The organism is Pokkaliibacter sp. MBI-7 (assembly GCF_029846635.1).
GTDB lineage: Bacteria > Pseudomonadota > Gammaproteobacteria > Pseudomonadales > Balneatricaceae > Pokkaliibacter.
Genome location: NZ_JARVTG010000001.1, coordinates 1,367,014 through 1,478,701, shown reverse-complemented (window position 1 = coordinate 1,478,701; position 111,688 = coordinate 1,367,014). Strand labels below are relative to the sequence as shown.

At 55.2% G+C, this 111,688-nt stretch carries 120 protein-coding genes (1 of these 120 cut by a window edge); 88 read left to right on the top strand and 32 right to left on the bottom strand.

Annotation, left to right across the window (positions count from 1 at the left end):
- The 7 genes from waaF to QCD60_RS06690 form a co-directional block, all read left to right on the top strand.
- Nucleotides 1-1,021: the 3' portion of a lipopolysaccharide heptosyltransferase II gene (gene waaF, locus QCD60_RS06720; protein ID WP_279783571.1), read on the top strand. The gene continues 11 nt to the left of window position 1, outside the view; the window shows 1,021 of its 1,032 coding nt (coding positions 12-1,032); its start codon lies beyond the left edge, outside the window; its stop codon occupies nt 1,019-1,021.
- A gap of 22 nt (nt 1,022-1,043) precedes the next feature.
- Nucleotides 1,044-2,045: a lipopolysaccharide heptosyltransferase RfaC gene (gene rfaC, locus QCD60_RS06715; RefSeq protein ID WP_279783569.1), complete on the top strand. Its 1,002-nt coding sequence runs from the start codon at nt 1,044-1,046 to the stop codon at nt 2,043-2,045.
- On the top strand, nt 2,042-2,863 hold the full coding sequence (locus QCD60_RS06710) for a glycosyltransferase family 2 protein (protein WP_279783567.1): 822 nt from the start codon (nt 2,042-2,044) through the stop codon (nt 2,861-2,863). The genes rfaC and QCD60_RS06710 overlap by 4 nt, the downstream gene beginning before the upstream one ends.
- Nucleotides 2,864-2,917: 54 nt before the next feature.
- Entirely contained in the window at nt 2,918-3,709 is a 792-nt protein-coding gene (locus tag QCD60_RS06705; RefSeq protein WP_279783565.1) for a glycosyltransferase family 2 protein, read from the top strand.
- 148 nt (nt 3,710-3,857) lie between these two features.
- Entirely contained in the window at nt 3,858-5,060 is a 1,203-nt protein-coding gene (locus QCD60_RS06700; RefSeq protein ID WP_279783563.1) for a glycosyltransferase family 4 protein, read from the top strand.
- Nucleotides 5,061-5,101: 41 nt separating this feature from the next.
- Complete coding sequence (locus QCD60_RS06695) at nt 5,102-6,025, top strand: hypothetical protein (RefSeq protein ID WP_279783561.1); 924 nt, start codon at nt 5,102-5,104, stop codon at nt 6,023-6,025.
- A complete protein-coding gene (locus QCD60_RS06690) occupies nt 6,022-7,113 on the top strand; it encodes a glycosyltransferase family 4 protein (protein ID WP_279783559.1) in 1,092 nt (363 codons plus the stop codon). The genes QCD60_RS06695 and QCD60_RS06690 overlap by 4 nt, the downstream gene beginning before the upstream one ends.
- Nucleotides 7,114-7,139: 26 nt before the next feature.
- Here the strand turns inward: QCD60_RS06690 and QCD60_RS06685 are convergent, their stop codons facing one another.
- The 6 genes from QCD60_RS06685 to QCD60_RS06660 are packed head-to-tail and all read right to left on the bottom strand — an operon-like array spanning nt 7,140 to nt 13,346.
- Nucleotides 7,140-8,246, bottom strand: coding sequence for a glycosyltransferase family 9 protein (locus QCD60_RS06685; protein ID WP_279783557.1), 1,107 nt, complete (start codon nt 8,244-8,246; stop codon nt 7,140-7,142).
- Nucleotides 8,243-9,538, bottom strand: coding sequence for an O-antigen ligase family protein (locus QCD60_RS06680; RefSeq protein WP_279783555.1), 1,296 nt, complete (start codon nt 9,536-9,538; stop codon nt 8,243-8,245). The genes QCD60_RS06685 and QCD60_RS06680 overlap by 4 nt, the downstream gene beginning before the upstream one ends.
- Nucleotides 9,539-9,594: 56 nt before the next feature.
- Complete coding sequence (locus QCD60_RS06675; RefSeq protein WP_279783553.1) at nt 9,595-10,107, bottom strand: hypothetical protein; 513 nt, start codon at nt 10,105-10,107, stop codon at nt 9,595-9,597.
- Between the two features lie 14 nt (nt 10,108-10,121).
- Nucleotides 10,122-11,255, bottom strand: a complete 1,134-nt coding sequence (locus QCD60_RS06670) for a glycosyltransferase family 4 protein (protein WP_279783551.1) — start codon at nt 11,253-11,255, stop codon at nt 10,122-10,124.
- On the bottom strand, nt 11,252-12,397 hold the full coding sequence (gene rfaQ / locus QCD60_RS06665) for a putative lipopolysaccharide heptosyltransferase III (protein WP_279783549.1): 1,146 nt from the start codon (nt 12,395-12,397) through the stop codon (nt 11,252-11,254). Before rfaQ ends, QCD60_RS06670 begins: the two co-directional genes overlap by 4 nt.
- Nucleotides 12,398-12,413: 16 nt before the next feature.
- Nucleotides 12,414-13,346: a lipid A biosynthesis acyltransferase gene (locus tag QCD60_RS06660; protein ID WP_279783547.1), complete on the bottom strand. Its 933-nt coding sequence runs from the start codon at nt 13,344-13,346 to the stop codon at nt 12,414-12,416.
- Nucleotides 13,347-13,458: 112 nt separating this feature from the next.
- Here QCD60_RS06660 and QCD60_RS06655 point away from each other — a divergent pair, with 112 nt between their 5' ends.
- From QCD60_RS06655 to hldE, 3 genes are all read left to right on the top strand, one after another.
- Nucleotides 13,459-14,853 carry a UDP-glucose/GDP-mannose dehydrogenase family protein gene (locus tag QCD60_RS06655; RefSeq protein ID WP_347950221.1) on the top strand — a complete coding sequence of 465 codons (1,395 nt, stop codon included), beginning with the start codon at nt 13,459-13,461 and terminating at the stop codon, nt 14,851-14,853.
- A 168-nt stretch (nt 14,854-15,021) separates the two neighbouring features.
- Nucleotides 15,022-16,842 (top strand): lipid A export permease/ATP-binding protein MsbA, encoded by a 1,821-nt coding sequence (gene msbA / locus QCD60_RS06650; RefSeq protein WP_279783545.1) that lies wholly within the window; start codon nt 15,022-15,024, stop codon nt 16,840-16,842.
- The gene (gene hldE, locus QCD60_RS06645; protein ID WP_279783543.1) at nt 16,839-18,266 is read left to right on the top strand and encodes a bifunctional D-glycero-beta-D-manno-heptose-7-phosphate kinase/D-glycero-beta-D-manno-heptose 1-phosphate adenylyltransferase HldE; all 1,428 of its coding nucleotides are present in this window, start codon (nt 16,839-16,841) and stop codon (nt 18,264-18,266) included. The genes msbA and hldE overlap by 4 nt, the downstream gene beginning before the upstream one ends.
- Nucleotides 18,267-18,370: 104 nt before the next feature.
- On the opposite strand, the gene QCD60_RS06640 is transcribed toward hldE, so the two are convergent.
- Entirely contained in the window at nt 18,371-20,047 is a 1,677-nt protein-coding gene (locus tag QCD60_RS06640) for a hypothetical protein (RefSeq protein WP_279783540.1), read from the bottom strand.
- A gap of 258 nt (nt 20,048-20,305) precedes the next feature.
- Between QCD60_RS06640 and serB the strand changes: the two genes are divergently transcribed.
- Nucleotides 20,306-21,232, top strand: a complete 927-nt coding sequence (gene serB / locus QCD60_RS06635) for a phosphoserine phosphatase SerB (protein ID WP_279783538.1) — start codon at nt 20,306-20,308, stop codon at nt 21,230-21,232.
- Nucleotides 21,233-21,342: 110 nt separating this feature from the next.
- Here the strand turns inward: serB and QCD60_RS06630 are convergent, their stop codons facing one another.
- The 5 genes from QCD60_RS06630 to rsgA all read right to left on the bottom strand — a co-directional run bounded on the left by QCD60_RS06630 (nt 21,343) and on the right by rsgA (nt 27,916).
- Entirely contained in the window at nt 21,343-23,361 is a 2,019-nt protein-coding gene (locus QCD60_RS06630) for an EAL domain-containing protein (RefSeq protein ID WP_279783536.1), read from the bottom strand.
- A gap of 227 nt (nt 23,362-23,588) precedes the next feature.
- On the bottom strand, nt 23,589-24,461 hold the full coding sequence (gene asd, locus QCD60_RS06625) for an archaetidylserine decarboxylase (RefSeq protein WP_279783534.1): 873 nt from the start codon (nt 24,459-24,461) through the stop codon (nt 23,589-23,591).
- Between the two features lies 1 nt (nt 24,462).
- On the bottom strand, nt 24,463-25,287 hold the full coding sequence (locus QCD60_RS06620; RefSeq protein WP_279783532.1) for a sulfurtransferase: 825 nt from the start codon (nt 25,285-25,287) through the stop codon (nt 24,463-24,465).
- Nucleotides 25,288-25,289: 2 nt separating this feature from the next.
- Complete coding sequence (locus QCD60_RS06615) at nt 25,290-26,870, bottom strand: HDOD domain-containing protein (protein ID WP_279783531.1); 1,581 nt, start codon at nt 26,868-26,870, stop codon at nt 25,290-25,292.
- Nucleotides 26,870-27,916, bottom strand: coding sequence for a small ribosomal subunit biogenesis GTPase RsgA (gene rsgA / locus QCD60_RS06610; RefSeq protein ID WP_279783529.1), 1,047 nt, complete (start codon nt 27,914-27,916; stop codon nt 26,870-26,872). The genes QCD60_RS06615 and rsgA overlap by 1 nt, the downstream gene beginning before the upstream one ends.
- A 207-nt stretch (nt 27,917-28,123) precedes the next feature.
- Here rsgA and orn point away from each other — a divergent pair, with 207 nt between their 5' ends.
- From orn to QCD60_RS06520, 18 genes are all read left to right on the top strand, one after another.
- Complete coding sequence (gene orn / locus QCD60_RS06605) at nt 28,124-28,696, top strand: oligoribonuclease (RefSeq protein WP_279783527.1); 573 nt, start codon at nt 28,124-28,126, stop codon at nt 28,694-28,696.
- A gap of 5 nt (nt 28,697-28,701) precedes the next feature.
- The gene (locus QCD60_RS06600; protein ID WP_279783525.1) at nt 28,702-30,252 is read left to right on the top strand and encodes an NAD(P)H-hydrate dehydratase; all 1,551 of its coding nucleotides are present in this window, start codon (nt 28,702-28,704) and stop codon (nt 30,250-30,252) included.
- Between the two features lie 183 nt (nt 30,253-30,435).
- A complete protein-coding gene (gene tsaE, locus QCD60_RS06595) occupies nt 30,436-30,933 on the top strand; it encodes a tRNA (adenosine(37)-N6)-threonylcarbamoyltransferase complex ATPase subunit type 1 TsaE (RefSeq protein WP_279783523.1) in 498 nt (165 codons plus the stop codon).
- A 15-nt stretch (nt 30,934-30,948) separates the two neighbouring features.
- On the top strand, nt 30,949-32,598 hold the full coding sequence (locus tag QCD60_RS06590) for an N-acetylmuramoyl-L-alanine amidase (RefSeq protein ID WP_279783521.1): 1,650 nt from the start codon (nt 30,949-30,951) through the stop codon (nt 32,596-32,598).
- Between the two features lie 64 nt (nt 32,599-32,662).
- The gene (gene mutL / locus QCD60_RS06585) at nt 32,663-34,588 is read left to right on the top strand and encodes a DNA mismatch repair endonuclease MutL (RefSeq protein ID WP_279783519.1); all 1,926 of its coding nucleotides are present in this window, start codon (nt 32,663-32,665) and stop codon (nt 34,586-34,588) included.
- A gap of 89 nt (nt 34,589-34,677) precedes the next feature.
- Nucleotides 34,678-35,625 carry a tRNA (adenosine(37)-N6)-dimethylallyltransferase MiaA gene (gene miaA / locus QCD60_RS06580; RefSeq protein ID WP_279783517.1) on the top strand — a complete coding sequence of 316 codons (948 nt, stop codon included), beginning with the start codon at nt 34,678-34,680 and terminating at the stop codon, nt 35,623-35,625.
- A 102-nt stretch (nt 35,626-35,727) separates the two neighbouring features.
- A complete protein-coding gene (gene hfq, locus QCD60_RS06575; protein WP_104156851.1) occupies nt 35,728-35,967 on the top strand; it encodes an RNA chaperone Hfq in 240 nt (79 codons plus the stop codon).
- A 13-nt stretch (nt 35,968-35,980) separates the two neighbouring features.
- On the top strand, nt 35,981-37,327 hold the full coding sequence (gene hflX / locus QCD60_RS06570; RefSeq protein ID WP_279783514.1) for a ribosome rescue GTPase HflX: 1,347 nt from the start codon (nt 35,981-35,983) through the stop codon (nt 37,325-37,327).
- A 99-nt stretch (nt 37,328-37,426) separates the two neighbouring features.
- Nucleotides 37,427-38,629, top strand: coding sequence for an FtsH protease activity modulator HflK (gene hflK / locus QCD60_RS06565; RefSeq protein ID WP_279783512.1), 1,203 nt, complete (start codon nt 37,427-37,429; stop codon nt 38,627-38,629).
- Nucleotides 38,629-39,522 (top strand): protease modulator HflC, encoded by an 894-nt coding sequence (hflC, locus tag QCD60_RS06560; protein WP_104156848.1) that lies wholly within the window; start codon nt 38,629-38,631, stop codon nt 39,520-39,522. Before hflK ends, hflC begins: the two co-directional genes overlap by 1 nt.
- A 188-nt stretch (nt 39,523-39,710) precedes the next feature.
- Nucleotides 39,711-39,908 carry a DUF2065 domain-containing protein gene (locus QCD60_RS06555; protein ID WP_104156847.1) on the top strand — a complete coding sequence of 66 codons (198 nt, stop codon included), beginning with the start codon at nt 39,711-39,713 and terminating at the stop codon, nt 39,906-39,908.
- Nucleotides 39,909-39,932: 24 nt separating this feature from the next.
- The gene (locus QCD60_RS06550; RefSeq protein ID WP_279783507.1) at nt 39,933-41,126 is read left to right on the top strand and encodes an ATP phosphoribosyltransferase regulatory subunit; all 1,194 of its coding nucleotides are present in this window, start codon (nt 39,933-39,935) and stop codon (nt 41,124-41,126) included.
- A 33-nt stretch (nt 41,127-41,159) separates the two neighbouring features.
- Complete coding sequence (locus QCD60_RS06545; protein ID WP_279783505.1) at nt 41,160-42,455, top strand: adenylosuccinate synthase; 1,296 nt, start codon at nt 41,160-41,162, stop codon at nt 42,453-42,455.
- Between the two features lie 222 nt (nt 42,456-42,677).
- Nucleotides 42,678-45,158, top strand: a complete 2,481-nt coding sequence (gene rnr / locus QCD60_RS06540) for a ribonuclease R (RefSeq protein WP_279783503.1) — start codon at nt 42,678-42,680, stop codon at nt 45,156-45,158.
- A gap of 52 nt (nt 45,159-45,210) precedes the next feature.
- Entirely contained in the window at nt 45,211-45,954 is a 744-nt protein-coding gene (rlmB, locus tag QCD60_RS06535) for a 23S rRNA (guanosine(2251)-2'-O)-methyltransferase RlmB (protein WP_104156843.1), read from the top strand.
- Nucleotides 45,955-46,216: 262 nt separating this feature from the next.
- On the top strand, nt 46,217-47,572 hold the full coding sequence (locus QCD60_RS06530; RefSeq protein ID WP_104156842.1) for a sodium-dependent transporter: 1,356 nt from the start codon (nt 46,217-46,219) through the stop codon (nt 47,570-47,572).
- 63 nt (nt 47,573-47,635) lie between these two features.
- On the top strand, nt 47,636-48,073 hold the full coding sequence (locus QCD60_RS06525) for a type II toxin-antitoxin system RatA family toxin (RefSeq protein ID WP_104156841.1): 438 nt from the start codon (nt 47,636-47,638) through the stop codon (nt 48,071-48,073).
- Complete coding sequence (locus QCD60_RS06520; protein ID WP_243410020.1) at nt 48,060-48,377, top strand: RnfH family protein; 318 nt, start codon at nt 48,060-48,062, stop codon at nt 48,375-48,377. The genes QCD60_RS06525 and QCD60_RS06520 overlap by 14 nt, the downstream gene beginning before the upstream one ends.
- Nucleotides 48,378-48,489: 112 nt before the next feature.
- Here the strand turns inward: QCD60_RS06520 and QCD60_RS06515 are convergent, their stop codons facing one another.
- Nucleotides 48,490-48,849, bottom strand: coding sequence for an outer membrane protein assembly factor BamE (locus QCD60_RS06515; protein WP_279783494.1), 360 nt, complete (start codon nt 48,847-48,849; stop codon nt 48,490-48,492).
- Nucleotides 48,850-48,933: 84 nt separating this feature from the next.
- Between QCD60_RS06515 and fur the strand changes: the two genes are divergently transcribed.
- Nucleotides 48,934-49,365: a ferric iron uptake transcriptional regulator gene (gene fur, locus QCD60_RS06510; protein WP_104156839.1), complete on the top strand. Its 432-nt coding sequence runs from the start codon at nt 48,934-48,936 to the stop codon at nt 49,363-49,365.
- A gap of 114 nt (nt 49,366-49,479) precedes the next feature.
- On the opposite strand, the gene recN is transcribed toward fur, so the two are convergent.
- A complete protein-coding gene (gene recN, locus QCD60_RS06505; protein WP_279783492.1) occupies nt 49,480-51,150 on the bottom strand; it encodes a DNA repair protein RecN in 1,671 nt (556 codons plus the stop codon).
- Nucleotides 51,151-51,389: 239 nt separating this feature from the next.
- Here recN and grpE point away from each other — a divergent pair, with 239 nt between their 5' ends.
- From grpE to dnaB, 9 genes are all read left to right on the top strand, one after another.
- Nucleotides 51,390-51,965 (top strand): nucleotide exchange factor GrpE, encoded by a 576-nt coding sequence (gene grpE, locus QCD60_RS06500; protein ID WP_279783490.1) that lies wholly within the window; start codon nt 51,390-51,392, stop codon nt 51,963-51,965.
- 118 nt (nt 51,966-52,083) lie between these two features.
- Nucleotides 52,084-54,003, top strand: coding sequence for a molecular chaperone DnaK (gene dnaK, locus QCD60_RS06495; RefSeq protein ID WP_279783488.1), 1,920 nt, complete (start codon nt 52,084-52,086; stop codon nt 54,001-54,003).
- A 135-nt stretch (nt 54,004-54,138) separates the two neighbouring features.
- Nucleotides 54,139-55,284, top strand: coding sequence for a molecular chaperone DnaJ (gene dnaJ / locus QCD60_RS06490; protein WP_104156835.1), 1,146 nt, complete (start codon nt 54,139-54,141; stop codon nt 55,282-55,284).
- Between the two features lie 102 nt (nt 55,285-55,386).
- Nucleotides 55,387-56,190 (top strand): 4-hydroxy-tetrahydrodipicolinate reductase, encoded by an 804-nt coding sequence (gene dapB, locus QCD60_RS06485; protein WP_279783484.1) that lies wholly within the window; start codon nt 55,387-55,389, stop codon nt 56,188-56,190.
- Nucleotides 56,191-56,399: 209 nt separating this feature from the next.
- Nucleotides 56,400-56,813, top strand: coding sequence for a 30S ribosomal protein S6 (gene rpsF, locus QCD60_RS06480; protein WP_279783481.1), 414 nt, complete (start codon nt 56,400-56,402; stop codon nt 56,811-56,813).
- A gap of 41 nt (nt 56,814-56,854) precedes the next feature.
- The gene (gene rpsR, locus QCD60_RS06475) at nt 56,855-57,082 is read left to right on the top strand and encodes a 30S ribosomal protein S18 (protein ID WP_104156832.1); all 228 of its coding nucleotides are present in this window, start codon (nt 56,855-56,857) and stop codon (nt 57,080-57,082) included.
- Nucleotides 57,083-57,096: 14 nt separating this feature from the next.
- Nucleotides 57,097-57,942: a hypothetical protein gene (locus tag QCD60_RS06470; RefSeq protein WP_279783478.1), complete on the top strand. Its 846-nt coding sequence runs from the start codon at nt 57,097-57,099 to the stop codon at nt 57,940-57,942.
- Between the two features lie 29 nt (nt 57,943-57,971).
- Complete coding sequence (gene rplI, locus QCD60_RS06465) at nt 57,972-58,418, top strand: 50S ribosomal protein L9 (RefSeq protein WP_104156830.1); 447 nt, start codon at nt 57,972-57,974, stop codon at nt 58,416-58,418.
- Between the two features lie 155 nt (nt 58,419-58,573).
- On the top strand, nt 58,574-59,962 hold the full coding sequence (gene dnaB / locus QCD60_RS06460; RefSeq protein WP_104156829.1) for a replicative DNA helicase: 1,389 nt from the start codon (nt 58,574-58,576) through the stop codon (nt 59,960-59,962).
- A 36-nt stretch (nt 59,963-59,998) separates the two neighbouring features.
- Here the strand turns inward: dnaB and QCD60_RS06455 are convergent, their stop codons facing one another.
- Complete coding sequence (locus tag QCD60_RS06455; protein WP_279783473.1) at nt 59,999-60,424, bottom strand: thioesterase family protein; 426 nt, start codon at nt 60,422-60,424, stop codon at nt 59,999-60,001.
- Nucleotides 60,425-60,610: 186 nt separating this feature from the next.
- On the opposite strand from QCD60_RS06455, the gene QCD60_RS06450 reads away from it, so the two are divergent.
- Nucleotides 60,611-61,207, top strand: a complete 597-nt coding sequence (locus QCD60_RS06450; RefSeq protein ID WP_279783471.1) for a 2OG-Fe(II) oxygenase — start codon at nt 60,611-60,613, stop codon at nt 61,205-61,207.
- Here QCD60_RS06450 and QCD60_RS06445 read toward each other — a convergent pair.
- From QCD60_RS06445 to bioA, 3 genes are all read right to left on the bottom strand, one after another.
- On the bottom strand, nt 61,167-62,198 hold the full coding sequence (locus tag QCD60_RS06445) for a glycosyltransferase family 1 protein (protein ID WP_279783469.1): 1,032 nt from the start codon (nt 62,196-62,198) through the stop codon (nt 61,167-61,169). The genes QCD60_RS06450 and QCD60_RS06445 overlap by 41 nt on opposite strands.
- Nucleotides 62,195-62,998 (bottom strand): UDP-2,3-diacylglucosamine diphosphatase, encoded by an 804-nt coding sequence (locus QCD60_RS06440; RefSeq protein WP_104156826.1) that lies wholly within the window; start codon nt 62,996-62,998, stop codon nt 62,195-62,197. The genes QCD60_RS06445 and QCD60_RS06440 overlap by 4 nt, the downstream gene beginning before the upstream one ends.
- Before the next feature lie 290 nt (nt 62,999-63,288).
- Nucleotides 63,289-64,578, bottom strand: a complete 1,290-nt coding sequence (gene bioA / locus QCD60_RS06435) for an adenosylmethionine--8-amino-7-oxononanoate transaminase (RefSeq protein ID WP_279783466.1) — start codon at nt 64,576-64,578, stop codon at nt 63,289-63,291.
- A 134-nt stretch (nt 64,579-64,712) separates the two neighbouring features.
- Between bioA and QCD60_RS06430 the strand changes: the two genes are divergently transcribed.
- Nucleotides 64,713-64,961, top strand: coding sequence for a DUF2282 domain-containing protein (locus QCD60_RS06430; RefSeq protein WP_279783464.1), 249 nt, complete (start codon nt 64,713-64,715; stop codon nt 64,959-64,961).
- A gap of 180 nt (nt 64,962-65,141) precedes the next feature.
- On the opposite strand, the gene tsaA is transcribed toward QCD60_RS06430, so the two are convergent.
- From tsaA to QCD60_RS06410, 4 genes are all read right to left on the bottom strand, one after another.
- Nucleotides 65,142-65,846 (bottom strand): tRNA (N6-threonylcarbamoyladenosine(37)-N6)-methyltransferase TrmO, encoded by a 705-nt coding sequence (gene tsaA, locus QCD60_RS06425; protein WP_279783462.1) that lies wholly within the window; start codon nt 65,844-65,846, stop codon nt 65,142-65,144.
- Nucleotides 65,847-65,979: 133 nt separating this feature from the next.
- Nucleotides 65,980-66,618 carry a LysM peptidoglycan-binding domain-containing M23 family metallopeptidase gene (locus tag QCD60_RS06420; protein ID WP_279783459.1) on the bottom strand — a complete coding sequence of 213 codons (639 nt, stop codon included), beginning with the start codon at nt 66,616-66,618 and terminating at the stop codon, nt 65,980-65,982.
- A gap of 58 nt (nt 66,619-66,676) precedes the next feature.
- Nucleotides 66,677-67,579, bottom strand: coding sequence for a TraB/GumN family protein (locus QCD60_RS06415; protein ID WP_279783457.1), 903 nt, complete (start codon nt 67,577-67,579; stop codon nt 66,677-66,679).
- A 71-nt stretch (nt 67,580-67,650) separates the two neighbouring features.
- A complete protein-coding gene (locus QCD60_RS06410; protein ID WP_279783456.1) occupies nt 67,651-68,367 on the bottom strand; it encodes a ComF family protein in 717 nt (238 codons plus the stop codon).
- A gap of 125 nt (nt 68,368-68,492) precedes the next feature.
- Here QCD60_RS06410 and bioB point away from each other — a divergent pair, with 125 nt between their 5' ends.
- The 7 genes from bioB to QCD60_RS06375 are packed head-to-tail and all read left to right on the top strand — an operon-like array spanning nt 68,493 to nt 74,241.
- Complete coding sequence (bioB, locus tag QCD60_RS06405; protein WP_279783453.1) at nt 68,493-69,569, top strand: biotin synthase BioB; 1,077 nt, start codon at nt 68,493-68,495, stop codon at nt 69,567-69,569.
- A 5-nt stretch (nt 69,570-69,574) separates the two neighbouring features.
- Nucleotides 69,575-70,750 carry an 8-amino-7-oxononanoate synthase gene (gene bioF / locus QCD60_RS06400; RefSeq protein WP_279787895.1) on the top strand — a complete coding sequence of 392 codons (1,176 nt, stop codon included), beginning with the start codon at nt 69,575-69,577 and terminating at the stop codon, nt 70,748-70,750.
- On the top strand, nt 70,743-71,441 hold the full coding sequence (locus QCD60_RS06395; protein WP_279783451.1) for an alpha/beta fold hydrolase: 699 nt from the start codon (nt 70,743-70,745) through the stop codon (nt 71,439-71,441). The genes bioF and QCD60_RS06395 overlap by 8 nt, the downstream gene beginning before the upstream one ends.
- Nucleotides 71,434-72,207: a malonyl-ACP O-methyltransferase BioC gene (bioC, locus tag QCD60_RS06390; protein WP_279783450.1), complete on the top strand. Its 774-nt coding sequence runs from the start codon at nt 71,434-71,436 to the stop codon at nt 72,205-72,207. Before QCD60_RS06395 ends, bioC begins: the two co-directional genes overlap by 8 nt.
- A gap of 46 nt (nt 72,208-72,253) precedes the next feature.
- Nucleotides 72,254-72,949 (top strand): dethiobiotin synthase, encoded by a 696-nt coding sequence (gene bioD / locus QCD60_RS06385; protein WP_279783449.1) that lies wholly within the window; start codon nt 72,254-72,256, stop codon nt 72,947-72,949.
- A gap of 29 nt (nt 72,950-72,978) precedes the next feature.
- Entirely contained in the window at nt 72,979-73,251 is a 273-nt protein-coding gene (locus QCD60_RS06380; RefSeq protein ID WP_279783446.1) for a hypothetical protein, read from the top strand.
- Between the two features lie 18 nt (nt 73,252-73,269).
- On the top strand, nt 73,270-74,241 hold the full coding sequence (locus tag QCD60_RS06375; protein WP_279783443.1) for a putative metalloprotease CJM1_0395 family protein: 972 nt from the start codon (nt 73,270-73,272) through the stop codon (nt 74,239-74,241).
- A 28-nt stretch (nt 74,242-74,269) separates the two neighbouring features.
- Here QCD60_RS06375 and QCD60_RS06370 read toward each other — a convergent pair whose 3' ends face one another.
- Complete coding sequence (locus QCD60_RS06370) at nt 74,270-75,040, bottom strand: alpha/beta fold hydrolase (RefSeq protein ID WP_347950120.1); 771 nt, start codon at nt 75,038-75,040, stop codon at nt 74,270-74,272.
- Between the two features lie 95 nt (nt 75,041-75,135).
- Between QCD60_RS06370 and QCD60_RS06365 the strand changes: the two genes are divergently transcribed.
- The 30 genes from QCD60_RS06365 (at nt 75,136) to rplQ (ending at nt 90,572) form a co-directional block, all read left to right on the top strand.
- Nucleotides 75,136-75,801, top strand: a complete 666-nt coding sequence (locus QCD60_RS06365) for a cytochrome b/b6 domain-containing protein (protein WP_279783441.1) — start codon at nt 75,136-75,138, stop codon at nt 75,799-75,801.
- Between the two features lie 112 nt (nt 75,802-75,913).
- Nucleotides 75,914-76,579, top strand: coding sequence for a TetR/AcrR family transcriptional regulator (locus QCD60_RS06360; RefSeq protein ID WP_279783439.1), 666 nt, complete (start codon nt 75,914-75,916; stop codon nt 76,577-76,579).
- A gap of 301 nt (nt 76,580-76,880) precedes the next feature.
- Complete coding sequence (gene rpsJ / locus QCD60_RS06355; RefSeq protein ID WP_104156903.1) at nt 76,881-77,192, top strand: 30S ribosomal protein S10; 312 nt, start codon at nt 76,881-76,883, stop codon at nt 77,190-77,192.
- 101 nt (nt 77,193-77,293) lie between these two features.
- Nucleotides 77,294-77,932, top strand: coding sequence for a 50S ribosomal protein L3 (rplC, locus tag QCD60_RS06350; protein ID WP_104156812.1), 639 nt, complete (start codon nt 77,294-77,296; stop codon nt 77,930-77,932).
- A gap of 14 nt (nt 77,933-77,946) precedes the next feature.
- Nucleotides 77,947-78,552: a 50S ribosomal protein L4 gene (gene rplD, locus QCD60_RS06345; protein WP_104156811.1), complete on the top strand. Its 606-nt coding sequence runs from the start codon at nt 77,947-77,949 to the stop codon at nt 78,550-78,552.
- On the top strand, nt 78,549-78,845 hold the full coding sequence (gene rplW, locus QCD60_RS06340) for a 50S ribosomal protein L23 (RefSeq protein WP_104156810.1): 297 nt from the start codon (nt 78,549-78,551) through the stop codon (nt 78,843-78,845). The genes rplD and rplW overlap by 4 nt, the downstream gene beginning before the upstream one ends.
- 14 nt (nt 78,846-78,859) lie before the next feature.
- Nucleotides 78,860-79,687, top strand: coding sequence for a 50S ribosomal protein L2 (rplB, locus tag QCD60_RS06335; RefSeq protein WP_104156809.1), 828 nt, complete (start codon nt 78,860-78,862; stop codon nt 79,685-79,687).
- Between the two features lie 17 nt (nt 79,688-79,704).
- A complete protein-coding gene (gene rpsS / locus QCD60_RS06330) occupies nt 79,705-79,980 on the top strand; it encodes a 30S ribosomal protein S19 (protein WP_104156808.1) in 276 nt (91 codons plus the stop codon).
- 15 nt (nt 79,981-79,995) lie between these two features.
- Nucleotides 79,996-80,328: a 50S ribosomal protein L22 gene (rplV, locus tag QCD60_RS06325; RefSeq protein ID WP_104156807.1), complete on the top strand. Its 333-nt coding sequence runs from the start codon at nt 79,996-79,998 to the stop codon at nt 80,326-80,328.
- Between the two features lie 12 nt (nt 80,329-80,340).
- Nucleotides 80,341-81,021 carry a 30S ribosomal protein S3 gene (gene rpsC / locus QCD60_RS06320; protein ID WP_104156806.1) on the top strand — a complete coding sequence of 227 codons (681 nt, stop codon included), beginning with the start codon at nt 80,341-80,343 and terminating at the stop codon, nt 81,019-81,021.
- Nucleotides 81,022-81,038: 17 nt separating this feature from the next.
- The gene (gene rplP / locus QCD60_RS06315; RefSeq protein WP_104156805.1) at nt 81,039-81,452 is read left to right on the top strand and encodes a 50S ribosomal protein L16; all 414 of its coding nucleotides are present in this window, start codon (nt 81,039-81,041) and stop codon (nt 81,450-81,452) included.
- Nucleotides 81,452-81,643, top strand: a complete 192-nt coding sequence (gene rpmC / locus QCD60_RS06310; RefSeq protein WP_104156804.1) for a 50S ribosomal protein L29 — start codon at nt 81,452-81,454, stop codon at nt 81,641-81,643. Before rplP ends, rpmC begins: the two co-directional genes overlap by 1 nt.
- Before the next feature lies 1 nt (nt 81,644).
- Nucleotides 81,645-81,902: a 30S ribosomal protein S17 gene (rpsQ, locus tag QCD60_RS06305; RefSeq protein WP_279783428.1), complete on the top strand. Its 258-nt coding sequence runs from the start codon at nt 81,645-81,647 to the stop codon at nt 81,900-81,902.
- Nucleotides 81,903-81,988: 86 nt separating this feature from the next.
- Entirely contained in the window at nt 81,989-82,357 is a 369-nt protein-coding gene (gene rplN, locus QCD60_RS06300; protein ID WP_104156802.1) for a 50S ribosomal protein L14, read from the top strand.
- 35 nt (nt 82,358-82,392) lie between these two features.
- On the top strand, nt 82,393-82,710 hold the full coding sequence (gene rplX, locus QCD60_RS06295) for a 50S ribosomal protein L24 (protein WP_279783425.1): 318 nt from the start codon (nt 82,393-82,395) through the stop codon (nt 82,708-82,710).
- Between the two features lie 11 nt (nt 82,711-82,721).
- Nucleotides 82,722-83,261, top strand: coding sequence for a 50S ribosomal protein L5 (gene rplE / locus QCD60_RS06290; protein ID WP_104156800.1), 540 nt, complete (start codon nt 82,722-82,724; stop codon nt 83,259-83,261).
- Nucleotides 83,262-83,275: 14 nt separating this feature from the next.
- Nucleotides 83,276-83,581, top strand: a complete 306-nt coding sequence (gene rpsN / locus QCD60_RS06285) for a 30S ribosomal protein S14 (RefSeq protein WP_104156799.1) — start codon at nt 83,276-83,278, stop codon at nt 83,579-83,581.
- 52 nt (nt 83,582-83,633) lie between these two features.
- Nucleotides 83,634-84,026 (top strand): 30S ribosomal protein S8, encoded by a 393-nt coding sequence (gene rpsH / locus QCD60_RS06280; protein ID WP_104156798.1) that lies wholly within the window; start codon nt 83,634-83,636, stop codon nt 84,024-84,026.
- 12 nt (nt 84,027-84,038) lie between these two features.
- Nucleotides 84,039-84,572, top strand: a complete 534-nt coding sequence (gene rplF / locus QCD60_RS06275; protein WP_279783421.1) for a 50S ribosomal protein L6 — start codon at nt 84,039-84,041, stop codon at nt 84,570-84,572.
- 11 nt (nt 84,573-84,583) lie between these two features.
- Nucleotides 84,584-84,934, top strand: coding sequence for a 50S ribosomal protein L18 (gene rplR / locus QCD60_RS06270; protein ID WP_104156796.1), 351 nt, complete (start codon nt 84,584-84,586; stop codon nt 84,932-84,934).
- A gap of 9 nt (nt 84,935-84,943) precedes the next feature.
- Entirely contained in the window at nt 84,944-85,444 is a 501-nt protein-coding gene (rpsE, locus tag QCD60_RS06265; RefSeq protein WP_104156902.1) for a 30S ribosomal protein S5, read from the top strand.
- A gap of 6 nt (nt 85,445-85,450) precedes the next feature.
- Nucleotides 85,451-85,633 (top strand): 50S ribosomal protein L30, encoded by a 183-nt coding sequence (gene rpmD, locus QCD60_RS06260; protein WP_104156795.1) that lies wholly within the window; start codon nt 85,451-85,453, stop codon nt 85,631-85,633.
- A gap of 10 nt (nt 85,634-85,643) precedes the next feature.
- Nucleotides 85,644-86,078 carry a 50S ribosomal protein L15 gene (gene rplO, locus QCD60_RS06255; protein ID WP_104156794.1) on the top strand — a complete coding sequence of 145 codons (435 nt, stop codon included), beginning with the start codon at nt 85,644-85,646 and terminating at the stop codon, nt 86,076-86,078.
- Between the two features lie 6 nt (nt 86,079-86,084).
- Complete coding sequence (gene secY, locus QCD60_RS06250) at nt 86,085-87,404, top strand: preprotein translocase subunit SecY (RefSeq protein WP_104156793.1); 1,320 nt, start codon at nt 86,085-86,087, stop codon at nt 87,402-87,404.
- 33 nt (nt 87,405-87,437) lie between these two features.
- A complete protein-coding gene (rpmJ, locus tag QCD60_RS06245; protein ID WP_007021200.1) occupies nt 87,438-87,554 on the top strand; it encodes a 50S ribosomal protein L36 in 117 nt (38 codons plus the stop codon).
- Between the two features lie 142 nt (nt 87,555-87,696).
- Nucleotides 87,697-88,053 carry a 30S ribosomal protein S13 gene (gene rpsM, locus QCD60_RS06240; protein ID WP_104156792.1) on the top strand — a complete coding sequence of 119 codons (357 nt, stop codon included), beginning with the start codon at nt 87,697-87,699 and terminating at the stop codon, nt 88,051-88,053.
- Nucleotides 88,054-88,075: 22 nt separating this feature from the next.
- Complete coding sequence (rpsK, locus tag QCD60_RS06235) at nt 88,076-88,465, top strand: 30S ribosomal protein S11 (RefSeq protein ID WP_104156791.1); 390 nt, start codon at nt 88,076-88,078, stop codon at nt 88,463-88,465.
- A gap of 14 nt (nt 88,466-88,479) precedes the next feature.
- Nucleotides 88,480-89,100 carry a 30S ribosomal protein S4 gene (gene rpsD / locus QCD60_RS06230; RefSeq protein WP_110186663.1) on the top strand — a complete coding sequence of 207 codons (621 nt, stop codon included), beginning with the start codon at nt 88,480-88,482 and terminating at the stop codon, nt 89,098-89,100.
- Nucleotides 89,101-89,136: 36 nt separating this feature from the next.
- Nucleotides 89,137-90,138 (top strand): DNA-directed RNA polymerase subunit alpha, encoded by a 1,002-nt coding sequence (gene rpoA / locus QCD60_RS06225; protein WP_104156789.1) that lies wholly within the window; start codon nt 89,137-89,139, stop codon nt 90,136-90,138.
- Between the two features lie 41 nt (nt 90,139-90,179).
- Complete coding sequence (rplQ, locus tag QCD60_RS06220) at nt 90,180-90,572, top strand: 50S ribosomal protein L17 (protein ID WP_104156788.1); 393 nt, start codon at nt 90,180-90,182, stop codon at nt 90,570-90,572.
- Between the two features lie 276 nt (nt 90,573-90,848).
- On the opposite strand, the gene uvrA is transcribed toward rplQ, so the two are convergent.
- From uvrA to nagB, 4 genes are all read right to left on the bottom strand, one after another.
- Nucleotides 90,849-93,710, bottom strand: coding sequence for an excinuclease ABC subunit UvrA (gene uvrA / locus QCD60_RS06215; RefSeq protein WP_279783408.1), 2,862 nt, complete (start codon nt 93,708-93,710; stop codon nt 90,849-90,851).
- A gap of 101 nt (nt 93,711-93,811) precedes the next feature.
- Nucleotides 93,812-95,002 (bottom strand): N-acetylglucosamine-6-phosphate deacetylase, encoded by a 1,191-nt coding sequence (gene nagA, locus QCD60_RS06210; RefSeq protein ID WP_279783406.1) that lies wholly within the window; start codon nt 95,000-95,002, stop codon nt 93,812-93,814.
- Entirely contained in the window at nt 94,999-95,877 is an 879-nt protein-coding gene (locus tag QCD60_RS06205; RefSeq protein WP_279783404.1) for a BadF/BadG/BcrA/BcrD ATPase family protein, read from the bottom strand. Before QCD60_RS06205 ends, nagA begins: the two co-directional genes overlap by 4 nt.
- 17 nt (nt 95,878-95,894) lie before the next feature.
- Nucleotides 95,895-96,668, bottom strand: coding sequence for a glucosamine-6-phosphate deaminase (nagB, locus tag QCD60_RS06200; protein WP_279783402.1), 774 nt, complete (start codon nt 96,666-96,668; stop codon nt 95,895-95,897).
- A 245-nt stretch (nt 96,669-96,913) separates the two neighbouring features.
- Between nagB and QCD60_RS06195 the strand changes: the two genes are divergently transcribed.
- From QCD60_RS06195 to QCD60_RS06160, 8 genes are all read left to right on the top strand, one after another.
- The gene (locus QCD60_RS06195; protein WP_279783400.1) at nt 96,914-98,185 is read left to right on the top strand and encodes an ABC transporter substrate-binding protein; all 1,272 of its coding nucleotides are present in this window, start codon (nt 96,914-96,916) and stop codon (nt 98,183-98,185) included.
- A 142-nt stretch (nt 98,186-98,327) separates the two neighbouring features.
- Complete coding sequence (locus QCD60_RS06190; RefSeq protein ID WP_110189999.1) at nt 98,328-99,254, top strand: sugar ABC transporter permease; 927 nt, start codon at nt 98,328-98,330, stop codon at nt 99,252-99,254.
- Between the two features lie 9 nt (nt 99,255-99,263).
- Nucleotides 99,264-100,145: a carbohydrate ABC transporter permease gene (locus QCD60_RS06185; RefSeq protein WP_279783395.1), complete on the top strand. Its 882-nt coding sequence runs from the start codon at nt 99,264-99,266 to the stop codon at nt 100,143-100,145.
- Between the two features lie 75 nt (nt 100,146-100,220).
- Nucleotides 100,221-101,318 carry a sn-glycerol-3-phosphate ABC transporter ATP-binding protein UgpC gene (gene ugpC, locus QCD60_RS06180; protein ID WP_279783392.1) on the top strand — a complete coding sequence of 366 codons (1,098 nt, stop codon included), beginning with the start codon at nt 100,221-100,223 and terminating at the stop codon, nt 101,316-101,318.
- A 141-nt stretch (nt 101,319-101,459) separates the two neighbouring features.
- On the top strand, nt 101,460-102,251 hold the full coding sequence (locus QCD60_RS06175; protein ID WP_279783390.1) for a GntR family transcriptional regulator: 792 nt from the start codon (nt 101,460-101,462) through the stop codon (nt 102,249-102,251).
- Between the two features lie 232 nt (nt 102,252-102,483).
- Nucleotides 102,484-103,131 carry a single-stranded DNA-binding protein gene (gene ssb, locus QCD60_RS06170; protein ID WP_279783388.1) on the top strand — a complete coding sequence of 216 codons (648 nt, stop codon included), beginning with the start codon at nt 102,484-102,486 and terminating at the stop codon, nt 103,129-103,131.
- 123 nt (nt 103,132-103,254) lie between these two features.
- Nucleotides 103,255-103,806: a GNAT family N-acetyltransferase gene (locus QCD60_RS06165; RefSeq protein WP_279783386.1), complete on the top strand. Its 552-nt coding sequence runs from the start codon at nt 103,255-103,257 to the stop codon at nt 103,804-103,806.
- A gap of 47 nt (nt 103,807-103,853) precedes the next feature.
- A complete protein-coding gene (locus QCD60_RS06160) occupies nt 103,854-104,750 on the top strand; it encodes an NAD(P)-dependent oxidoreductase (protein ID WP_279783382.1) in 897 nt (298 codons plus the stop codon).
- A 78-nt stretch (nt 104,751-104,828) separates the two neighbouring features.
- On the opposite strand, the gene QCD60_RS06155 is transcribed toward QCD60_RS06160, so the two are convergent.
- Nucleotides 104,829-105,254: a VOC family protein gene (locus tag QCD60_RS06155; RefSeq protein WP_104156901.1), complete on the bottom strand. Its 426-nt coding sequence runs from the start codon at nt 105,252-105,254 to the stop codon at nt 104,829-104,831.
- A gap of 267 nt (nt 105,255-105,521) precedes the next feature.
- Here QCD60_RS06155 and QCD60_RS06150 point away from each other — a divergent pair, with 267 nt between their 5' ends.
- Nucleotides 105,522-106,415, top strand: coding sequence for a LysR family transcriptional regulator (locus tag QCD60_RS06150; protein WP_279783380.1), 894 nt, complete (start codon nt 105,522-105,524; stop codon nt 106,413-106,415).
- 47 nt (nt 106,416-106,462) lie between these two features.
- On the opposite strand, the gene QCD60_RS06145 is transcribed toward QCD60_RS06150, so the two are convergent.
- Nucleotides 106,463-107,398 carry a phytanoyl-CoA dioxygenase gene (locus QCD60_RS06145; RefSeq protein ID WP_279783378.1) on the bottom strand — a complete coding sequence of 312 codons (936 nt, stop codon included), beginning with the start codon at nt 107,396-107,398 and terminating at the stop codon, nt 106,463-106,465.
- A gap of 129 nt (nt 107,399-107,527) precedes the next feature.
- Between QCD60_RS06145 and QCD60_RS06140 the strand changes: the two genes are divergently transcribed.
- Nucleotides 107,528-108,427 carry an AraC family transcriptional regulator gene (locus QCD60_RS06140; protein WP_279783376.1) on the top strand — a complete coding sequence of 300 codons (900 nt, stop codon included), beginning with the start codon at nt 107,528-107,530 and terminating at the stop codon, nt 108,425-108,427.
- A 99-nt stretch (nt 108,428-108,526) separates the two neighbouring features.
- Here the strand turns inward: QCD60_RS06140 and QCD60_RS06135 are convergent, their stop codons facing one another.
- From QCD60_RS06135 to QCD60_RS06125, 3 genes are all read right to left on the bottom strand, one after another.
- Entirely contained in the window at nt 108,527-109,624 is a 1,098-nt protein-coding gene (locus tag QCD60_RS06135; RefSeq protein WP_279783374.1) for a methyl-accepting chemotaxis protein, read from the bottom strand.
- Between the two features lie 140 nt (nt 109,625-109,764).
- On the bottom strand, nt 109,765-110,130 hold the full coding sequence (locus QCD60_RS06130; RefSeq protein WP_279783372.1) for a cupin domain-containing protein: 366 nt from the start codon (nt 110,128-110,130) through the stop codon (nt 109,765-109,767).
- Nucleotides 110,131-110,309: 179 nt separating this feature from the next.
- The gene (locus tag QCD60_RS06125) at nt 110,310-111,608 is read right to left on the bottom strand and encodes an FAD-binding oxidoreductase (RefSeq protein WP_279783369.1); all 1,299 of its coding nucleotides are present in this window, start codon (nt 111,606-111,608) and stop codon (nt 110,310-110,312) included.
- Between the last annotated feature and the right edge of the window lie 80 nt (nt 111,609-111,688).

The window sequence follows — 111,688 nt, the reverse complement described above, 5'->3', positions numbered from 1 at the left end:
GATCGTCGGGCCGTCCTGGGTTGGGGACATGGTCATGGCTCAAACCCTATTCAAGCTGCTGAAGCTGCGTGATCCGCAGGCGGAGATTGACGTGCTGGCGCCGGTGTGGAGCCTGCCGTTGATGGCGCGTATGGCCGAAGTTCGCCACGCGATTGCCATGCCGCTGGGGCATGGCAAGCTGGATATCGGTGTGCGCCGTGCGCTGGGTAAACAGCTGGCCATCAGCGGTTATGATCAGGCTATCGTACTTCCCAATTCTCTCAAGTCGGCGCTGGTGCCCTGGTTTGCCAGTATCCCCAGACGTACGGGCTGGCGCGGTGAGATGCGCTACCTGCTGCTGAATGATATTCGGGTGCTGGACAAGGCTGCTTTCCCCCGCATGATCGAACGCTTCGCCGCGCTGGCAGTGCCTGCCGTCCGCCACGCCAGTGAGCTGCCAGATCTGCCCTGGCCCGAGCTTCAGCCTGACCTGACCAACCAGCATCTGCAAATACAACGCCTTGGTCTGACGCTGGACAGACCCGTTCTAGCCCTGTGTCCGGGCGCAGAGTTTGGTGAAGCCAAGCGCTGGCCAGAAAGCCATTATGCTGAGGTTGCTGCACACTATCTGCAGCAGGGATGGCAGGTGTGGTTGTTTGGCTCGGCCAAAGACCAGCACGGTGCCGCTGAAATTATCAGCCTGCAGACCACTGACTATCAGACTCGCTGTTTCAATCTGGCCGGTCAGACTGAACTGGCCGATGCGGTAGACCTGCTGGCACTGGCGCATGCCGTGGTCAGCAACGATTCCGGTTTGATGCATGTGGCTGCGGCGCTTAAGCGACCTCTGGTGGCTGTCTATGGCTCCACCTCGCCGACGTTTACACCCCCGCTGGGTAAGCAGGTAGACATTGTTCGCACCGGCATTGACTGTAGCCCCTGCTTTCAGCGCAGCTGTCCCTATGGTCACTATAAATGTCTGAAAGAGTTGCCTTCACAGCAGGTGCTGACAGCACTTGAACAGGTGGGTGCAAGACCATGACCAGGCAAATACAGGAGGGGATGTGAAACGGGTTCTGATCGTCAAAACCTCTTCTATGGGAGATGTGATTCATACGCTGCCTGCGCTGACTGATGCCCGCCTGGCGGATCCGAGTATTGTCTTTGACTGGGTGGTAGAGGAAGGCTTTAGCGCCATTCCTAACTGGCATCCCGCCGTGGAGCGGGTCATTCCGGTAGCCATCCGGCGCTGGCGCAAGCATCTGCAGGATGCCACGACATGGCGGGAATGGCGCCAGTATCGGCATGAGCTGCGTGCGCTCAGCTACGATGCCATCATTGATGCTCAGGGGTTGTTGAAAAGTGCCTTTTTTGCCACGCGTCAGGCGCGTGGGCCGCATTTTGGTTTTGACTGGCACAGTGCGCGCGAGCCTCTGGCCAGCCTGTGTTACGACCGGCGCCTGCGTGTAGTGTGGGGGCAGCATGCGGTGGAACGTACCCGGCAGTTGTTTGCACAGGCATTGGGTTATCGCTTGCCTGACCAGCCAGGTGACTTTGGTCTGCAGCAACGCTTTCCCTGGCAGCATGAGTCACAGAAGGTAGTGTGTCTGCACTCCACTACACGGGTAGACAAGCATTATCCCGAAGAATACTGGCGTGACGTGCTGCAACGGCTGGGTGCAGCAGGTTTTCAGGTGCAGCTGCCATGGGGGCTGAAACGGGAGCAACAGCGCGCACAGCGACTGGCGGAAGGGTTTAGCCATGTTGAGGTGCTGCCTAAGCTGGGGCTGACTCAGGTCGCTGAAGTGCTGGCAGGGGCCCGTGGTGTCATCGCGGTGGATACCGGACTGGCGCATCTGACGGCTGCACTGGGAGTGCCCAATCTGATGCTGTTCGGACCGACTGATCCGGCTCTGGTCGGAGGCTACGGCGAACGTCAGTGCTGGTTGGAGGCGAGGCAGTTCACCGCACCGGACGGCAGTAGCGTGGAGCCGGAAGTCTTTCGTAGCCTGACGCCTGAGCGAGTATGGCAACGATGGTTGCAACTGCTGGAGGATAGTCAGTGAAGCGTCGTAGCCGGGAGCCGCTGTCGGCAGTCATTATTGCTTTCAACGAAGCATCGCGGATCCAGTCCTGCCTTGATTCGCTGGAGTTCTGCGACGAAGTGCTGGTGCTTGATTCCGGCAGTAATGATGGTACCCAGTCGCTATGTCGTCGCTTTGGTGCCAAGGTGGTGCATCAGGATTGGCTGGGTTACGGGCCGCAGAAGCGCAAGGCTGTCGAGCTGGCCCGTCATGACTGGGTGCTCTGCCTTGATGCTGATGAACAGGTGACACCGGAGCTGCGTGCCAGCATTGAGGCGGCGATGCAGCAACCGGCGCTGGCCGGTTTTCGTATGCCACGTTGCAACCTGTTTATGGGGCGCTGGCTGCGCCACGGTGAAGGGTATCCGGACTACAGTCTGCGTCTGTTTGACCGCCGTCAGTTGCAGTGGTCGACCGATGAGGTCCACGAAAAGGTGGACTGGGTAGATACCAGTCATGGTCACGAGCGTCGGGTAGGTAAACTAAAAGGGGATCTGCTGCATGAGTCGGCAGAAAGCCTGGAGCAGTATCTGCTCAAACAGAATCGCTATACCAGCCTGCAGGCCGACAACCTGATTGCCCGCGGCAAGCATATCAGCGGCGGTAAGCTGGTTGGCAGTCCGATCCTGCGCTTTCTCAAGTTCTATGTGGTGCGACAGGGGTTCAGGGACGGTGTCCCGGGGCTGGTACATATCGCTATTGGCTGTTTCAACAGCTTTATCAAATATGCCAAGGTGCGGGCCGAGCAGGCCAGGCCCAAGGTCGAGGATGTGGCTCAGGATGACGAGTTCAAAGTTTGAACTGGCTGAGCCCATGACGCTCTTACGGACTATTGAGGCGGGTAACGCTGATCCATGTTTGCACTCTCAGTTTGTGTTCTGACCCATAATTCCGAACGCCTGTTGCGTCAGGTGCTGGCGCCATTGGCAGAGATTGCTGATGAGCTGATCGTGCTGGATTCCGGCAGTACCGACAGTACTTTTGCCATTTGTGCCGAGTTTGGCATCACGCCTTATTCGCGGCCCTATACCACTCATGCGGAACAGATGAATGTGGCAATCAGCCACGCCAGTAATGACTGGGTTTTGTGCATGGACAGCGATGAAATCATGGATGCTGACAGCCTGCAGCAGATCAGAGAACTGAAGGGCGGCACGACGCCGGAGATGACTCAGGCGTTTCGCATCAGTCGCTACTGGTATGTGCTGGGTCAGCAGGTGCACGCCATCTATCCGGTATCTTCTCCTGATTTTCCGGTGCGTCTGTTCAATCGCCAGCAGGCACGTTTCAATGATGCGCCGGTAGATGACAAGCCAACAGGATTCAAGACTACCCGCATTCTGGGCGGCCATGTGCGGCATGACACCTTCTACAGCATTCATGAGGTATTCACCAAGCTGAATGGCTATACCAGCCGCCTGATTCAGTACAAGGAGGTCAAACCCTCGCTGGGCAAGGCGGTGCTGAGCAGTATCGGTTCTTTCTGGAAATGGTACTTCCGCAAGGGGGCCTGGAAAGATGGCAAGGTGGGCGTGGTCACGGCGGTGTACGCCATGATGTACAGTTTTCTGAAGTATTTTAAAGCCTGGTATCTGGCGGACGAAAAGAAGCGCCGAAGCGACACCGCTGTCAAACAGGTCAAATAAAAGGCTCTGATAGCGTCGGCTCCGCAAAGTGTGCCGTCGTCATGTCAGGCAGAGTATGAGGCGAAGACCTCAGCAATGGGTTTTGATGAGGAACGTGCGAGAGGATGACGCACGGAAAATAACAAAGGAACGGCCTTGTGATGGAGGCATGACGGGCTTTTGGCTGTCGAATGCAGCCCTTGCCAGTGCATTAAGTTCCGCAGAGCAAAGGACGAGAGCCATCAATATTGCGCATTTCGAAACCAGTATGAACTGGGGTGGTCAGGAGCTGCGTATCATCGAACAGATGGAGTGGCTGCTGGCACATGGACATCAGGTCTGGCTGATCGCAAGACCGGGGTCAAAAATATTGCAGGAAGCGCTGCGGCGGCAGTTGCCTGCCTTTCCGCTGGTGGTCAAGGGGAGCCTGCACCCGTTAACCCTGTTGCGTCTGATGAAGTTCCTGCGTCAGCACCGGATTGAGTTGCTTGACTGTCATGGCAATCGCGATGCGGTCTACGCTGCAGTCTGTCGGCTGTTGTCCGGTCTGGCGGTAGTGCGTTCACGGCATGTGACGTCCACCGTGCGCAGAGGTCGCCTGAGCGACTGGGTATGGCGACACGGCAGTGACCGTATTGTGGTGACGGCCGGAGCCATTCGCGACAATTTGTGCCAGCTTGGGCTGACGTCGGCAGAACGGGTGGATGTGGCGCCTGCAGGGGTTGATACCGAGCGATTCTATCCTGAGCGTGATGTGAGTCTGCTGCGTCAGGAGCTGGGTATACCGGTTGATCACCGGATCGTGGCCAGCATCGGTATGCTGCGACCTGACAAAGGGCAGCTGTACTTTGTTGAAGCCGCTGCGGATATCCTCAGCCATTGTGACAAAGTGACGTTCCTTCTGGTGGGTGAGGCGACGGCTGATACCCAGGCCTACAAGGCCAGGGTGATGGCACGTATAGAGGAGCTCGGGATTGGCGAGCAGATAAAGCATGTTGGCTATCGCCATGATGTCGAGTGCTTTATCGCTCTGGCGGATGTGGTGGCCATCGCCTCCATTGGTACCGAGGCTCAAACTCGCCTGGTGTCGCAGTGCTTCCTGTCAAAAACCAGTGTCGTGGCGACCAGAGTAGGCGGCTTGCCGGAGATGATCGAGGATCAGCGTACCGGTCTGCTGGTTGACAGCAAGGCACCTGCACAGATGGCGGAAGCCATACGCACTTGTCTGCTGCAACCAGAGCTGGCAGCCCGGCTGGCAGATCAGGCATATAGCCATGCTCGTCAATTCATGACCAGTGAGGTGATGATGTCGGCCATGCTGGAAACTTATCAACGAAGTCTGAGACATCAGGTGCAGCTGGCCTCCAGCTGAGATGATTCAGAGTAATGATGTGAAATGACTGCGGAGAATTCATGGTCTGGCAACTGAGAAAATGGGCCAATCGTCATCGCCTGCGAGTGCCAGCGGCAGAGCTGTCGGCGCGGCTGGGAAAAACGGTGACACCGGAGTGGGTCGAGTCCCTGGTGATCCCCGTGGTCGGCCTGGATTATGTGGAAGAAGGCAGTCTGACAGCGGAGTTTGCTGCTCGTTTCTATCCTGAACTGAAAGAAATTGTGCTGGTAACGGATGTGCCTGCCGATGCATTCGGCCCCTTGCCTGCCAAGGCGCGAGTAGTCACGCTGGATTACTCGGCGATCATGCCGCAGCAGCATGCCTACACGGCGATCTACAAAAGTCGGCTGGTGAAAATTTCGGCGCCTCTGCAGGCTCGTTATGACCGGATCCTGATGACAGATTCCGACCTGATGATGCTGCAGAACCTGCAGATTCCCTTTGCCGATGACTGCCTCCTCGGCTGTTTTCGCCGCGGTAAAATGATCAGTAAGGTCAGGGATGCGGGTGTCAGCAAGGCTCCCGTCGAGCTGAGTGAAACCTATCGTCCCTATCTCTGGGACCATCTCAATGGCGCCTTTCTGGCAGGAACCAAAGCCACCTGGGAGCGCCTGTCCCCGGCCTGGATCGCTGCCTATATCAGTATCTGGAGCAAACTGCCGGATAATCAGCCGCCGACCGATCAGCTGCCGTTGTGCTGTGTACTGGACCACCTGCAGCTTTATACCGTCGATCTTGGTGACTGGGTGAACTGGCCGGTTTCGAAAAAGATGGGTGGCAAGACCGAGGTTGTGCCTGCTGAGGTGATCGGTGCCCATGGCGGCTTCCCGCTGGCGGAATGGCGAAAATATCTGCAGGATCCGGCCACGCCTCTGAGCTTTATTGATGCCAACCAGACCCGTAAATTGCGTTACCTGACGGATGCGGAGAAAGGCAGCCAGTGAAGCGGATACTGATCGTCTCTCATGGCGCGGCGCTGGGGGGAAGTCCCATATCGGCACTGAACATCGGTCGCACTCTGGATCCGGCCCGTTTTGAAGTGGTCTTTGCCTTTGGTGAGCAGGGACCAATCGTTGAGCAGGCGCGTAGCGAGGGCTTTACGGCCGAAGTGGTCAGCCACAAAGGGCCGCTGGGGCTGACGATGATTCGTTCCTACCTTGAACTGATAAAGCGGCAGCGCATTGACATCGTCCACCTCAACACCCTGACTTCCTACTACAAGTATCCGGGACTGGCTGCATGGCTCAGTGGCAAGCCGGTTGCCTGGTTTGTACGGGAAAATCCTGAGGAAAAGCGTTGTGTCAGGCTGCGCCGTTATCTGAACCTGATTGCACGCAGGGTGGTGACGGTGTCATTGGATACCGCTGCACATATGTCCTATGTTCAGCCTGCCAAACTGATGACCATTCACAACGGCGTTGATCTTGAGCGTTTTGCGCCCATCGGTGAACAGCAGGCCTGGGAGCGCCTGAATCTGGCACCGGGGCGTTACATCACGACTGTCGCTTCTCTGGAACAACGCAAAGGGGTGCTGGATCTGCTGCAGGCCTATCATCAGGTTCGACCGCAGTTAGAAGGTATGAAGCTGTTGATCGTGGGGGCTGACCGGACTCAGGAAAAACGTTATCTGCAGCAACTGAAGGACTATGTGCAGCACCACGGGCTGCAGCAGGACGTCGTGTTTTACGGCGAAAGCAAGGATATCACTGCCGTCATGGCGGCCAGCAGCTGCTTCGTCATGCCCAGCTACTGGGAAGGGCTGTCGCGGGTGATCCTTGAGGCCATGGCCTGTGCCCGGCCACTGATCGTCAGCAGCAATGGCGGCAACAAGGAGCAGGTGTGGGAAGGCGTGAATGGTTACAGTTTTGTCGCAGGCGATGTCGATCATCTGGCCCGGTTGCTGTTGCGCTGTATCGATACTGAGCAGATGGCGGCCATGGGTGCGGCATCGCGTCAGTTGGCCAGTGAACATTTTCCCATGACCAAAACCAATGCAGCGCTGGAAACACTGTATGAAACGCTGGCCTGCTGATGCTCCCTCAGCTTGAACGCCGGCTCTTACACAGCGTTGTAGTGATCGCCTGATCTGGCAGCGCTGGCCTGTCGTTGAATAAAGGCCTCGATACGCTGCCACTGTTGGTGACTGAGAGGGTAGAGCTGTTCCGGTGTCAGGTTGGTTTTATAGGGAGCCTGGAAGACGAAAGACAGGGGCTCCTGCCCTTCGCTGCCAAGTACCAGTGCCAGCTCGCCGAGTGGCCGTTGTTCAGCACCATGACAGGGGCCGAGAAAGTTGATCAGTGCGATGCTGCAGGCATCGGCCATGTAGCTGTTCCCCGTATCAGTAGACAGATACAGGTGCATCTGGCTGATATGCCAGGGCAGCTCTTCCAGCTTTAGCTTGCCAAGACCATCCACCAGTGTCAGATCAGGAAAGCGCGCTGGAATATCCAGTTGCTCCAGCCACCTGCGTTCATTCTCCAGACCAAACACATAGACTGTGGCCTGTTGTTGCTCGAGCAGCTGCAGCAGCCTCAGCCAGTGGCTGTGTGGCATGGTCTTTAGTGCATTACCTGCGGTGAGGCTGACACCGACGCGAAAGCGATGATGATGCTCCACCAGCTTGGTTGCCGGGACATAAAGCGGGCTGGTGGCATGTTTCTGCCGGGTGCTCGCGGTAGCCGGAATCGCTGCCAGTTTCAGGTAGTCATCCAGCACCAGCTGCTGACGCTGATGATGGACACGATGAAAACCTGCACCCAGCCAGCGAACGTATTGGCGAGTGCGATAGGTGTCGAGCGTATGGGTGTGGTGTGCACAGGCCAGACGGGCCAGAAAGGTGTTGGGTGCGCTGGGCATCAGTACATAGATATCTTCGTAGCCCTGACGGAACAGACGCCAGGCCAGATGCAGTTTCTGTCGCAGCGACGTGCGGGCAGGCAGGCTTTCACAGTGGTGAATAAACTGATCGTGGTGAATCAGCGGCAGGTTCATCGGATCAGCTACCACATCCACCGGTGCCAGTGCCCGGATCAGGGGAGTAGTGTTGATCCAGTCGCCCATCTTGGCGGTCTGAATGATCAGGCGTTTGCCACGCTGAACCGGCATCACCAACCGCAATAGCCGCAGCAGTGGCCAGCATAGCCAGCCCAGAATCAGATAGTTCATAGGTGTTCCTTGGATACTCGTTCAACCGGTGTGGTGATGGCCAGTGCCAGCAGCAGCATCAGTGCTTTGGACACGGGCGGGCCTTCCCACAGGCCATTAAACAGACAACCAAACAGATAAATGATCAAACCCGGCACTACCAGCCAGGCAATCAGCGGCTGATGGCGCTGTGACCAGGCTCGTCGCAGTGACAGGGCAAACAGTGCTATCCAGCACAGGCTGCCCAGCCAGCCTGCGACAAAGATATTTTCCAGATACTGGTTGTGGAAGTTGAACTGGCCGTACTTGAGCACCACAAAACGCAGTCCCTGCTGATTACCCCGTTGCTCGGCATGGTGCACATAGCGGTCCTGACTGCAGATCAGCTGCACTTTCTTCTCGCCATAACCATAGCCGTACAGAGGGGCATCCCTGGCACAGTCCCAGGCCAGTGCCCACAAGCCGCCACGCGCACTGAGCAGTTCGTAGTATTGCCCCGAACTGATCAGCTGATACTGACCGGCGATCTTCTCCAGTGTGCTGTCTTTGGCAACGGCCACAAATAGCCCAACGCCTGCTATCAGGGTTATCACCGTCGCCAGGGCGAGTTGCTGAACAGACAGACGTAGCCTTTGTAGCAATGCCCTTGTGACGAGGAGAAGTGCATAAGCCATGACTGCAAAGAGCGCGGTGCTCATATCGTAAAGTGCCGTGAGTATCAGGCTCAGCAGACACAGTAGCCACAACAGCAGGCGTTGCCAGCGGGCCAGCGGGGCAAACAGGGAATAGCCCAGCAGCAGCGGCAGATAGAACTGGGCGTTGATGCCATAACCGGGGTTGATGTCGGCAGCCTTCATATCCACCGTTAGATTGTGACTGCCATTTATCCACAGCTGAAGCGCCGGGGGCAGTGTACAGAGATTGAGTAGCACGAAGCCGGCAAGTAGCCAGGTCAGCAGCGACCAGGGCTGATGACGATTGCGCAGGTGGTAAAGAAAAAATACCAGGCAGTAAATCTGCTCCAGCAGGTTGCCTTTCAGACTGTTGAGACTGCGTTCGGTATCGATCTGATTGATTGCAATCGCGCCACTGACTACCAGCACGTAGCCGCACAGCGCCCAGAGTGCCGGTGTCATCCTGGGATGCTGCAGTTCACCCCGCCACAGGCTTATCAGCCATAGCAGCAGGCTGGTATAGAGGCCGATATTGTTCAGTGCCGTACCGAACTTCAGTGGCAGGGTCAGCAGAAACAGCGCAAAGAACCAGGTGGCGGCAGTGAACCACGGTGCCTGTATTGCGGGTGTCGGTGTCATGTTAAGGCGCTGATTGAGCAAAGTCTGGTTCCACCTGATCTGGCAAAACGAAAAAGTTAAACAAAACGAAAGTGCTGCCCATCGTTGTGCACGTTAAAGGCCCAGCGGTGGTGGGGTGGATTAAGCTGGTAATGTGCGGTGTCCTGATAACGTTTGTCGCCATCCCTTTCCCGCTGTCGCAGCTGCGTCAGGCGAAGATCATCGTTGCAGCTAACCTGTAGCAGGATGTCACAGTTGTCGATACGCCGACTGGGGTGGCAACTAATGAATACGACCAGTTTCTTGCCGGCGAAGTAGGGTTTGAAAGGGGCAAGATAGTCCTTTTCCTTGCTGCGAAAGCGCAGCCGTCGTTTGAGCAGCCCAAGAAAGCTGATACGTGCGACGCCGTCGTCAATCACCATAATCTGTCGGGGTTTAATCCCGGGCATACCCTGTTTGCGCAGCCAGCGGCCAAGGGTGGATTTGCCACAGCCAGAGTTCCCGGTAATGCACAGCATCAGCGGACCCTCGGTAGCGGGAGTAGAAGCGATCAGCTCAGCAACAGGCTGCCAGAAAACAGGATGAATCATTATTGGTCTTATCCTTAAGACTGAAGTAACTGCTGGTAGAGGGCGATCAGTTCGCTGCTCATCCGTTCCAGAGTAAAGGGGGTTACTGACTGACGTGCGGCCTGGCGCTGGTTGCCAAGGTTGCCGGGGTTATCGAAGTGCTGGTGCATGGCTTCCGCCAGCAAGGCCGCATCGGCTTGTACCAGTACGGCGCCATTCTGGCCTTGCTGAATAATCTCTGCTGTCCCGCAAAAGCGCGTTGTAATGACTGGCAGGCCGCAGGCCAGCGCCTCCAGGGTGACATTGGGGAACGGGTCATAGCGGCAGGGATGCCAGAGCAGATCTGCCGCGCCGTAAAAGGGGCGCACATCTTGCTGTACACCACAAAAATGAACGCGCTGACTGATATGCAGGCGCTCCGCCAGCCGCTGGTAACGTGGCTGCTCCTTGTCCTTGCCCACGATGATCAGGTGCATATCGGTGAGCCGGGTCAGTGCCTGCAGGCTGACGTCGACTCCTTTACGGCTGAAGCCGGAACCAACGCTGATAGCTGTCAGGGCATCCTGCGGAATGCCCAGCCGCTGGCGTATGGTCTGACGGTGGCTGCTCAGCTGTGGGTGGAAACTGCGTTGATCCACACCGTTGTAAATCAGGCGAAACTTTTCCGGTGCAATTTCAAAGTGTTGTGAAATTTCATTCATGACCATCCGGGAGTTGCAGATGACCTGCCGCAGGCGAGGGTCCGTAAACATACTGCGTTCCTGTTGCAGCATGAACCTGTGGAAGGGGTCGCGCTCCTGCCAGCTGCGTTGCCAGCGGTTGAGGCTCTGGGCGCGCAGATTCAGCCATTGCCGATGTACCCCATCTCCCGCCCGGTATATCTGACAGCCTGGAATACGCTCGTGGGACTGCACCAGATCGAAGCTCTGCTGTTGCAGCAACGACTGTACATCGGTACTGAAAGCAGCCTCCCGCCCCCGGCGGGTAAGCCCGCGTTTGCGACAGCTCATCACCTCGACGTTGATGGGGATGTCGCCAGTCCATTTCTGGGTGATGATGGTGAGCTGCAGATCTGACTGGCTGGACAGGGCCTGTAAGGCCCGGCTGACTATGCGCTCTGCTCCTCCATCGGGGCGATAGGCCTTGCGAATGATGGCAATACGGGTCATGCGAGGATGTCCTCCAGCGCCTTGATTACAGCGGAGGACGGTATGTTGATCAGACTGTGGCGGTATTTGCTGTTTGTCACTACTTCGCCCGTGGGGCGCGGGAAGTCACGTGAGCTGATGACTTTGCCCGGTGCTTGCCAGGGGCCCCATTCACAAGCCTGACTGGGACCGAACAACGCCACACTGGGAGTCTGCATGGCAGCCGCAATGTGCATGGGCACGGAGTCAACGCCGAGATAGGCTCGTGCGCCAGCAATCAGCGCGGCCAGTTCCTGCAGATTCAGCTGGCCTGCCAGATTGACCGGCCGGGCGATGTGCAGGCGGGCAAGGATACGCTCCACCATGGCCAGCTCCTGTGGGTCCGGTGCCGCCGTCAGTACCAGTGGCCACCCTTGACTGGCGAGATGATCCAGGGTTTCAGCCAGTGCCTGCTCTTCCCAGCATTTGAACAGCCAGCGAGAGGTGGGATGGACCAGAATGTACGGTGTATCGACATGGTGACGCTGCAAATGGGCAAGGGCGCTGGCCTGGGCTTCTTCGCCAGGGCAGAGCAACAGGCGGCTGTCGGCCGCGCCAGGCTCAATACCGAGATAGCGTACCGCTTCAAGATTTTTATCCACAGTGTGACGCTCTGCACCGGCCTGATACGGATAAAAGTCGGTAAAGCTTCCGCGCCATAATGCACCGTTACGTTTATCCTTCTGAAAGTCGGGCACCAGAGCATAGCGTGGTCGTAACAGGCGGTTCAGCCAGGCGCCCCGCCAGTGAGGGGTGAGATGCAGCGTCAGATCAAAATGACGCTGGCGCAGTTGGCGTAAGAGCTGCCACTCCCCCTTCAGCTGTGTTATTCCCCCCTGCTTTTTCCAGCGGCGATCGATCAGATGCAGCTGACTGATAGCCGGGTGTCCCTTCAGCATCGGTGAGGTGTCTGCATAGACCAGCGCATCGATTTGCAGATGCGGATAATGGTTTTTCAACGTACTGAAAACAGGGGAGGTGAGCAGTACATCACCGTGGTGACGCAACATGATCACCAGTACGCGGTTCAACTGTTTCAGGTCGATGTGGCGGCTCTGTGCGGAATGAACCAGCACGGGTGCTTCTGCTGCGTTGCTCTTGTGTGAGGTCGAATCTGCGGTCATGGTCGGCCCGTATCACTCAGCAGCGTGCTGCCTTGTAGAGTTTTTGCTTGCCATCCGGCTGGGTCTTGAAGCGCTTGTGCATCCACATGTACTGCTCGGGATGGCGGCGGATGGAGCGTTCAATCACGCTGTTGATCATGGTGGCGTCGGCCAGGTCGTCCTTGGTCGGGAATGGCTCGACGGGCTCGAACATCAGTGTGTAGGTGTGGTCCGGCTCACGATAGACACTGAACATCACCATCGGCGAACGATTCAGTGCGGGTAGTCTGGCCGTCGCGGTCAGGGTCGCTGCCGGGTGGCCAAAAAAGGGGGCAAACACCGAACCCTTGGCACCGAAATCCTGATCAGGGGCATACCAGACACAGCGGTTCTGCTTGAGGCACTTGCGTGCGTACATGAACTCACTGCGATCAACAGGTTCGCAGAATGACTGTCTGCCCTTGTAGATAAAGTGCTCCATCAAGGGGTTGTTATGCGGCCGATACAATACGGCAGAGTTTTTTACAAAAGGCAGAATCAATGGGCCGCTGAGGTCCAGGGCGCTGAAATGGGCACTCAGCAGAATTACGCCACGGCCTCTGTCCAGTGCTGCCTGCAGATGCTCAAGACCGACTGCCTTGACCCGGGCGGCTGACCAGGAGTGAGGGCGCCACCAGGCGTAGCCTGTTTCCACCAGCCCCATACCATTGGCCTCAAAGGTCTTGCGGGCCAGCTCCCAGCGTTGCTGATCACTGAGCTCAGGGAAGCAAATGCCAAGGTTGACCAGCGTCACTCGTCGACGTTTGACCACAGTATGGAAAATCAGACGGCCTAACATACGGCCTATAAACAGTCCAACGGCCGTCGGCAGTATCGTGAGGATTCGCATCAGGCCAATCACCATCCAGGTTGGCCAGAAACGGGGGGCGAGAAAATCTCGCCAGGATGAGGAAGAGGCTTCTCCTGACACTGTGTATTATTGCTCCAGAGAAAATCACGCTATTATAGTGCGCAGTTTTTTATGGGGCTACCTTGAACCGGCATGCTATGTAGTGTGCCCTGAATTCGTGGTAGCAGACATGGTGTCATGTGTGTTTATTCGCCGTGGCACGTCATGCCCGATTGAGGATGAGGTACATATTTTGCGTCTGACAGTCGTAGGTACAGGTTATGTGGGCCTGGTTACAGGAGCTTGCTTTGCTGAAATGGGCAACAAGGTAACCTGCGTCGATATTGATCAGGGGAAAGTTGAACGCCTGAAGCAGGGCATTATTCCGATTTATGAGCCTGGCCTTGAAGAGGTTGTGCAGCGCAATGTGCACAGTGGTTCGTTGAGTTTCACCACTTCACTGCCAGAGGCAATGGCCAATTCCAATATCTACTTTATTGCTGTGGGTACGCCGCCCGGTGAAGATGGCTCTGCGGATCTGCAATACGTCCTGGCTGTAGCCAGGGAAATTGGGCAACACCTGCACGACTATGCGGTCATTGTGGATAAATCGACAGTGCCTGTAGGCACTGCTGATAAGGTGCGGGCAGCTGTCCAGAGCGAGCTGGATGCGCGTGGAGTTGATATCGACTTCGATGTGGTCAGTAATCCTGAGTTTCTCAAGGAAGGGGCTGCCGTTGAAGACTTCATGCGGCCTGACCGTATCGTTGTGGGCGCAGACTCCGAGCCCGCGAAAAAGCTGATGGCGCAACTCTATGCATCGTTTTCCCGTAACCATGACAAGGTGCTGTTCATGGGGGTGCGGGATGCTGAAATGACCAAGTATGCGGCCAACGCCATGCTGGCGACGAAAATATCCTTTATGAACGAAGTCGCTAACCTCTGCGACCGTTTGGGTGTGGATGTAGAAAAGGTACGTAAAGGCATCGGTTCAGACAGTCGCATTGGCTATCACTTTATCTACCCCGGCTGTGGTTACGGTGGTTCCTGTTTCCCCAAGGACGTCAAGGCACTGGTGCACATGAGTCAGGAAGCGGGTTTTGCAGCGCACCTGCTGCAGGCGGTAGAAGCGCGTAACCAGCAGCAGAAAGACTATCTGTTCAATCGCATCAGCGAGCACTATGGCGGTCAGTTACTGGTGGGAAAAACCTTTGCCGTGTGGGGGCTGGCCTTCAAACCCGGTACAGACGACATGCGGGAAGCACCGTCGATCAAACTGATCAATGCACTGATTGATGCCGGTGCTCGAGTTCGGGCACACGATCCGGTTGCCCAGGACACAGCGCGGCGAGAATTTCCTCCAGTCTGGTTTGAGGACGGGCGTTTGAGCTTTATTGATGATCAGTACGATACGCTGGCACAGGCAGAGGCACTGGTACTAGTGACCGAGTGGAAGCAATATCGCCAGCCTGAGTTCGCCGAAATTGCTGCCCGTCTCACCACACCGTTGATTTTCGATGGTCGCAATCAATATGAGCCCACCTTGGTGCGCGAGCAGGGCATTACCTATTACGGTGTGGGCCGCTGATCACACCGCACTGCAGTCGTCTATCCTTCCAAAGGGTGGATACCTTGATGGACAGCCGGGCTTGCCCGGCTTCCGCACATTGGTCGGTGTCGTCTCCGTGCGGAGATGCTCTGATTTGCGTTTCGGTCGACAAGACGACCAACGCCATCTCACACAGAAAAGGACGGTATGAGTAATTCAACCAATGGAGCGACGGTAACAGCAGACTCTCCCAAGGGCTGGGTTACCTATCGCCGCCTGTTAGCCTATGTCAAACCCTACTGGCCAGCGTTTTTACTGAGTATGCTGGGCTTTGCTGTGGTTGCTGGTTCCCAAGCAGCCTTTGCCAAGCTGATGAAGCATCTGGTAGATGAGCTGGCCTCACCGACTCCCAACGCTCACTGGCTGTTTGCTGGCACCATCATGGGTGTCTTCGTTGTACGTGGGCTGGGTAGTTTTGTCGGCAGTTATGGTATCGCCTATGTTTCGCGCTCAGTAGTGCACAGTTTGCGCTGCGATATCTTTGATACGTTGATGCGCCTGCCCAGCCAGTACTTTCATGCCCATACTACGGGTCATCTGCTGGCCAAGGTGACTTACAACGTTGATCAGGTGACCGGTGCAGCTACCGGTGCGCTGAAAACAGTGGTGCGGGAAGGGCTGACCGTCGTTGGCCTGATGGGCTATCTGGTGTTCCTGAACTGGCGTCTGGCGCTGGTATTTTTCACCGTGTCGCCGTTGATTGCATGGGGGGTGCGCACGGCATCCAAGCGTTTTCGCCGCCTCAGTCGCAACATTCAGAACTCTATGGGAGATGTCACACACACGGCTTCTGAAGCCCTGCAGGGCTATCAGGTGGTGCGTATTTTCGGCGGCATGGAATACGAGCGTCGTCGATTTGAGAAGGCCAGCCGTCGCAATCAGCAGCAGGGTATGAAGCTGGTCGCCACAGAAGCGATTTCCACCCCGGTGATCCAGTTCTTCGTGGCACTGGCAATGGCCATGCTGGTGTTCATGGCACTGAATCCTGCATGGAATAAATCCATGACCTCCGGTGACTTTATCTCTTTCCTTACCGCTGCCGGTCTGATCGTGCAGCCACTGCGGGCGTTGGCGGAGATCAACAATACTCTGCAGAAGGGGATTGCCGCAGCGGAAAGTATCTTCAGCGTGGTTGATGAACCCATCGAGATAGACAAGGGAAGCTATCAGGCAGAGCGGGTACGAGGACATGTACAGATTCGCGATCTGGAGTTTCAGTACAACACCGGTGGTCAGGTACTGAAGGGAATCAGTGTTGATATCAAACCGGGCGAGACGGTGGCGCTGGTGGGGCGCTCAGGGTCAGGTAAGAGTACGCTGGCCAGCCTGATTCCGCGTTTCTACGATGTGGCGCCGGGGCAGATTCTGATCGACGGTGTCGATATCAATGACTACCAGCTCGACAATCTGCGACAGCACATTGCACTGGTGAACCAGCAAGTGGTGCTGTTTGCTGGCAGCCTGAAGGAAAACATTGCCTACGCAGGTCTGGGCGAACGTTCTGACGAGCAAATTCAGCAGGCAGCTGAAGCCGCACATGTACTGGAGTTTGCTGAGCGTATGCCGGAGGGAATGAACACGCTGATTGGTGAGAAAGGCGTGCTGTTATCCGGTGGCCAGCGTCAGCGCCTGGCGATTGCCCGCGCCGTTCTCAAGGATGCGCCGATACTGATCCTCGACGAGGCCACCTCCGCCCTGGATACCGAGTCCGAACGTCATATTCAGGCTGCCATGGAAGCCGTGATGAAGGGGCGTACTACACTGGTGATCGCCCATCGCCTGTCTACCATAGAAAAGGCTGACCGAATCCTGGTGATGGAGCAGGGGCAGATTGTCGAACAGGGCAGTCACGCCGAGCTGCTGGCGCGTAACGGCGCTTATGCCAAGCTGCATCAGATGCAGTTCAATGAAACACATGAGCAGGCGGCGGATGCATCTGCCGATGCTGTTCCCAAGGAGTTGTCATGAAGTTATCACTGCCGGATTTCCTGCAGGCACGCGTGCTTGTTGTAGGTGATGTGATGCTTGACCGTTACTGGCACGGTGGCGCTTCACGTATTTCCCCTGAAGCACCCGTCCCTGTGGTGGGGGTGAAACATCAGGAAGACCGTCCTGGTGGGGCGGCGAACGTGGCACTGAATATTGCGGCACTGGGTGGTAAAACGGTACTGATGGGGCTGACAGGCGGTGATGAGGCCGAACAGGCGCTACGGGAACGGCTTCAGGCTGCCGGTGTAGACAGTCATTTCCATGCTGTTGAAGGGCATCCTACCATTACCAAGCTGCGGGTCATTGCTCACCAGCAGCAGTTGATTCGGCTGGACTTTGAGCAGCGCTTCCGTGAACAGGATTCGGCTGCTTTGCTGGAGCAGACTAAATCTGCCCTGGCAGGGGCGGGTGTGCTGTTGATTTCGGATTATGACAAAGGCGCATTACAGCATGTGCCCGAGTTGATTGCTGCCGCTCGGCAGCTGAGTCTGCCCATTGTTGCTGATCCCAAAGGGAAGGATTTTGCCAAGTATCGGGGCGCGACGCTGATCACTCCCAATATGAGTGAGTTTGAAGGGGTTGTAGGAGTAGTACAGACGGAGCAGGAGCTGGTCGACAAGGGACTGGCGCTGCTGGAAGAGCTGGATTTGCAGGCCCTGTTGATTACACGCAGTGAGAAAGGCATGACGCTGCTGCGTCGTGGCTGTGCTGAATTGCATTTCCCCGCTCAGGCCCGAGAAGTTTATGACGTCACCGGTGCCGGGGATACCGTCATTTCGGTACTGGCCACGGCTCTGGCAGCGGGAACTGATTTGCCACAAGCGGTGGCTCTGGCCAACACTGCTGCGGGTATTGTCGTCGGTAAGCTGGGTACCGCTTCCGTCAGCGCTCCCGAATTGCGGCGTGCCATTCAGCGTCAGCAGGGGGGCGGTCGCGGAGTGGTAAGCGCCGAACAGCTGTTGATTGCGCTGGAGGATGCCCGGGCTCATGGTGAGAAGGTGGTTTTTACCAACGGTTGCTTCGATATTCTCCATGCCGGCCATGTGACCTATCTGGAAGATGCCCGAGCCCTGGGTGACCGACTGGTCGTGGCGATCAATGACGATGATTCGGTGCGCCGCCTGAAAGGACCGGGTCGCCCGGTGAACAGTGTAGATCGGCGGATGGCAGTGCTTGCCGGGCTGGTGGCGGTGGACTGGGTGGTGAGTTTCAGTGAAGACACACCAGAGGCATTGCTGGAGAAGGTGCGCCCCGAGATTCTGGTGAAGGGGGGGGATTACAGCGAAGATCAGGTTGTCGGTGGAGAGTTTGTCAAAGCCTACGGCGGAGTGGTCAAGGTGTTATCTCATGTGGAGAACTGCTCCACCACCGCCATCGTCAATAAAATCAAACAGGATCGTTAGGCCTTTGGTACCGTGGCTTTAACGATGAGCGTGAACGTATAAGTCTGAAACAACAACAGCGGCCAAGGCCGCTGTTGTTGTTTCAGGCGTTCACTCTCCTGCCATCATGCCAGGCTTTTCTGTGAGAAGTGAACCACCTGGCGCTCCAGCAGGCGCTGTGGTTTTTCCTGCAGGCGTTCAACCAGATAGCAGTCGCCATTAGTCGGGCGAATGTAGCGGTCATCCAGCAGCTTGTCGCGAATGGCTCCGCAGTCATAAACCTCACGGGAAATCACCAGCTGGTTGCTGTTGGTCTGGCCAATTAGCTGACCTACCTGATGGCACAGCTGTGGCAGCTGGCTGTAGGCACCGGTATGCAATGCCAGCTGCAGATTGATAATGGGCTTCAGTGACTTGATCCGGCGCTGGTTGTAGCTCTTGTACAAGCCATTGAACATCAGCGCAGCGCAGAGCGCATTAATGCCGTGGGCGTCATCCTTCTGCGGTTGATCGAAAACGACAATGATGTGGTCATCCTCCATGGCTTCTACCGCGCCACTGTAGAGATTACAGGCCTGATTGATGAAGTCATGGTAGGTTGCCAGTACTTCTTCACGCTCCGGAGAAGAAGCGTAACCTGCGCTCTGGCGCTGGCTCAGAAGCAACACGAACACCGTTTCATCAATCTGACTGGCCAGAGACTGAGCAATTTCCGTGGGTAAGCCGCGGTGTTCGGCCAGTGGTTCAAACGGAGGTGGTGCGGATGCAGGGGTAGCAGTGATTGCTGATGTCGCCTGAGAGGGCGTACGCGCAGTGCTTACGGCTTGGTTTAACGGCTCAAATACATCACTCGCGCGCTGTGCTGAGGGATGCTGGGTAGTCGTCGCAGTGGCAGGGAACAGGGGTTCGGCAAACAGAGGCTCGCCAAAGCTTGCCTGCTGCAGCGGTGGCGGATTACTGCGTACACTCGGGTTGCTGGCCAGCGTCTGGGCCATGATGCTGTCAAAACTGTCTGCTTTACTGCGCTCAGAGGCGTGCTCGTTGCCTGAAGTCGCCGTCAGTGGAGCGAAGGGCGGCTCTTCAGCGGGCTCTGGCGCGTCCATATCCAGAGTGAAGTCTGCCAGAGCATCACGATTATCAAGACTGAACTCGCCGGGCTGCAGATCCAGTTCGTGCTGAGGAATATCCCGCTCTTCTTCCTGTTCACCATAGTCCGGCACTTCATTGAGGTACTCGGCATGAAGACGGTTAAAGCTGTAATTGACATACCCCCACTCATCCTGCCGGCGCTCATCCAGCGGATCGAACGTTTCGCGCATCTGTACTGCCAGGCACGCCTTGCGTAAGGCGCGTAACGGACTTTGCAGATTGAAGGCCAGAACGAGCATGGGGAGCAGCAGCACTGCCAGAATCAGCGCGTACTCATAACCATAGTGATTGATCAGGTTGGCCAGACTCAGTGGCCAGTCAGGTGCCTTCCAGCGCACGCGCAGAATACCGACTTCCTGCTGATTGACCTGAATATGCTGAGTCTGGTCGAAGCCCTGGCTGAGGCTGCCAGCACGGGCAACCAGCTCGTCTCCGCGGTAGAGCGCAGCGGCATCCACCAGCGGATGCTGCTGCATATCGCTGACCAGAACACTGAGGCCAATGCGGTCGTCGGCAATCAGCAGGGGAACGGCGGACAGCTGCGTTTGTTGCAGCAGTACATTGCGCAGGGTCTGATTCTGTTGGTCAGCAATGGCATCAAGTTGGCGGGATAGCAACAGAGCGGTCAGGACAAGGCCAGCCACTAACGTCAAAACCCATACCCAAACCAATTTAATATGCAAACCCAAGGGGGTACGTGACCGGGGTGGCGTTCTTTCCAGCATAGCGATGCGTGCCCAAGCTCCAAAATGACACAAGACGCTGATTATAGCGGGCCATCATCGGAATGCAGCTGCTTTATACAGGTTCCGCCAGGATTGTCATGAGTATGCAAGGCTACGGGCTGAGAAATGCACCCGATCGGGGTATGATGACCGCCTTTTCTATCCAACCTGTGTGGCTTACATCCTATGCAACCCAATCAAGCTCATTCGTCTGACAATCCTGTGCTGGCATCTGACTGCTGGATGTTGACGCTGATGGCGCCTTCTCTTGGTGCTGCGGCCATCGAAGATGCAGTCGAGCTGGCCAAACACTTTGGTCTGTCATTGCAAAGCAGCGTGTTACCTGACAGTGAGCAGCATGCCGTGCTGTCCTTGCAGGGACAGTTGGCTGACCGTGAGGGCTTCAAGTCCGCCTGTCTGGCATTGAGTGATGCCCTGCGCGTCGACATCGTGCTGCAGGATGCTGATACCTTCAGTGAGGAGTATGGCCTGGCGTGCTTCGACATGGATTCTACGCTGATCAAGGCGGAAGTGATTGATGAGCTGGCCAAGGAGGCGGGTATCGGTGAGCAGGTCGCGGCCATTACCGAAGAGGCCATGCAGGGTCTGATTGATTTTCGCGAGAGCTTTACCCGTCGCATGGCATTACTGAATGGTCTCGACGAGTCTGTGCTGGAGATCATTGCTGCCCGGTTGCAGCTGATGGATGGTGCTGAGTTGTTGTTTGCCGGTCTTCAGCAGCGGGGGATCAGGACGGCCATCCTCTCCGGTGGTTTTACCTATTTTGCCCGTATGTTACAGCGCCGCTTAGGCATTGATCATATCTGTGCCAATGAGCTGAATGTCGTGGACGGCAAGGTGACCGGCAAGGTCCTTGAGCCCATCGTGGATGCTCAGGTCAAGGCGGACACGCTGGAGCAACTGGCAGCCGAGCTGCAACTGCCGTTACGTCGGGTCATTGCGGTAGGTGATGGTGCCAATGATCTGAAAATGCTGGCCAAGGCAGGTTTGGGTGTGGCATTCCGTGCCAAGCCACTGGTACGCAGTAGTGCAAACTATGCCGTCAGTGCTTGCGGGTTGGATGCTATTCTGCAGTTGATCGGTCCGCGCTGAGTAAGGTCGCTGCAGCGCTACAGGGTGTTGCGGACGCCGTCTCTGAGCGTCAGCAGTAAAAGAAAAGGGCATGCCACAGGTATGCCCTTTTGCTTTGACGATACTGACTATCAGTCGTCCGAGGTAAAGACGTAGTCCATATGTTGATGGGGGGGTTGCAGGTAATGCCCCTGAATGTATTTGATACCCGCCTGCCATAGCAGACTCAGGCAGGAGGCATTTTCCACCATCGGGCCGATGATGGCCTTGCCGTGCGGGACCAAGGGAGCGATCAGGCGGGCAATTCTGGCCTGGGTGTCAGGCTGGTTGACCGTGCGAATCAACGGACCATGCAGCTTGTAGTAATCGCAGTCAAATTGTTCTGACAGCTGTTCTGCATGGGTGGTCATCCCCAGATGTTTAAGACAGAGCTTCAGGCCGAGCTGATGCAGTTGTTCGCAGAACAGGGCGGCCTGACGACCTGCAGCCCATACATCCACTTCACTGATTTGCATCACCAGCTCGTGCTGTGGGGGGACTTCCTTCATGGTGGCCTCAAGCCAGACGAAGAAGGCGGGGTCGTGAATAGCCTGCGCACTGATATTGATAAAAACCCTTAGCGGCAATTGCTGCTTCTTCAGTTGCAGACATAGACGTTCCGTGACCCACTGGTCGATCAGCAGTGCCTGTCCGGTCTGCTCTGCCTGACTCAGGAGGTCGACGGGGGTGATCCACTGGCCCTGATCATCGCTCATGCGCAGCAGCACTTCATAACTGGCATCACCTGGGCTGAACAGGTTGAGGATCGGCTGATAGAACAGGGTGAAGTGGTTGTGGTCCATGGCCTTGCGCAGCTGCTGACGTACCTGGCTGGCTGCTCGCTGCCCGCCGGGGGCGCTGCGCTGGGATGTGTATACGACTAATGACTGACCCTGACGCTGGGCCTGAGCGCAAGCATGGGTGGCCTGATGCAGCAGCGTTTCAGCATCTGGCAGGGTGCCATGAATCTGTACCAGGCCAGCGCAGAAACGATTGCTCATGGAGGCGCCGGTAAGGGGTAACAGGCTGCCGATCTGCTCCAGTAATAGCTGACCGCTACCGAGTAACGCGGACTGCTTGTCAAACGGCGCCAGGACACAAAGGTGATGCTGGTCCATACAGCCAAAATGCAGGGTACTGGCATCAGGAATTTCCCGTTCCAGCAGGTGTATCTGCTCTTCTGTTTCGGCAGTTGGCTCGCCCAGCTCATCCAGCAGTAACCAGTTTTCCAGACGGATGGCCATCAAGGCCCATTGCACATCATTGCCCTGATGTTCACCGCGATACTGAATGTAGTGGATCTGATCGAGCAGGGAGCGGCGATCGTAGGAGGCGCGATTAAGAATGTCATCGGCCTGTTCATCCAGATTGTCGTCATTGGCGCCGCTGATCATGCGCACCAGAAAGACGTTTTCTGGTGAGGGAGCGAGGCATTGCAGCTGAAACTGCAGATTGCCCAGCTGCTGTTCTTCACTCAATTGCAGGTTTAACGTCTCGCCGGGGCGCCAGGTAGGCAACCGCTGGTGCAGCGCAGTCAGAGCGATAGGGGAGAACACCTCAGCCATGTCCATGTCTTCCAGATGCAGTTCATCCTGAATCTGCCACAGACGGCGATAGGCCAGGTTGGCATAGGTATGGTGCGGATAGCGCACCAGTGCGACCGGGTCTGTCTGGATATCCAGCAGGGAATGCAGTTGGGATACTTCACTGTTGAGGTGGCGGCGCAGGCGCATCTGCTGGCGCCAGCTGTGCAGCAGATCATCCAGCAGGGCCAGGCAGAATTCATCCCGTGGTGGCAGGCAGTCTTCCAGACGCAGGCAGCAATCGGCCAGTACGTCAGGCGCTCGGCCGGTGCTGAGCACGACCAGAGGCTGGTCCTGTAGGTGGCGGCGCTGATGGCGCAGCCAGTCTGAAGCCTCTTCATCAATATGTTCACTGACCAGCAGAACGATGTCGAACTCGCCGCAGGCGGGTTCCAGCACAAAGCCTTCTTCCCGGATGAACAGCCCCATGTGCTCTGCCCGCTGACGAATATTAGCCAACACGGTCATGAAAGCATCATCCAGCGGACGCCGGATCACGATGTGTAAACAGTCACGATGAAGACTCATGGACGTCCTGCTTGTCTGAACAGTTTATTCGTTGGGGAATACTAGCACGGTTAACGCGTTGTAACAGCGTGGTTGCAGTATGAAATGCCTTCAGCTCATTGTGGCTGAGTCAGGTCGGGAATGCGCTGTTTTATTGGCACTGTTTTGGCAGTAAAGGCAGTCGATGAGAAGAGAAGGTGCTGTCAGCACAGCCTGTTACCAGGCTGTGCTGTACCGAGTACGGGGGCTCAGTCTGCAGACTGAACAGTATGCAGCTGGCCCATGGCTTCGCCCATCCGTGTGGCGCGTCCAGCCTGCCATCCCTGCAGCCAGTCAACCTTGTCTGCACCGAACAGCACGATGGCGGTAGAGCCCAGCCAGAAACGACCCAGCTCATCGCCACGCTTCAATACGACAGGCTCAGGCAGGCTTTGGTAGCGGGTCAGCTGCGGTGTCTTTGGCTGCGGAGCCACTTGCCCTGACCATACTGTCTCTATCCCGGCGACGATCATGGCGCCAACCAGAACGACAGCCATGGGGCCAATATCAGTATCAAAAATGCAGACCAGACGCTCGTTGCGGGCGAACAGGTTGTCGACGTTCTCGGCGGTCGTCTGATTGACAGAGAAAAGGTCGCCAGGAACATAGATCATTTCCCTCAGCGTCCCACCGTAGGGCATGTGTACCCGGTGATAATCACGAGGCGAGAGGTAGACCGTGGCGAAATGGCCATTGTCGAACGCGGCCGCACGCTGGGCATCACCCCCCAGCAGTGCTGTGACGCTGTAAGAGCGGCCCTTGGCCTGCAGGATGCGTCCCTGCTCAAGTTTGCCCATCTCGCTGATGTTGCCGTCGGCGGGACAAACCACCAGATCCTGCTGCTCCGGCAAGGGGCGGGCATTGTCGAGCAGTGCACGGGTGAAGAAGGCGTTGAAGTGTGGGTAGTTGCTGAGCACCGGGTCGGCCGCTTCGCTCATATCCACCCGGTAGTGCTGAGCAAAGCGGCGGATCAGGGCATTTTTTACCCAGACGGTGCGGTTGCTGGCCAGCCAGCCAACGAGGCGGCTCAATGCGTGCTGGGGAATCAGATGTTGAAAGCAGATAAACAAAGCAGACTTCACACTATTCTCCGCTGCTGGATAGTTCGTTGATCACCGGGGTGTCCGGATGGTTGCCCCACTCGAACCAGGAGCCGTCATAGCAGTGCACGTGGGGGTAGCCCAGTGCCTTGGCGGCCAGATAAGTGAGGCCGGAACGGCGGTGGGTTTGGCAATGGGTAACAATGGTCTTGTCTGGCGTCAGCCCGCGATCGGCTAACAGACTGTGCAGTTCTTCCGCAGGTTTCAGCCGTGGCAGTTGCTGATCCTGCAGCAGGTCGGTCCATTCCAGCCAGATGGCGCCGGGGATATGTCCGCCCTTGCTGGCGTTGACCACTTTCTCACCGGTGAACTCTTCGTGGGTGCGGGCATCCCAGACCGTCAGATGCTGGTGATTCAGCAGGTCTTGCAGTGTCGTGCGCACGGGCTCCACATAGGTGGCGGTGTAAAGCGTTGCTTCGCGGTGATGGCTGTCCTGCTCCAGATCGAAACCTGCAGTCACCCAGGCCGGTAGCTGGCCGTTGAGAACGGACACCTGCCGATGACCCAGCAGATGCAGGGTCCACAGCAGGCGGCCAGCCCAGGGGCCCATTTGATCGTCATAAGCTACCACCCAGGTATCGGGAGTCATGCCTACTGCAGAAAGCCGCTCGCTGAGCTGGGCTTCACTGGCGACGTAGTTCGGTACAGGGCCTTCTCCTCGCAGCAGCAAGGTAGCAGGGAAGTGAATCGCTCCAGGAATGTGGCCGCGCTGGTAGTTTTCGGCACTGGAAAGATCAAGGATCAGTAATTGCGGAGCGTGCAACTGACGATGCAGTGCCTCCGCCTCAATCAGGACAGGACAGGACATGATCAGGATCTCATCTGTTGGCGGGCGCGATAATAGAGGGTCACCCCCCGATTGGCGGCCTGCACCAGTTGACGAAAGGCGTTGTAATGCATGGGTCTGACGTCACCGTGCAGACCTGCATCGGCATAGACAACAGCAATCGGGCGTTTGCCCAGAAAAATCGACATCATAAAGAATTCTTGGGGATGACATAGCGACTGAAAAGCCTCAGGAAGCAGGCTCTGTACCTTGTCGCGATTTTTGTCATTCACCCACAGGCTGCCCGGCTGGCTGCACAGACGCTGGAAAATGCTGGCGGTGTGCAGGGACTGGCGAAAGTGCTTGAAGGCTTCAACACCGCTATCGCCGGCAGCAAGACGACCTGCAATCTCCTTGCTGTCCTGACTGGTCATCAGGATGGCGCAACGCTGCAAACCGATACCATCATGCATGCCTTCGAGCAGGCCCTGCATGATGGCCCCCAGCGAACTGAGCTGCTTATCGGCATTGTTGAGCTGGAACAGCCTGTCCTGATAGTGGCGCTCGTCAAACAGTTTGCCCGGTAGCATGCGCTGCTGGGCCTGAGGGCGCGCCGTCACGGTTCTGTTGCCCTGCTGGTGCGGCATACGGTAGGCAATAGGCTGGTCATCCGGTGCCATGATCAGACGGCTGGCAGGTGCAATGATGCCCGGCGTGGCGTAGGCTGCTGCTGCGATAACGGCTGTACGGTGGCAGCGGGCGCTGGCTTCTTCTCTGGTCAGGCGCAGCACATCACCAATGATCGGCATCAAACGGTCCATACCCTGACCGTACCAGCCAAAATGGGCGGTATGGGCAACCCAGTTGGCCATCTTGGCCAGCATCCACGGGGCGTGCACCAGATGGTTGAGCATACGCTCCTGATCGGGGTTCAGCTCATCGCCTCTTGCGCGACGATGCAGGCTGCTGAGCAGGCGCTTGTCCGATGCATTTTCCATATCGAGGGCATTGACCAGCACTTCCGGTAACTGCCAGCGTAATGCCAGTCCGTGGGCGATTGCCTGCGCCGGGCAACCCAGTACATTGCTTTCTGCCAGAATGGGATCCAGTTGCTGTTCATGAATCAGGCCGTGGACCTGGCTGATGGCATCAGGTGCGAAGCGCCACAGACTCCAGTGAATAAAGCCGTATAACATGCCTGCCGCGTAAAGCTGGGCAATCTGTGTCGGGCGCAGTTGTTTGGCCCAGTCGCGAGCCTGAAAGGCAGCATGCAGTGAGTTGGCAACGGCATACAGATACTGGCGATGGGCCACGCTCTGGTTGTTCATCTGCAGTACCGGGGCGTTGTCCAGTACTTCACGGATACGCTGCAGGCCAAGACTGCTGAGTGCGTGGTCAAGGGTGCGGATGTCCGTTTCCTGATTGTTGTTGAGCTGATTGGCGTGTCGCAGCAGATGCAGGCTTAACACAGGGTCTGCCTGCAGGGCGGGGGCCAGCTCCATCAATGCGACGTCAGGGCGGCGCAGCTGATGTAACAGAAACTGTCGGCTATGGGCCATGATGGGTAGTGGCTTGTCGGCCAGAAATTCCACCCATTGCTCTGCACCATAGGGAGAGTCACTCATTACTCGGTCTCCAGACGCAGTTGCGCCTCTTCATCCAATGAATTGAGAATTTGTTGATAGCTCAGCATCCGCGGCGGGCTGATCGCCCCTTCTTCCAGTGCTTTGCGCAGCGCACAGCCTGGCTCACGATCATGGCGGCAGTCACGGAAACGACAATGGCCGAGGAAGGGGCGAAACTCTGCAAAGCCTTCCAGCAGCTCATCAGGACTCAGGTGCCAGAGAGCAAATTCGCGAATTCCCGGAGAGTCGATCAGGTCGCCACCACTGGGAAAGTGGAACAGGCGGGCTGTGGTGGTGGTGTGAGTACCTTTGCGGGTGCCTTCGGAAAGGGCACCGACGCGCAGATCCACCCCAGGCAGCAACTTGTTGATCAGGGATGATTTGCCGACGCCTGACTGGCCAACAAAGACGCTGATATGACCTTTGAGGCTGTCAATCAGCAAGTCCAGACCATGGTCCGCTTTGGTGCTGGCACGCATGACCTGATAGCCGATTTGCTCATAGCGTTGCAACAGGGACTCCAGTGCGTCGCGGTTGCTATCGTTGATCAGGTCGGTCTTGTTGAGCAGCAGAATGGGGCGAATGTCACTGAGTTCTGCCGCCACCAGATAACGGTCGATCAGATTGGCGTAGGGCGTGGGCTCAGGGGCAATGGTAATGATGATCAGATCGATATTGGCCGCCACCGCCTTCAGTTCACCATGCGGGGTGGGGCGTTTTAGCACGCTGCTGCGTGGCATATTGGCCACCACCACGCCCTCATCAGGGCCAGGTCGCCAGATGACATCGTCACCAGTCACCAGTGGCTCAAGGTTGGCGCGCAGGTAGCAGCGCATCTGTTGCCCCTGCAATTCCCCATCGACCGCCTCCACGTCCACCTGGCGACCATAATGAGCAATCACCCGACCTCGGATTTCCGGGCCTAGTTCTCCGGCATTGAGCTGAGCGCTGAAACGCTCCTCATGCTGATGAGCGCGCTGTACCCGCTCATCCTGGATTTTCTTGATGCGCCAAGACTGGCGTCTGGTTAGGTTCCGTTTGCTCATCTGATCCTGAGGTGACAAAGCTGCTCGCGAGGGGGGATGCCGCTGCCGCGTGTTGAGAAGTAACCCAGCATTTTGCCTGACATCCTGACAAGGTGCCACGTTTGCCGCTGTGGGGAGGGGCCCTATGTGTTACCACAGGTGCCTCCTGCGCTCAGGCTGGTTAGAATAGGGCGCAATTGTGAGTATGTTTAGAGGTGGGAGAGCAGTATGGCGGCGGACAATCGTTGGGTATGGATGGATCTGGAAATGACCGGTCTGAACCCTGAACAGGACCGTATTCTGGAGTTGGCAGTACTGATCACCGATTATGACCTCAACGTAGTTGCTGAAGGCCCGGTGTGGGTCGTGCATCAGAGCGATGATGTGCTCAATGGGATGGATGAGTGGTGTACCCGCACCCATGGCGAGTCAGGTCTGACCGAGCGGGTGCGCAACAGTACGCTGGATGAGGCTGGCCTGCAGGCTGCTCTGCTTGAGTTTTTGCAGTCCCATGTGATGGCAGGAAGCTCCCCTCTGTGTGGCAACTCCATCTGGCAGGATCGCCGCTTTATTGCCCGATATCTGCCAGAGGTGGATCAGTATCTGCATTACCGCATGATTGATGTCAGTACGCTGAAAGAGCTGGCCAAGCGCTGGCAGCCCGAGATGCTCAAAGGATTCCGCAAACTGGGTTCGCACCAGGCGCTGACCGATATTCAGGAGTCCATCGCTGAATTACGCTTTTACCGTGAGCATTTTCTGATTCCTGCTGCAGAGCAGGCATCCAGCGATCAGAACTAAGGGCCATGACGATCAGTATCACAACCAGTGAAAGCATTGCCGTGATGGAACGGTTGCCGGAAGCAATCTACGCTGCGAAAACCCTTCGCCAGCTTGATCAAGAGGCTGCCCTGGCTCTGGGAATTACCGGATTCGAGCTGATGTGCCGCGCTGCCGAGGCGGCTTTTGTGCAGCTGCGCAGTGAGTGGCCGGATGTGCGCAGGCTGACGGTTGTTGCTGGCAAGGGGAATAACGGTGGTGATGGGCTGGTGCTGGCTGGTCTGGCACTCAAACAGCACTGGCAGGTGCAGCTGCTGCTTCCTCTGGCGCTGACGCAATACCTTGAAATGTTACAGGGCGAGGCCGCAGAGGCCTGGCAATGGCTGCAGCACCAGCAGCTGTCCGGGTTGTTGATGATTCACGACGGGGGCGAATTGCCAGACTGTCATGGTGAGCTGGTCGTTGATGCCTTGCTGGGGACCGGACTTGCGGGAGAGGTGCAGGGGCGATATGCGGCACTGATCGACTGGATCAATGCCACAGGCAAGCCTGTTCTGGCGCTGGATATTCCCTCAGGGCTGGAGTGTGACAGTGGCAACGTGCTCGGGCGCGCTGTGCTTGCCAGTCACACCGTTACCTTTATCGGTATGAAAGCAGGCCTTCTGACCGGACAGGGCGCGGCCTATGCAGGGCAGGTGCATTGTCATGGTCTGGGGACGCCGGAGCACGTATATGCCCACCACGTACCGCTGTTGCAACGTGTGACACCGTCGCAGTGCAAGCAGGTGTTGCCACCCCGACCTCGTGACGGTCACAAGGGCATGCACGGTCATGTGCTGATTCTTGGCGGGAATCTGGGTATGGCGGGGGCCGCGCTGCTGGCCGGTCGCAGTGCCTTGCGCAGTGGCGCTGGTCTGGTGAGTGTTGTTACCCGCCATGAGCATGTGCCTGCTTTTATTGCTTCCCAGCCGGAATTGATGGTGCAGGGCGTGCGTAATGGTTTGGAAGCTCAGGCCTGGATAGCTCGCGCTGATGTGCTGGTAATCGGCCCTGGGCTGGGTCGTGATGCCTGGGCCGAGCAGTTGTTGCAGCAGGCTTTGGCGTCGGCCAAACCGCTGGTCATTGATGCCGATGCTTTGCACCTGCTCAAGCATAAGCACTGGCGCCCCTCTGGCCCCTGGGTGATGACTCCCCATCCCGGTGAGGCGGCTATGCTGTTGGACCGTAACACGACGGTGATACAACGTGAGCGCCTGCAGGCGCTGGCAGACTTGCAGCAAACCTACGGTGCGACAGTCGTGCTCAAGGGGAAAGGCACCCTGATTGCTTCCCCAGGTGCGATAAGCCAGCTGGTCAGCGAAGGTAATCCTGGCATGAGTGTGGCCGGTATGGGTGACATTCTGGCTGGGATGATTGGCAGTCTGTTGGCACAAGGGCTGACGCCATCTGCGGCTGCCGCGGTTGGAGCGAGTATTCATGGGCGAGCTGGTGATCTGGCGGCTCTGGAGCGTGGCGAACGTGGCTTGCTGGCAACCGATCTGCTTCCTTATATCCAGCAGCTGGTTAATCCACTCTGAGAATGTGCTCGTTATCTGTCTGGTATTGGTCGCTCGGTGTCGAAAAGTCCTTCGGAATGCTCGTTTGGGGTTGCTAAGCTTCGCTTCTTCAGCGCTTTTTGTTTTGAGTGACCGGCCAGAGCGGCTGAGGTCGTGAACATGTTCTCGGGCTGAGTCTGTTTTTCTGAAATGTTGGAAGATGTTATGAGTTCAGTGTCTTTTCCTCCTCAGGTGCAACCCCTGATTGTGCGGGTTGCTGATGAGGCGGCCATGTTGATGTGGGCCGCGCAGCTGGCAGCGGAGCTTAAACAGGGCGCTGTGGTTTATCTGCACGGCAATCTCGGCATGGGCAAGACCACCCTGAGCCGCGGCGTGTTGCATGCCCTTGGACATCAGGGCGCCGTGAAGAGCCCTACCTATACGCTGGTAGAACCTTATGAGCTTGCAGAGGTGCAGGCCTATCACTTTGACCTTTACCGTCTGGCTGATCCGGAAGAGCTGGAGTTCATGGGGATAAGGGATTATTTCGATGCTCAGTCGCTGTGCCTGGTTGAGTGGCCGGAGAAAGGCGCGGGTATTCTGCCCCGTCCTGATCTGGAAATCTGCCTGAGCCGATGGCAGGATGGTCGGGAACTGGAAGTATCCGCCACCTCTGAACGGGGTGTGCAGATGTTAAATGCGTTGAGTGCGCTACATCCCTAGAGTGACAACCCTGAGATGAAAAAACCTTGGCTGCATGGGTGGCTTCTGGGACTGTTTGGCTGGCTGCTGATTGGCAGTGCCTGTGCCCAGACCGCGGATATCCTTAATGTGCGTATCTGGCAGGCGCCCGATAACACACGTCTGGTATTCGATCTCAGTGCTCCTGTTCAGTACAAGGCGTTTCAGGTGGAAAATCCCAACCGACTGGTGCTGGATATCAGTAACAGCGTTATTCATGCCGATCTTGCTGCGCTGGACATCAAGGGTTCGCTGATCGAAGGACTACGTTCAGGGATTCAGGATGGCACTACTACCCGCATCGTGATCGACCTCAAGCAGAAATTACCGTTCAGGGACTTCAGTCTGGCGCCCAATAAGCAGTACGGTAATCGCCTGGTGGTCGACCTGCTGACCCCCGATTCTGCTGCTCCCGTTATTGCTTCTGCCGTTGTCAGCGCTCCTTCGGTACCGGCCGCCGTTCAGACGACATCTGTGAGTACTAATCCGTCCTCCCCTAACAGTGCTGTTCCGGTAGTAACTGCAACTCCCGTTGTCGGGTCATCCAGCGTAAACAATCAGCCAAAACCCGTGGCGCCCGTGAGTTCGCCTTCCCCAGGCACTAATGGCGGTGCAGTTCCGGTGGTAAGCACTGCCCCGGTGCAGGTCGTCAGCACCAGCGTTATACCGCCCAGTGCACCCGCTGCCCCTGTCATACAGGCGCAGCCGCTGAAGTCTGAGAACTATCGTGACATTATCATCGCAGTCGATGCAGGGCACGGCGGCGAAGATCCGGGAGCTATCGGTGCCGGAGGGTTAAGAGAGAAGGATGTGGTGCTGTCGATTGCACGCCAGCTCGCACAGATGCTCGACAAGGAGCCGGGCTTCAAGGCTTATCTGACTCGCCGTGGTGACTACTATGTGGATTTGCGTAAACGTACTCGCCTGGCACGCGAAGCCAATGCGGACATGTTTGTGTCCATTCATGCGGATGCCTTCAAGAATGACAGTGCACGTGGCGCATCAGTGTGGACGCTATCTGAGCGGGGGGCGACCAGTGAAATGGGGCGCTGGCTGGCGCAGACGGAAAATAATGCTGACCTGATTGGTGGCGTCGGTGGTGTCAGTCTGGATGATAAGGACGAAGTGCTGGCGGGTGTACTGCTGGATTTGTCCATGACAGGCACACTCAAGCTGAGTGATCAGGTGGGTAAGGATGTGCTGGGGCAGGTTGGGCGTATTGCTCGGTTGCACAAGAATCATGTCGAGCGGGCAGGCTTTGTGGTGCTGAAGTCGCCTGATATCCCCTCCATTCTGGTTGAAACGGGCTTTATCTCCAACTCCCATGAGGCGTCGCAACTGCGTACCAAGAGCTATCAGCAGCAGCTGGCGACCTCTATTTTCAACGGTATCAAGCATCACTTCTACAGCCAGCCGCAACCTAATACCTGGATAGCGGCCAAAGTGCGCCAGCCTGACCTGCCTGTGATCTCGGCAACGGCACTGAAGCCTGCTGACCGGGTGCTCTACAAGGTTGGTCCTGGCGATACTCTGTCAGCCATCGCCGCCCGCAATAAGGTCAGTCTGTCACGTCTGTTGCGGGAAAACGATCTGGATCATCAGGCGGTGATCAAGGTGGGCCAGGTGCTGGTCATTCCTTCTTCCTGATAAAGAGCTGCCTCACCGCTCTTTCCTGCACGATGTCATCCATCCCAGTCCGGTTATCACGTTTATGAGTACAGTCACTACCAGCAAACGCATCCACAGTCTGAGCCCGCGACTGGCTAACCAGATCGCAGCGGGTGAGGTGGTTGAGCGCCCGGCCTCTGTCATCAAAGAACTGCTGGAAAATAGCCTGGATGCAGGGGCGTCGCGTATTGATATCGATGTAGAGCAGGGCGGTATCAAGCGGCTGCAAGTACGTGACAATGGTAGCGGCATTCATGCGGATGATTTGCCTCTGGCGCTCAGCCGTCACGCTACCAGTAAGATTCTTACTCTGGAGGACCTGGAGGCTGTCGCCAGTCTGGGTTTTCGAGGTGAAGCGCTGGCCAGTGTCAGCTCTGTGTCGCGGCTGGTGCTGACATCCCGTGCTGAGGGAGCAGAGCATGCATTTCAGGTAATAGCGGAAGGGCGAGACATGGCCACAGAAGTCAGTCCTGCTGCTCATCCTCAGGGGACGACAGTTGAAGTGCGTGATCTGTTCTTCAATACCCCGGCACGACGTAAGTTTCTGCGAACTGACAAAACAGAATATGGCCATCTGGAAGAGGTGGTGCGGCGTCTGGCCCTGAGTCGTTTCGACGTTGGCTTTACCTTGCGTCATAACCAGAAGGTCAGTCTGAGTCTCAGTCCTGCGCGTACCGAGCTTGAGCGAGAGAAGCGTATTGGTCAGCTGTGTGGTAGTGCTTTTTTGCAGCAGTCAGTTGTGGTGGATATCAATAACGGTCCTCTGCGTCTGCATGGCTGGGTTGGTTTGCCTACCTTTTCCCGTAGTCAGCAGGATCAGCAGTATTTCTTCGTTAATGGTCGGGTGATTCGTGATCGTCTTGTTGCTCATGCCATTCGTCAGGCTTATCAGGATGTGCTCTACAACGGCCGTCATCCGGTGTTTGTGTTGTATCTCTATGTGGATCCGGCTGTTGTTGATGTGAACGTGCATCCGACCAAGCATGAGGTGCGCTTTCGAGATGGCCGGTTAGTGCATGACTTTATTTTCAGCAGCTTGCATCGGGCGCTGGCTGAGGTGCGTCCACAAACGGCACAAGATGCGGCCGAACCCTTGCCTGTGGCGTCTGTCACGATGGCGCAGGGCAAAGAAGCGGGAGAGTTTCAGGGGCAGGGGTGGATGAATCTGCCACCGGCCGGCAGCACGCCCGGAGTGGGGCAGATCCGGGAGCAGATGGCAGGATATGCGCGGTTACATCCAGCGCAGGATGTACAGTCGACGGTTTATGGGCAGACGACAGCCATAGCTGAGTCAGGGTTCGGGGCGACATATGCTTCAGGGGCAAAGCAAGTCTTTCCTCAAGAAAGTATGGCAATGCAGGGTTTGCCTGCTGCGAGTGCTGATGTCCCTCCACTGGGTTTTGCTGTAGCCCAGTTGCATGGCATCTATATTCTGGCGCAGAACCAACAGGGCTTGGTGGTGGTGGATATGCATGCGGCTCATGAGCGGATTGTCTATGAACGGATGAAGTCAGCTTGGAGTGGCGAGGGTATCAAGTCTCAGCCATTGCTGGTACCGGTTTCCATGGCCGTCAGCGAGCGTGAGGCAAGTGTTGCAGAAGAGCACGAAGAGTCTTTTCAGCGTCTGGGCTTTCGTGTGCAGCGTATGGGGGCTGAAAACCTGGTTATTCGTGAAGTGCCAGCTCTGTTGCGTCAGGCTGAGGTGCCGCAGCTCGTGCGTGATGTACTGGCAGACCTGCAGGAATTTGGTCAGAGCTCCAGAGTGGGAGAGCAAATCAACGAGTTGTTGGGCACTATGGCATGCCACGGCGCGGTTCGTGCGAATCGTCAGCTGACGCTGGAGGAAATGAACGGTTTGCTGCGTGATATGGAACGTACCGAGCGCAGTGGGCAGTGCAATCACGGTCGTCCTACATGGTCACAACTGACCCTGAAGGATCTTGATCGTTTATTTATGCGTGGCCAGTAAAAGAGTGATCGCGTGCTCTGGCTTTTGAATTGATGAGGGGGATTGCAGTACCATTCTCCACTTTTCGCGTTAACTGATCTCAGGTGTGCATGACCTCCTTGTCTTCTGTTCTTCCACCAGCCATTTTACTGATGGGGCCAACTGCTGCAGGCAAAACGGCCCTGGCTTTTGAGCTGGCTGAGCGCTTTCCTTGCGACATTATTAGTGTCGATTCGGCACTGATCTATCGTGGTATGGATATTGGTACAGCCAAGCCAAGTGCGGCTGAACTGGCCCGTTACCCCCATCAGCTTATCGATATTCGTGATCCCAGTGAGGCGTATTCAGCCGCCGACTTCCGTCAGGATGCACTGGCGCTAATGGCTGCCAGTGTGGCCAGAGGGCGTATTCCGCTGCTAGTGGGCGGCACGATGATGTACTACAACATCCTGCTTCAGGGCATGGCTAATCTACCTTCAGCAGACCCGGTTTTTCGGCAGCAGATGGAAAATGAAGCCCTGGAACACGGGTGGGTGAAGTTGCATCAGCGATTGCAAGAAGTTGATCCTGAGTCGGCAGCACGCATACGTCCCAGTGATCCTCAACGTCTGCAACGTGCCCTGGAAGTGTACTTTTTGACTGGCAAATCGCTAAGTCAACATTGGCAGGAGCAAGAGCAGCAGGTTCTACCGTACCGCACGGTTGAGATAGCCTGGAGTCCTGCTGATCGCAGTGTGTTGCACCAGCGAATTGCGTTACGTTTTGAGCAGATGCTTAGCGCAGGTTTTCTCGCTGAAGTGGAGTCCTTGAAACAACGTACAGACCTGCACGCAGCGTTGCCATCCATACGCTGTGTGGGCTATCGGCAAGCCTGGTGTTACCTCGATGGCGAAGACGACTATTCAGTTTTTGTGCAAAAAGGAATTGCTGCAACGCGACAATTGGCGAAGCGTCAGCTAACATGGTTACGAGGATTTGAACATGTACACTGGATTGACTCCACCTCCTCGCAGGCACTGGATAGTGCCTTGAAATTGCTGGAGTCTGGTCTCAGTTAAGTGTATAAGTAGGCAATCCAGCTTCAGGCGCGCAGGAAATCGCGTCTATTCTTTATCATGGTCGGCGTCTCGGCCAACCTCCAATTGCTAAGGAGCATCAGAATGTCAAAAGGGCAATCTTTACAAGACCCTTTCCTCAATGTACTGCGCAAAGAGCGCGTGCCTGTGTCTATTTTCCTGGTTAATGGCATCAAACTGCAGGGGCAGATCGAGTCTTTCGATCAGTTCGTTATCCTGCTGAAAAATACTGTCAGTCAGATGGTATATAAACATGCTATTTCCACTGTTGTGCCGGCTCGCCCGGTGAAACTGCCGGGGGTGGATGAAGTCCCAGCCGGTTGATGTGAGGTGATGATTGTTCTTTGAACGTCCTGATACAGGTGAACGTGCCGTTCTCGTTCACCTGGATATGTATGATGATGCAGAACGGGAAGATCCTGCCGAATTTCAAGAGCTTGTTGTATCTGCTGGTGCCGTTCCTGTGGCACTGGTGACAGGTTCAAGAAGCACTCCCAACCCCAAATTTTATGCTGGCTCAGGCAAAGTCGACGAGATTCGCGACACGGTTCGTGCTCTTGAGGCAGAAGTGGTGCTGTTCAATCATGCACTTAGCCCGGCTCAGGAGCGTAATCTTGAGCATGCGTTACAGTGTCGTGTACTGGATCGCACGGGGTTGATACTCGATATTTTTGCTCAGCGTGCGCGTACTCATGAAGGTAAGCTTCAAGTGGAGCTGGCTCAGCTTGAGCATATGTCTACTCGTTTGGTGCGCGGTTGGACTCACTTGGAACGCCAGAAGGGTGGTATAGGTTTGCGAGGCCCTGGGGAAACTCAGCTGGAAACGGACCGACGCCTTTTGCGTGAGCGAATCAAATACATACATAAGCGTCTGGATAAGGTTCGCAAACAGCGTGATCAGGGGCGGCGTGCGCGATTGCGTGCCGAAATACCCACTGTTTCATTGGTTGGATATACCAACGCTGGCAAGTCTACGCTGTTTAACAGTCTGTCGATGGCTGGCGTGTATGCTGCCGATCAGTTGTTTGCCACGCTGGATCCGACGTTGCGACGTCTGCAGATGCCAGATATTGGTCCCATTATTCTGGCTGATACCGTTGGCTTTATACGTCACTTGCCGCATAAGTTGGTGGATGCCTTTCAGGCTACCCTGCAGGAGACTTCTGAGGCCAGCTTGCTCTTGCATGTGGTTGACGCGGCTAGTGCGGAGCGCGACCGCAATCTTGAGGCCGTCAATCTGGTGTTGCAGGAAATTGACGCTGCCGATATTCCAACACTGATGGTCTTTAATAAGATTGATCTGATGGAGCGGGTAGAGCCTCATATAGACCGGAACAGTAAAGGCCGACCCATCGCTGTCTGGCTTTCAGCGCAACGCGGTGAGGGTCTGGAGTTGCTGCAACAGGCAGTGGCGGAATGTCTCGGCGATGATTTGTTTGCGGAGACGTTGACGCTTAAGCCAGCTGAAGGAGCCATGCGTGCTGCACTTTATGCTCAGGGTTGCGTGCTTGACGAGTTCTGGGATGAGAGTGGGAATAACCTTTTGCAAGTGCGTTTGCCCTTAAGCGACTTCCTGCAAATGCTCAGGCGGTGTGATATAGAGCCAGAGCGCTTTGGTTTGCGGAAGCAACACAAGGAAACTTGCGAGGACTTCGAGGCCTCCTTAGACTTCGTTGTTCCTTAGTTCTTGCAAAATTGTCACTTTGCATAGCGATGACTAAAGTGATGATTTAGTGCATGGATAGATTTTCGAACAAATCAAAAAGGTAATACGGAGAACCCTATGGCTTGGAACGAGCCCGGAGGTAACGGCAACAACCCCCAGGATCCCTGGGGCTCCGGTAATCGCGGCGGTGGTAACAAAGGAGATCAGGGGCCACCTGATCTCGACGAAGTGCTGCGTAAAGTTCAGGATCAGCTGAATCGCATCTTTGGTGGCAAGTCCTCTGGCGGAGGTCAGGGGGGGCGTACCTCCGGTGGCTTCAATAGCGTCTTGCTGCTGGTGTTGATTGTAGTGGTTGCGATCGCCTGGGCTGCCATGGGGTTCTACACCATTGATCAACAGGAACGTGGTGTGGTGCTGCGCTTTGGTAAGTACAGTGAAACTGTCACTCCTGGTCTGCACTGGAATCCTCCGCTGATAGACGATGTACGCAAGGTTAACGTAACGCGCGTGCGTTCACTTGATCATGGTGCGCAAATGCTAACCGAAGACGAGAATATCGTTGAGGTAAACATGTCTGTGCAGTATGTGGTCGCTGATCCCAAAGCCTTCGTGCTGAATGTGCGAGATCCGGAAGCCAGCCTGTCGCAGGCAACGGAGAGCGCTCTGCGCCACGTGGTTGGTAGCTCAGAAATGCATTCCATTTTGACCGAGGGGCGTGAAACCCTGGCAGCGTCTGTGCAGGAGCGTTTGCAGGAGTATGTCAATCGCTACGGTACTGGCTTACAGGTTAGTCGTATCAACATTGAAAACGCGATGGCTCCCAAACAGGTTCAGTCCGCCTTTGACGATGTCATCAAGGCGCGAGAAGATGAGCAGCGAGTCAAGAATGAAGCCGAAACCTATGCCAATGGCGTTGTGCCAGAAGCGCGTGGTGCTGCTCAGCGTGTGCTGGAAGAAGCCAATGCCTATCGTGATGAGGTGGTGGCTCGGGCACAAGGGGATGCAGAGCGCTTTCTGAAGCTGATGAGTGAGTATCACAAAGCTCCAGAGGTCACTCGTGAGCGTTTGTACCTGGATACGGTCGAAAATGTCTATGCCAACAGTACCAAGGTGATTGTTGACGGCAAAGGCTCTAACAACATGATGTATTTGCCGCTGGATAAGTTGACCGAAGCCAGTCAGGATGCCAAAGCTGCCCGTAAGATGGCTGCGCAGTCTTCTTCGCTGAGTAATGGCGACATCCAGCAGTTGACTGATGAAGTATTGAATGAGCTGCGTAAGCGTCAGGCCGTCTCTACCACTACACGGGAGGGACGATAATGTCTAACAAGTCTTTTGCAACCATCATTCTGGTGCTGGTCATTGTTATCGCAGCAATGAAATCGCTCTATGTCATTAATGAAACTGAGCGTGCTGTGGTGTTGCGTTTTGGTGAAGTGGTAAATGCTGACGTGAAACCAGGCTTGCATGCCAAGATTCCGTTTATCGATAACGTGCGTGTCTTTGACAGCCGTGTGCTTACCATGGATTCAACGCCGCAACGCTATCTGACTCTGGAAAAGAAGGCGCTGATTGTTGACTCCTTTGTGAAGTGGAACATTCAGGATGTCGAGAAGTACTACACTGCTACCTCAGGTGATGAGTTTCAGGCAGCCAAAATACTTGCAGCACGGGTAGATACTGGACTGCGTAACCAGTTTGGTTCCAGAACTCTCAACCAGGTGGTTTCAGGTAAGCGTGATGAGGTGATGAGTGAGCTGACTGAAAAGCTTACGCAGGCGACCGAAGCTGAGCTCGGTATCCGGGTTCGTGATATTCGTATCAAGAAAATCGACTTGCCTCCTGAAGTTAGTCAGTCCGTTTATGAGCGTATGCGCACAGAGCGCGAGCGTGAAGCACGTGAGTTGCGCTCACGTGGTAAAGAGTTGGCTGAGGGTATCAAGGCTGATGCTGATCGTCAGCGCACGATAATCAAGGCGAACGCTTATCGTGATTCTGAGCGTATTCGAGGTGAAGGAGACGCGCAGGCGGCTTCTATCTACTCAAGAGCGTATCAGCAGGATCCACAGTTCTATTCTTTCTACCGCAGCCTGACTGCGTACAAGAACTCGCTGGGTAAAGAAGGTGATCTGATGGTTATTCAGCCTGACAGTGATTTCTTCCGTTTCCTCAACGATCCTAGCGGTGCGAAGTCATCTTCAGGTGAAAAATAGAGCAATTAGCAGTTGGAGTTATTCCCGCTGCTCCAATTCGTGATAGTATTGATCACCGGGCTTTTTTAAGCCCGGTTTTTTTTGCGTGCGCGTTATGGAATGGCTCGGAGCTCTTCCTGTAACGCCTGCAGGTTCAGCAATACGCTGAGCCCGTATCTCGAACACCACCGAGCACTGCCAGAAAAGCCATGAACAACGACTTTTGGCAGACACTGGCCCTGGCCTTCTGTCTGTTGTTGGTATTGGAAGGCATTCTTCCGTTTCTTAACCCGCGAGGCTGGAAGCAGATGATGACTCAGTTAACTAACATGAGTGATCTTTCGCTACGCCTGTGGGGGCTGGGAAGTATGCTGGCAGGTGTATGCCTGCTTTACTTGATTCACTAGAGCCCAAGGCTTGCGGAGACCGTGATGACACTTGCCGATCGTTGGCTGTTGCCAGATGGCGTGAAAGAAGTGCTGCCGCCCGAGGCTGAACGCATTGAAAGTGTTCGCCGCCAATTGCTGGACCTTTACCGTGGCTGGGGCTATGACCTGGTCATGACCCCACTCATCGAATATCTTGAGTCGTTGCTGACCGGCACAGGGCATGATCTGGAGTTGTTAACTTTCAAGGTGACGGACCAGCTGACGGGTCGCATGATGGGAGTGCGGGCAGATATTACCCCTCAGGTGGCGCGTATTGATGCCCACTGCCTGCATAACACTGGCGTCGTGCGCTTATGTTATGCCAGCCCTGTTCTGCATACCCGTCCAGCGTATCTGCAAGCTTCCCGTAATCCTCTGCAGCTTGGGGCGGAGCTATATGGTCACGACGGTGCTGCTTCGGATGTTGAGGTCATTCAGCTGATGCTGGAAACCTTACGGACGACTGGTGTACGTCAGGCGGTGACACTGGATTTGAATCAGGTGAATATCTACCGCCAACTGGCTCGTCATGCTGGGCTGGATGCACAGCAGGCCGAGGTCCTGACCGAAATTCTGCAACGTAAATCTTTGACTGAATTGCGTAGCTATGTAGCTGCTCAGGTTGCTGACAAGCAGGCAGCAGAGTGGTTGCTGGCTTTGGCCCGCCTCAATGGAGACGTCACGGTATTGCAGCAGGCTGAGGCGCTATTTGCTGACGCTCCAGCTGGAGTGCGTAATGCACTGGCAAACCTGCGTGACATTGTCGAGGCCGTTCAGCAATATTCCGCAGAGGTGGATATCTATATCGATCTCAGCGAGCTTCGTGGATATAACTACCATACAGGGATAATTTTTACCGCCTATGTTCCCGGTTACGGCCAGCCCGTAGCAAAGGGGGGGCGTTATGATGATATCGGCCGCGTTTTTGGCCGAGCCAGGCCTGCTACCGGATTTAGTGCTGACCTGATGGTTTTGGTTGCACTCTCTGACCAGGTGGAAGTCGAGTTACCCAAGGGGATCTATGCTCCTGCCAATCCGGATGCGCTTTTGTCTGAGCGTATTGCTGAACTGCGCGTGAGCGGGGAGCGGGTCGTGGCAGGCTTGCCAGGCATGAGCGATGATCCGCGAGAACTGCGCTGTGACCGGCAGCTGCAATGGGATGGAGAGCAGTGGCAGGTTGTGTCGCTGGCGAACTGAATACGCGAACTGAATTATTGAGACCTGACAATTATGGGTAAGAATGTTGTAGTACTGGGCACCCAGTGGGGTGACGAAGGTAAGGGCAAGATTGTTGACTTGCTGACTGAACAGGCTGCTGCGGTGGTGCGTTTTCAGGGCGGTCACAACGCTGGCCACACTCTGGTGATTGACGGTAAAAAAACCGTGCTTCACCTTATTCCCTCCGGGATCCTGCGTGACAACGTCACCTGTTATATCGCCAATGGGGTAGTGCTTTCTCCTGAGGCTCTGCTGAAGGAAATGGCAGAGCTGGAAACCAGCGGTGTACCAGTTCGCGAGCGTCTGCGCATTAGCCCGGCCTGCCCGCTGATTCTGCCTTACCATGTTGCACTTGATGTGGCTCGTGAAGCTGCACGTGGCAATAACAAGATTGGTACTACCGGCCGCGGCATCGGTCCAGCCTACGAAGACAAGGTCGCTCGCCGCGGGCTGCGCGTTGGCGACATGCTGGATGCTGAGCGTTTTGCCACCAAGCTGAAAGAAGTATTGGAGTATCACAACTTTGTACTGACTCAGTACTACAAAGTGGCCGCGATCGATTTTGATACTATGCTCGCTGACAGCCTGCGGATGGCCGAGGAGCTGCGTCCGATGGTAGCTGACGTGACGACTGAGCTGCATGATCATCGTCGTGGTGACGCCAACATCATGTTTGAAGGTGCTCAGGGCTCACTGCTCGATATCGATCACGGTACTTATCCCTTTGTGACTTCTTCTAACACTACCGCTGGTGGTACCGCTACCGGATCGGGTTTTGGCCCTCTGTATCTGGATTACGTACTGGGTATCACCAAAGCCTACACGACCCGTGTCGGTTCCGGTCCTTTCCCCACCGAGCTGTTTGACAGTGTTGGCGCACATCTTGCGCAGAAAGGCCACGAGTTTGGTGCTACCACTGGTCGTGCTCGTCGTTGCGGCTGGTTTGACTCCGTGCTGTTGCGTCAGTCTGTGCAAATTAACTCCATCAGTGGCTTGTGTCTGACCAAGCTTGATGTGCTTGATGGTCTGGAAGTGGTGCGTATCTGCACTCATTATCGTGATGCGCAGGGCAATGACGTAGTCAACCCTATTGATAGTGAAGGGTATGCCGCAGTCACTCCAGTGTTTGAGGAGATGTCTGGCTGGAGTGAGTCCACCGTTGGTGTTAAACGCCTGGAAGACTTGCCTGAGGCCGCTCTGGCTTATATCCGCCGCCTGGAAGAGCTGGTAGGCGTGCCTGTGGATATTATTTCTACCGGGCCTGATCGCAATGAAACCATCGTTCTGCGCGAGCCATTCTCACTGTAAAACACAGTGAAGAGCAGGGGGCCTTGAGCCCCCTTGTGTTTTTTGTCTACGCTTTCTGGTGTGTGCCGGAAGGAGGACAGTGTTTAATCATGATTGTTGCGCAGCAGATTTCCGTTATCTCGATACGGTGCTGGTATCGCGCAAAAATACAGAGCTGCTTTTTGGGCAGCGTCCGAATCGTGTGGTTCGGTTTCGCCAGGATTCCTACCTAGGAGATCGCCAGTGTCCGATCACAATCCCCCGCTAAATGATGATCCCTTCGCACAGCGAGAAGCTGAAAAATACGATAACCCCGTACCCAGTCGCGAGTTTTTGCTGGAATACCTGCAAAACTTCGCGGGTCCTGCGACTCACGAGCAGCTGTGCGAGGCGTTGGAACTGCATGACGAAGAGCGCATCGAAGCCCTGCGTCGTCGTTTGCGGGCGATGGAAAGAGATGGACAGCTGATCTTTACCCGCAAGGGGGGATACGGCCTTGTCAACAAGATGGACCTGATCGCTGGTCGCGTGATGGGGCATCGTGATGGCTTCGGATTTGTCGTACCGGACGATGGCTCTGACGATCTCTATCTGCACGAGCGTCAGATGCGCGCGGTGTTTGATGGTGACCGGGTACTGGTAAGAGTGCGCGGTGAAGACTTCAAGGGGCGTCGTGAGGCGGCTATCGTCGAAGTCGTTGAGCGTGCGGTTTCCCGCCTGGTTGGTCGCTACTTCGAAGAGTACGGCAACGCGTTTGTCACGCCGGATAACACCAAGATCGCTCAGGATGTGCTGATCCGAGCTGATGGCAGTGTCCGTGCTCGTCAGGGGCAGGTTGTTCTGGTCGAAATTGATGAGTATCCCAGTAAGCGCGGCCATGCTGTCGGTCGGATTGTTCAGATTCTGGGCGATCATCTGGCTCCAGGTATGGAAACCCAGGTTGCTATCTACAACTACGGCATACCCAATGAATGGTCCGATGAAGCGCTGGCGGAGCTGGATGCCATCGCGGAAGAAGTAGCTGAATCTGACAAGCAAGGGCGAGTCGATCTCCGTCATTTGCCGCTGGTGACCATCGATGGTGAAGACGCCCGCGATTTTGATGATGCTGTCTACGCTGAACGTAAGAAAGGCGGAGGCTGGCGTTTGTATGTTGCTATCGCTGACGTGTCTCACTATATCCGCCCCGGAACAGCTCTGGATCAGGAGGCACTGAAACGCGGCAACTCCACGTACTTCCCGGGGCAGGTGGTACCGATGCTGCCGGAGAAAATTTCCAATGGTCTGTGCTCACTGAACCCTCAGGTAGATCGCCTGGCTATGGTGTGTGAGGCCACGATCAGTGCCGCTGGGAATATCAGTGGATATAAATTCTATGAGGCTGTATTCCAGTCGCAGGCACGGTTGACCTATACCAAGGTCAGCCAGATGCTGGAGCGCCCCGACAGCAGTGACGGTCAGGAGCTGAGGCAGCGCTACACGGCGCTGGTGCCCCATCTGGAAGCGTTGTTTGAGTTGTATCATGCGTTGCGGGTAGCACGAGATGTGCGCGGTGCGATCGATTTTGAAACAACGGAAACGCGTATTGTGTTCGGTGAAGGACGCAAGATTGATCAAGTGGTGCCAGTGCAGCGCAATGAGGCTCACCGCCTGATTGAAGAATGTATGCTGTGTGCCAACGTCTGTGCTGCCCGATTCCTGCAAAAGAACAAGTTACCTGCCTTGTATCGTATCCATGAAGGGCCAAAAGCTGAGCGTCTGGATAAGTTACGAGCCTATCTGGCACCGCTGGGTCTGAACCTCAGTGGCGGCGACAAACCGCAGCCTTCTGATTATCAGGCACTGCTGAGCAGTATTCAGCAGCGACCAGATTATCACCCGATCCAGACCATGCTGCTGCGCTCCATGAGTCAGGCGGTATACAGCCCCGATAATGAGGGGCATTTTGGCCTAGGCTACAAGGCTTATACGCATTTCACTTCACCAATCCGCCGCTATCCTGATCTGCTGGTGCACCGTGCTATCCGTGCTTTGCTGCGTCGGGAGCAGAATGAAGGGGCGTTGTATGGCTACCACTATGATCTGCAGGCCATGGTGGCTTTGGGTGAACAGTGCTCCTCGACCGAGCGCCGCTCCGACGAAGCATCGCGTGATGTCGTGTCATGGCTGAAGTGCGAGTACATGAGTCACCGGGTGGGTGAGGAATATCAGGGCGTCATTTCTGCAGTGACCAACTTCGGCTGCTTTATCGAGTTGAGTGAAGTCTATGTTGAAGGACTGGTGCATGTCAGTGGACTGCCCGGTGACTACTATCATTACGATGCCGCCTTCCAGCGTCTGAAAGGAGAGCGTACCGGCAAGAGCTTCCGTCTTGGTGATCAGGTACGGGTAAAAGTCAGTCGCGTCGATCTGGATGAGCGGAAAATCGACTTTGAACTTATAGAAGGACCGGCACGCCGGGTGAGCAAGTCCGTTCGTGATCGCTTGCGTGACGGCGATATTCCTCCTGCACTTGCACGAACGGCGTCGCAAGAAAAGGTCGGTACGACCGGAGCAAAGTCAGGTGGTAAAGGAACGGGCAGCCGCAAACCCAAGGACAGCAGTACTGCCAGTGCTGGCAAGGAAAAGAAAGCACGTAAGGCGAAGGTAAAGGCCAGTATCAAGGCCAAGCGTAAGGCCAAGGAAACCAGCCGCGCCAATAAAAAGCACGCGCAGCCACATTGAGTAACGTTGCATAAGATTGACCTCGGCCTAGTTGCCGGACTGAGTAATAGACATGTCACAGAATTTGGATTGGGCTTTTGGTCTGCATAGTGTGCAGACCTTGCTGAAGCGGGATGCCAAGCGCATTCGCGAATTATGGGTACAGCAGGGACGCCGGGACCAGCGCATTGAAACAATACTGGAGCTGGCACAAAGCAAGTTTGTGAAGGTCAAGCTTGTCAGTCGCCAGGAGCTGGATGCCGAGGTTGAGGGAGTGCATCAGGGTGTTGCCGCGAAGGTTGAACCGCAACGTGCGCAGACTGAGAACTGGCTGGAAACTTATCTGGACCAGTTGGAGGATACTCCCTTTATTCTAGTGCTGGACGGCGTGACAGACCCTCATAATCTGGGTGCCTGTTTACGTACTGCGGATGCCGCAGGTGTTCACGCGGTGATCGCTCCCAAAGACAAGTCTGCGCCACTGAACAGCACCGCCGTCAAAGTAGCTTGTGGAGCCGCTGAGGCCGTGCCCTACGTACAGGTAACCAACCTCGCCCGTACCCTGCGCAGCATGCAGGAGCGGGGTATCTGGATGATTGGTACGGCGGGTGAGGCAGAACAAACCGTCTATGAGGCTAACCTCAAAGGGCCGATGGCACTGATCATGGGCGCGGAAGGCAGTGGTATGCGGCGTTTGACACGGGAGTGCTGTGACACCTTGGTCAGCATTCCGATGGCCGGAGAAGTCAGTAGCCTGAACGTTTCGGTTGCTACGGGAGTGTGTCTGTTTGAGGCGGTACGTCAACGCCAGCTCTGATTGAGTGTTCACTCTAACCTGCTGGTGGAGATGTCGTGATGTCAGTTGTGCGAGTTGGCTTTCACCTTTGGGGGGGCGCCGAACGGTCATGACGAATTACTATTTCCAGTGAGCTTGTACCTGCTGCCGGCGTTCGAGGTTATGCGAGCGCCGGTGGTGTTAGCTGGTCGCAATTAGAAAAGTATGTCGCGCACTGGCTTGCAACTGATGAAAAGTTGGGAAAAAATCTCCCGCTTTTTCGATTCCTGAGAAGACAAAAGAGATGCTTAAAAAAGAGTCCATTCATGGTATGTGGGCCAGTCGCTGGGTATTTATCATGGCGGCAACCGGTTCTGCAGTGGGATTGGGTAACATTTGGAAGTTTCCTTACATCACCGGCGTTAACGGCGGTGGTGCCTTTGTTCTGGTTTATTTGTTGTGTGTGGCGCTGATCGGCTTGCCACTGATGATGGCGGAAGTGTTTATCGGACGTCGTGGTCGGCAAAGCCCTGCAAACTCGCTGCGTGACGTTGCAGAGGAGTCTGGCCGCAGTACCAACTGGCAATTTGTTGGCTGGATGGGCGCGCTGGCTGGCTTTCTAATCTTTGGTTTCTACTCGGTAGTGGGCGGTTGGGTGTTAGCCTACGTCAGCGATATGGCGCAAGGAACCTTTAATGGTGCTGGCGCTGAACAGGTGGGAGCAGCGTTCAAGGGACTATTGGCTGACCCTGTGACCATGCTGATCTGGCACAGTGTTTTTGCTTTTCTGAGCATGATCGTTCTGGTCAAAGGGGTTAATGAAGGGCTGGAGCGCAGTATCCGCATACTGATGCCTGCGCTGTTTATTCTTCTGTTTGTGGTACTAGGGTACGGTATCAGTACTGGGCGTTTTGCTGATGCGTTCCATTTCATGTTTGATTTTGAGCCTGAAAAACTGACCTGGAACGCAGTGCTGGTTGCACTAGGGCATGCCTTCTTTACCCTCAGTCTGGGCATGGGGACCATGATTGCCTACGGTTCCTACATGACGAAACAAGCATCTATTGGTAGTACTGCGATGGCGGTTGTGTTCTTGGACACTTTCGTTGCCCTGGTAGCTGGTTTGGCTATTTTTCCCATCGTCTTTGCCAACAACATGGATCCCGGTGCAGGTCCCGGGCTGATGTTTGTCACTCTGCCGGTTGCCTTTGGCAATATGCCGATGGGGCAGATATTTGGTTTCCTGTTCTTTGTTCTGGTCGCCATTGCTGCCTGGACATCCGCCATTTCACTGATGGAGCCCTCGATCGCTTTCCTGGTTGAGCGCTTTGGTTTCCGTCGCCCGATGGCATGTCTGGTACTCGGCGTAGTTGGATGGTTGCTGGGTATTGCAGCGCTGTTGTCATTTAACGAGTGGAGCAACGTGCACCTGTTCGGTAAAGGGATCTTTGATTTCCTCGACTATGTGACCGCCAATATTATGTTGCCACTGGGTGGTCTGTTCGTCGCCATTTTCTCCAGCTGGATCGTCAAGAGCCGCTTCAGCCACGAAGAGCTGGGCGTCTCTGCTCTCTCGTACAAACTGTGGTTCTATGTAACCCGTTTTGTAGCCCCCGTACTTGTGTTGACAGTGTTTATCTTTAACCTGTTCTTCCAGTAAGTTCGGCAGAGAGTACGATCTGCGAGACAGCGGGTGCAGAGGCACTCGCTTTTAGGAGGATTCATGACAACGGTAGATCGCAGTGCGTTGGTCATGCACTCAGCTGCATCCATGTTCGATATCGTGAATGACGTGGCCGCCTACCCACAGTTTTTGCCCTGGTGCTCCGCGACCCGAATCATTTCGGTCACTGATGAGGAGATGGTGGCTTCTGTCGACGTCAGTAAAGGAGGTCTTAAGTACACCTTTACGACCAGGAACCGACTGCAACGTCCAGCCTTCATTCAACTGGAGCTGGTTGAAGGGCCGTTTCGGCAGCTGACCGGTAAGTGGGATTTCAAGGAGCTGAATGAGCAGGCATGTAAAGTGTCGCTCAGTCTCAGCTTTGATTTTGCTAACAAACTGGCCGGAATGGCGATGGGCAAGGTGTTCAACCAGATTGCTACCACGATGGTAGAGGCGTTCTGCAAACGGGCAGAGGTACTTTATGGCAAAGCCTGAAGCAAAGATGATCAGTGTCGAAGTGGCATATGCTTTGCCCACTGATCAAATGATCATTCCTCTGCAAATTGAGGAAGGTTGCAGCCTTTACCAGGCTGTAGTGCAGTCGGGCATCGTAGATTACTACCCGGAAATTGATCCTGAAACTCAACCCATGGGTATCTTCGGGAAAGCGGTGCGTAATCCAAAGCAGCAGGCCCTGCGCGAAGGAGAGCGGGTTGAATTATATCGGCCACTTAAAGTAGATCCGAAGCAGGCACGTGCTAATCGCGCAGCTAAGGCCAAGGCTGGTCGGGCAGACTAAACATTGTGGTAGTGTAAGTCGGCAGTGGGCTATAAAAGGGATTGTTGAAGTTAACGTAAATTGGGGCTGATCAGTAGGCAGAAGCTGCCGACTGATCAGGCTTATATCGCTACTACTGGGCTTTGTCTGCCGTGGTCGGGTCGCTCTCAGCAGGTGCACCTGGGCGCATATCCCCCTGTACGTTGGCTAGCTTGTCGTTCTGGAAGTATAGGCTGATAGTTTTGCTCTCCAGTTCGCCATCGGCTTTTTCAAGGCGATAGAGATAGTCCCAGCGCTGCTGATTGAAAGTGTCCACCAGTAATGGCGTGCCAAGCACGTAGCGCACTTGCGCTTTGGTCATACCAGGCTTGAGCTGGTTGAGCATGTCCTGAGTAACCAGGTTGCCCTGCTGGACTTCAATGCGGTGAATGCCCGGGAAATATGAACAGGCACCTAGAAGCAAGGAGCAGCTTAAAATGAGTGCTTTTTGCATTGCCTAATGACTTCCAATATCTTCGTTGGCACGGAATAATACATGATGTTGCCACCTACTGCGAAGAGCACAGAGAATTTGCTTATGGCATTAGAAAATCAAGAGCTGCGCAAAGCCGGCCTGAAGATCACTCTCCCGCGCGTCAAGATCTATCAGATCCTGGAGCAGGCTGGTGAGCAGGACCACTGGAGTGCAGAAGATATCTATCGGATTCTGATGGAGCAGGGTGAGGATGTTGGCTTGGCCACCGTTTATCGCGTGCTGACTCAGTTCGAAGCTGCAGGTTTGGTGGTACGTCATCATTTTGAAGGCGGCCACTCGGTATTCGAACTGTCATCGGATGATAAACATGACCATATCGTTTGCGTGAAATCAGGTGTTGTACGTGAGTTTTCTGACCCTGTTATCAACAAACGCCTTCAGGAAATTGCCGAAGAAAACGGCTTTATCCTGACTGATCGGACTATCTACCTGTATGGCATCTATAAAGATGCTGATAAGGAAAGGAAGATCTGATCCCTGTCTACAAGCGTATTCATCTATAATGACTGCGTTTAACTAAAAAGCCTGCATATGCAGGCTTTTTCATTTCTTCAGAGACGTTATGCGCGCCTCGCTTTACTGAAGAACTCAGTGTGGAAGCTGGTTGAGCATTGCTTCAGCATGAGCCCGGGCATGATGGGAAAGCTCAGAGCCACCCAGCATGCGGGCAATTTCGTCTACCCGCTGGTTATCACTGAGGCGATGAATGCGAGAGTGGGTCAGACCTTGGCGAACTTCTTTGCTGACAAACAGGTGATGATGGGCCTGAGCGGCAACTTGAGGCTGATGGGTAACGCACATGACCTGCACCCGGTCCCCCAGCTGGCGTAGCAGCTTGCCAACCACTTCCGCAACAGCGCCGCCAATTCCGACATCCACCTCATCAAAAATCAGGGTAGGCATGGTACTGGCGTGCGCGGCTACGACCTGAATGGCTAGGCTGATTCGTGACAATTCTCCACCAGAGGCCACTTTATGTAGTGCGCGTGGTGGTTGGCCAGGGTTGGCGCTTAACAGAAACTCGACCTGATCAATACCCTTGGCATTATATTGTGCCGTTTCCAGACGGCTGATCTGAGCAATAAAACGGCTATGTGGCATGCTCAGTGCCCGTAACTGCTCCACTACCTGGTTGCTCAGCTGTTCTGCTGCTTGTTGGCGCTGTGCACTGAGTTTCTCGGCCAGCATCAGGTAATGCTCAAAATGAGTTGCTACATCTGCCTCCAGGGCGGCTAACTGGTCATCATCAATATTGAGATCTGCCAGCTCTGCTTCCAGCTGCTGTTGAAATGCTGGAATCCCATATGGATCAATGCGATGTTTTCGGGCAAGGGAATAAATCAGATGCAGTCGCTCATCCACATCCTGCAACCGTTCCGGGCTGATTTCACACTGATCCAGACCGTGCTGAAGCGAGTTCAGCGCTTCATCCAATTGAATGGCGGCACTATCAAGTAACGTGTCGACTTCATCCAGAGTCGCGCGTGGTAACTGCATCTGATTGAGCAATGAACGGCATCGACGTAACTGATCCTGCAGGTTCTCGTCGCCATCGCGGGTAAGCTCGACAAGTTGTTGGCCTAAACGCAGGTTATATTCGGCATTGGCAAGGATTTTCTGCTCCTGCTCCAGTTCCTCGAGCTCGCCATGGCGCACATTCAGCTGTTGAAGCTCCTCTACCTGATAACTCAATAGTTGTACCTTCGCTTGATCTTCTTTACTGCGCTCTTGCACCGTCTGCCAGTGCTGCAAGCGCTTTTGCCAGCTTTTAAATGACAGGCCAACTGCCGTCGTTGTTTCTGTCAGCTGTGCATAATCATCGAGAAAGTACTGATGAGTATGGGGGTTTAGTAGTTTCTGGTGAGCATGCTGACCGTGGATTTCCAGCAGATGTTCACCCAGCTGACGTAATTCCTGTAAATTGCATGGCTGGCCGTTGATCCAGGCGCGTGATCTGCCCTCAGCGCTGATAGTGCGGCGTAAGATACATTGATGATCCTGCAGCATGTCACGTTCTGCCAGCCATTCCTGTGCCTGGGGAATGGCTTGAATATCAAAGCAGGCGCTTATATCTGCTTTGTCACTTCCATGCCGGACACAGCCAGCATCGCCACGATCCCCCAGTGCCAGAGCCAATGCGTCCAGCATGATGGACTTGCCTGCACCGGTCTCGCCGCTGACGGCAAGCATACCGCCTGGAAGCTCGAGATCCAGGTGTTCAACAATAGCAACGTTGCGAATGGTAAGTTGGCAGAGCATGACGTTTCCCCGTCATAGACTGGTTTTATATCCAGTAGTTTATCCGGCTTTTCATCCAGTGCAATGGCTTTTTGCTGACATTTTAAACAGTGTGGTGACTTGAAAGTGCTCTGATCGTTCCCATATTGCTGCCCAACTTGTTCCCCTGCCTACCCGGTGGGGCACCAAGGCAATGACTTGCCGGTGATGAATAAACAAAGATTGTTGAGACTTAACCAACAGCTTAAGAGGATTGGCCCATGGCGAACCACGAGAACACTGCACCTGAGCAGGACGAAGTGAAGGACACTATTGCAGAAGAGCAGTGTGACGCTGGGCAGACTGCAGATGCTGAACCTGGTATTGAGGCGCTGCAGAGCGAAGTCGACCAGCTGAAGCAGCAGCTCAATGACGCACGTGAACAGGCGCTGCGTGCGCAGGCAGAAATGCAGAATAGCCGCCGTCGCGCGGAGCAGGATGTGGAAAAGGCACATCGTTATGCGCTGGAAAAATTTGCTGGTGAGCTGCTTCCCATCGTCGACAATCTGGAGCGCGCTATTCAGTCGTCCCAAGGGGACAGCGAGCATCTGCTGGCTGTACGTGAAGGGGTGGAAATGACCCTCGATCTGTTTGTCAAAACATTGGAAAAGTTCAACGTCGGTACTGTGCATCCTGTGGGCGAAGACTTTAATCCAGATTTGCACCAGGCGGTGACCATGATTCCGCACCCGGAAATGGATGCGAACAAGGTCGTTGATGTCATGATGAAAGGCTATACCCTCAATGGTCGCCTGCTGCGCCCTGCGATGGTGGTGGTTTCTAAAGGCAAGGCCTGAAGTCATTAAAAAAGTAAGGTGTGGACTTGAAATAACTGAAAGCGGACCAACCTTACAAGCCAAGCTGATTTAGGGAGCAAGGTGCTCCCCTGAGACTGAATTCTGAGGTTTGAATACTATGGGCAAAATTATTGGTATCGACTTGGGAACCACCAACTCCTGCGTGGCCGTACTGGAGGGGGATAAGGTTCGCGTTATTGAAAACGCTGAAGGCGCGCGTACTACGCCTTCTATCGTCGCTTATGCTGACGACAGCGAAGTGTTGGTTGGTCAGCCTGCCAAACGCCAGGCCGTTACCAATCCTCATAACACTCTGTATGCAGTTAAGCGTCTGATCGGTCGCAAGTTTGCTGATGATGTCGTGCAGAAAGACATCAAGATGGTGCCTTACAAAATTGTTGGCGCTGACAACGGTGATGCCTGGGTAGAAGCCAAAGGTAAGAAAATGGCTCCTCCGCAGGTATCTGCTGAAGTACTGAAGAAAATGAAAAAGACCGCTGAGGATTATCTTGGCGAAGAAGTGACCGCAGCGGTTATTACCGTTCCTGCTTACTTCAATGACTCTCAGCGTCAGGCTACCAAAGACGCTGGCCGCATCGCGGGTCTGGATGTCAAACGTATCATTAACGAGCCTACTGCCGCTGCACTGGCATACGGTATGGACAAGAAAGGCGGCGACTCCAAGATCGCTGTCTATGACTTGGGTGGTGGTACTTTCGATATCTCTATCATTGAGATTGCCGATGTCGATGGCGAAAAGCAGTTTGAAGTACTTTCTACCAATGGTGACACCTTCCTGGGTGGTGAAGACTTTGACCTGGCGCTGATCGACTATCTGGCCAGCGAGTTCAAAAAGGAAAGCAGCATTGATCTGAAGGGCGATCCTCTGGCCATGCAGCGTCTGAAAGAGGCTGCGGAAAAGGCTAAGATTGAACTGTCTTCTGCTCAGCAGACTGACGTTAACTTGCCTTACATCACTGCTGACGCAACAGGTCCCAAGCACCTGAACATCAAGGTGACTCGTGCCAAGCTGGAATCCCTGGTTGAGGATCTGGTGCAGCGTTCACTGGAGCCCTGCCGTATCGCGTTGAATGATGCTGGTCTGAAGCCTGCTGAAATCGACGAAGTTATTCTGGTGGGTGGCCAGACTCGTATGCCGATGGTGCTGGAGAAAGTGAAGGCTTTCTTTGGTAAAGAGCCACGTCGTGATGTAAACCCCGACGAAGCGGTAGCAATGGGAGCCGCCATTCAGGGCGCCGTCTTATCTGGTGATGTAAAAGACGTGCTGCTGCTGGACGTCACTCCGCTGACTCTGGGTATCGAAACCATGGGTGGCGTGATGACTCCGCTGATCGACAAGAACACCACTATTCCGACTCGCAAGTCGCAGGTGTTCTCGACTGCTGACGACAACCAGACTGCTGTAACCATTCATGTATTGCAGGGTGAGCGTAAGCAAGCTACTCAGAATAAATCGCTGGGTCGTTTCGATCTGTCTGATATTCCTCCTGCACCTCGCGGTGTACCACAGGTCGAAGTTAGCTTTGATATCGATGCCAACGGTATTTTGAACGTCTCTGCGAAGGACAAGGCCACAGGTAAAGAGCAGTCTATCGTTATCAAGGCTTCATCCGGTCTGAGTGATGAAGAGATTGAAAAGATGGTACGTGATGCTGAAGCCAATGCTGCCGAAGACAAGAAGTTTGAGGAGCTGGTGCAGGCGCGTAACGGTGCCGACGGCATGGTACACACTGCCCACAAAACTCTGAAGGATGCCGGTGATAAGGCCACTGCTGAAGAGAAAGCAAAGATTGAAGCAGCCATTAAGGCTGTGGAAGAAGCGCTGAAAGGGGATGATAAAGACGTCATCACCAGCAAAACAGAGGAACTGACCGAGGCATTGTCTGGTCTGGCGCAAAAAATGTATGCAGAAGCGGCAAGCCAGGAACAGGCTGCAGGTGGTGCTCAGGATGCTGGCGCCAAGCAGGATGATGCGGTTGACGCCGAGTTTGAAGAAGTGAAGGACGATAAGAAGTAAGAGTCTTTCACTCGTTAGCGGATTATCCACGTAATTCGCTGACAACTCGGCTTTGAAGTTGACGAAGGCGCAGGTAGACTGCGCCTTTTCCATTGGAGTCACCGGCAGTGCCGGTACAGCTAGCCAGCGAAGATCATGTCAAAACGCGATTTCTATGAAGTGCTGGGGCTGCAGCGCGATGCCTCTGAGCAGGACATCAAGAAAGCCTACCGGCGCATGGCCATGAAGTTTCATCCGGACCGTAATCCGGATGACAGTGAGGCGGAAGCCAAGTTCAAAGAAGTGAACGAGGCCTACGAAGTGTTGTCCGATGCCCAGAAAAAGGCCGCATATGATCAGTTCGGTCATGCTGGCGTTGATCCCAATGCCGCAGGCGGCTTTGGTGGGGGTGGTTTTGGTGGGGGCAGTTTCCAGGATATTTTTGGGGATGTCTTCGGCGATATTTTTGGTGGTGGCGGCGGCTTTGCCCGTGGTGGACGAGGAGGTCCTCAGCGTGGCTCGGACTTGCGTTACACCTTGGAGCTGGAGCTTGAAGAAGCTGTCAAGGGCTGTCAGAAATCCCTGACAATTCCATCTTTGTCAGAGTGCGACACTTGCCATGGCAGTGGAGCGAAAAAAGGGACTCAGCCACAGACCTGTTCTACCTGCGGTGGCGCGGGACAGATTCGTATGCAGCAGGGTTTCTTCTCTGTGCAGCAGACGTGCCCTGCCTGTCACGGCAGTGGCAAGGTAATCACTGATCCTTGTGGCGACTGCCATGGTCGTGGTCGGGTTGAAAAGACCAAGACTCTCAGCGTCAAAATTCCGGCAGGTGTTGATACTGGTGACCGTATTCGTCTTTCAGGTGAAGGCGAGGCGGGGGTGCAGGGTGGTCCGGCAGGTGATCTGTACGTACAGGTATCGGTACGTGAACATCCGATTTTTGAGCGTGATGGCAAGAATCTGTTCTGTGACGTACCGGTCAGCATCGTTGATGCTGCTCTCGGTGGTGAACTTGAAGTACCAACACTGGATGGTCGTGTCCGTCTCAAGATTCCGACGGAAACTCAGACGGGCAAGCAGTTCCGTCTGCGTGGCAAAGGCGTGGTGCCAGTCCGCGGCGGTGCAGCAGGTGACCTGATCTGCCGTATCGTGGTTGAGACTCCGGTCAATTTGACAGCGCGTCAGAAAGAGTTGCTGCAGGAGTTTCAAGCGACAATGAAGGACCAGGATGAGCGCCATGCGCCTCGTACCAAATCCTTCTTTGATGGCGTGAAGAAGTTTTTTGAAGATATGAAGTAAGCGGATGCAGTGGTATTCGCGACAGGAAAGGGCGACCATGGTCGCCCTTTTTCTTTATAATCTCGCCACCTCTGAATTTGACTGTGAATACAGGATAACAACATGACGCGTATTGCCATCATGGGTGCTGCCGGCCGAATGGGGCGCAACCTGATTGAAGCGATTCAGCAGCACGATTCTGCGGCTTTAGGTGCCGGGATTGTGTCAATGGGCAGCAGCCTGGTAGGTGCAGATCTGGGCGAAGTGGCCGGAATTGGTAAGCTGGGTATTTATGCCAGTGACAGCCTCGATAAGGTGGTCAGCGATTTTGACGTGCTGATTGACTTTACCAAACCGGGGGTCACTGAACAGACCGTCGCCTTCTGTGCTGCCCATGGCAAAAAACTGGTGGTGGGCACCACCGGTCTGAATGATGCTCAGAAGCAACAGATTACGGATGCGGGTGCGCGCACGGCCATCGTATTCGCACCGAATATGAGTGTGGGTATCAACGTTTGTCTCAAGCTATTGCAGCTGGCCGCACAGACGCTGGGTGATGGGTACGATATCGAAATTATCGAAGCGCATCATCGTCATAAGATTGACTCTCCATCCGGGACTGCCCTGCTGTTGGGGGAAGTGGTTGCTGATGCATTACAGCGCGATCTTAAAAGCTGTGCCGTTTACGGGCGCGAAGGGCAGATTGGAGCCCGCCCCGCCGAGCAGATCGGTTTTGCTACAGTGCGTGGTGGTGATGTGGTCGGTGACCACACTGTGCTATTCGCAACTGAGGGGGAACGCATTGAAATTACCCACAAGGCATCCAGTCGTATGACCTTTGCTAAGGGGGCAGTGCGTGCAGCGGTATGGCTGGACGATAAAACCACAGGCAACTTTGACATGCAGGATGTACTCGGGTTGCGTTAGGCATCGCAGGTGCTGCCGAAGCTTACTGGTAACTGCTTGGGAAGGTGGTAGACGTCGCCCAAGTTGCTTAAATGCTGTACAGCTGGCTTGCATAGTGCCAGCTGCATCACTAAAATGATGCGCTCTTTGAAATACCCTTTCTATCCTCCTTGCTTCTTAACTGTGCAGAAGTGTGCTGTTGAGGGGCTGTTAACCCGTAAGGAGCTTACATGCGTCATTACGAAATCGTGTTTCTGGTACATCCGGACCAGAGCGAACAAGTTCCAGCTATGATCGAGCGTTACACCTCTATGATCGAAGGTGTTAACGGTAAGATCCACCGTCTGGAAGATTGGGGCCGTCGTCAGCTGGCTTACCCAATCAATAAAATCCACAAGGCACACTACGTGCTGATGAACGTTGAAGCGACCCAGGAAGTCATGGACGAACTGGAAGATCTGTTCCGCTACAACGATGCTGTTATCCGTAACATGGTTCTGCGCCGTAAAGATGCAGTCACCGAAGTATCCCCAATCAAAGCTGCTGAAAGCCGTGAAGAGCGTCGTCCCCGTCGTGAAGACAACGCTGCTAATGCAGAGCAGAACGACGTAGCTGAAAAAGCAGAAGAAACCAGCGAAGAATAAGCTGGGTTTTCTTTTACTTAACTGATTGAGGAGTTTTACAGATGGCGCGTTTTTTCCGTCGTAGAAAGTTTTGCCGCTTCACAGCCGAAAATGTGAAGGAAATCGATTACAAAGACATCGAAACCCTGAAGGGCTACATCACCGAGACCGGCAAGATCGTTCCTAGCCGTATCACCGGTACCCGTGCCCGTTATCAGCGTCAGCTGGCGACCGCTATCAAGCGTGCTCGTTTCCTGGCTCTGCTGCCTTACACCGACAGCCACAAATAAGGAACCGCTAAGGCATGCGTGCACTTGCTGAGTACCTCATGCAAGGCCGCAGACAGGCCTTATTGGTTGCTGTTGTTTGTGCCGTACTGCCAATGATGTTTTGGCTGAGTGCGGCAACCGTGAGCCTGGTGACCTTGCGTAGAGGCTACCGGGAGGGCGTAAAGATTGTAGTCTGGGCCTTGCCGCCCACACTGGCTTGGTGGGCCATGGGTGATCCCACGCCACTGATGAGCTTGCTTGGCACCTTTATACTGGCCTGGGTGTTGCGGGCGACAGTGTCGTGGCCCCAGGTCCTGTTGGTGTCAACGCTAATTGGCTTGTTGTTGAGTGGTGTGCTGCCCATGGCCCTGCAGGCTCTGGTCAGCCAACTGCAGACCCTCAGCGACAGCTGGTTGGCGTCAGTGGTAGACGGTCCTGTACCGAGTGATGCCCGACACTGGCTGATGCAATTACTGATAGGCGCTCTAGCGGCTTTTCAGTGTGCTATCAACCTCGGCAGTGTGATGATGGCGAGAGCTTGGCAAGCAGATCTTTACAATCCCGGTGGTTTCAGAGCGGAGTTTCATCAGCTCAGACTGCCGGCCTGGCTGGCACTGGCGTTAGGCTTTGTTCTGATGCTGGGAGCGGGAGCAGGCCCCGAGTGGCTGCGTTGGCTGCCGGTGTTGTCTCTGCCGCTGGTCGTTGCAGGGTTAGCCTTGGTTCACGGGGTAATAGGTATCAAGGCACTGGGTAAAGCATGGCTGGGTGCACTTTATGTGGCACTGTTCCTGCTTGGACCGTATGTGTATCCTTTATTGATGCTGCTGGGTGTGATCGACTCGTTGATCAATATCCGCAGAAGACTTAACCCGATGGTCTGACCCGGGTTGTGCAAACAGAGGTTTACGAGATGGAAGTTATTCTGCTCGAGAAAGTCGGCAAGCTGGGTGGCTTGGGCGACAGAGTTAAAGTTAAAGCTGGTTACGGTCGTAACTTCCTGATGCCTTATGGCAAGGCAGTTATGGCTACTTCTGCTAACGTTGAAGCTTTTGAAGCTCGCCGTGCCGAGCTGGAAAAAGCAGCTGCTGATAAGCTGGCTACTGCCCAGTCTCGCGCTACTCAACTGGCTGAAATCGAACTGTCTATCGTTGCCAAAGCCGGTGACGAAGGCAAACTGTTCGGCTCTATCGGTACTCGTGATCTGGCTGATGCCATCACTGCTGCCGGTATCGCTGTAGACAAGTCAGAAGTTCGTCTGCCCAATGGCGCTCTGCGTCACACTGGCGAATTCGAAGTAGCTATCCAGCTGCACCCTGAAGTGTCTGCCAAAGTTACCATCATCGTGGTAGCTGAATAAGCTGACGCTTTATCGGTCGTCGTCAAGATGACTGCAAACACCCGCTTCGGCGGGTGTTTGTGTTTATGCCCTATCAGAGTCCACCGAGTTATGGTGAGATTCCCAGGCGAGCTGCTCTGGTATAGGGTAATAGCCCGGTTTGTCTATTGAGACTGATGTTGATGGATACGCTTCCCGACCAGGAAACAGAAGCCTTAAAGCTCCCTCCTCATTCAATTGAAGCTGAACAGTCGGTACTGGGTGGTGTCCTGCTGGATAACCAGGCCTGGGATACCGTCGCTGAGCAGCTGACCGAAGACGATTTCTATCGTCGCAATCATCGCCTGATCTTCCGGGCCATGGCGCAGCTGATCAGTCAGCAGATGCCACTGGATATCATTACGCTGTCGGAGGAACTGGAGTCCCGCGCAGAGCTTGAGCATGCCGGTGGTCTGGTTTACCTCGGAGAGCTGGTACAGAACACGCCGAGTACTGCCAATATTCGCGCGTATGCCGAAATCGTGCGTGACCGCTCACTGCTGCGCCAGCTTATTGGTATCAGTGGTGAAATCATGGATCTGGCGTATCATCCGGAAGGGCGGACCGGTCCGGAAGTGCTCAATGAGGCGGAAGCCAAAGTATTCAAGATTGCAGAAAGCCGAACCCAGGCTGCGGGGCCAGTGGGCGTAAACCCTATTCTGGCGCAGACGATCGAGCGTATTGATCTGCTCAATCAGCAGGGTGGCGAGATGACCGGTGCAAGTACCGGCTTCTCGGATCTGGACCGGATGACCTCGGGCATGCAGCCATCGGACATGATTATCGTCGCTGCGCGTCCTTCCATGGGGAAGACTACCTTTGCCATGAACGTTGTGCAGAACGTCGTCGTGCAGGGTAACAAACCGGTGCTCGTATTCAGTCTGGAGATGCCTGCCGAACAGCTGATGATGCGTATGCTGGCGTCCCTTGGCAAAATCCCGCTGGGGAATGTGCGTACCGGACAGATGGATCCCGAGGAGTGGACCCGACTGACGGGGGCAGTGCATATGCTGCGTAACAAGCCGCTGTATATCGACGATCAGCCAGGCCTGACACCCAGTGAGATGCGTGCCCGTGCCCGGCGAATTCATCGTGAGCATGGCTCCATGGGGCTGATCATGGTCGACTACCTGCAGCTGATGCGGCTGGGTGGCAACGTTGAGAGCCGTACTCAGGAAGTGGCAGAGATCTCGCGCTCGCTGAAGGCGCTGGCGAAAGAGCTGCATTGCCCGGTGATTGCGCTCTCTCAGCTCAACCGTAGTCTGGAAAACCGTCCCAATAAACGTCCTATCAACTCCGATCTCAGGGAGTCAGGCTCCATCGAGCAGGATGCCGACGTCATCATGTTTATCTACCGTGATGAGGTCTATAACGAAGATTCTCCCGACAAAGGGGTGGCTGAGATCATTATCGGTAAGCAGCGTAACGGCCCCATCGGCACCTGTCGGTTGGCCTTTATCGGTAAATACACCCGCTTTGAGGATCTGGCCCGAGAGATCTATGACTCCTACAAGGATGAGTACTAGCACGCTTGCCAGAGAGTGCCGTGCGGCAGCGGTTCGTCAGTCGGGAATCAGGCTGGCGAATGCCGCTGGCATAGCCACCTTGCTACGGCTACTGTAATCAAAGAATACCAACGCGGTTTTGACCAGCGCGATTTCCTTACCATCACTCTCGCGGACCATGCGATAGAACATGTCGCAACCATATTCAAAAGCATCCATCAGCCCTACGCTGATATTCAGCACCTCGCCATGAAAGGCTTCGGCGCGAAACTGAATGGCGGCGTCGGCCATGATGATGCCACAGCCCTCAATGTTTAGCTCCTGCCAGCCATACTGGGCGAGAAAGGCTATGCGTGCCTCATGTGCCAGACCGAGAATGGCGCTGTTGCTCAGGTGACCGCCGTAGTTGATATCCTGAATGCGGATCGGCAGCGTCAGTTGAAACAGACTCTGTGCCGGTAACGCCAGTCTTATCCTTGCCATATTGTCCTGCCTCTTACGTCTAGATATATCTGTTGTTGGCCTTTACTGATCAATCGATTTTCTTGCTTATATCGAGCATTTGATTTTGTTTCTGGTGGATTCGCTTCCTGAGCAAAATAGTCGCCCTGTTTATTACTGGGGCACTGCACTGGAGTGAAGACTGCTACTACCGGACTCCCGGAGTCCATGCTCGATCAATTGGCCAGCTGTGGTTACGTGGTGCTGCCCGATGAACGCAATCCCCTGCTGGAGCAGACTCTATTGCAGGCTTTATACCAGGATATCAGCTGCCATTATCAGGCCAATGCACTGGAAGAGGCCAAAGTGGGTCAGGCACGGCAACGAGTTGAGTCAATTCGTGCTGATGAGATTGCCTGGCTGGAAGGTAAGGCCATCTGTCAGCAGCAGTTCCTGCAGGTTGCAGAGGGCTGGATGGCAGAGTTCAATCGCTCGCTGTTTCTGGGATTGAACGCCATGGAGTTTCACTACGCCCGTTATCCGGAGGGCGGTGGTTATGCCTTGCACTGGGATAACTTCCAGGGAAACAATCAGCGCATTCTGACGTTTATCACCTACCTCAATCTGGACTGGCAGCCAGGTGATGGAGGTGAACTGCTGCTCTATGCTGACGACGAACAGCAGTTACTGGCGTCGGTAGCACCGCGTTGGGGGACCACGGTGTTTTTTCTGAGTTCAGATTTCCCGCATCAGGTGCTGCCGGCGGTGAAGCCTCGCCGCAGTCTTACTGGCTGGTTTCGGCGCAATCATCCTCTTGATTGGTAAACACCGGCACCAGGGACTGCACGAAACGCTCTGCACATTGCTGCCAGCTATTAGCTTCGGCGAACTGGCGGCAGTCTGCTCTGGACAGTGACAGGCACTGAATGGCTGCCCTGGCCAGATCCTGCTCCAGATAGCCAGTGACGCCGGGTTGCACCACATCAATGGGGCCGGTCACCGGAAAGGCAGCGACTGGTGTGCCGCAGGCCAGTGCTTCCAGCATGACCAAACCAAAGGTGTCGGTCAGCGAAGGAAAAACAAATACATCTGCGCGGGCATACTCGTCCACCAGTGCCTGACCTGTCTTGAAACCGACCCATTCGGCATCCGGGTAGCGGGTCTGTAATTCCCCTCGCGCTGGCCCGTCACCGACCACCCGCTTGCGCCCAGGCAGACGCAGGCGCAGGAAGGCTTCGATATTCTTCTCCACCGCCACCCGACCGACATAGAGAAATACCGGGTCAGCATTGGCTGGGCGTTGCTGAGGCCTGAACTGCTCGGTATCCACGCCTCTTCCCCACACCTGCAGGTGTTCAAGGCCTGCGTTGCGCAGTTCCCGGGCATTGCTTTCAGTGGTAACCAGCACCTGCTGGGATGGACGATGAAACCAGCGCAGGAATTGATAACCCCAGCGCAGGGGAACCCAGCTGAAGCGACTGGAGACGTACTCAGGGAACTTGGTATGCAGTGAGGTGGTATAGGGAATGTGGTGCTTGTGCAGATAGCTGCGGGCGGCGATGCCGAGCGGCCCCTCGGTGGCAATGTGCACGGCATCAGGCTGGCAGTCATGTATCAGTTTGCCGACCTGCCATGGGGTCAGTACCAGACGGATATCCGGGTAGGTGGGGCAGGGCAGGGTGCGAAAGCGCGCAGGATGAATGATCTCCACCGCCAGCTGTTGCTGCTGCAGGTAGGTGACCATGTGCGTCAGGGTGGTGACTACGCCATTGATCTGTGGGTACCAGGCGTCAGTAATCAGCAGCAGTTTTTTCACGTGCTGCTCTCCAGCTGGGGCATCGGCGTGGTAACCACGGTTTCACGCTGGCGTACCCAGGCGATCAATGAAATCTCGCCCTGCATGTCCTCCACCAGTGCGGTGCAGGATTCCACCCAGTCGCCGCAGTTCAGGTAGCGAACCTTACCGATATCGCGAATTTCGGCGTGATGAATATGGCCGCAAACAACACCGTCGAAGTTGCGTTTGTGGCATTCATGGGCCAGCGCCTCCTCAAATTCACCGATGAAATTGACCGCTTTCTTGACCTTGTGCTTGAGGTAAGCCGACAGCGACCAGTAGCCAAAACCAAAGCGTCGGCGCAAATCGTTCAGCCAGCGATTGAGTATCAGCAGCATTTCATAGGCGGAGTCACCGAGGAACGCCAGCCAGCGGTGGTAGCGCGTAATAACGTCAAACATGTCACCATGCAGGATCAGCAAGCGTTCACCTTTGGCAGTGACGTGTTCCGCCTCATCCGTCAGGGTGATGTTACCCAGCTGCAGCGTGGAATAGCGGCGGAGGAATTCGTCATGATTGCCTGTCACGTAGGTAACACGGGTGCCACGCTTGGCCATGGTGAGGATGCGGCGCAGCACGTTACTGTGGCTTTGCGGCCAGTACACGCCCTTACGCATACGCCAGCCGTCAATGATATCCCCGACCAGATACAGCTGTTCGCAGTCGTGGTGTTTGAGAAACTCTGTCAGCAGCTCGGCCTGACAGCCTTTGCTGCCCAGATGGGTATCCGAAATCCAGATACTGCGGACGCTGCGTTTTGCTGAGGCATTGCTGGCCATGTACGGCTCCTGACGCTGGACGCCTACCCGATATGCGCAAGTGACTGATTTCCCAGAGGACTTGCTATGGAGCGCGATCGAGAGGGCAGACGGTTGTGCAAGTCACAGCCATGCTAAGCAGCAAAAATGACGTATTTATTGCGAAGCGTTTCCCCCGTGCTTATTCCCTGGTCAGTGAGGGATAAATCAGCATAGGAGGACTGGAAAAATACCGAGGCAGCAAGGGGCTCATGGCGTAGGAGGTATAAGCGCAGCTGCCGGCAGGCACCGGCAGCCAGGGGCGATAGTGATCAGTTCAGATAGTCAGCCAGTACCTGACAGGTGGTAGCAGTCAGCTGTGCCACTTCATTCTGACTCATGATGAACGGTGGCATCATGTACACCAGTCGTCCGAACGGACGCAGCCAGATACCCGCCTCTACCAGCTGTGGCTGCAGGATACGCATATCGACCGGATGCTCCAGCTCGATGACGCCGATGGCGCCCAGGCAGCGTACCTCCCTGACGCCGTGCAGGCTGCGGGCAGGCGTCAGGCCACTTTCCAGCCAGCCTTGCAGCGCGTTGACCTTTTGCTGCCAGTCGCTCTCCAGCAACAGTTCAATGCTGGCATTGGCTACAGCACAGGCCAGCGGGTTGGCCATGAAGGTCGGGCCGTGCATGAAGCAACCCGCACCACCGGCGGAGATCGTTTCGGCGATGGTCTTTGTAGTCAGCGTGGCTGCCAGGGTCATGTAACCACCGGTCAGCGCCTTGCCAAGACAGAGAATGTCGGGGCTGATATTGGCGTGTTCACAGGCGAACAGTTTGCCGGTCCGGCCAAAACCGGTGGCGATTTCATCAGCAATGAGCAGCACCTCATAGCGGTCACAAAGGGTTCTGACCTCCTGCAGATAGGCGGGATGATAGAAACGCATACCCCCAGCGCCCTGTACGATGGGCTCCAGAATAACGGCGGCAATCTGCTGGTGGTGCTGTTGCAGGGTGCTCTCCATTTCCTCCAGCTCCTCAGGGTGCCATTCGCCATGGAATGAACTCTGGGGAGCCGCGACAAAAAACTGCTCAAGGATGGCGCCCTTGAACAGCTCGTGCATACCCGTTTCCGGGTCGCACAGGGACATCGCGCCGGTGGTGTCTCCGTGATAACCATTGCGCAGTGCCAGCAGTCGTTGTTTACTGCCCTGACCACGTGCCTGCCAGTATTGAATGGCCATTTTCATAGCGACTTCGACGGCCACCGAGCCTGAGTCGCAGATAAATACCTTGTCCAGACCCGCTGGCGTCAGCTCCACCAGATGACGGGCGAGACGGATGGCTGGGGCATGGGTCAGGCCACCAAACATGATATGACTCATGGCATGGGTCTGATCGATCAGGGCCTGATTCAGGCGTGGGTGATTGTAACCATGTACGGCAGCCCACCAGGAGGCCATGCCATCCAGCAGGACCTGGCCATTGTCGAGATAGATCCGGACCCCCTCGGCTGCGCGCACGGGAAAGACCGGTGCAGGGTTGAGCATAGAGGTATAGGGGTGCCATAGGTGATCACGATCAAAGGCGAGATCGGTGGCTGACAATTGCATGAGCGTGGTCCTGTACTAATCTAAACCGGTAGTCGGGTACGTAGACATCGTTGAGCGTTCGATGCGGGGGTAGGGTGAGAACCCGGGAATAGCGCCGAGTGTCTCATATATTCATAAACAGGAGGTTAAAGCGAATGAACAAATCCAAAGTCGTTGCTATTGGTGCGGTCTCTGGTCTGCTGGCGTTAGGCATGATGAGCAATTCCGCCATGGCGGCCAGTGACAAGGAAAAATGTTATGGCGTGGCCATGGCGGGCCAGAATGACTGCGCTTCTAATGGCCATGCCTGCGCCGGGCAAGCCACCAAGGATAAAGATCCCGGCGACTGGAAATATGTCGCCAAAGGCACGTGTGAGAGCATGGGCGGCATGCTGAAAAAGTAGGTTTCTTACTTCTATCCGTTCCGACTGGTGCCTCAGAAGGGTGCCAGTCGTTCTTCTTTTTTCACTACCACATCTCCTCTGACCATCTTGTCTCTTTTCACTACCTTGTCTCTGTGCCGCGATGTCCATTGTGCGGTAACCGCTTGTCATAGAACTGTGACTTTGACGGCAGAGCTCCTGTTACAACGACTCTATTGCGACTACCACAAAGCCGTCGTCACTCGCCTCGAACAGAATATTGAAGTCATATAGTCGCAGGCCATACCGACGGCCATCCTGTCCTTTCTGATAGGCCGGGCGGGGATCCTGTGCCAGCACCTGTCGCAGCAGCAGGCGCAAGTCGGGGAGGCCGCTTTGTTCGAGTTGTTGCAGATGCCGCTCCAGCGGCTCATCCCAGCTGACTGCATGCTGCGGTGGCGGAGCATCGACGAAACCGCCGCGGGCGCCAGGATGGCTGTCGACAAAGGGGACGTAAGGTTTGATATCCAGAATCGGTGTGCCGTCCAGCAGGTCCGCTCCTCCCAGCTCAAGGATGCTGTGATTGTCTGCATGACGGATGCCCAGCAAGGGCACGACTGACAGACCAATAGGGTTAGGACGGAACGGACTGCGGCTGGCAAATACACCGACCCGGCGATTCCCGCCCAGACGTGGCGGACGAATGCGGGGCTGCCAGCCACGCTCGATATGTTCATGAAAGACAAAGGTCAGCCACAGGTGGGAAAAACCTTCGATGTCATCCAGACTGCTGGCCGGGATGTGCTGGTCAAGATGCAGTTCAATGCGGGCGGCGGTCACCAGCCCGGGCTGACGGGGGATGCCGAACTTTTCCTTATAGGGCGAGTGAATAAAGCCAATGGCCTGAAAGTGAAAGTCGGTCGACACGGAGTGCTATTCCTGTTGCTGTGGTCAGTATTGTCGCAAGGGGCGTTACTATAGGGGCTGTCAGCATCTGACTCCAGCCGGGTCATCTGCTCCGACAGGCGGGGGTGAATTGCGTCCTGATAGGCTTACGAGATCAGCGCAGATAGCTCATCGGGTTGACGGCCTGACCATGAATGCGCACCTCAAAGTGCACGTGCGTGCCATTGGCATGGCCGCTGTTGCCCATACGCGCTACCGGTTGTCCTTGCTGGACTGTTTCCCCCTTGTCCACCAGATTCACGCTGTTGTGGGCATACACCGTCTGAAAGCCGCCGCCGTGATCGATAATGATGATGCGGCCATAACCACGCATATTACCGCTGAATACCACCTTGCCCTGACCTGCTGCCAGTACTGATGTGCCACTGGGGCCACGGAAATCGACGCCGTTATGCATGCGGCCATCTCGCATGCCGAAGCCGGAGGAGTAATCAGGATGACTGACCGGATAGGCAAAGTGCCTGACCACTGCATCCGTCGGTACCTTCAGCTTATCGCCGATTTCAATGCGGCTGGGGTTGGCATCTGGGTTCAGGCGGCTCAGGGTTTTGACGCTGATGCCATAGCGACGGGCGATGCTGTAAAACGTATCCCCTGCCTTGACGTAGTAGGTCTGGGTATCGCCGGGAAGCGGCGGGTTGCTGCCGCAGCCGCCAAGCAGCAGGGCCAATATCAGTAAGGGAAGAGCGAGACGCAGTGAACGCGGGGCTTTCAGAGTGCTCAGCAATAACATTCATCCTCCTTGAAGGTGATGGTCAGATCCCTGGACGGCCGTCGTGTGCCAGCAATGCCTAACGAGGGGACTGCAGCTGCTGACTGGGAAAGTTCGCTGCATTGAGGCGAGCCAGCAAGCCATCAGGTCCGGGCATATGCAGTGCCCCTACGACAACGAAAAAGGTACCACTGCTGCGTAGTAAACGGATCAGTTTTTCTGCCATTTCAGCATTACGCTGACTGTTGAGCCGGTCCAGATAGGCTTTCAGGCGCGGGTCATCACCTGCTTCCTGTTCCGACTGGCGATAGACTGCAGGGCCATCCCCACGGCGCCAGGCCTGATACAGGCGGGGTAAAAAGTCCTTGTCCTGTTCCATCTGATCCAGCGTACTCACCAGATTGGCCACCTGAATATTCATATCGGGGACTGCGATGGCCTGCAGCTGACTCTCAAGTGTTTCCAGCGCCAGGATCTGCCGGTTGCCGGCGCGACGCATAAAGTAGTGATCAATACCGGCCGTAGTGTCAAATCCCTGCCGCTCAGCATCTGCCAGTACCAGCTGTGTACCCGCACGCCAGGGCTGCCAGGGTTGCATGGCGCTGTAATCCAGCCCCAGCTGTTGAGCATGCTGACGTAACCGTTGCTGATCCCTGGCTGAGAGCAGGTCTGACAGTCGCTGGCCGTTTTGTAGGTTACCGTAGTGATCGAACAGTTTCTGCTGGGCTGGCAGGGGGAGGTCGGTGGGATTGATTTCTACCACCAGATAATCAGACAGCGAAAATGCCGCTTCCACCGCTTGTGGCAGGGGATAGCCCTGCGGCGGGAAGGCATGCAGGGAGCCGAGCAGATACAGCGTGGCGGTCTGGGAACGAATCTGCCAGGCAAAGACTGGCTGAGCGCTGACCAGCTGGGGCACCAGCCAGAGACACAGGACCAACAGCCAGCCTGATAGTGCGAGTGGTATTCGGTATGGGCGCATAGTGCCGCGTTCTCCTTGAGGTGAGCTGCAGCTCAAGCAAATTGCCGGGGCCTGAAAATCGTTGCTATCGGTCAGTGATGGGGCGTCCGGGCCAGACACCACAGTTGCAGTCGGGTGATCTGCTGGCTGCGCAACAGTGCAGCAATGGCGTTGGCGGTCGCCCCGGTCGTCATGACGTCATCAATTACGGCTACATGACGGTAACCGGGATTACCGCGCAGCGCAAAGGCTGAGCGGAGATTGCGCCGCCGGGCCCGGGCACTCAGGCCTTGTTGTGTGGCAGTGGCCTGCGTGCGCTGCAGATAGTGGGTGTCGACCTTGATCTGCAAATGCCGGGACAGATACTGCGCGAGCCACAGGCTGTGATTGAAGCCGCGCTGCTGCAGACGCTGGCGGTGCATGGGTACCGGCAGCAAGACCTCTGGAAGCTGCAGCTCTGCTTCCTGCCAGGCGCCTAGCATCAGGCTGGCCAGCAGCCGACCTGCACTGAAGTCAGCCTGATATTTCCAGCGGCGAATCAGATATGGCAGTGGCGTTTCATAACGCCATGGACTCCAGACCCGGTTATACAGTGGCGCCTGTTTCAGACACTGACCGCACAGTCCCGTTGTACTCTGTGCCTCCAGAGGCAAGGCGCAGCCCAGACAGGCAGGCCGGTTGGAGGGCATATCCTGCTGACAGCCAGTACAGAGCAAGCCTGCTGGGGTGCGGGGATGACTCCTGCAAAGGATGCATGGGTAAAATAGCTGGTTAAAAATCGATCTGAGGTAAACCTTGTTGTTTTTCATTGGTTGACTCATTCCCTGAGCTGATTAAGATGGCGGTATTCCTGATGCCCCTGCGGAATCGCTGCCGTGCTGACCAGACCTGCAGTGCAGGGGCAAGTACGTTTACTTTTGCGGAGCACTGCACGATGTCAACCACTGTCATTCGCCATGATTGGACCGAGGGCGAAGTCCGCGCTCTGTTTGAGCAGCCTTTCAATGATTTGTTGTTTCAGGCTCAAACAACCCATCGTCAGTACTTTGATCCCAATCAGGTGCAGGTCAGCACCCTGTTGTCGATCAAAACCGGTTCCTGCCCTGAAGACTGTAAGTACTGCCCGCAAAGTGCGCATTACGACACCGGTCTGGAAAAACAGAAACTGATGGAAGTGAAGAAGGTACTGGAGGAGGCCGCCAGAGCCAAGGACAGCGGCGCCAGCCGTTTCTGCATGGGGGCTGCCTGGAAACATCCGACCCAGCGTGACATGCCTTACGTGCTGGAGATGGTGCGCGGTGTCAAAGCTATGGGGCTGGAGGCCTGTATGACACTCGGCACGCTCAATCGCGATCAGGCAGGTGAGCTGGCGGAGGCCGGGCTGGATTACTACAACCACAACCTCGATACCTCGCCAGAGTTCTATGACAGCATCATCACTACCCGTTCCTATCAGGAGCGACTGGATACCCTCAGTCATGTGCGCGACGCCGGTATGAAGGTCTGTTGTGGCGGCATCATGGGGATGGGCGAAAGTCTGCAGGATCGCATCGGCTTGCTGCGGGTACTGGCCAATATGCCTGATCATCCTGAAAGTGTGCCGATCAATATGCTGGTCAAGGTGGCGGGTACGCCTCTGGCAGAAGTTGAAGACCTGGACCCCTTCGACTTTATCCGCACCATCGCGGTAGCGCGGATCCTGATGCCACGCTCACATGTGCGACTGTCGGCCGGGCGCGAAAAGATGAATGAGCAGGTGCAGGCACTGTGTTTCATGGCGGGTGCCAATTCCATTTTCTATGGCGAAAAGCTGCTGACTACGCCTAACCCAGAGGCGCATGCAGACAAAGTGCTGTTCAGGAAACTGGGGATCACACCTGAAAGCCGTGAAGGGTTATCTGATGAGGCGCACGAACAGGCATTGTTGCAGCAGGTACGCCAGCAACAGCAGGCCAGCCTCTACCATGATGCCGGTGCTCCTCAGGCACAGGCCGCAGCTACCCTGCAGTAATCATGATGGATGCATTCAATCTGCAGGCTCGCCTGAAGGAGCGTCAGCAGCAGCATCTCTATCGCCAGCGCAGGACTCTGGAAGGTGCACAGCAACCAGAGGTCGTGCTGGAGGGGCAGCGCTATCTGGCGTTCTGCAGCAATGACTATCTGGGTCTGGCCAATGATCCACGGTTGAAGCAAAGCGCCATCGAGGCGGTGCAGCGTTATGGTGTTGGTAGCGGCGCTTCTCATCTGGTCAGCGGTCATAGTGCTGAGCATCATGCGCTGGAAGAAGAGCTGGCGGTATTCACCGGACGACAGCGAGCCCTGCTGTTTTCTACCGGCTACATGGCCAATCTGGGTGCCATCAGTGCACTGCTGGATGATCAGTCTGCCGTGTTTGAAGACCGCCTGAATCATGCCTCCCTGCTGGACGCTGGCCTGAACAGCGGCGCGCGCTTTCAGCGCTATCTGCACAATGACATCGACAATCTGGCCAGTCGTCTGAGCAAGGCGACGCAGTCGCACAAGCTGGTGGTGACAGATGGTGTTTTCAGTATGGATGGTGATGTCGCGCCATTGAATGAGCTGGCGCAGCTATGCCATGACCAGCAAGCCTGGTTGATGGTGGATGATGCCCATGGCTTTGGGGTTCTGGGAGCGCGCGGTGCTGGATTAGTTGAGGCCTGTGAGCTTGATCAGCAGCAGGTGCCTGTACTGATGGCAACCCTGGGTAAGGCATTGGGCTGTGCCGGTGCTTTTATCGCGGGTAGCGAGACCTTGATTGAGGCGCTGATTCAGTTTGCCCGCCCCTATATCTACACCACAGCAATGCCTCCCGCAGTAGCGGCAGCAGGACGTCAGGCGCTGCGTATTGTGCAGCAGGAGCTTGAGCGAAGACTGCATTTGCAGCATCTGATCAGACGCTTTCGTCATGAGGCTGAAGTCATGGGGCTGACACTGATGCCCTCACAGACCGCCATTCAGCCTGTGCTGGTAGGCTCTGCGGCACGGGCGATGGCGCTCTCTGCAAGCCTGCTGCAACAGGGCATCTGGGTCACGGCAATCCGTCCACCTACGGTGCCTGCTGGCATGTCTCGGCTGCGTATCACACTGACGGCAGCACATACCGATCAGCAACTGGATCGTCTGCTGCATGCCTTGGAACGCAGCTGGCGAGAGGTGAGCGATCATGACTGAGTGGGTGCTGATCAATGGCTGGGCGATGCCTGACCATCTCTGGCACAGTGTAGTAGAGCGGCTATCACCACAGGGTACTGTGCACCTTCTCTCACCTGACCGTCATGCCGGTACGTTGGCCGAGGCGGCCAACAGCATACTGGCTCAGGCACCTGAAAGGGCAAACTGGCTGGGCTGGTCACTGGGTGGTCGGCTGCTGATGGAGGCAGCTGTGCAGGCGCCTGAACGTATTGCTCTGGCTGTCACGCTGGCCGCCAGCCCCAGCTTTGTGGCCACAGCAAATGCACCGGGCATGTCGCCTGATGTGTTTGATCAGTTCATTGATGCCATGGAGCAGCAGCCTCTACCGACGCTTCGGCGCTTTGCCGGTATGGTAGCTCAGTCTCATCCACAAGGAAGAACCTTGCTGGCCATGTTACGTGACTATCATCTTGGGCTGAGCAGCGAGGAGCTGATCAGTCTGTCTCGGCAGTTACAGTGGCTGGCAGATGACTGCTGCCAGCGTTGGGCGGAGGTCATGGTACCGCAGCGCCACTATTTGGGGGCGTGCGATGGTCTGGTACCTTCGCAGATTGCCGAAGTTCTTAACGGTGCGATGACGGTAGTGGATGTGTTACCAGATCAGGGGCATCTGCTGCACTGGCCTGATACCGCATGGCTGGACTTATCGGGAAAGAGTGCGCATGCATAAGCAGAACATTGCCCGTGAATTCAGCCGTGCCGCTGCCGGCTATGATCAGGCAGCTGTTCTGCAGCGGGAGATCGCAGGACGTTTGCTGGCGGGCTTGCCTCATTTGTCTGGCCGGGTAGTTGATATGGGCTGCGGGACAGGGTACGTCAGCCGCCATTTGCCGGATGGGCTGCAGGTGCTGGCACTGGATATTGCCCAGGGAATGCTACAGCAGGCGCGTCATCTGGCATCTGCTGACGCCTATGTGAATGCGGATGCAGAAGCGCTGCCGCTGCAAGAGGGCTGTGCTGATGCGGTTGTTTCCAGTCTGGCAGTGCAATGGTGTCATCATCCCGCAAGGATGTTTGCCGAGGTGTGGCGCGTACTGAGGCCGGGAGGCTGGCTGTGCCTGACCACGTTGGGCCCCCGTACCTTGTGGGAATTACGAGCTGCCTGGGCAGCGGTCGATCAGGAGGAACACGTCAATCGCTTCGCCAGTTTAGCTTGCTGGCAGCAGGCTGCTGGTCATGACTGGGTAAATCAACACTGGCAGGCCCGTGACAGCGTGGCCTTGTACGACAGTGCCAGGCAGGTCATGCGTGATCTGAAACAGCTGGGTGCCAGCCATACTGATGCGGCAGAGGTGCATCGTGGCCGAGCGCTAGCGGGACGTCAGCGACTGCAGGCGCTGGAGCAGGCCTATGAACAAGTGTGTTCCGGTGATGCTCTGACCGTGACCTATGATGTGTTCTATGCGTATCTGCAGAAGCCCTGCAATCCACTGTAGTGCATTTCTGACTGGTTTTTATTACGTACGACAACCGGGTGAGTTCATGTCGATTTTTTTTGTTACTGGTACTGACACCGATGCGGGTAAGACGCTGGTGTCCTCTGCGTTGCTCTGGCGAGCGCGTCAGATGGGGCTGACAACCCTGGGTATCAAACCCATTGCCTCTGGCTGCGAACAACAGGATGGTGGCTGGCGCAATCGTGATGCGCTGAGCCTGCAGCAGCAAAGCTGGCCGCAACTGGACTACGCGCTGCATAACCCGTTGCGTTTCCCCGAGGCCATTGCGCCTCATATCGCGGCTGAACTGCATGGGCAGCATCTGAGTGTGACGTCGGTGGAGCAGGCGTTGCAGCCCGTGCTGGCACAAAAGGCACAGTTCACTCTGATTGAGGGTGCAGGTGGCTGGCATCTGCCATTGAATAATCAGGGGCAGATGCTATCGGACTGGGTGGTGCAGCATACCTGGCCTGTTGTACTGGTTATCGGGTTGCGTCTCGGTTGTCTGAATCATGCCAGCCTGACCGTCAGCGCGATCCGCCAGGCAGGTCTGATGCTGGCTGGCTGGGTGGTAAACCATGTAGATCCTGATATGCCTTATCAGCAGGAAAATATTGCAACTCTTCAGGCAACAATGCCTGCACCGTGCCTGGGCAGAATTCCATGGCTGGAGCAGGTCAGTACAGAAAACGCGGCACCCTTCCTCAATCTGCAACCTTTACATTTAGTCGGTGTTGGCTAAAATTTGTTCAGAATATGAGGTGATATTCAATGCAGATTCAGGGCAGTACTTTCACCTATGGGCAACTGGGTATCCAGCGAGGTCTGGCACAGCTGGATCAGGCGGGGGCACAGATTGCGCAAGGTTCGGTCAGTGATAGTTCCGCTAGCTCGGGCAACGGCCTCAGTAACGATCAGGGTTCTGCTTCGGTTGAGGATGGTTTGCTGAGCTTGCCTGAAGCAAAAGTTTTGGTTCAGGCTGGCGCCAAGGTATTGGAAGCGCAAAATTCAACCTTAGGAACATTGCTGGATATTAAGGTTTAACTCGCTACGAGGTCATCCGTGCTGATTTCAAGCCTGGGGCTGACCTATCAACCCACTACTGCTTCAACGCCGCCTGCTCCTCAGGCAGCAGCTAATCTTACTGAGCTGACAGTCGCCCAGCAGGTTACTGCGCCTCCGTTAAATAATGGCTCACAGAATCAGCAGCAGTCTTCCGGACAGGGCTCCAGCTTATTGCAGGACAGGGAGGGGGAGCTACGCGCAAAAGAGCGTATCGCCACCAATGCCGCTAAAACATCTGGCAATACATCAACCGTTGGTGAGCAATTATCAACGGCAGATCAGCAGCAGGTGGATGAGCTGCAGTCGCGTGATCAGCAGGTTAAAGATCATGAGCGGGCTCACTCCAATGCGGCGGGTCAATACGGAGGCTCGCCTCAGTATGATTACACCCGGGGACCAGACGGGCGCTTGTATGCTACAGACGGTGAGGTATCAGTAGACACCTCACCCGTGCCGAACAACCCTCAGGAAACCATCGAAAAGGCACAGGCTATTATCAAGGCGGCCCGTGCTCCCGTTGATCCTTCTGCGCAGGATGACAAGATTGCGCTTGAGGCTCAGCGTATGCTGGCTGAAGCTCAGGCTGAACTGGCCAGAGACCAGGCCAAGGAGAATCAGCAGACCCAGCAACAAGCGCAGCAGCAGCTACAGGATGATACGTCAACTCAGGCGCGTGCATTGGAGCAGATACAGGAGCGCATTGAGCCGCTGGCGAGTCAAGCTGTGCAAGGAGGCGATGACGCTTCGTCTGCATCTGGGCGGGGAGCTAGTGACGCACAGGCTGCCCAGAGCGACACTGCTCAATCTACTGCTGCTAATGGTGAAACGGTGCCCATTCCCCCCACGCCTGTGGATGATCAGCTAGCCAAAGTCCAGCAGCAGCTTCGGGAGATCAATCGGCGTCTCGTCGAACTCGGTGTTTATTCCCGGCTCTATCCCTCAGGTGGTTTTGTTAACACTCAGGCCTGAGTCCGCTTGCATCTCCCTTTTCTGGTTATTAGTTATCTGCTTGCAGAAATCGATTCACTATTCGTAAAAAGAGTTCCGGCTTCTCTGCATGAGGCCAGTGGCCTGCATTCTGTATTACTTTGTAACCCGCCTGTGGGAATAACTGCACAATGGCATCCCTATACTCGGCTGTAATATAGGCTGAGCGTTCTCCTTTGATAAATAATGTGGGGCCCTGATAGGGACTGCCTGACGGTGCTTGACTAATCTGGTCGTAGTCCTCACGGAGAGTGGTCAGGTTGAAACGCCAGGCAAATTGCCCTGACTCATTACGGTAGAGGTTTTTCAGCAGAAACAAGCGCACACTGCTGTCTTCTATATACGGCTGTAGCTGCTGGTCAGCTTGAGAGCGACTTGTCAGCTGTGTCAGATCAAGTTGCTCAAGGCCGCGAAAAACATCGTCATGATGTCGGGGATAGTGCACAGGGGCTATATCGACCACTATCAGGCGTTCAATTAATGAAGGTGCTTGCAGGGCAAGCTGCATCGCTACCTTGCCACCCATTGAATGCCCCATCAGCAGAACTCGGGATAGCTTAAGCTGGCTGAGAAGGTCGATAACATCCTGACACATGGCAGGATAACTATGCGGTTTTGCGTGTTCTGAGCGACCGTGGTTGCGCAAATCGACACTGATGACGTCAAAGTGTTCTGACAGCTGGCGGGTGACGCTGCCCCAGTTATCTAACGAGCCGAACAGGCCGTGCAGAATAAGCAGCGTAGGACCGGTGCCGATACGCTGAAAGTTCAGTGACAACATGGAGCCTCCTTGTGTGTGACTGGGCAGTATAGCAGGGAGACGATATGCAGTTAGCCGGTATCCGCTTTGGAGGCATGAAAGGATAATGAGGGAGGTTGAAATTGCATAAGGTTAAGGTCTGGGATGGTTCTACCCGAGTTTTTCACTGGGGGCTGGTGGGACTGATAGCAGGGTTGTGGATCAGCGCTGAGCTCGGTTATATGGACTGGCACACCCGTTTTGGCTATGCCGTCATGGTGCTGCTGCTTTTTCGCTGGGGTTGGGGATTCTGTGGGAGCTTCTACTCTCGCTTTTCTGAATTTATAAAAAAGCCTGGTCAAGTGGTGTTCTATCTGCAGTCTCGTCAGTATTCAGGCCCGGTGCCCAGTCTGGGACATAACCCTTTGGGTGGTTGGATGGTGGTAGCGCTGCTGTTGACGTTAAGTCTGCAAGTCACATCAGGGCTGCTGGCCAATGACGATATCTTTACTACAGGGGCATTGGCTTTTCTCGTCAGTAAGGAGGCGAGTGATGTTCTGACCACTCTGCACAAAGGTCTGTTTAATGTATTGCTCGGGCTTTTTGCCTTGCATGTGCTGGCGGTTATTGTTCATGAAATGAAAGGTGAAAAGCTGGTTCGAGCAATGATTAGAGGCTGGAAACTCAGCGATGAATATATTGCGGTGCCTGCTGCTGGCAGGGGGCGGGTATTGTTGGTATGGGGGCTTTCCCTAATGCTGGTTTTGTTGATGCTCAAGTGGGCGCCCGTAGCGGATTTCTGAAGGCATTGGTTGCGCATGTGCCTATACTGGGCCGCCAACTGTATCTAAATGTGGCTATAATCTGTTCCGAGGCGCCAGATTGGAAGAGCGCCGGAGCTTGTGAGGAGACTGCATGACTACGCCTGTTCAGGCCGCACCGGTAAAAATGGGTCGCATTCGACTGAAGCGCAGGGCTGCCATTCTGGCAGCTGCAGAACAGGAGTTTGCCTGTAACGGTTTCAAGGGTACCAGTACTAGCGCTATCGCTGAGCGGGCTGGGCTGGCAAAAGCTCAGGTGCACTACTATTTCGGCAGCAAGGAAGATCTCTATCAAGAGGTGCTGGCAACGATTATGAACCAGTGGAACCTCACTCTTGAAGACATTACTGCCGATGATGAACCTGCAGAAGTGTTGTCACGTTATGTGCGTGCCAAGATGCACTTTTCCCGCGAGCGCCCGGAGCTGTCGAAAATTTTTGCTTCAGAGGTATTGCGTGGAGCGCCCATTCTTCAGACCTATCTAGGCAAACAGCAGTACGAGTGGGTGCAGTCTCGTGCCGCAGTTATTCGTGCCTGGGTAGAGCAGGGGAAAATGCGCAGGATTGATCCTGTGCAACTCATCATCTACCTCTGGGCCTTGACTCAGCACTATGCTGATTTCAATACTCAGGTGCTGGCTGTGATGGGCAAGGATTGTCTGACAGATGAAGAGTATGTGGAACTGACCGATCAGTTGATTGATATGGTGCTGGTCGGGTGCGGTATCGCGACCAGAAATGCTTCGACCCAGGTCGGGTAATCGCTCGCCACGAAGCGGTATTGCTCTACGCTAAAAAAGTCAGCAAATATGCTGGATAATATTTGACCATCTGCGGTGTTTGCGTGATAATGCCGCCCCTGTACAAAATAGGGTCGCCAGTAGGGTGGCCCTGATTTTTGTTCACCCCCTTCAGATTGACTCCTCCATGCAATATATCTGGCGTCCGACGGCGGCCCCGGGCTTTGTTTCGTCTTGCTTGTGAGGAGGGTGCGGCGTATAATTCCGTACCCTTTTTTTGAAGGGAACCGGCAATGCCGTTCGAATTGGAGCTGTGATCAACATGCAAAACCAGAAAATTCGCATTCGGTTGAAAGCGTTTGATCACCGCCTGATCGACTCTTCCGCTCAGGAGATCGTTGAGACTGCTAAGCGGACTGGCGCTCAGGTGCGTGGTCCTATCCCGCTTCCTACCCGTAAAGAGCGTTTCACTGTGCTAATTTCTCCGCACGTGAACAAAGACGCTCGCGATCAGTACGAAATTCGTACTTTTAAACGTGTCCTCGACATTGTCGATCCAACTGAAAAAACAGTTGATGCGCTGATGAAGCTGGACCTGGCTGCAGGTGTCGACGTACAGATCAGCCTGGGTTAATTCCTAGCTGCTTTGCTACTGGTGCGCTGCGCCGTGGAATGCTCGTCATTGAGCAGCCATAGAGGGTGATGAGCCCCGTACACATTAGAGGTATTACTGAAATGACAATTGGTGTAATCGGAAGAAAAGCGGGCATGACTCGCATTTTTACCGAAGATGGTGCTTCTGTACCTGTCACTGTTATCGAAGTGGAACCCAACCGTGTTACCCAGGTTAAAACCGTTGAAACTGATGGTTACACCGCTGTACAGGTAACTACCGGTTCACGTCGTGCTTCTCTGGTCAGCAAGCCGCTGGCTGGTCACTATGCCAAAGCTGGTGTTGAAGCGGGTCGTGGTCTGTGGGAATTCCGTTTGCAAGAAGGTCAGACTTTCAACGTTGGCGATCAGCTGACTGTTGCTCAGTTTGAAGCTGGTCAGAAAATTGACGTTGCCGGCCAATCCAAGGGTAAAGGCTTCCAGGGTGGTATTAAACGCCACAACTTCCTGAGCCAAGACGCTACCCACGGTAACTCTGTTTCTCACCGTGCGCCTGGTTCAATCGGTCAGTGCCAGACCCCCGGTCGCGTTTTCAAAGGTAAGAAAATGGCAGGCCACATGGGTGCTGAGCGCGTAACCGTTCAGTCACTGGAAATCGTTCGCGTTGACGCTGAGCGCAATCTGCTGCTGGTCAAGGGTGCTGTTCCTGGTGCTACCGGCGGTGACCTGATTATTCAACCAGCTGTTAAAGCACGCGCCTAAAGGGGGCTAACGCAATGAATCTGACTATTGCCGGAGCTCAAGGTACGGTTGAAGTGTCCGAGCTGACCTTCGGAAAAGAATTCAACGAAGCATTGGTACACCAGGTTGTAACAGCCTACTTGGCTGCTGCTCGCCAAGGTAGCAAAGCTAGCCTGTCTCGCTCTGAAGTAAGTGGCGGTGGCATGAAGCCATGGCGCCAGAAGGGTACTGGTCGTGCCCGTGTTGGTTCCACCAATAGCCCTCTGTGGCGTAGCGGTGGTGTGACTTTCGCTCACAGTCCTCGTAACTACGAGCAGAAAGTTAACAAAAAAATGTATCGTGCAGCTATTCGTTGCATCCTGTCTGAACTGGTTCGTCAGGAGCGTCTGGTAGTTGTCGAAGACCTGAAAGTTGAAACCCCAAAAACTAAGGCGTTCGTAGCTCAGCTCGAAACCTTGGGTCTCAATGATGTACTGGTCGTGTCTGATAGCGTCGAGCAGAATCTGTACCTGGCCGCTCGTAACCTGCCTCACGTTGACGTGCGTGATGTGGCTGGTGTTGATCCAGTCTCTCTGGTAGGTCACCAAAAGGTTCTGGTAACTGTTCCTGCTCTGAAAAAGTTTGAGGAGTTGCTGGGATGAACCAAGAGCGCATCTTCAAAATTCTGCTCGGTCCACACATCTCCGAGAAAGCAACCATCGTAGCCGAAGGCGCGCAGCAGGTTGTATTCCGTGTGACTCAGGACGCGACCCGTGTTGAGATCAAGAAAGCCGTAGAAGAGCTGTTCAACGTCAAAGTTGAAAAGGTCAACGTGCTGAATGCCAAAGGCAAGACCAAGCGTACTGCTCGTGGTCTGGGCCGTCGCGCCAATATCCGTAAGGCTTATGTGCGTCTGGCTGAAGGTCATGATATTGACTTCGTTGGCGCTGAGTAAGGGGGATTCTGGTCATGGCAATCGTTAAATGTAAACCGACCTCTGCTGGCCGTCGCCACGTAGTAAAGGTTGTTAACCAAGATCTGCATAAGGGTGCTCCCTATGCTCCTCTGGTTGAGCAGCTGAGTAAGTCTGGCGGTCGTAACAACAACGGTCGTATCACTACTCGCCATATTGGTGGTGGTCACAAGCGTCATTACCGTCTGGTTGACTTCAAACGTAGCAAGGATGGTATCCCTGCTGTTGTAGAGCGTCTGGAATATGATCCTAACCGCTCTGCGCATCTGGCGCTGTTGAAGTACGCTGATGGTGAGCGTCGCTATATCATTGCTCCCAAGGGTGTAAAAGCTGGCGACAAAATCCAGTCTGGTGTGGACGCGCCAATCAAAGCGGGTAACGCTTTGCAACTGCGTAACATTCCCGTTGGTAGCACTGTTCACTGTATCGAGCTGAAGCCTGGTAAAGGTGCTCAGCTGGGCCGTTCTGCTGGTGCTGCTGCACAGCTTGTTGCTCGTGAAGGTCAGTATGCGACTCTGCGTCTGCGTTCTGGCGAAATGCGCAAAGTGCACATCGACTGCCGTGCGACCCTGGGTGAAGTGGGCAACTCTGAGCATAGCCTGCGTAATCTGGGTAAAGCTGGTGCTTCTCGTTGGCGTGGTGTTCGTCCCACCGTTCGTGGTGTGGCGATGAACCCTGTAGATCACCCGCATGGTGGTGGTGAAGGTCGTACCTCTGGTGGCCGTCACCCAGTTACTCCATGGGGCGTTCCAACCAAGGGTTACAAGACTCGCAAGAACAAGCGCACCACTAAAATGATCGTGCGCCGTCGCACTGCCAAGTAATTTAAGAGGAAACAGCTGTGCCACGTTCACTTAAGAAAGGTCCTTTTATCGACCTTCATTTGCTGAAGAAGGTAGAGGCTGCAGTAGAGAAGGGCGAAAAGCGTCCAATCAAAACCTGGTCGCGTCGCTCTACTATCTTCCCTCAATTCGTAGGGTTGACTATTGCAGTCCATAATGGTCGCCAGCACGTACCGGTGTTCGTCACCGAAGACATGGTGGGTCATAAGTTGGGTGAGTTTGCTGCTACACGTACCTTCAAAGGTCACGCAGCAGACAAGAAGGCTAAACGGTAAAGAAAGGAGTAAACCATGGAAGCTGTAGCTAAGCTGACTGGCGCGCGCCTTTCTGCACAGAAAGCCCGCCTGGTCGCTGATTTGATCCGTGGCAAGGGCATTGATGAAGCGCTGAATATTTTGGCTTTCAGCACCAAAAAAGGTGCTCAGATTGTCAAGAAAGTGCTGGAGTCTGCCGTTGCTAACGCTGAGCACAACGAAGGTGCTGATGTTGATGAGCTGAAAGTGGCGACCATCATGGTTGATGAAGGTCCTACTATGAAGCGCATCATGCCGCGTGCGAAAGGTCGTGCAGATCGCATCCTGAAGCGCACCTGCCACATCACCATCAAGGTCGCTGAGCGTTAAGGAGACACCGTCATGGGTCAGAAAGTACATCCTACAGGCTACCGACTGGGTGTCACCAAGGATCACACCTCTGTGTGGTACGCCGGTCGTGGCGAATATGCCAAGAAGCTGCTGAACGATCTTCAGGTGCGCAAGTATCTGGAAGACAAGCTGAAAGCGGCATCTGTTAGCCGTATTGAAATCGAGCGTCCTGCAAACAACGCTCGTATCACCATTCATACTGCTCGTCCCGGTATCGTGATTGGCAAGAAAGGTGAAGATGTTGAAAAACTGCGTCAGGATATTTCTGGCATGATGGGCGTTCCAGTCCATATCAACATCGAAGAAATTCGTAAGCCTGAGCTGGATGCTAAGCTGACTGCACAGTCAGTAGCGCAGCAGCTGGAGCGTCGTGTTATGTTCCGTCGTGCTATGAAGCGCGCGGTTCAGAATGCAATGCGTCTGGGTGCCAAGGGTATCAAGATTCAGGTTTCTGGTCGTTTGGGTGGTGCTGAGATCGCGCGTACCGAATGGTATCGCGAGGGTCGTGTACCTCTGCACACTTTGCGTGCCGACATCGACTACAACACTGCCGAAGCACACACCACTTATGGTGTGATCGGTGTGAAAGTGTGGATCTTCAAGGGTGAGGTTCTGGGTGGTATCGAACAGGTACGTGCCGAGAAAAACGCGCCTAAGAAGAAAGGCAAGTAAGGTAGAGGATACGTCCCATGCTGCAACCTAAGCGTACAAAATTCCGCAAAATGCACAAAGGTCGTAACCGTGGCCTGGCGCTGCGCGGAAACAAAGTCAGCTTCGGCGACTTTGGTTTGAAGACGACTGAGCGCGGCCGTATCACTGCTCGTCAGATTGAAGCGGCTCGTCGCGCAATGACCCGTCACGTAAAACGTGGTGGTAAGATTTGGATCCGTGTATTCCCCGACAAACCCATTACCGAGAAGCCTCTTGAAGTGCGTATGGGTAGTGGTAAAGGTAGCGTGGAATACTGGGTGGCTGAAGTTCAGCCTGGCAAGGTTCTGTTCGAGATGGAAGGTGTTGCTGAGTCCCTGGCTCAGGAGGCTTTCGCTCTGGCAGCTGCCAAGCTTCCGGTTGAAACCACCTTTGTTAAGCGGACGGTAATGTAATGAAAACTGCAGAACTGCGTGATAAATCCGTAGCTGAGCTGCAGCAGGTGTTGCTGGGTCTGCTGAAAGACCAGTTCAACCTGCGTATGCAGAAAGCTTCTGGGCAGCTGGCTCAGACTCACTTGCTCGGCAATGTCCGTCGCGACATCAGCCGTGTAAAGACGGTGCTGAACGAGAAGGCTGGTAACTAAGATGGAAAAAGTAATTCGCACTGAGACCGGTCGGGTTATCAGCGACAAGATGGATAAAACCATCACTGTCCTGATTGAGCGTAAAGTAAAGCACCCGATTTACGGCAAGTATGTGAAGCGCTCAACCAAGCTGAAAGCTCATGATGAAACTAATGAGTGTCAGATTGGTGATCTGGTAACCATCCAAGAAACACGTCCTTTTTCAAAGACTAAAACTTGGAAGCTGGTTAAGATTGAAGAGCGCGCCGCGAAGGTGTAAAATCTCGGCTCTTTTGCTCCTCTGTGCTTATCCCGTCAGGAATGACCTGATGGGATAAGTGCTGTTTTGTCTATGTGGAGTAGACCATGATTCAGACAGAAAGTATGCTGGACGTCGCTGACAACAGCGGTGCCAAGCGTGTGCAATGTATCAAGGTGTTGGGCGGTTCACACCGTCGCTACGCTGGAATTGGTGACATTGTAAAAGTAACCGTAAAGGAAGCTATTCCTCGCGGTAAGGTGAAGAAGGGACAGGTGATGAACGCAGTGGTTGTTCGCACCAAGAAGGGCGTGCGCCGTTCTGACGGTTCTCTGATTCGTTTTGATGTGAATTCTGCCGTGCTGTTGAATAACAAGCTTGAGCCGATCGGTACACGTATTTTTGGGCCGGTAACGCGCGAGCTGCGTGGTGAAAAATTCATGAAAATCATTTCCCTGGCTCCTGAAGTGCTATAAGGCACGAGAAGGTAGTAGGAAAGGATACTGGAACTATGCGTAAAATTAGACGTGACGATGAAGTAATCGTTATCGCCGGTAAAGATAAAGGCAAGCGCGGTAAAGTGCTGGCCGTTCTGAAAGATGATCGTCTCATCGTTTCTGGCATCAACATGGTCAAAAAGCACCAGAAGCCTAACCCGCTTCTGAACCAATCAGGTGGTATCGTTGAGAAGGAAGCGGGAATCGCAACTTCTAATGTTGCTATCTTCAATCCAAAGAGTGGTAAGGGCGACCGCGTAGGCTTCAAGATCCTTGAGGATGGAAGCAAAGTGCGTGTGTTCAAGTCCACTCAAGAAATTATTGGTGCTTAAGGAGTTTGGCCATGTCACGCTTGAAAGAGCTGTACAAGAAAGAAGTGGTGGCCAAACTGACTGAGCAGTTTGGTTACGACAACCCGATGCAGGTTCCTCGCATCACCAAGATCACTCTGAACATGGGTGTGGGTGAGGCTGTAGGTGACAAGAAACAGATCGAGAGCGCGGTTGCAGATATGACTGCAATCAGTGGTCAGAAGCCTGTGGTAACGCTGGCGCGTAAATCCGTTGCTGGTTTCAAAATTCGTGAAGGTTGGCCCATCGGCTGCAAGGTAACTCTGCGCGGCGAACGTATGTGGGAATTCCTGGATCGTCTGATTGATATCGCTGTTCCACGTATCCGTGACTTCCGTGGTCTTAATGGTAAGTCCTTCGACGGTCGTGGCAACTACAGCATGGGTGTTAAAGAGCAGATCATTTTCCCCGAAATCGAATATGACAAGGTGGATAAGCTGCGTGGTATGGACATCACTATTACCACAACAGCAGTGACCAACGATGAAGGTCGTGCCCTTCTCGCTGCTCTGAACTTCCCGTTCCGTAAGTAATGGAGGCGTGAACCATGGCTAAAATCAGTATGAAAAATCGCGAAGCAAAGCGAACTGAGACCGTTGCCAAGCACGCCGCCAAGCGTGCTGAACTGAAGGCAATTATTGCCAATCCGGCTACTTCTGACGATGACCGTTGGGATGCTCTGGTAGCTCTGCAGAAGCTGCCACGTGATGCTAGTCCTGTTCGTCAGCAGCGTCGCTGCCAGCTGACAGGCCGTCCTCACGGAGTTTATCGCAAGTTTGGTCTGTCACGTATTATGCTGCGTGAAGCGGCAATGCGTGGTGATGTGCCAGGCTTGAAGAAAGCTAGTTGGTAAGCGGTTTGCGAGCCAAACCCAGCTGCACAATAGTTTTCAGGAGTTAATTTTAATGAGTATGCAAGATACCCTAGCGGATATGGTTACCCGTATTCGCAATGCTCACATGGCTAACCATGCCGCTGTGACCATGCCCTCATCTAAGCTGAAGGTAGCGGTAGCCAAAGTGTTGAAAGACGAAGGCTACATTGCTGACTACAAAGTAGATGAAAATGTAAAACCCAGTCTTACTATTGACCTTAAGTACTATGAAGGCAAACCCGTTATTGAGCATATCAAGCGTGTAAGTCGTCCTGGTCTGCGTCAATACAAGAGCCGCAGTGATCTGCCCAAGGTAGAAGGCGGTTTGGGTATTGCTATCGTTTCCACCTCCAAAGGTGTGATGACCGATCGTGCAGCTCGCGCCGCTGGCGTGGGTGGCGAAGTCATCTGCACAGTATTCTAAGGAGGTTGTGAGATGTCTCGTGTTGCTAAGAAGCCTGTTGTCGTTCCTGCTGGTGTTGAAGTTCAACTGGCTGGTCAGGAACTGACTGTAAAAGGCAAAAATGGCCAGCTGAGCCTGTCTGTACATTCTTCTGTTGTTGTCTCTCAAGAAGACAACCAGGTAGTGTTTGCAGCTCGTGATGGCAGCATTCAAGCCAAAGCGATGTCAGGTACTGTTCGCGCGTTGGTAAACAACATGGTTCTGGGCGTTACTTCTGGTTTTGAGCGCAAGCTCGAGCTGGTAGGCGTTGGTTACCGTGCTGCTGCCAAAGGCGAAGTGCTGAGTCTGACCCTGGGTTTCTCTCACCCAGTTGAATACAAACTCCCTGCCGGTGTAACTGCTGAAACTCCTAGCCAGACCTCTGTTGTTCTGAAAGGTATTGACAAACAGCAGATCGGCCAAGTAGCGGCCGAAATCCGCGCCTTCCGTGCGCCGGAACCCTACAAAGGCAAGGGTATCCGTTATGCTGACGAAGTCGTTCGTCGCAAAGAGGCTAAGAAGAAGTAAGGCAGGATTCTATGAACGAGAAAAAAGTTTCCCGTTTGCGTCGCGCCGCTCGCGGTCGTTACAAAATGCGCGAACTGGGCGAGAACCGCCTGACAGTATTCCGTACACCCCGTCACATCTATGCACAGGTGTTTTCTCCCTGTGGTGGTCGTGTGCTGGCTCAAGCATCCACTCTGGATCAGGAGCTGCGTAGCGGTCAAACCGGTAACGCTGATGCTGCTAGCAAAGTTGGTACTTTGTTGGCTCAGCGTGCGCTGGAAGCGGGTGTTAAGAAAGTGGCTTTCGACCGTGCTGGTTTTAAGTACCATGGTCGCGTTAAAGCCCTGGCTGACGCCGCTCGTGAAGGTGGTCTGGAATTCTAAGGTGCAATGATGGCAAACATCGAACAGAAAGACGGTGATCTCCAGGAAAAGCTGGTTCAGGTCAACCGTGTTGCCAAAGTAGTGAAAGGCGGTCGTATTTTTGCCTTTACTGCTTTGACCGTAGTAGGTGACGGTAAAGGTCGTGTAGGTTTTGGTCGTGGTAAGGCGCGTGAAGTGCCTGCGGCTATCGCTAAAGCGATGGAAGCTGCTCGCCGCAACATGATCAAGGTTGAATTGAACGGCGGTACTATTCAGTATCCAGTTAAAGCCGCTCACGGTGCCTCCAAGATCTATATGCAGCCCGCTTCAGAAGGTACTGGTGTAATTGCCGGTGGTGCTATGCGCTCCGTTCTGGAAATGGCAGGCGTTCATAACGTTCTGGCTAAGTGCTATGGCTCTACCAATCCTGTGAACGTGGTTCGCGCCACTTTCAAAGGCCTGCAGATGACCAAGTCTCCAGAAGAGATCGCTGCTAAGCGTGGCAAAACCGTTGAAGAAATTCTGGGGTAATTGACCATGTCTAAGACTTTGAAAGTAACTCTGGTTCGCAGCCCATTCGGCAAGCAGCCCAAGCATCGCGCTACAGTCGTTGGCCTGGGTCTGCGTCGCATTGGTCACACCGTTGAGCTGCAAGACACCCCTTCAATCCGCGGCATGATCAACAAGGTGAACTATCTGGTTCGCGTTGAAGCCGAGTGAGGAGAAGATTATGTATTTGAATAATCTGAGCCCTGGTGAAGGTGCTAAGAAGGTAGCGAAGCGTGTAGGCCGCGGTATTGGTAGCGGTCTGGGTAAGACTGCTGGTCGTGGTCACAAGGGTGCTAAGTCACGTGCTGGTGGCGGCATTCGTGTAGGCTTCGAAGGCGGTCAGATGCCAATTCAGCGTCGTCTGCCCAAGTTTGGCTTTATCTCTCGCATGGCAATGACTACCGCTGAAGTGCGTTTGTCTGAGCTTGCTGCTGTTGAGGGTGAAGTTGTTGATCTGGCTGCATTGCGTGCTGCCAATATCATCAACGGCTCCATCAAGCGTGCGAAGATCATTCTGTCTGGTGAAGTGACGAAAGCAGTTACTATCCGTGGTCTACGTGTGACCGCTGGTGCGAAAGCTGCAATCGAAGCTGCAGGCGGAAAAGTCGAGGAATAATGTTCAATGGCTAAGCAAGGAAATATTCCGGCAGGTGTGCAAAGTGGTTTAGGTGAGCTTTGGGCTCGTTTGCGCTTTGTATTGTTGGCTATCGTGGTGTATCGAATCGGTGCCCACATACCAGTGCCGGGGATCAATCCTGATCGCCTTGCAGCCATGTTCGAACAGAACCAGGGTACCATTCTGAGCTTGTTCAACATGTTTTCAGGTGGTGCCCTTGAGCGCATGAGTATCTTTGCGTTGGGCATTATGCCCTACATTTCAGCATCGATTATCATGCAGCTCCTAACCGTGGTGGTTCCGCAGTTAGAGCAGCTGAAGAAAGAAGGTGAGGGTGGTCGTCGTAAAATTACCCAGTATACGCGTTACGGTACTGTGGTATTGGCATCCTTCCAATCTTTTGGCTTGGCTGTTGGTCTAGCAAACCAAGGTATCGCCTTTGAGGCGAGCCTTGGTTTCTACATTGTTGCGGTTTCTACCCTGGTTGCCGGCTCTGTCTTCATGATGTGGCTTGGCGAACAAGTAACTGAGAAGGGCATTGGTAACGGTATCTCAATACTGATTTTCTCTGGCATCGTTGCAGGATTACCCCGAGCAATCGGGCAATCTTTTGAGGCTGCGCGTCAGGGCGACATGAATATCCTGGTTCTACTGGGTATTGCAGTATTGGCTGTGGCGACAATTGCATTTGTTGTCTTTGTTGAGCGTGGTCAGCGTCGTATAACTATTAACTACGCTAAGCGTCAGCAAGGGCGCCGCATGTATGCGGCTCAAACTAGTCACCTTCCCTTGAAGGTGAATATGGCAGGTGTAATTCCACCAATTTTCGCATCCAGTATTCTGCTATTTCCGGCCTCTGTTGGTCAGTGGTTTGGTCAGAGTGAGAGTATGCAGTGGCTTCAGGATATTGCTTTGGCATTATCACCTGGTCAGCCATTGTATCTTCTGGTATTTGCGATTAGTATACTGTTCTTCTGTTTCTTCTACACTGCGCTGGTATTCAATCCGAAGGATGTTGCTGACAACCTGAAGAAGTCTGGCGCATTGATTCCTGGAATTCGTCCAGGCGATCAGTCTGCACGTTATATTGACAATGTTCTGACCCGCTTGACTCTTGCTGGTGGTTTGTACATCACTGCAGTGTCCCTTCTGCCTCAGTTCCTTGTGGTTGCGTGGCATGTTCCATTCTATTTCGGTGGGACATCGTTGCTGATCGTCGTGGTAGTGGTTATGGATTTTATGGCGCAGGTTCAATCTCATCTGATGTCTCATCAGTATGAGTCGCTGATGCGTAAGTCCAATTTACGTGGAATTGGCGGTCTCTGATCGCCAAAACCCTGGAACTCTATGGAGTGAAGCATGAAAGTTCGTGCCTCTGTAAAGAAAATTTGTCGTAACTGCAAGATCGTACGTCGCAACGGTTCCGTTCGCGTGATCTGCAAAGTTGAACCCCGTCACAAGCAGCGTCAAGGCTAAGTTGCCTTTTCGTTCGTTGAGAAGCGCGTTCGTCTGGCATGATTTAGAGCATGCCAGACAAAATATAGCGCGTCTTCCTTCGACGGTTCATACCCTATTGTCGAAGCTCGCTCTGGCGAGTTCAAGTATCGGAGTAAATTGAATGGCCCGTATAGCTGGCGTCAATATTCCTGACAATAAGCATGCGGTGATCTCCCTGACTTATATCTATGGGATCGGCCGCACTACTGCTAAACAGCTGTGTGATACCGTTGGTATCGCGCCGTCTACAAAGATCGCTGATCTGTCTGAAGAGACGCTTGATATTCTGCGTGGCGAAGTAGCCAAGCATACCGTCGAAGGTGACCTTCGTCGCGAAATCTCTATGAGTATCAAGCGTCTGATGGACCTGGGCTGCTATCGTGGCCTGCGTCATCGTCGCAATCTTCCGGTTCGTGGTCAACGTACCAAGACCAACGCGCGCACTCGTAAGGGCCCGCGTAAACCGATCCGCAAGTAAGCGTTAGCGAAGGAATTTTCGTATGGCCAAGCCTAGTGCTCGTACCCGTAAAAAGGTCAAGAAGCAGGTTGTTGACGGCGTAGCACACATCCACGCTTCGTTTAACAACACCATCGTGACCATTACTGATCGTCAAGGTAACACCCTTTCTTGGGCTACCGCTGGTGGTTCCGGTTTCCGTGGTTCTCGTAAGAGCACCCCGTTCGCAGCTCAGGTAGCTGCAGAGCGTGCCGGACAGGTAGCGTTGGAATATGGTCTTAAGAATCTGGATGTTCTGGTCAAAGGACCAGGTCCAGGTCGTGAATCTGCCGTTCGTGCTCTGAACGCTGTAGGTTACAAGATCACCAATATCACGGACGTAACGCCGATCCCTCACAACGGCTGTCGTCCTCCCAAGAAGCGTCGTGTATAACTAGGAGACGGTAAATGGCTCGTTATATCGGACCCAAGTGCAAGCTGTCTCGTCGTGAGGGAACAGATCTGTTCCTGAAAAGCGGCGTCCGTGCGCTGGATTCAAAATGCAAAGTAGACACCGCTCCTGGCGTGCATGGCGCCCGTCGTGGTCGTCTGTCTGACTACGGTCTGCAGTTGCGTGAAAAGCAAAAAGTTCGTCGTATTTACGGCATTCTTGAGCGTCAATTCCGTAACTATTACAAAAACGCTGCCCGTTTGAAGGGCGCGACTGGTGAAAACCTGCTGAAACTGCTGGAAGGCCGTCTGGATAACGTAGTTTATCGCATGGGCTTCGGAGCTACTCGTGCAGAAGCTCGCCAGATCGTTTCTCACAAAGCTATTACCGTTAATGGTAAGGCTGTGAACATCCCCTCTTACCAGGTTGTTCCTGGTGATGTTGTGGCTGTACGTGAGAAATCAAAAAGCCAGCTGCGTATCAAGAGCGCACTGGACTTGGCAGCTCAGCGTGCACCTGTTCAGTGGGTCGAGGTTGATGCGAACAAAATGGAAGGTGTATTCAAAACTCTTCCAGAGCGTAGCGATCTTCCCTCAGACATCAATGAAAACCTGATTGTTGAGCTGTACTCTAAGTAATTAGTCAGCAGTTCAACTTCAACACTAGGTGGAACTATGCAGCGTTCAGTCAGCGAATTTCTAACCCCACGTCATATTGACGTGCAGGAAATCAGCAAGACTCATGCAAAAGTGACCCTGGAGCCCCTGGAAAGGGGCTTCGGCCACACCTTGGGTAATGCCCTGCGTCGCATCCTGCTTTCTTCAATGCCAGGATGTGCTATCACTGAAGTACAGATTGATGGCGTACTTCATGAGTACAGCGCTATTGAAGGCGTTCAAGAAGATGTGATTGAGATTCTGCTGAACCTCAAAGGCGTAGCAGTAGCTATGCATAGCGGGGAAGAAGCGACGCTGAAGCTGAACAAGAAAAGCCCCGGTGTCGTCACAGCAGCAGATCTTGAGCTGCCTCATGACGTTGAAGTTATCAATCCCGATCACGTGATCGCTCATCTGAACGAAGCTGGTAGCTTGTCTGCTCAGTTGAAGATCACTCGTGGTCGTGGTTATGTTCCTGCAGACAACCGTCTTGCAGCGGACGATGAAAGCCGTGTTATCGGCCGCCTGCAGCTGGATGCCAGCTACAGCCCGGTTCGCCGCGTGGCCTATGTTGTAGAAAGTGCTCGTGTAGAGCAGCGTACTGACTTGGACAAGCTGGTCATCGATCTGGAAACCAATGGTACCATTGATCCTGAAGAAGCTATCCGTCGTGCCGCTACTATTCTGCAACAGCAGCTGGCTGTGTTCGTTGATCTGGAAGCAGACAAAGAGCCAGAGCCTGTGAAAGAAGAGGAAGAGTTCGATCCTATTCTGCTGCGCCCGGTAGACGAGCTTGAACTGACCGTTCGTTCTGCAAACTGTTTGAAAGCAGAAAACATCTATTACATCGGCGATCTTATCCAGCGTACAGAGGTTGAGTTGCTCAAGACTCCCAACCTGGGTAAGAAATCTCTGACTGAAATTAAAGATGTGTTGGCCTCCCGTGGTCTGTCGCTTGGCATGCGTTTGGAGAATTGGCCGCCGGCCTCCCTGCGCAATGACGATAAAGCTGCATCCTGACCACCTAGCTACCAACACTTGAGTTTGGTAAGGAATTAGACATGCGTCATCGTAAAAGCGGTCGCCACTTTAATCGTACCAGTGCACACCGCAAGGCCATGTTCAAGAACATGGCAGTGTCACTGTTCGAAAACGAAGTGATTAAGACTACTCTGCCGAAGGCGAAAGAACTGCGTCGCTTTGCTGAGCCGCTGATCACCCTGGCTAAGGTTGACTCCGTAGCAAATCGCCGTCTGGCTTTCGCTCGTACCCGCAGCAAAGAAGCTGTAGGTAAGCTGTTCAACGAATTGGGTCCTCGTTATGAGGCTCGTCCCGGTGGCTACATCCGCATTCTGAAATGTGGTTTCCGCCCTGGCGACAGCGCTCCCATGGCGTTCGTTGAGCTGGTTGATCGTCCTGAAAACGCTGTAGCTGTTGAAGAAGCTGGCGAATAAGGTAGATCACCGCAAGGTGTAAAAAATGCCCGTTAGTGAAAGCTAGCGGGCATTTTTGTTTTTAGGGTTACTCTTCTGTCTTCTGTCTTCTGTCTTCTGTCTTCTGTCTTCTGTCTTCTGTCTTCTGTCTTCTGTCTTCTGTCTTCTGTCTTCTGTCTTCTGTCTTCTGTCTTCTGTCTTCTGTCTTCTGTCTTCTGTCGATTTCAAATAGAAAACCCTGCGGTTGCCGGGCTTTCTATTACTACGATATTTACAGTGCAGAAGTTGGAGGACCAGTTAGTCTTCAATAACCAGCTGACGTTCTCGGTTGCCTTTTTCCAGCAAGGGTTTAAGGAAATGTCCCGTGTGGGATTGTGGATTCTCCGCAACCTGTTCCGGTGTGCCGGTGGCAATAATCTGGCCGCCACGGCTACCGCCTTCTGGGCCCAGATCGACCAGCCAGTCTGCGGTTTTAATCACGTCCAGATTATGCTCAATGACCACTACTGTGTTGCCGTGATCACGCAGTCTGTGCAGCACATTCAGAAGTTGCTGAATGTCATAGAAATGCAGACCGGTCGTTGGCTCATCCAGAATATACAGTGTCTTGCCGGTATCTCGTTTGGATAGCTCCTTCGCGAGTTTGACGCGTTGTGCTTCACCTCCGGATAACGTTGTTGCGCTCTGGCCCAGTCGTATGTAGGACAGGCCCACATCCATGAGTGTTTGCAGCTTACGTGCAATCATTGGCACTGCAGAGAAGAAACTCAGTGCATCTTCTACGGTCATTTCAAGAACTTCAGTGATGCTCTTGCCTTTGTAGGTGACTTCCAGTGTCTCGCGGTTGTAACGTTTTCCTTTGCAGATATCACAGGGGACATAAATGTCAGGAAGGAAGTGCATTTCTACTTTGATGACACCGTCCCCCTGGCATGCTTCACAGCGTCCGCCTTTGACGTTAAAGCTGAAGCGTCCTGGTTTGTAACCGCGTGAACGGGCCTCCTGGGTGCCAGAAAATAGCTCGCGAATGGGAGTAAAGATACCGGTGTAGGTTGCTGGGTTGGAGCGAGGAGTACGGCCTATGGGGCTTTGATCGATGTCTACGACCTTGTCGAACTGCTCCATGCCCTTCATTTTTTTGTAGGGTGAAGGTTCAAGCGTTGTTGCGCCATTGAGCGCGGCTGCGGCCAGAGGGTAGAGCGTGGTGTTTATCAGCGTGGATTTGCCAGAGCCGGAAACGCCAGTCACGCAGGTAAATAGACCTACAGGTATGCAGAGGTCGACATTCTGCAGGTTATTGCCGCTGGCTCCCTGAATTTCCAGCACGCACTTGCTGTCAAAGGGCGTGCGATTCTCAGGTACTGCGATGCACTTCTTCCCGCTTAGGTACTGACCTGTAAGCGAGTTTGGATTGGCCATGACTTCTGCTGGCGTACCTTGGGCAGTAATGGTGCCACCGTGCACTCCGGCACCGGGGCCGATGTCCAGTACATGGTCTGCAAGGCGGATAGCGTCTTCATCATGTTCAACTACGATGACGGTATTTCCTAGGTCACGTAAATGCGTCAGGGTCTGGAGCAGGCGGTCATTGTCACGCTGGTGCAAGCCTATAGAGGGCTCGTCAAGGATATACATGACGCCCACCAGTCCCGCACCTATCTGGCTGGCCAGACGAATGCGCTGAGCTTCTCCGCCAGACAAGGTGTCAGCACTACGCTCTATCGTCAGGTAATCCAGGCCGACGTTCACCAGAAAGCTCAGACGAGCGCGAATTTCTTTCAGGATTTTGTCCGCGATTTCGCCTCGTTTGCCATCCAGTTTCAGCTCGCTGAAGTAGTCGAAACAATCTCCTACCGGCAGGCTGGTGATGGAAGGCAGATTTTTTCCTTCAATGAAGACATGCCTTGCTTCTTTGCGCAGGCGCGTACCAGTACAGGAGGGGCATTTAGTATTGGTGAGATATTGTGACAGCTCGTCCCTGACCTGCTGTGAGTCTGTTTCGCGATAACGGCGCTCCATGTTGGGTAAGACGCCCTCAAACGGATGAGCACGGCTGATTTGCAAACCTCGGTCACTGCTGTAGTTGAACTGCACTGCTTCCTGACCGGTGCCATAAAGGACCGCATTCTTCTGGGGAGGCGACAGCTCCCTGAACGCGGTATTTACGTCAAAGCCATAGTGCTCCGCTACGGCCTTTAACAGCTGAAAGTAGTATACGCTGCGGCGATCCCAGCCTTTGATCGCGCCTTCTGCAAGAGATAGATCGTCAGAGACCAGTACACGTTTCGGGTCAAAAAACTGTTTTACACCCAGTCCGTCACAGGTCTGACAGGCGCCGTGGGGATTGTTAAAGGAAAACAGCCGGGGCTCCAGTTCGCTGATACTGTAACCGCATTCAGGACAGGCGAAGCGGGCGGAGAAAACCAGTTCGGCGCGCTGTTCTTCATCCATAAAGGCGATCTTGGCAATGCCGTCACTCAGTTGTAGTGCGGTTTCAAAAGACTCTGCCAGACGTAGCTGGATATCGCTACGTACCTTAAAGCGATCAACCACCACCTCGATCGTGTGTTTACGTTTCTTGTCGAGTTCCGGCGTGTCGTCCAGTTCGTAGATCTGGCCATCGATGCGAGCACGGACAAAGCCTTGTGCACGCAGGTTCTGCAGAATGTTTTGATGTTCACCTTTACGTCCCTGAATGACCGGCGCTAGCAGCATCAGGCGGCAGCCTTCCTCCAGCCCCAGCACCTGATCCACCATCTGACTGACGGTTTGTGCCTCCAGTGGCAGATCATGATCGGGGCAGCGCGGCTGGCCCACTCTGGCATACAGCAGGCGCAGGTAGTCATAAATTTCAGTGATGGTGCCGACGGTTGAGCGCGGGTTATGGGAGGTGGATTTCTGCTCAATGGAAATGGCAGGGGATAAGCCTTCAATATGATCGACATCGGGCTTTTCCATCATCGACAGAAACTGTCGAGCATAGGTCGACAGCGACTCGACATAGCGGCGCTGGCCCTCGGCATAGAGCGTATCGAAAGCCAGCGAGGATTTACCGGAACCGGACAGACCGGTAATGACGATCAGTTTGTCCCGGGGTAGATCGACATCGATGTTTTTGAGGTTATGGGTACGGGCACCGCGTACCAGAATAGTGTCCATCAGGGGCTCCACAGCAGAGGGGGCAGAACGGACGACCCGAAAGTCGAAAAGCGAATTATAGTGGTGCCCTGCCTCAGTCTAAACCCTGTAACCCATCGTGATTATCTATCAGAATCGCTGACTTGATACTGTCCGTTTATCCAGCACTGTATAACCTGCCAGTTATTGTCCAGGCACACCATGCTGGCCTGATATCCAGGTCGTAAATAGCCCAGTTGATGGCTGACTCGCAAATACTGGGCGGGATTACGTGAGGCCATTTGCAGTACAGCGGTTTCGTCACCCAGACCATATTGCAGTGCATTGCGCACCGCGCTGGCCATATCCAGATCAGAACCCGCCAGTGTGCCATCCAGTGTCGTGACCTTACCGTTATCGTTGAGCACTGCTTTGCCAAGGAAATCCAACTCGCGCTGACCATAGCCAACACTGTGGATGGCATCGGTCACCAGCATGATCTTGTCGCTACCTTTGGCTCGTATTGCTGTGCGCATCACCGCGGGATGAATGTGATAGCCATCGACGATCATGCCGCACCAGCTGTCTCTGTCATCCAGTGCCGCTCCCACCACACCCGGTTCGCGACTGGTAAGTGGGCTCATGGCATTGAACAGATGAGTAAAACCGCTCACTCCCTGCGCCAGCGCCTGCTGAATCTGTGCGTAGCTGGCCGCAGTATGGCCGGCACTGACGCGTACGCCCTGTGCTGCCAGCATCTGAATAAAGCCTGCTGGGGCGAGTTCCGGAGCAAGGGTGACCAGTACCTTGCCCTCATCTGGGAGTTTTAGCAGAGGGGCAAAGAACTCGGGATTGGCCGGGCGAATCTTGCTTTCATGATGCACTCCCTTGCGCAATGGATTGAGATAGGGCCCCTCGTAGTGTACGCCGAGGATACCCGCAATCTGCTGCGGACCAAGGGCCTGACAGATCGCCTGATGCGCACACTGCATGACGTCATCATCATCAGTAATCAGGGTGGGTAATAGCGCCACCGTGCCGAACTGGCTGTGTGCTTTGACGATGGCCGCCAGCGCTTCGGCATTGGGCTGGTGATTGAACAGTACACCTCCGCCACCATTGACGTGGATATCAATAAAACCCGGTGCGATGAGGCCTGTACTGTCCTGCTTAGACAGATGCGCGTGCTGTCTGGTGGAGTAAGGCGCGATGGTACTGATACGCCCATGCTCGATACTGATGAGTTGTTCGGTAAGCCAGTGCTCACCATCAAACAATCGTTCAGCGTATAGGTGCTGTGTGGCAGAGGTGCGAGACAAGGCTGAATGCGTCATGGGTGATATCCAAGTTGCTGACGGGCCATCAGGATGGCGCCCGCCAGAGCATCGGCTTGTGGTGTGGCGAGATAAGTCAGAAGTGAGGGGGGCAGCCAGGGCTGTACGGCCTCGGCAAGGCCTCCCATCAGTGCCACCTGCTGGCAGCCGGTGTGTAGCAGCTGCCTGACAAAACGCTCAATCCATTCCACCTGATGCTGAATGAGTTCCAGTGCCAGAGGGTCGCGCTGCCGGGCTGCAGCATAAATCCACGGTGCGAAACTGGCGTAGTCGCGAGGCAGGGCGTGATTTTGCCAGGTGACAAAGTTTTCCCGCTGTTGCCTGAAGTGCTCAGCGACCTGCTCGGCCAGAGGAGAGCTGGGCTGCATATAATCCAGTGCTGCCAGTGCATGACTGACCAGATGCAGTCCCAGCCATGCGCCGCTGGCCTGGTCGGAGATTGGAAAGCCCCAGCCTCCGAACAGATGAAAGCGCTGTGTCACAAAGCTGACCGCGCAACTGCCGGTGCCCAGAATGACAATACCGCCTTCTCCGCCGTTGAAGGCGCCGAGGCAGGCGGTATGGGCATCGGTCAGCAGACAGGTTTCCCCGAAAGGATGCGGCTGACTAAGGATCAGCTGACGCTCGTAGCTCTGGTTGGTACCAGCCAGGCCAAGACCCAGCCGCACATGCTGCATGTCATCGCTACTGAGCTGACCTTGCCGACAGGCTTCCAGACAGGTCTGCATAATGTTATCCCAGGCCTGACGAATGCCTGTGCGTGGATTGGCGGTGCCGCCACGACTTTCGCCCAGGATACGGCCGTGCCTGTCCTCCAGGCGAGCGCGGCAGCTGGTGCCGCCGCCGTCGACCCCCAGCAGGAAATGGATGCTCATCTCTGCCTCCTTGTTACCTACATGCCGAGTTGGCTGCGTTGCTGTTCACACCACAGGTAATAGTCGCGCAGCTGCAGCTGTGAGGCGGCGGCTTCGTCGATCAGTACGATGGCATGTTCATGCATCTGCAGACTGGAGGCAGGGGTAAAGGCGCTGAGTGGGCCTTCAACTGTACGCTGAACCGCCTCGGCCTTGGCTTCGCCGGAGGCCAGCAGTAGTACCTGACGGCTCTGCAGGATGGTGGCGATGCCCATGGTGATGGCCAGACAGGGCTGGAATTCATCGTCACGGAAAAAGCGCCTGTTGGCTTCCAGTGTGGTGGGAGTCAGCGTCTTGATGCGGGTGTGCGAACTGAGGCTGGAGCCTGGCTCATTGAAACCAATATGGCCATTGTGGCCAATTCCCAGAATCTGCAGGTCTATCCCGCCAGCGGCGCCAATCGCCTGTTCATAGGCCTGACAGCTGCTCAGCGGCTCGGACATGCCATCAGGTACGTGCGTCTGTTCCGGCATGATATCGATATGGTCGAAGAGCTGTTGCTGCATGAAGTAACGATAACTTTGTGGATGCTCGCTGCTCAGGCCGATGTATTCATCCAGATTGAAGCTGGCTGCCCTGGCAAAGCTGACTTGCTGCTGCTGATAACGGCTGATCAGCTCACGATATAGCGCTACCGGGGTGCTGCCGGTGGCCAGCCCGAGCACAGAGTCGGGTTTGCGCTGGAGTTGCTGGCAGACAATATCCGCAGCCTTGCTGGCAATCTGATCACTGGGGGCAATGACAACACGCATGACGGTGAATCTTCCATTGGTACTGGGTTGAGTGGTGTTGTTTTGAATACCACTTGGATACCAATATTAATCGCCAAAAACGACTCTCTGTCAAACTTTGTCCAAAATAGAAAAAGAATTTAAGGTTTGCTTGCAAAATGATCAGTAGTGGTATTAATTTGGTCTAGATGCTTAGGCGTTGACTGAGACAAATCTGGATAACAACAAGACCATCCACACAACCTGAATGCAGTGAGAGAGCGGATATGTCTGACCTGACCAAACACCCTTTTACCCGATCATTACTGGCTTTGGCGCTGGGGGCCGCATTGAGCGGACCGGTTCTGGCCAAGGATAAGCTGGCCATTGAGAGCTGGCGTAGTGATGATGCCAATATCTGGAATGATGTCATCATTCCAGCCTTTGAAAAGTCGCATCCTGATATTGAAGTGGTATTCACACCTACTCCTCCCACCGATTACAACTCTGCCTTGCAGGCCCGTCTGCAGGCGGGCACCGCCGGTGATCTGATCGCCTGCCGCCCTTTCGATGCCTCACTGGAGCTGTACAAGAGTGGCTTCCTGGCCAGTCTGAATGACCTGCAGGGGATGGCAGCCTTCCCCGATGTGGCTAAAACGGCCTGGCAGACCGATGATGGCAAAGATCAATTCTGTTTACCGATGGCATCGGTGATTCATGGCTTCATCTACAACAAGGCCATCTTCAAAGAACTGAACCTGTCGGTGCCCAAAACCGAAAGCGAGTTTTTCTCGGTGCTCGACAAGATCAAAGAAGACGGACAGTACACGCCTCTGGTCATGGGCACGGCAGATCAATGGGAAGCCGCCACCATGGGCTTCCAGAACATCGGGCCTAACTACTGGAAAGGGGAGGAGGGTCGCAAGGCGCTGATTGATGGCAGTGCCAAGTTTACCGATGAACCTTACGTCAAAACCTTTGATGAGCTGGCTAAGTGGAAACCTTATCTGCGTCGCGGTTTTGAGTCACTTAAGTATGCGGATGCACAGAACCTGTTCTCTCTTGGTCGTGGTGCCATTTATCCGGCAGGTTCATGGGATATTCAGACCTTTAACACCCAGGCTGACTTTGAATTTGGCGCCTTTATGCCACCGGTGCCAGATGGTCAGGGCACCTGCTACATCAGTGACCACACTGACATCGGTATGGGCATCAACAGCAAGAGCGCTCACCCTGAAGCGGCGAAGGCTTTCCTGAACTGGATGGCCAGCGAAGAGTTCGCCACCTTGTTTGCCAATGCGGTGCCTGGCTTCTTCCCGCTGTCGAACTATCAGGTCAGCATCAAGGATCCGGTGGCTCAGGAGTTTGTCAGCTGGCGCAAACAGTGCAAAACCACCATTCGTAACTCCTACCAGATCCTTTCCCGCGGCACGCCCAACCTCGAAAACGAGTTGTGGAACGTCAGTGCCCAGGTGATCAACGGCACCCTGACGCCCGAACAGGCCGGAGCACAGCTCGAAACCGGTCTGAGCAAGTGGTATGCCCCTCACCAGAAATAATCCATAGCGATATGGGTCGGGCTGGTGTTCTGCTGGCTTGTTGCTGAGCTGGCTGGCAGGGTACGACATGCACTTTGCCGTACCCTGTGTCGTCGGCGGAAACGCTCCGCAGCCCACCACGTTCGTCCCGAGGTACAGTTTGATGAAGCACTCTGAACGTCGCCCTTTCCCGTGGCATATTCTGTTTTTCCTGCTGCCGGGACTTGCGATTTATCTGGTGTTCAGCGTTTATCCACTGCTGGATACCCTGCGTATGAGTTTCTACGGAGACGCGGCCGATGGTGGTCACGCCTTTGTGGGGCTGCGCAATTTTGTCACCCTGCTGACGGACAGCACCTGGTCCGATGCGTTCTGGAATGCCCTGAAGAATAACTTCGAGTTCTTCTTCATCCATATGCTGCTGCAGAATCCTATCGGGCTGCTGCTGGCCGTGTTGCTGAGCCTGCCCAAGCTGCGTCTGCGCAACACCTACCGCACCCTGATCTTTATGCCGACCATGCTGTCAGTGGTCATCATCGGTTTTATCTGGCAGCTGATCCTCAGCCCGATCTGGGGCATTGCCGAGAACTTCATGTATGGCATCGGCCTTGGCAATCATTTCGACAGCTGGCTGGGGAAGGAAGGTACGGCACTGATTACCCTCGGGCTGATTTCGGTCTGGCAGTTTGTTGGTATCCCGATGATGCTGATCTACGCCTCGCTGCTGAATATTCCCGATGAAATTGTCGATGCCAGTGTGGTGGACGGCGCCAATCCGCTGCAGACCTTCTTTTACGTCAAACTGCCACTGATTCTGCCGACCATCGCCATGGTGTCGATTCTCACCTTTGTCGCCAACTTCAACGCTTTTGAGCTGATCTATGCCGTGAAGGGGGCGCTGGCCGGGCCGAATTTCTCCACCGACATCATGGGAACGCTGTTCTATCGCACCTTCTTTGGCTTCCAGCTGCAGCAGGGCAGCCCCACCATGGGGGCCGCCGTGGCCACGCTGATGTTCCTGATCATCCTCGCCGGAGTCATGGTCTTCCTGCTGGTGGTGCAGCGCCGTATTAACCGATTCCAGTTGTAAGGGGGCAGCATGAAAGCACTCTTTTTCGATCGCTCACAGCCTGCCTCAGGCGGGTGGCAGCGTGGCGCCCAGACCGGCAAGGCGCTGGCTGTGCATGCGGTACTGCTGACCTATACCGTGATTGCGCTGTTTCCTATTCTGCTGGTGCTGATCAACTCACTGAAGAGCCGCAAGGCGATCTTCCGTGACCCCCTCGGCCTGCCTTCGCTGGATACGCTCAATCTGGGTGGTTTTGAACAGGTATTACTGCGCTCAGACTTTGGCCTCTATGCCTGTAACAGTCTGGTAGTGACCATTCTGGCAGTGGGACTGGTGCTGTTGCTGGGGGCGATGGCCGCCTGGGCGCTGACGGAATACCGCTTCCGCGGCAATCTGCTGCTGGCCTTCCTGTTTGCCATGGGCATCATGATTCCGATTCGTCTGGGCACGGTCAGTATTCTCAACCTGATGGTGCAGCTGCATCTGGTCAACACGCTGACCGCGCTGGTACTGGTCTACATTGCCCAGGGGTTACCGCTGGCGGTGTATATCCTTTCGGAGTTTATCCGCACCATACCCAAGGAGCTGAAAGAGGCGGCCCGCTGTGATGGCATCAGTGAATACAAGATCTTCTTTGCGGTGATCCTGCCGCTGCTGCGCCCAGCCATGGCGACAGTGGCCGTGTTCACCATGATCCCGATCTGGAACGACCTGTGGTTCCCGCTGATTCTCGCTCCGGGTGAGGAAAGCCGCACCATTACGCTGGGCGTCCAGCAGTTCGTCGGGCAGTACGTAACAGACTGGAATGCGGTGCTGTCATCCCTCACCCTGGCCATTGTCCCGGTGCTGGTGTTGTACCTGATCTTCTCGCGTCAGCTGATCCGCGGTCTGACCGCCGGAGCCGTGAAGTAAGTGACTACACGCCTGGATGAACGGGTGTGCGAGAGACAAGATCAGTTAGCGAGTGAATGTGAGGTAAACAACAAGATGGCCAAAGTACAGCTGAAGAACCTGCAGAAACGCTTTAACGAGGTTAAAGTCCTGCATGGTATCGATCTGGACATTCAACACGGTGAGTTTGTGGTGCTGGTGGGCGAGTCGGGCTGTGGCAAGTCGACCCTGCTGCGTCTGCTGGCCGGGCTGGAGGAGATCAGCGACGGTGAGCTGCTGATCGATGATGTGGTCGTGAATCACCAGCCGCCAGCCAGGCGCGGTATCGCCATGGTGTTTCAGTCCTATGCGCTGTATCCCCACATGTCGGTATTCAAGAACATGGCGTTCGGGCTGAAAATTGCCGGAGCCAGCAAGGCCGATATGCAGAAGAAGGTGGAAGAGGCTGCCCGCAAGCTGAAGATTGATCATCTGCTGCATCGCCTGCCGCGCGAGCTGTCCGGCGGACAGCGGCAGCGTGTGGCCATTGGCCGTGCCATCGTGCGTGATCCCAAGGTTTTTCTGTTTGATGAGCCGCTGTCCAACCTCGATGCCTCGCTGCGGGTGCAGACCCGGGTGGAGCTGGGCAAGCTGCATCAGGAGCTTGGAGCTACCATCGTCTATGTCACCCACGATCAGGTGGAAGCCATGACGCTGGGGGACAAGATTGTGGTGATGAACGGTGGTCGCATTGAACAGTGTGGCGCGCCCCTCAGTTTGTACCACCATCCCCAAACCCTGTTTGTTGCTCAGTTTATCGGTTCACCGAAGATGAATGTGCTCGCCGGTAAGGTACAACAGGCGTCGGCGAGCGGCGTGTCGGTCATGCTAGAATGCGGCGTTCTGGCAGAGGTGGCGGTGGATGGCAGCCAGTTGCAGTCCGGTGATCCGGTCTCTCTGGGAGTGCGCCCTGAGCATCTGAGCCTGGGGACGGAGTTACCCACCTGCTTTGTCGGGGAGGTTACCCTGACCGAAGAGCTGGGTGAGGCCACTTACGTCTACACCAGCAATGGTGCCGGGCAGGATCTGGTACTCAAGGTCGATGGCCATGAGGAGATTGCCGTGCACAGCCAGATTCGTTTTGGCTTCAAGCCGGGCATGGCGCATCTGTTTGATAAGAATGGCATGGCGCTGCCACGTCTGCTTAAAAGCTGAGATCGTGCACACGTTCCAGAAGCAGGGCGGGCAGCTTGTCCTGCCGTCTTCGGTTTCGCAGATCGAATTACAACAGCCTGACAGGGATTCTTTACCAGCAGTACAACACTCAGTGGTGAAGAGACAGTAGTGGGTAGATAGATGAAAGAAGAGCTTGTCACCAGCCTGATTGGCCATCCGGAACAATTACGGGATACCGCAACGCCGCTGTACTTGCAGCTCTATACCCTGATCAGCCGCACCATTCAGGAAGGGCGGCTGCGGGCGGGAGAGGCTTTGCCATCGGAGCGTGATATCGCCACCCAGATGGAAGTGTCGCGGGTTACGGTGCGGCGAGCGATTGATCGTCTGGTTGAGGACGGCATCTGTATCCAGCGTCAGGGCGCGGGCACGTTCGTCAGTGAGCGGGTCGAGCAGCCGCTCAACCGGCTGAAGAGCTTCACCGAGGTCATGCAGGAGCGTGGCAAGGTCACTCATTCGCGCTGGCTGGACCGGTCACTGGGGATTGCCCATGAAGACGAACGCCGGGCGCTGCAACTGGCTGAGGGTGAGGAAGTGGTGCGCTTTTACCGACTGCGCTACGCCAACAATCAGCCCATGGCCCTGGAGTGGGCCGCGGTGCCCTGCCGGTTTATTTCCAATCCCTTCATGGTGGAAGACTCCCTCTACCGTCTGATGGATCAGCAGGGTGTGCGCCCGGTGCGGGCATTGCAGCGACTGCGTGCGGTATCCATTGATGCAGAACGAGCCAACCTGCTGCAGATCAGTGCAGACAGTGCCGTGCTTTATATAGAGCGTATCGGCATCAGTGGGCGGGATGAGCGGGTTGAGTTCACCCGCTCCTGGTTTCCCGGCGACAGCTACGATTTTGTCGCCGAGATTCGAGACAATGCCATCGACACGGTGCCGCAGGCTGGCGACGAGAGCCACTAATGGCGCGGCCTGTACTCATAAAGGCAGCAACTGACAGGACGTTGTGGGTGAAAATACGGAGCGCCGGGAGACTTTAACGTGATGAAAACTGACTGGACAAAAAAACAGTTTTTGTTAATGTGCCTCCCTTAATAGTTCAACTTGCGCCTACTCTGCGCAGCCCGGTAGTCGTCACTGAACAGGACATTGCTGAGCTGCCTGTCGCGCATTGCTTTCAAGGTGGGAGAGAAGCATGGCACGTGGTGTCAACAAGGTTATCCTCATCGGTAACCTGGGCACGGACCCAGAAGTCCGCTACATGCCCAATGGAAACGCGGTTGCCAACATTACCCTGGCAACCAGCGAAAGCTGGAAAGATAAACAGACCGGCCAGATGCAGGATCGTACCGAGTGGCACCGTGTTGTGTTCTTTGGCCGTCTGGCTGAAGTGGTCGGTCAGTATGCTCGCAAGGGTTCCAAAGTTTACGTAGAAGGTAAGCTGCAGACCCGTAAGTGGCAGGACCAGAGCGGTCAGGATCGCTACACCACCGAGATCGTGGTAGATATTTCCGGCTCCATGCAGCTGCTGGATAACCGCCAGGACGCCGGTGGTTATGCCGATATGGACCAGCAGGGTGGCTACGCTCAGCAGGGCGGTGGTAACTACCAGCAGCCACAGCAGCAGGCGCCACGCCAGCCTCAGGGTGGTGGTTACAATGCTCCGCAGCAGAACTTTGCTCCCCAGCAGCCTGCAGCTCAGCCTGCAGCTCAGCCTCAGGGCGGCTTCGGTGGCGGCTATCAGCAGCCACAGCAACAGCCAGCTCCCCAGCGTCAGGCACCTGCACAGCCTCAGGCACCGCAGAACAACTTTGATGATTTTGACGACGATATTCCGTTCTAAAACGGGATGTCATCATCACCTTCCTCCAACAAAAATGGCCGCACTTTGCGGCCATTTTTGTTACTGCAACAGGCCGGAGTCGCTGCGTGATCAGAGCAGACATTATCCACAGGTGCAGACACCATGACTGACCATCCACTCCCTCTCTCCTCCTCTGCTGCTGAGCCATGGCAGATTCGCACCGCACGAGCCGATGAACATGCGGCTATCGGCCAGCTAATGGTCACTGTGTACTCGGCACTGGCCGATTTTCCCACACCACAACAGCAGCCGCGCTATTACGACATGCTGGCGAATATTGGCCAGTTGACGACCCGACCTGGGGTGCAGCTGCTGGTGGCCGAGGCAGACGGTGAGCTGCTCGGCGCCGTGGTCTATTTTGCTGATATGGCTCAGTATGGCTCCGGCGGCATTGCCACTACGCTGACGGACGCTGCCGGGTTTCGCCTGCTGGCGGTCAGCCCGGCGGCACAGGGGCGGGGAGTGGGCAGGGCGCTGATGGCCTCTTGCATTGCCCTGGCGGTTGAACAGGGACGGCAGCAGCTGGTCATCCATTCGACCAGAGCCATGCGTACGGCCTGGGGGATGTATGAGCGCCATGGTTTCCGACGCGCAGAAGAACTCGACTTCATGCAGGAAAGTCTGGCGGTGTATGGCTTCCGCCTGCGCTGTTAACTCCTTCGCAATGCTGACGTACCTACCTGTTTTCCAAGGAGCTTGAGATGAAAATTTCCACCCTGGCGTTGATCGGTTTTGGTGAGGCCGGAACCATTCTCGGACAGGAGCTGGCAGCCAGGGGTATTCAGGTCTGCTGTTATGACCGGCTGCTGGATGATGCCTCTGCTCGTGCTGCTATGCATGACAAGGCACTGCAGCATGGTGTGCAGCCTCGTGACTCCATGGCGGCTGCGGTGGTGGGGGCTGATGTGGTGATGTCTGCAGTGACCGCGGGCTCGGCCTTACTGGTGGCGACCGATGTGGCTCAGCATCTGGGGGCCGGGCAGATATTCATGGACATCAATTCGGTGGCTCCGGCTACCAAACAGGCGGCTCAGCAGGCCGTTGAAGCCAGCGGTGCGCACTATATTGATACTGCAGTGATGGCGCCGGTGCCGCCACAACGACTGCAGGTGCCGATGCTGCTGGGAGGTGCTCATGCTGCCGAGCTGGCGGAAGCGCTGCAGGCGCTGGGCATGAATGCGCGCGCGGTGGCAGAGCAGGTCGGCGTGGCCTCGGCCATCAAGATGTGTCGCAGCATCATGATCAAGGGACTGGAAGCGCTGACCACCGAGTGCCTGTCTACCGCCCGTCAGTACGGAGCAGAAGAGGCGGTACTGGCTTCACTGCACAAGAGCTTTCCGGCCATGGGCTGGGATGCGCAGTTCCCGCATTACCTGATCAGCCGGGTGGCAGAGCATGGCCGACGGCGGGCAGAGGAGATGGAGGAAGTGGCCAGGACGGCAGCCGATGTCGGTGTCACGCCCCATATGAGTGACGCCATCGTGCAGACGCAGCGGGGGCTGGTTGATGCCATGCAGGAGCGCGGATTGCATTACGCTGAGCTTGAGCCTTTCGACTGGACGGCGCTGGTGGATCAGCTCTACCCACGCCAGAACTGACTACCTGAAACACGGACGGCGGTTCTGCGCTGTTCAGGCAAACGGCAGCCGCACTGGCTGCCGTTCTCATGACCGTTATTACTTGGCAAACAGCTGGCCGATGTCCTTGAAGGCTTTGAATTCCAGTGCATTGCCACAGGGGTCGAACAGGAACATGGTGGCCTGCTCACCGACCTGACCCTGGAAGCGAATGTAAGGTTCGATCACAAACTGGGTATTGCGGGCTTTCAGACGGTCGGCCAGTGCTTCCCACACATCCCACTCCAGTACGACGCCAAAGTGCGGTACCGGTACATCATGGCCATCCACCGCATTAGTATGGGCGGCTTCCTGAGACTGGGTCTTGGGGTGCTCATGGATCACCAGCTGATGACCGAAGAAATCAAAGTCTACCCAATGATCACTGGAACGGCCTTCAGGGCAGCCGAAGATGTCGCCGTAGAAAGTACGGGCCGCAGCCAGATCGTAAACAGGGATGGCGAGGTGGAATGGGGAAATGCTCATCATTTTTCTCACGGTCAGAAAGTGAAGGAAGCTGTGCAGGCTCTGTCGTCCAACGTGCCATCGGGGAGGCAGGTCTTCTGCAGCGGCGTCACGCCTGGCTAATGCTGGCTGCTTGGGTACCTGCCTCCCGTTCGGGGCCCGGTCCTTGAGAGCTTGAACAGCCTGTTTAAGTCTCTGTTCTCGGTAGAAAAATTATCTGTATTGAGTTGTTGATATAAAAGCGGATATTTTGACTGCCGAGCAACAAAAAAATTGATGAGTCAGGGCATGATCCGAGAGCTGAAAACCTTTGTGATGGTCTGTCGTCACGGCACCTTTGCGGCGGCGGGGCAGCAGATTGGACTGACCCAGTCAGCCGTCAGTGCCCAGATCCGACAGCTGGAGGATGCCTTGGGCATGCCGTTGTTTGATCGCAGCGGCCGCTCGGCGGTGCTGAACTCGGCGGGTAAGCGGGTACTACCGATGGCGGAGGAAATACTCGACCTGTTTGGCCGTATGAGCATCCCTTCCAGTCTGGAGGACTACCGTGGCGAGCTGCGCATCGGGGCCATCAATACCGCCCAGACCGGTATTCTGCCAGACACCTTATTGCGTCTGCGCCAGCAGGCACCGGCCATCGAACCCAAGCTGGTGCCCGGGGTGTCTCTCAGTCTGTTTGGCAAGGTGGATGCCGGTGAAATCGATCTGGCCATCATCATTCGCCCCCCTTTTGCCCTGCCCAAGGAGCTGCATGCCGAAGTCATCAGTCGTGAGCCGTTCATGCTGCTGGTGCCGAACGGGATCAGGGTGGCATCCGTGCCGGAGCTGCTGCGGCAGCAGCCCTTTATCCGCTATGACAGCCATTCCTTCGGTGGTCGTCAGGTGACCCGTTTTCTGCGTCAGCACCGCCTCACGGTGCAGCAGGTGCTGGAGCTGGATGAGCTGGATGCCATCGTCAAGATGGTGGAGTGTGGTCTGGGCGTTGCGCTGGTGCCGCAGGCCGGGCTGTGGCTGGAGCGACAGGCCGAGATGCAGGTCATCCCGCTGGGTGAGCTGACCTTCCACCGCGAGCTGGTGCTGATTACCCGCTACGCCAACCGCGATCTGCCGCTGCAACGCCTGTTCCGCTCCTGCCTGCTGGCGGCCCACGCGGCGAGGGCCGAGCCGTCTGTCGGGCTGTGACCCTTAAGTACCGGTCAGGCCCGGCAGGTTCCTGAGCGCCGGTTCTGCTACCAGGGCTGCAACCCAAGCAGTTTCTCGCCCAGCGGGCTGAGGCTGGCCACCGCCGCATGGTGTTTTTCCCATTGCCGTGGATCACCGGGAAAGGCATCTCGTTGGGGGTGATCCTGTTCCTGCCATAAGCGGATACGCTCCTGACGCTCTTCTTCATTGTCATATTCCGCCGGATGCATGGAGATGTACTGCGCCATACGTACCCGACCTTCGGCATGATTGGGTCGCACGCCGTGCGCCAGCAGCGAGTTGAAGATCAGCAGATCGCCTGCCTCAAGGTCGATATTGGTGATCTGCAGTCCGGCAAGGTCAGGGTGCATCGGGTCACGGTCGGCAGGCTGAGTGGCCAGCCACTGATCGAAGCTGTGGAACAGCTCGGGGATGCACTGAAAACCACCGACATCCCCGTCCTGACGCAGCAGGCTCAGTACGCCCTGCACGCCGATAGGGAGCGGGCGCAATGACGTATCGGCATCCCAGTGGATGAAACCGTCGGGGTTGCCTTTGACGAGCCTGGGTGGATTGAGATTGGCCCGGTCGATGGTGACCCACAGGTCTTCGCGATCCCAGATATCCACAAAGGCGTCGTATACCCGCTGCTGCTGACGGTTATCCCACAGCGCCTGATGGTTGTAGATTTCCAGCATGCCCGTACCGTTCAGTTCCTTCATCTTGTGCTCGCGACGCTGCGGGGCGTACCAGCTGCCCGGGTCCTGCGGGTCTTTCTCATCAAACTGCCACAGCACATTCACCAGCGCCTCGACCTGTGCCGCGGGGACCGCCTGACGGACAATGACGTAACCCTGGGTAATCCAGTGCTGCCAGTCGGCTTCACTGAGCACCCGTAACGGCAGCTGCTTGTGTATGTCTTTCAGCGGAGTGGAGATGCGCTGGGTCGAAGGGTGGGCATCACGTTTCAGTGCGGGCTGCATAGGGGGCTCCTGTTGTTCTGTTCTCAGCCGGGAAGAGGGAGCCATTCTAGGTGGCGGCTGGCGGGGCAAGTTGTAGCCAATCGGCCAGAATTGATACTATTACGGCGTTTTTAGAAAGCGGGATGCGCTATGAAGCCCTATCTGGAAGTGCTGCCCAATGCGGATGATGCCTCGATGGTGCTGCTGAACCGCCGTCTGGAGGAGGGCATTCCGTTTCAGTGGCATCATCATCCGGCTTATGAGCTGACCCTCACCCTCAATTCCCGCGGGCAGCGCTATATCGGTGACCATATCGGCCAGTACGGCGACATTGATCTGGTGCTGGTCGGGCCGGATTTGCCTCATACCTGGCATTCCACCGGGAAAGTGCAGCAGGATCAGGATCACGTTGCACTGGTGATCTGGTTCCAGCCGCAGTGGGCGGCAGCGCTGTGTCAGCTGGTGGTGGAGTTTGCCCGGATTACCTCCCTGCTGGTGCAGGCCCGTGCCGGAGTTGCTTTCAGCCACGCGGCTGCCTGTGAGGCCCGCCCCGTGATTGAGCAGCTGTTCGAGCAGCAGGGGGAGGCGCGTTTGCTAACCTTGTTGCAGCTTCTGTCGCAACTGGCAGCAGACAGCCAGCGCCAGCCGCTGGCCCGTCATTATCCACAGCCACAGAGTGAACAGGCACTCAGCCGCCCGGTACAACAGGGGCGGTTGCAGAAGGTGCTGGCCCACCTGCACCAGCATTATCAGCAGCCGGTCAGTATTGCCGGGCTGGCGGAACTGGCCGCCCTCAGTGAGTCAGGAGTGCAGCGACTGTTTCGTCGCCACACCGGCATGACCCTGAGTGATTACCTGATTGGCCTGCGCATCGGTGAAGCCTGTGCGCTGCTGGCGGCGACCGACAAGCCCATCGCCTGGGTAGCCGATCAGGTCGGCTATCGTTCACTGGCCAACTTCAACCGTCAGTTCAGGGCATTGAAAGCCATGACCCCGCGGGCGTTCCGGCAGCACTATGTACGACGAGCAGGGCTCCAGCCGCCGGTCTGACCCTCTGTTGTAATGAGCGGTACGTCTGTTGAGGCCTCTCAATGTCCATCCGTGCCTGTATTCAGGTAGCCGCAGACCACGGGTATCGGTGACAGACGGCTAGCCCAGCCGGGCAAACAGATGACGCTGGATCGCCAGCATCTGTTCATGAATCTGCACCAGGGCGTGATCAATCTGCCGCAGCAGCTGTTCTGCACCGTGGCTGTCACTGCGTGCGGTCGACATCAGTTGCTGGCCCCAGTCGAACAGGCTGAGCAGGGGATGCCTGATCTGTTTGAAGGCGGAGGTGTTGCGGTAATCAAATTCGTTGTCGGTACCATGCAGATACCACTGGCCGAACTCGGTGTCGCTGGCCTGCTTATACTGCGGAGTGGCCCCCGGCTGCAGCCAGTGCTGCAACCACTGGTTGCACAGCAACAGCAGTTCCAGCTGCGAGCCTGAGCAGTGGCCGTGAGCCATGGAGCGGTACACCGAGTTCATCAGCTGGCTGGTCTGGCTGGCGGTCTGGTGGACCGACGCGGCGGTGCTGGCCGACACCTGCTGCACCTGCAATGCCTGCTGGCTGAGGGCTTCGATCCGGGTGTCGACCTGCAGGGTATGGTGGTGAATCTTCTGCACCAGTTCGGAGATTTCTTCGCTGGATTCGCGTGCACGTTTGGCCAGTTCCCGTACTTCATCGGCGACCACGGCAAAGCCCCGGCCCTGCTCACCGGCGCGGGCCGCCTCAATGGCCGCGTTGAGGGCGAGCAGGTTAGTCTGCTCGGAAATCTTGTTGATGATGGCCGCAAAGTTGTTGATATCGGAGGCCAGCGCTTTCAGCTGCTTCACTTCCAGCTGGGCCCCGGTGGTATTGCCGGACATCGCCACCATGGCACCGTGCAGTTGCCCCAGCTCAGTATTGATGGCCTCCATGCTCTGGTTGGAGCCTTCGCTCTGGCTCATGGGCTCGAACAGTTCGCCGGATACCGCATGGATGGCGCGGTAAATCTGCTGTAGCTGGCCATGCTGCTGGCTCATGTGCAGTTGCGTGAGGGTGCTGGGCAGTTGCTGGTCTGAGGCCAGCAGCTGTTGTTGCAGATGTTGCAGCTGTTGCTGACGGTCATGCAGTTGCTGATGCAGCTGCTGATTATCGGCGGTCAGTGCCGCGACGGCGGCTTCCAGTTCAGTGATTCTGCGCAGGTACTTTCTGCCTAACATCGGTCGGCACCTTGCCAGTGGAAAAAAGGGGAAAGCCGGTGAGCTGCCCCTGCGGAAGGGCGGCTCACCGGCTGCTTTCTATACAGCAAGTTCTCTGCTGCTTTCTGGGCCTTCTGCGTGAGGCCGTGTCTGGCGCCTGCTCAGACCACCGCGAAGTAGTGCTTCACAAAGCTGTCGCTGACCACTTCCCACAGTACGGCGGTGCCCTTGGTGACAAACCAGCTGTCGCCCGCACGGTAGTGCCGGCTTTCACCGCTGCTTTCATCGGTCAGGATGACCTCGCCGCTCAGTACCGTGGCCTGCTCGTTGAAGGGGTAGACCATGCGGAACTTGCCCTGAGTGGCGCCAAAGCAGCCGGCACTGACCGCATCGGTGGGGCCGCCAAAGGTCATCTTGCCGTAGGCTTTGACGTCGCCCTCCAGCAGTTCCGAGCCAAGATCAGTGACGCTGCCCCAGGCATCCAGCTCGGCCAGCGTGGTGCCCAGAGTGATTGCAGAAAAGGCCATGTTGTAACTCCTGTTTGGTGAGTGTGGGGGCGTATCGGAAGGTGCGTACCTGCATCCGTCCGGTAACGGAAAAACAAAAGCGACCCCCGGTGCCTGCTCAGCGCGATCGGGAGTCGTGCCGACAGTGAGTCGGCAATAACCTGTGCCAGCCGTGCTTGTGGCCAGCGTACCGACCGGGATCAGCGCCGGCCGTGCCAGTAGCCACTGAGCTGGTGCCAGCTTTTGGCACCGGTCAGCAGCAGCGGGCGGAAGTGATCCTTACCGATGACCCGTGGCCGCCGCACCGAGCTGAGCAGGTCATACCGCGCTGACCCTTCGCTCATGCCTTCGGCCAGTACCTTGCAGATGATGTGGCTGGGGGTGACGCCGAAACCGGAGTAGCCCTGCACATAGAAGGCATTGGGACGCTGGGGCAGCTGACCCATCTGTGGAAACAGGTTGGGGCTGCAGGCCATCGGGCCGCCCCAGGCCAGATCAATCTTCACCTCATGCAGATAGGGGAAAATTTTCAGCATCAGCTTGCGGTTCCAGGCCTTGAGGTCAGCGGGAATATGCTCGACAAAGGGCGTGGCCGCGCCGAACAGCAGGCGGTTTTCCCGGGTGACGCGGTAGTAGTCGATCACCGGACGGATATCGCTGTACGCGCCACGAATGGGGCTGATGCGCTGAATCAGCTCGTCAGACAACGGCTCGGTCATCAGCTGGAAGGCATAGGTATTGATGGTGGTGCGGTGCAGCTCCGGCTCCAGCCGGTTGAGAAAGCTGTCACAGGCCCACAGCAGTTTGTTGGCCCTGACCGATCCCTTGGCGGTGCGCACGCGAATACGCTCGCCGTATTCCACTTCCAGTGCCGGGCTGGATTCGTAGATCCGCGCGCCGTGGCTGGCCAGCGCTTTGGCTTCGCCAAGCAGCAGGTTGAGCGAATGTACATGGCCGCCGCCCATATGCAGCAGGGCACTGCTGTAAGCATCGGAACCGATGATCTGGCGGACCTCGCTGCCGGCCAGCAGGCGGATTTCATGACGCGAGTTCAGTGATCTGAACTCCTTTTCCCATGTGCGCAGGGTTTTCTCCTGCCGGGCATTGAAGCCCATATAGCCGTAACCGTGGCAGAAGTCGGCATCAATGCCGTACTTGTCGATGCGCCCCTTGATGATGTCGGCACCCAGGTCGCTGATCTCGAAAATACGCCGCAGGCCATCCTCGCCGACATCCTTCTTGATCAGTTCCAGATCATGGCCAATACCCGCCATGATCTGGCCACCGTTGCGACCGGTGCCGCCATAACCGAGATAGCGGGCTTCCAGCACGACGATATTGGTGATGCCGTGCTCGGCCAGCTCAAGCGCGGTGTTGATACCGGAAAAGCCACCGCCGATCACCACCACATCGGCATCAATATCGGCCTCCAGCGAGGGAAAACTGAGGTCATACTTCCGGGTGGCGGTGTAGTAGGTAGGCGTTTCGATCGTGATCATCAGGCGAAACCTGCAAGCTGAAATGCGGGTGGGGGCGGCTGGTTCTGGCGTGATGGCCGGGAAGGTGACCGGTCTGATGG

Bases quoted from the DNA above. Each gene is read 5' to 3' on its own strand.
- QCD60_RS06705 (WP_279783565.1), top strand. From the start codon at position 2,918: ATGTTTGCACTCTCAGTTTGTGTTCTGACCCATAATTCCGAACGCCTG.
- QCD60_RS06700 (WP_279783563.1), top strand. From the start codon at position 3,858: ATGACGGGCTTTTGGCTGTCGAATGCAGCCCTTGCCAGTGCATTAAGT.
- QCD60_RS06695 (WP_279783561.1), top strand. From the start codon at position 5,102: ATGGTCTGGCAACTGAGAAAATGGGCCAATCGTCATCGCCTGCGAGTG.
- QCD60_RS06685 (WP_279783557.1), bottom strand. From the start codon at position 8,246: ATGAACTATCTGATTCTGGGCTGGCTATGCTGGCCACTGCTGCGGCTA.
- QCD60_RS06680 (WP_279783555.1), bottom strand. From the start codon at position 9,538: ATGACACCGACACCCGCAATACAGGCACCGTGGTTCACTGCCGCCACC.
- QCD60_RS06675 (WP_279783553.1), bottom strand. From the start codon at position 10,107: ATGATTCATCCTGTTTTCTGGCAGCCTGTTGCTGAGCTGATCGCTTCT.
- QCD60_RS06670 (WP_279783551.1), bottom strand. From the start codon at position 11,255: ATGACCCGTATTGCCATCATTCGCAAGGCCTATCGCCCCGATGGAGGA.
- rfaQ (WP_279783549.1), bottom strand. From the start codon at position 12,397: ATGACCGCAGATTCGACCTCACACAAGAGCAACGCAGCAGAAGCACCC.
- msbA (WP_279783545.1), top strand. From the start codon at position 15,022: ATGAGTAATTCAACCAATGGAGCGACGGTAACAGCAGACTCTCCCAAG.
- hldE (WP_279783543.1), top strand. From the start codon at position 16,839: ATGAAGTTATCACTGCCGGATTTCCTGCAGGCACGCGTGCTTGTTGTA.
- serB (WP_279783538.1), top strand. From the start codon at position 20,306: ATGCAACCCAATCAAGCTCATTCGTCTGACAATCCTGTGCTGGCATCT.
- QCD60_RS06630 (WP_279783536.1), bottom strand. From the start codon at position 23,361: ATGAGTCTTCATCGTGACTGTTTACACATCGTGATCCGGCGTCCGCTG.
- QCD60_RS06620 (WP_279783532.1), bottom strand. From the start codon at position 25,287: ATGTCCTGTCCTGTCCTGATTGAGGCGGAGGCACTGCATCGTCAGTTG.
- QCD60_RS06615 (WP_279783531.1), bottom strand. From the start codon at position 26,870: ATGAGTGACTCTCCCTATGGTGCAGAGCAATGGGTGGAATTTCTGGCC.
- rsgA (WP_279783529.1), bottom strand. From the start codon at position 27,916: ATGAGCAAACGGAACCTAACCAGACGCCAGTCTTGGCGCATCAAGAAA.
- orn (WP_279783527.1), top strand. From the start codon at position 28,124: ATGGCGGCGGACAATCGTTGGGTATGGATGGATCTGGAAATGACCGGT.
- QCD60_RS06600 (WP_279783525.1), top strand. From the start codon at position 28,702: ATGACGATCAGTATCACAACCAGTGAAAGCATTGCCGTGATGGAACGG.
- tsaE (WP_279783523.1), top strand. From the start codon at position 30,436: ATGAGTTCAGTGTCTTTTCCTCCTCAGGTGCAACCCCTGATTGTGCGG.
- QCD60_RS06590 (WP_279783521.1), top strand. From the start codon at position 30,949: ATGAAAAAACCTTGGCTGCATGGGTGGCTTCTGGGACTGTTTGGCTGG.
- mutL (WP_279783519.1), top strand. From the start codon at position 32,663: ATGAGTACAGTCACTACCAGCAAACGCATCCACAGTCTGAGCCCGCGA.
- miaA (WP_279783517.1), top strand. From the start codon at position 34,678: ATGACCTCCTTGTCTTCTGTTCTTCCACCAGCCATTTTACTGATGGGG.
- hfq (WP_104156851.1), top strand. From the start codon at position 35,728: ATGTCAAAAGGGCAATCTTTACAAGACCCTTTCCTCAATGTACTGCGC.
- hflK (WP_279783512.1), top strand. From the start codon at position 37,427: ATGGCTTGGAACGAGCCCGGAGGTAACGGCAACAACCCCCAGGATCCC.
- hflC (WP_104156848.1), top strand. From the start codon at position 38,629: ATGTCTAACAAGTCTTTTGCAACCATCATTCTGGTGCTGGTCATTGTT.
- QCD60_RS06555 (WP_104156847.1), top strand. From the start codon at position 39,711: ATGAACAACGACTTTTGGCAGACACTGGCCCTGGCCTTCTGTCTGTTG.
- QCD60_RS06550 (WP_279783507.1), top strand. From the start codon at position 39,933: ATGACACTTGCCGATCGTTGGCTGTTGCCAGATGGCGTGAAAGAAGTG.
- QCD60_RS06545 (WP_279783505.1), top strand. From the start codon at position 41,160: ATGGGTAAGAATGTTGTAGTACTGGGCACCCAGTGGGGTGACGAAGGT.
- rlmB (WP_104156843.1), top strand. From the start codon at position 45,211: ATGTCACAGAATTTGGATTGGGCTTTTGGTCTGCATAGTGTGCAGACC.
- QCD60_RS06530 (WP_104156842.1), top strand. From the start codon at position 46,217: ATGCTTAAAAAAGAGTCCATTCATGGTATGTGGGCCAGTCGCTGGGTA.
- QCD60_RS06525 (WP_104156841.1), top strand. From the start codon at position 47,636: ATGACAACGGTAGATCGCAGTGCGTTGGTCATGCACTCAGCTGCATCC.
- QCD60_RS06520 (WP_243410020.1), top strand. From the start codon at position 48,060: ATGGCAAAGCCTGAAGCAAAGATGATCAGTGTCGAAGTGGCATATGCT.
- QCD60_RS06515 (WP_279783494.1), bottom strand. From the start codon at position 48,849: ATGCAAAAAGCACTCATTTTAAGCTGCTCCTTGCTTCTAGGTGCCTGT.
- fur (WP_104156839.1), top strand. From the start codon at position 48,934: ATGGCATTAGAAAATCAAGAGCTGCGCAAAGCCGGCCTGAAGATCACT.
- recN (WP_279783492.1), bottom strand. From the start codon at position 51,150: ATGCTCTGCCAACTTACCATTCGCAACGTTGCTATTGTTGAACACCTG.
- grpE (WP_279783490.1), top strand. From the start codon at position 51,390: ATGGCGAACCACGAGAACACTGCACCTGAGCAGGACGAAGTGAAGGAC.
- dnaK (WP_279783488.1), top strand. From the start codon at position 52,084: ATGGGCAAAATTATTGGTATCGACTTGGGAACCACCAACTCCTGCGTG.
- dnaJ (WP_104156835.1), top strand. From the start codon at position 54,139: ATGTCAAAACGCGATTTCTATGAAGTGCTGGGGCTGCAGCGCGATGCC.
- dapB (WP_279783484.1), top strand. From the start codon at position 55,387: ATGACGCGTATTGCCATCATGGGTGCTGCCGGCCGAATGGGGCGCAAC.
- rpsF (WP_279783481.1), top strand. From the start codon at position 56,400: ATGCGTCATTACGAAATCGTGTTTCTGGTACATCCGGACCAGAGCGAA.
- rpsR (WP_104156832.1), top strand. From the start codon at position 56,855: ATGGCGCGTTTTTTCCGTCGTAGAAAGTTTTGCCGCTTCACAGCCGAA.
- QCD60_RS06470 (WP_279783478.1), top strand. From the start codon at position 57,097: ATGCGTGCACTTGCTGAGTACCTCATGCAAGGCCGCAGACAGGCCTTA.
- rplI (WP_104156830.1), top strand. From the start codon at position 57,972: ATGGAAGTTATTCTGCTCGAGAAAGTCGGCAAGCTGGGTGGCTTGGGC.
- dnaB (WP_104156829.1), top strand. From the start codon at position 58,574: ATGTTGATGGATACGCTTCCCGACCAGGAAACAGAAGCCTTAAAGCTC.
- QCD60_RS06455 (WP_279783473.1), bottom strand. From the start codon at position 60,424: ATGGCAAGGATAAGACTGGCGTTACCGGCACAGAGTCTGTTTCAACTG.
- QCD60_RS06450 (WP_279783471.1), top strand. From the start codon at position 60,611: ATGCTCGATCAATTGGCCAGCTGTGGTTACGTGGTGCTGCCCGATGAA.
- QCD60_RS06440 (WP_104156826.1), bottom strand. From the start codon at position 62,998: ATGGCCAGCAATGCCTCAGCAAAACGCAGCGTCCGCAGTATCTGGATT.
- bioA (WP_279783466.1), bottom strand. From the start codon at position 64,578: ATGCAATTGTCAGCCACCGATCTCGCCTTTGATCGTGATCACCTATGG.
- QCD60_RS06430 (WP_279783464.1), top strand. From the start codon at position 64,713: ATGAACAAATCCAAAGTCGTTGCTATTGGTGCGGTCTCTGGTCTGCTG.
- QCD60_RS06420 (WP_279783459.1), bottom strand. From the start codon at position 66,618: ATGTTATTGCTGAGCACTCTGAAAGCCCCGCGTTCACTGCGTCTCGCT.
- QCD60_RS06415 (WP_279783457.1), bottom strand. From the start codon at position 67,579: ATGCGCCCATACCGAATACCACTCGCACTATCAGGCTGGCTGTTGGTC.
- QCD60_RS06410 (WP_279783456.1), bottom strand. From the start codon at position 68,367: ATGAAAAACAACAAGGTTTACCTCAGATCGATTTTTAACCAGCTATTT.
- bioB (WP_279783453.1), top strand. From the start codon at position 68,493: ATGTCAACCACTGTCATTCGCCATGATTGGACCGAGGGCGAAGTCCGC.
- bioF (WP_279787895.1), top strand. From the start codon at position 69,575: ATGGATGCATTCAATCTGCAGGCTCGCCTGAAGGAGCGTCAGCAGCAG.
- QCD60_RS06395 (WP_279783451.1), top strand. From the start codon at position 70,743: ATGACTGAGTGGGTGCTGATCAATGGCTGGGCGATGCCTGACCATCTC.
- bioC (WP_279783450.1), top strand. From the start codon at position 71,434: ATGCATAAGCAGAACATTGCCCGTGAATTCAGCCGTGCCGCTGCCGGC.
- bioD (WP_279783449.1), top strand. From the start codon at position 72,254: ATGTCGATTTTTTTTGTTACTGGTACTGACACCGATGCGGGTAAGACG.
- QCD60_RS06380 (WP_279783446.1), top strand. From the start codon at position 72,979: ATGCAGATTCAGGGCAGTACTTTCACCTATGGGCAACTGGGTATCCAG.
- QCD60_RS06370 (WP_347950120.1), bottom strand. From the start codon at position 75,040: ATGTTGTCACTGAACTTTCAGCGTATCGGCACCGGTCCTACGCTGCTT.
- QCD60_RS06360 (WP_279783439.1), top strand. From the start codon at position 75,914: ATGACTACGCCTGTTCAGGCCGCACCGGTAAAAATGGGTCGCATTCGA.
- rpsJ (WP_104156903.1), top strand. From the start codon at position 76,881: ATGCAAAACCAGAAAATTCGCATTCGGTTGAAAGCGTTTGATCACCGC.
- rplC (WP_104156812.1), top strand. From the start codon at position 77,294: ATGACAATTGGTGTAATCGGAAGAAAAGCGGGCATGACTCGCATTTTT.
- rplD (WP_104156811.1), top strand. From the start codon at position 77,947: ATGAATCTGACTATTGCCGGAGCTCAAGGTACGGTTGAAGTGTCCGAG.
- rplW (WP_104156810.1), top strand. From the start codon at position 78,549: ATGAACCAAGAGCGCATCTTCAAAATTCTGCTCGGTCCACACATCTCC.
- rplB (WP_104156809.1), top strand. From the start codon at position 78,860: ATGGCAATCGTTAAATGTAAACCGACCTCTGCTGGCCGTCGCCACGTA.
- rplV (WP_104156807.1), top strand. From the start codon at position 79,996: ATGGAAGCTGTAGCTAAGCTGACTGGCGCGCGCCTTTCTGCACAGAAA.
- rpsC (WP_104156806.1), top strand. From the start codon at position 80,341: ATGGGTCAGAAAGTACATCCTACAGGCTACCGACTGGGTGTCACCAAG.
- rplP (WP_104156805.1), top strand. From the start codon at position 81,039: ATGCTGCAACCTAAGCGTACAAAATTCCGCAAAATGCACAAAGGTCGT.
- rpmC (WP_104156804.1), top strand. From the start codon at position 81,452: ATGAAAACTGCAGAACTGCGTGATAAATCCGTAGCTGAGCTGCAGCAG.
- rpsQ (WP_279783428.1), top strand. From the start codon at position 81,645: ATGGAAAAAGTAATTCGCACTGAGACCGGTCGGGTTATCAGCGACAAG.
- rplN (WP_104156802.1), top strand. From the start codon at position 81,989: ATGATTCAGACAGAAAGTATGCTGGACGTCGCTGACAACAGCGGTGCC.
- rplX (WP_279783425.1), top strand. From the start codon at position 82,393: ATGCGTAAAATTAGACGTGACGATGAAGTAATCGTTATCGCCGGTAAA.
- rplE (WP_104156800.1), top strand. From the start codon at position 82,722: ATGTCACGCTTGAAAGAGCTGTACAAGAAAGAAGTGGTGGCCAAACTG.
- rpsN (WP_104156799.1), top strand. From the start codon at position 83,276: ATGGCTAAAATCAGTATGAAAAATCGCGAAGCAAAGCGAACTGAGACC.
- rpsH (WP_104156798.1), top strand. From the start codon at position 83,634: ATGAGTATGCAAGATACCCTAGCGGATATGGTTACCCGTATTCGCAAT.
- rplF (WP_279783421.1), top strand. From the start codon at position 84,039: ATGTCTCGTGTTGCTAAGAAGCCTGTTGTCGTTCCTGCTGGTGTTGAA.
- rplR (WP_104156796.1), top strand. From the start codon at position 84,584: ATGAACGAGAAAAAAGTTTCCCGTTTGCGTCGCGCCGCTCGCGGTCGT.
- rpsE (WP_104156902.1), top strand. From the start codon at position 84,944: ATGGCAAACATCGAACAGAAAGACGGTGATCTCCAGGAAAAGCTGGTT.
- rpmD (WP_104156795.1), top strand. From the start codon at position 85,451: ATGTCTAAGACTTTGAAAGTAACTCTGGTTCGCAGCCCATTCGGCAAG.
- rplO (WP_104156794.1), top strand. From the start codon at position 85,644: ATGTATTTGAATAATCTGAGCCCTGGTGAAGGTGCTAAGAAGGTAGCG.
- secY (WP_104156793.1), top strand. From the start codon at position 86,085: ATGGCTAAGCAAGGAAATATTCCGGCAGGTGTGCAAAGTGGTTTAGGT.
- rpmJ (WP_007021200.1), top strand. From the start codon at position 87,438: ATGAAAGTTCGTGCCTCTGTAAAGAAAATTTGTCGTAACTGCAAGATC.
- rpsM (WP_104156792.1), top strand. From the start codon at position 87,697: ATGGCCCGTATAGCTGGCGTCAATATTCCTGACAATAAGCATGCGGTG.
- rpsK (WP_104156791.1), top strand. From the start codon at position 88,076: ATGGCCAAGCCTAGTGCTCGTACCCGTAAAAAGGTCAAGAAGCAGGTT.
- rpsD (WP_110186663.1), top strand. From the start codon at position 88,480: ATGGCTCGTTATATCGGACCCAAGTGCAAGCTGTCTCGTCGTGAGGGA.
- rpoA (WP_104156789.1), top strand. From the start codon at position 89,137: ATGCAGCGTTCAGTCAGCGAATTTCTAACCCCACGTCATATTGACGTG.
- rplQ (WP_104156788.1), top strand. From the start codon at position 90,180: ATGCGTCATCGTAAAAGCGGTCGCCACTTTAATCGTACCAGTGCACAC.
- uvrA (WP_279783408.1), bottom strand. From the start codon at position 93,710: ATGGACACTATTCTGGTACGCGGTGCCCGTACCCATAACCTCAAAAAC.
- nagA (WP_279783406.1), bottom strand. From the start codon at position 95,002: ATGACGCATTCAGCCTTGTCTCGCACCTCTGCCACACAGCACCTATAC.
- QCD60_RS06205 (WP_279783404.1), bottom strand. From the start codon at position 95,877: ATGAGCATCCATTTCCTGCTGGGGGTCGACGGCGGCGGCACCAGCTGC.
- nagB (WP_279783402.1), bottom strand. From the start codon at position 96,668: ATGCGTGTTGTCATTGCCCCCAGTGATCAGATTGCCAGCAAGGCTGCG.
- QCD60_RS06195 (WP_279783400.1), top strand. From the start codon at position 96,914: ATGTCTGACCTGACCAAACACCCTTTTACCCGATCATTACTGGCTTTG.
- QCD60_RS06190 (WP_110189999.1), top strand. From the start codon at position 98,328: ATGAAGCACTCTGAACGTCGCCCTTTCCCGTGGCATATTCTGTTTTTC.
- QCD60_RS06185 (WP_279783395.1), top strand. From the start codon at position 99,264: ATGAAAGCACTCTTTTTCGATCGCTCACAGCCTGCCTCAGGCGGGTGG.
- ugpC (WP_279783392.1), top strand. From the start codon at position 100,221: ATGGCCAAAGTACAGCTGAAGAACCTGCAGAAACGCTTTAACGAGGTT.
- QCD60_RS06175 (WP_279783390.1), top strand. From the start codon at position 101,460: ATGAAAGAAGAGCTTGTCACCAGCCTGATTGGCCATCCGGAACAATTA.
- ssb (WP_279783388.1), top strand. From the start codon at position 102,484: ATGGCACGTGGTGTCAACAAGGTTATCCTCATCGGTAACCTGGGCACG.
- QCD60_RS06165 (WP_279783386.1), top strand. From the start codon at position 103,255: ATGACTGACCATCCACTCCCTCTCTCCTCCTCTGCTGCTGAGCCATGG.
- QCD60_RS06160 (WP_279783382.1), top strand. From the start codon at position 103,854: ATGAAAATTTCCACCCTGGCGTTGATCGGTTTTGGTGAGGCCGGAACC.
- QCD60_RS06155 (WP_104156901.1), bottom strand. From the start codon at position 105,254: ATGAGCATTTCCCCATTCCACCTCGCCATCCCTGTTTACGATCTGGCT.
- QCD60_RS06150 (WP_279783380.1), top strand. From the start codon at position 105,522: ATGATCCGAGAGCTGAAAACCTTTGTGATGGTCTGTCGTCACGGCACC.
- QCD60_RS06145 (WP_279783378.1), bottom strand. From the start codon at position 107,398: ATGCAGCCCGCACTGAAACGTGATGCCCACCCTTCGACCCAGCGCATC.
- QCD60_RS06140 (WP_279783376.1), top strand. From the start codon at position 107,528: ATGAAGCCCTATCTGGAAGTGCTGCCCAATGCGGATGATGCCTCGATG.
- QCD60_RS06135 (WP_279783374.1), bottom strand. From the start codon at position 109,624: ATGTTAGGCAGAAAGTACCTGCGCAGAATCACTGAACTGGAAGCCGCC.
- QCD60_RS06130 (WP_279783372.1), bottom strand. From the start codon at position 110,130: ATGGCCTTTTCTGCAATCACTCTGGGCACCACGCTGGCCGAGCTGGAT.
- QCD60_RS06125 (WP_279783369.1), bottom strand. From the start codon at position 111,608: ATGATCACGATCGAAACGCCTACCTACTACACCGCCACCCGGAAGTAT.